The sequence below is a fragment of the Agrobacterium sp. MCAB5 genome, assembly GCF_052114365.1.
Taxonomy (GTDB): domain Bacteria; phylum Pseudomonadota; class Alphaproteobacteria; order Rhizobiales; family Rhizobiaceae; genus Agrobacterium; species Agrobacterium tumefaciens.
Window position 1 is genome coordinate 57,672 of the sequence record NZ_JBFREP010000006.1, and the last position, 115,343, is coordinate 173,014.

Annotated in this window: 96 protein-coding genes and 1 pseudogene (2 of these 97 cut by a window edge); 42 read left to right on the top strand and 55 right to left on the bottom strand. The window is 58.0% G+C overall.

The features are described from left to right. The 7 genes in view from AB4Z23_RS15245 to AB4Z23_RS15275 are tightly spaced (at most 45 nt apart) and all read right to left on the bottom strand, a layout consistent with a single transcriptional unit that may run on beyond the window. Positions 1-75 carry the beginning of an NAD(P)/FAD-dependent oxidoreductase gene (locus AB4Z23_RS15245; protein WP_441360330.1) on the bottom strand. It extends 1,254 nt beyond the left edge of the window, so 75 of the gene's 1,329 nt are visible here — the first part of the coding sequence; its start codon is at positions 73-75; its stop codon lies beyond the left edge, outside the window. Between the two features lie 4 nt (positions 76-79). Next, positions 80-1,540 (bottom strand): aspartate ammonia-lyase, encoded by a 1,461-nt coding sequence (locus tag AB4Z23_RS15250; RefSeq protein ID WP_029658880.1) that lies wholly within the window; start codon positions 1,538-1,540, stop codon positions 80-82. A 1-nt stretch (position 1,541) separates the two neighbouring features. Beyond that, the gene (locus AB4Z23_RS15255) at positions 1,542-2,858 is read right to left on the bottom strand and encodes an NAD(P)/FAD-dependent oxidoreductase (protein WP_003517554.1); all 1,317 of its coding nucleotides are present in this window, start codon (positions 2,856-2,858) and stop codon (positions 1,542-1,544) included. A gap of 45 nt (positions 2,859-2,903) precedes the next feature. Continuing rightward, on the bottom strand, positions 2,904-3,650 hold the full coding sequence (locus AB4Z23_RS15260; RefSeq protein ID WP_013761259.1) for an amino acid ABC transporter ATP-binding protein: 747 nt from the start codon (positions 3,648-3,650) through the stop codon (positions 2,904-2,906). Then, positions 3,647-4,459 carry an amino acid ABC transporter permease gene (locus AB4Z23_RS15265; RefSeq protein WP_112495926.1) on the bottom strand — a complete coding sequence of 271 codons (813 nt, stop codon included), beginning with the start codon at positions 4,457-4,459 and terminating at the stop codon, positions 3,647-3,649. Before AB4Z23_RS15265 ends, AB4Z23_RS15260 begins: the two co-directional genes overlap by 4 nt. 2 nt (positions 4,460-4,461) lie before the next feature. Further along, a complete protein-coding gene (locus tag AB4Z23_RS15270; protein WP_003517557.1) occupies positions 4,462-5,178 on the bottom strand; it encodes an amino acid ABC transporter permease in 717 nt (238 codons plus the stop codon). A gap of 18 nt (positions 5,179-5,196) precedes the next feature. Next, positions 5,197-6,030, bottom strand: coding sequence for a transporter substrate-binding domain-containing protein (locus tag AB4Z23_RS15275; RefSeq protein WP_025596076.1), 834 nt, complete (start codon positions 6,028-6,030; stop codon positions 5,197-5,199). A gap of 175 nt (positions 6,031-6,205) precedes the next feature. Here AB4Z23_RS15275 and AB4Z23_RS15280 point away from each other — a divergent pair, with 175 nt between their 5' ends. Then, positions 6,206-6,976, top strand: coding sequence for an IclR family transcriptional regulator (locus AB4Z23_RS15280; protein ID WP_019566338.1), 771 nt, complete (start codon positions 6,206-6,208; stop codon positions 6,974-6,976). Here AB4Z23_RS15280 and AB4Z23_RS15285 read toward each other — a convergent pair. Both AB4Z23_RS15285 and AB4Z23_RS15290 read right to left on the bottom strand, forming a co-directional pair. Further along, positions 6,970-7,671: an SDR family NAD(P)-dependent oxidoreductase gene (locus tag AB4Z23_RS15285; protein WP_320187673.1), complete on the bottom strand. Its 702-nt coding sequence runs from the start codon at positions 7,669-7,671 to the stop codon at positions 6,970-6,972. The genes AB4Z23_RS15280 and AB4Z23_RS15285 overlap by 7 nt on opposite strands. Before the next feature lie 15 nt (positions 7,672-7,686). Then, a complete protein-coding gene (locus tag AB4Z23_RS15290) occupies positions 7,687-9,009 on the bottom strand; it encodes an NAD(P)/FAD-dependent oxidoreductase (protein ID WP_441360331.1) in 1,323 nt (440 codons plus the stop codon). A gap of 366 nt (positions 9,010-9,375) precedes the next feature. Between AB4Z23_RS15290 and AB4Z23_RS15295 the strand changes: the two genes are divergently transcribed. From AB4Z23_RS15295 to AB4Z23_RS15345, 11 genes are all read left to right on the top strand, one after another. Beyond that, positions 9,376-10,164, top strand: coding sequence for a GntR family transcriptional regulator (locus AB4Z23_RS15295; protein WP_003517566.1), 789 nt, complete (start codon positions 9,376-9,378; stop codon positions 10,162-10,164). A 30-nt stretch (positions 10,165-10,194) separates the two neighbouring features. Next, positions 10,195-11,310, top strand: a complete 1,116-nt coding sequence (locus AB4Z23_RS15300; protein ID WP_441360332.1) for an ABC transporter ATP-binding protein — start codon at positions 10,195-10,197, stop codon at positions 11,308-11,310. Beyond that, the gene (locus AB4Z23_RS15305) at positions 11,307-12,236 is read left to right on the top strand and encodes an ABC transporter permease (RefSeq protein WP_013761267.1); all 930 of its coding nucleotides are present in this window, start codon (positions 11,307-11,309) and stop codon (positions 12,234-12,236) included. The genes AB4Z23_RS15300 and AB4Z23_RS15305 overlap by 4 nt, the downstream gene beginning before the upstream one ends. A gap of 11 nt (positions 12,237-12,247) precedes the next feature. After that, the gene (locus AB4Z23_RS15310) at positions 12,248-13,129 is read left to right on the top strand and encodes a carbohydrate ABC transporter permease (RefSeq protein WP_013761268.1); all 882 of its coding nucleotides are present in this window, start codon (positions 12,248-12,250) and stop codon (positions 13,127-13,129) included. Positions 13,130-13,189: 60 nt separating this feature from the next. Then, positions 13,190-14,719: an extracellular solute-binding protein gene (locus AB4Z23_RS15315; RefSeq protein ID WP_003517573.1), complete on the top strand. Its 1,530-nt coding sequence runs from the start codon at positions 13,190-13,192 to the stop codon at positions 14,717-14,719. 70 nt (positions 14,720-14,789) lie between these two features. After that, the gene (locus AB4Z23_RS15320; RefSeq protein WP_025596070.1) at positions 14,790-17,120 is read left to right on the top strand and encodes an alginate lyase; all 2,331 of its coding nucleotides are present in this window, start codon (positions 14,790-14,792) and stop codon (positions 17,118-17,120) included. 18 nt (positions 17,121-17,138) lie between these two features. Continuing rightward, on the top strand, positions 17,139-17,888 hold the full coding sequence (locus AB4Z23_RS15325; protein ID WP_441360333.1) for an SDR family NAD(P)-dependent oxidoreductase: 750 nt from the start codon (positions 17,139-17,141) through the stop codon (positions 17,886-17,888). A gap of 16 nt (positions 17,889-17,904) precedes the next feature. After that, a complete protein-coding gene (locus AB4Z23_RS15330) occupies positions 17,905-19,074 on the top strand; it encodes an SGNH/GDSL hydrolase family protein (protein WP_413373233.1) in 1,170 nt (389 codons plus the stop codon). Continuing rightward, positions 19,071-20,105, top strand: a complete 1,035-nt coding sequence (locus tag AB4Z23_RS15335) for a hydroxyacid dehydrogenase (RefSeq protein WP_025596067.1) — start codon at positions 19,071-19,073, stop codon at positions 20,103-20,105. The genes AB4Z23_RS15330 and AB4Z23_RS15335 overlap by 4 nt, the downstream gene beginning before the upstream one ends. Further along, positions 20,102-20,899: a sugar phosphate isomerase/epimerase family protein gene (locus tag AB4Z23_RS15340; RefSeq protein ID WP_025596066.1), complete on the top strand. Its 798-nt coding sequence runs from the start codon at positions 20,102-20,104 to the stop codon at positions 20,897-20,899. The genes AB4Z23_RS15335 and AB4Z23_RS15340 overlap by 4 nt, the downstream gene beginning before the upstream one ends. Further along, on the top strand, positions 20,899-22,146 hold the full coding sequence (locus AB4Z23_RS15345; RefSeq protein ID WP_025596065.1) for a glucarate dehydratase family protein: 1,248 nt from the start codon (positions 20,899-20,901) through the stop codon (positions 22,144-22,146). The genes AB4Z23_RS15340 and AB4Z23_RS15345 overlap by 1 nt, the downstream gene beginning before the upstream one ends. Before the next feature lie 196 nt (positions 22,147-22,342). Here AB4Z23_RS15345 and AB4Z23_RS15350 read toward each other — a convergent pair whose 3' ends face one another. From AB4Z23_RS15350 to AB4Z23_RS15360, 3 genes are all read right to left on the bottom strand, one after another. Continuing rightward, positions 22,343-22,642 (bottom strand): DUF982 domain-containing protein, encoded by a 300-nt coding sequence (locus tag AB4Z23_RS15350; protein ID WP_019566350.1) that lies wholly within the window; start codon positions 22,640-22,642, stop codon positions 22,343-22,345. A gap of 73 nt (positions 22,643-22,715) precedes the next feature. After that, positions 22,716-23,192 (bottom strand): Hsp20 family protein, encoded by a 477-nt coding sequence (locus AB4Z23_RS15355; RefSeq protein WP_025596064.1) that lies wholly within the window; start codon positions 23,190-23,192, stop codon positions 22,716-22,718. 319 nt (positions 23,193-23,511) lie between these two features. After that, positions 23,512-24,738 (bottom strand): benzoate/H(+) symporter BenE family transporter, encoded by a 1,227-nt coding sequence (locus AB4Z23_RS15360; RefSeq protein ID WP_025596063.1) that lies wholly within the window; start codon positions 24,736-24,738, stop codon positions 23,512-23,514. 115 nt (positions 24,739-24,853) lie between these two features. On the opposite strand from AB4Z23_RS15360, the gene pdxR reads away from it, so the two are divergent. The 7 genes and pseudogenes from pdxR to AB4Z23_RS15395 all read left to right on the top strand — a co-directional run bounded on the left by pdxR (position 24,854) and on the right by AB4Z23_RS15395 (position 31,947). Then, positions 24,854-26,344 (top strand): MocR-like pyridoxine biosynthesis transcription factor PdxR, encoded by a 1,491-nt coding sequence (gene pdxR, locus AB4Z23_RS15365; RefSeq protein WP_025596062.1) that lies wholly within the window; start codon positions 24,854-24,856, stop codon positions 26,342-26,344. A 195-nt stretch (positions 26,345-26,539) separates the two neighbouring features. Next, positions 26,540-26,644, top strand: a pseudogene (locus AB4Z23_RS15370) (hypothetical protein); the annotation flags it as partial. A 232-nt stretch (positions 26,645-26,876) separates the two neighbouring features. Further along, entirely contained in the window at positions 26,877-27,026 is a 150-nt protein-coding gene (locus tag AB4Z23_RS15375; protein WP_210248665.1) for a hypothetical protein, read from the top strand. Positions 27,027-27,215: 189 nt separating this feature from the next. Continuing rightward, the gene (locus AB4Z23_RS15380; protein WP_188352073.1) at positions 27,216-27,458 is read left to right on the top strand and encodes a hypothetical protein; all 243 of its coding nucleotides are present in this window, start codon (positions 27,216-27,218) and stop codon (positions 27,456-27,458) included. 783 nt (positions 27,459-28,241) lie between these two features. Beyond that, positions 28,242-29,495, top strand: a complete 1,254-nt coding sequence (locus tag AB4Z23_RS15385) for a glycosyltransferase family 4 protein (RefSeq protein WP_306623955.1) — start codon at positions 28,242-28,244, stop codon at positions 29,493-29,495. Then, complete coding sequence (locus AB4Z23_RS15390; protein ID WP_149916331.1) at positions 29,492-30,775, top strand: glycosyltransferase family 4 protein; 1,284 nt, start codon at positions 29,492-29,494, stop codon at positions 30,773-30,775. The genes AB4Z23_RS15385 and AB4Z23_RS15390 overlap by 4 nt, the downstream gene beginning before the upstream one ends. Continuing rightward, on the top strand, positions 30,772-31,947 hold the full coding sequence (locus tag AB4Z23_RS15395) for a glycosyltransferase (RefSeq protein WP_025596058.1): 1,176 nt from the start codon (positions 30,772-30,774) through the stop codon (positions 31,945-31,947). Before AB4Z23_RS15390 ends, AB4Z23_RS15395 begins: the two co-directional genes overlap by 4 nt. Here the strand turns inward: AB4Z23_RS15395 and AB4Z23_RS15400 are convergent. The 6 genes from AB4Z23_RS15400 to AB4Z23_RS15425 form a co-directional block, all read right to left on the bottom strand. Further along, positions 31,911-32,519, bottom strand: coding sequence for an acetyltransferase (locus tag AB4Z23_RS15400; protein WP_025596057.1), 609 nt, complete (start codon positions 32,517-32,519; stop codon positions 31,911-31,913). The two genes, AB4Z23_RS15395 and AB4Z23_RS15400, sit on opposite strands and share 37 nt — an antisense overlap. Positions 32,520-32,522: 3 nt before the next feature. Beyond that, a complete protein-coding gene (locus tag AB4Z23_RS15405) occupies positions 32,523-33,800 on the bottom strand; it encodes a hypothetical protein (RefSeq protein ID WP_025596056.1) in 1,278 nt (425 codons plus the stop codon). Further along, on the bottom strand, positions 33,797-34,498 hold the full coding sequence (locus AB4Z23_RS15410) for a YdcF family protein (RefSeq protein ID WP_035202464.1): 702 nt from the start codon (positions 34,496-34,498) through the stop codon (positions 33,797-33,799). Before AB4Z23_RS15410 ends, AB4Z23_RS15405 begins: the two co-directional genes overlap by 4 nt. Before the next feature lie 7 nt (positions 34,499-34,505). Further along, positions 34,506-35,651 carry an MraY family glycosyltransferase gene (locus AB4Z23_RS15415; protein WP_025596054.1) on the bottom strand — a complete coding sequence of 382 codons (1,146 nt, stop codon included), beginning with the start codon at positions 35,649-35,651 and terminating at the stop codon, positions 34,506-34,508. A 255-nt stretch (positions 35,652-35,906) separates the two neighbouring features. Continuing rightward, positions 35,907-37,244 carry an apiosidase-like domain-containing protein gene (locus AB4Z23_RS15420; protein ID WP_029658877.1) on the bottom strand — a complete coding sequence of 446 codons (1,338 nt, stop codon included), beginning with the start codon at positions 37,242-37,244 and terminating at the stop codon, positions 35,907-35,909. Beyond that, positions 37,231-38,430 carry a glycosyltransferase family 4 protein gene (locus tag AB4Z23_RS15425; RefSeq protein ID WP_025596052.1) on the bottom strand — a complete coding sequence of 400 codons (1,200 nt, stop codon included), beginning with the start codon at positions 38,428-38,430 and terminating at the stop codon, positions 37,231-37,233. Before AB4Z23_RS15425 ends, AB4Z23_RS15420 begins: the two co-directional genes overlap by 14 nt. A 270-nt stretch (positions 38,431-38,700) precedes the next feature. Between AB4Z23_RS15425 and AB4Z23_RS15430 the strand changes: the two genes are divergently transcribed. The 3 genes from AB4Z23_RS15430 to AB4Z23_RS15440 all read left to right on the top strand — a co-directional run bounded on the left by AB4Z23_RS15430 (position 38,701) and on the right by AB4Z23_RS15440 (position 42,626). Continuing rightward, positions 38,701-39,933 carry a polysaccharide pyruvyl transferase family protein gene (locus tag AB4Z23_RS15430; protein ID WP_025596051.1) on the top strand — a complete coding sequence of 411 codons (1,233 nt, stop codon included), beginning with the start codon at positions 38,701-38,703 and terminating at the stop codon, positions 39,931-39,933. 225 nt (positions 39,934-40,158) lie between these two features. After that, complete coding sequence (locus AB4Z23_RS15435; protein ID WP_441360334.1) at positions 40,159-41,670, top strand: oligosaccharide flippase family protein; 1,512 nt, start codon at positions 40,159-40,161, stop codon at positions 41,668-41,670. Continuing rightward, positions 41,667-42,626, top strand: coding sequence for a glycosyltransferase family 2 protein (locus AB4Z23_RS15440; RefSeq protein ID WP_025596049.1), 960 nt, complete (start codon positions 41,667-41,669; stop codon positions 42,624-42,626). Before AB4Z23_RS15435 ends, AB4Z23_RS15440 begins: the two co-directional genes overlap by 4 nt. Before the next feature lie 16 nt (positions 42,627-42,642). Here AB4Z23_RS15440 and AB4Z23_RS15445 read toward each other — a convergent pair whose 3' ends face one another. Then, complete coding sequence (locus tag AB4Z23_RS15445; RefSeq protein WP_441360335.1) at positions 42,643-47,022, bottom strand: CheR family methyltransferase; 4,380 nt, start codon at positions 47,020-47,022, stop codon at positions 42,643-42,645. A 685-nt stretch (positions 47,023-47,707) separates the two neighbouring features. Between AB4Z23_RS15445 and AB4Z23_RS15450 the strand changes: the two genes are divergently transcribed. From AB4Z23_RS15450 to AB4Z23_RS15465, 4 genes are all read left to right on the top strand, one after another. After that, entirely contained in the window at positions 47,708-48,436 is a 729-nt protein-coding gene (locus AB4Z23_RS15450) for a LuxR C-terminal-related transcriptional regulator (RefSeq protein ID WP_025596047.1), read from the top strand. Between the two features lie 216 nt (positions 48,437-48,652). Further along, complete coding sequence (locus AB4Z23_RS15455; protein WP_025596046.1) at positions 48,653-50,056, top strand: glutamate-1-semialdehyde 2,1-aminomutase; 1,404 nt, start codon at positions 48,653-48,655, stop codon at positions 50,054-50,056. 117 nt (positions 50,057-50,173) lie between these two features. Then, the gene (locus AB4Z23_RS15460; protein ID WP_025596045.1) at positions 50,174-51,244 is read left to right on the top strand and encodes an NAD-dependent epimerase/dehydratase family protein; all 1,071 of its coding nucleotides are present in this window, start codon (positions 50,174-50,176) and stop codon (positions 51,242-51,244) included. 13 nt (positions 51,245-51,257) lie between these two features. Further along, entirely contained in the window at positions 51,258-52,601 is a 1,344-nt protein-coding gene (locus AB4Z23_RS15465) for a DUF4910 domain-containing protein (RefSeq protein ID WP_306623810.1), read from the top strand. 4 nt (positions 52,602-52,605) lie between these two features. Here AB4Z23_RS15465 and rfbC read toward each other — a convergent pair whose 3' ends face one another. Next, positions 52,606-53,133, bottom strand: coding sequence for a dTDP-4-dehydrorhamnose 3,5-epimerase (gene rfbC, locus AB4Z23_RS15470; RefSeq protein ID WP_025596043.1), 528 nt, complete (start codon positions 53,131-53,133; stop codon positions 52,606-52,608). Between the two features lie 307 nt (positions 53,134-53,440). Between rfbC and AB4Z23_RS15475 the strand changes: the two genes are divergently transcribed. The 7 genes from AB4Z23_RS15475 to AB4Z23_RS15505 all read left to right on the top strand — a co-directional run bounded on the left by AB4Z23_RS15475 (position 53,441) and on the right by AB4Z23_RS15505 (position 61,051). Further along, positions 53,441-54,733, top strand: a complete 1,293-nt coding sequence (locus tag AB4Z23_RS15475) for a class I SAM-dependent methyltransferase (protein WP_025596042.1) — start codon at positions 53,441-53,443, stop codon at positions 54,731-54,733. Further along, entirely contained in the window at positions 54,730-55,542 is an 813-nt protein-coding gene (locus AB4Z23_RS15480) for a glucose-1-phosphate cytidylyltransferase (RefSeq protein ID WP_019566371.1), read from the top strand. Before AB4Z23_RS15475 ends, AB4Z23_RS15480 begins: the two co-directional genes overlap by 4 nt. After that, a complete protein-coding gene (locus AB4Z23_RS15485) occupies positions 55,539-56,192 on the top strand; it encodes a PIG-L deacetylase family protein (RefSeq protein WP_306623808.1) in 654 nt (217 codons plus the stop codon). Before AB4Z23_RS15480 ends, AB4Z23_RS15485 begins: the two co-directional genes overlap by 4 nt. Before the next feature lie 89 nt (positions 56,193-56,281). Continuing rightward, positions 56,282-56,992, top strand: a complete 711-nt coding sequence (locus tag AB4Z23_RS15490; protein WP_013761297.1) for a response regulator transcription factor — start codon at positions 56,282-56,284, stop codon at positions 56,990-56,992. Between the two features lie 56 nt (positions 56,993-57,048). After that, positions 57,049-59,211 (top strand): GumC family protein, encoded by a 2,163-nt coding sequence (locus AB4Z23_RS15495; protein WP_421387784.1) that lies wholly within the window; start codon positions 57,049-57,051, stop codon positions 59,209-59,211. A 3-nt stretch (positions 59,212-59,214) separates the two neighbouring features. Next, on the top strand, positions 59,215-60,474 hold the full coding sequence (locus AB4Z23_RS15500) for a polysaccharide biosynthesis/export family protein (protein ID WP_041694614.1): 1,260 nt from the start codon (positions 59,215-59,217) through the stop codon (positions 60,472-60,474). 280 nt (positions 60,475-60,754) lie between these two features. Next, positions 60,755-61,051 (top strand): hypothetical protein, encoded by a 297-nt coding sequence (locus AB4Z23_RS15505; RefSeq protein WP_441360336.1) that lies wholly within the window; start codon positions 60,755-60,757, stop codon positions 61,049-61,051. A 505-nt stretch (positions 61,052-61,556) separates the two neighbouring features. On the opposite strand, the gene AB4Z23_RS15510 is transcribed toward AB4Z23_RS15505, so the two are convergent. The 3 genes from AB4Z23_RS15510 to gmd are packed head-to-tail and all read right to left on the bottom strand — an operon-like array spanning position 61,557 to position 66,077. Next, positions 61,557-64,085, bottom strand: a complete 2,529-nt coding sequence (locus AB4Z23_RS15510; protein ID WP_441360337.1) for a glycosyl hydrolase family 28-related protein — start codon at positions 64,083-64,085, stop codon at positions 61,557-61,559. Beyond that, positions 64,028-65,023, bottom strand: a complete 996-nt coding sequence (locus tag AB4Z23_RS15515; protein ID WP_019566378.1) for a GDP-L-fucose synthase family protein — start codon at positions 65,021-65,023, stop codon at positions 64,028-64,030. Before AB4Z23_RS15515 ends, AB4Z23_RS15510 begins: the two co-directional genes overlap by 58 nt. After that, on the bottom strand, positions 65,007-66,077 hold the full coding sequence (gene gmd / locus AB4Z23_RS15520) for a GDP-mannose 4,6-dehydratase (RefSeq protein WP_019566379.1): 1,071 nt from the start codon (positions 66,075-66,077) through the stop codon (positions 65,007-65,009). Before gmd ends, AB4Z23_RS15515 begins: the two co-directional genes overlap by 17 nt. A gap of 315 nt (positions 66,078-66,392) precedes the next feature. Between gmd and AB4Z23_RS15525 the strand changes: the two genes are divergently transcribed. Further along, the gene (locus AB4Z23_RS15525; protein WP_113291912.1) at positions 66,393-67,481 is read left to right on the top strand and encodes a class I SAM-dependent methyltransferase; all 1,089 of its coding nucleotides are present in this window, start codon (positions 66,393-66,395) and stop codon (positions 67,479-67,481) included. A 97-nt stretch (positions 67,482-67,578) separates the two neighbouring features. Here AB4Z23_RS15525 and AB4Z23_RS15530 read toward each other — a convergent pair whose 3' ends face one another. Then, positions 67,579-68,472 (bottom strand): LysR family transcriptional regulator, encoded by an 894-nt coding sequence (locus AB4Z23_RS15530; protein WP_013761305.1) that lies wholly within the window; start codon positions 68,470-68,472, stop codon positions 67,579-67,581. A 115-nt stretch (positions 68,473-68,587) separates the two neighbouring features. Further along, positions 68,588-69,649, bottom strand: coding sequence for an alpha/beta hydrolase (locus AB4Z23_RS15535; RefSeq protein ID WP_141682962.1), 1,062 nt, complete (start codon positions 69,647-69,649; stop codon positions 68,588-68,590). 392 nt (positions 69,650-70,041) lie between these two features. Between AB4Z23_RS15535 and AB4Z23_RS15540 the strand changes: the two genes are divergently transcribed. Further along, a complete protein-coding gene (locus tag AB4Z23_RS15540; RefSeq protein WP_441360349.1) occupies positions 70,042-71,229 on the top strand; it encodes an MFS transporter in 1,188 nt (395 codons plus the stop codon). A gap of 25 nt (positions 71,230-71,254) precedes the next feature. After that, entirely contained in the window at positions 71,255-71,698 is a 444-nt protein-coding gene (locus AB4Z23_RS15545) for a cyclophilin-like fold protein (RefSeq protein ID WP_113556236.1), read from the top strand. Between the two features lie 26 nt (positions 71,699-71,724). Here AB4Z23_RS15545 and AB4Z23_RS15550 read toward each other — a convergent pair whose 3' ends face one another. Continuing rightward, positions 71,725-72,132 (bottom strand): low affinity iron permease family protein, encoded by a 408-nt coding sequence (locus AB4Z23_RS15550; protein ID WP_013761309.1) that lies wholly within the window; start codon positions 72,130-72,132, stop codon positions 71,725-71,727. Between the two features lie 229 nt (positions 72,133-72,361). Then, positions 72,362-74,308 (bottom strand): ABC transporter ATP-binding protein/permease, encoded by a 1,947-nt coding sequence (locus AB4Z23_RS15555; RefSeq protein ID WP_035199268.1) that lies wholly within the window; start codon positions 74,306-74,308, stop codon positions 72,362-72,364. Positions 74,309-74,653: 345 nt separating this feature from the next. Here AB4Z23_RS15555 and AB4Z23_RS15560 point away from each other — a divergent pair, with 345 nt between their 5' ends. Continuing rightward, entirely contained in the window at positions 74,654-76,432 is a 1,779-nt protein-coding gene (locus tag AB4Z23_RS15560) for a diguanylate cyclase (protein WP_025596029.1), read from the top strand. Positions 76,433-76,498: 66 nt separating this feature from the next. Here the strand turns inward: AB4Z23_RS15560 and AB4Z23_RS15565 are convergent, their stop codons facing one another. The 25 genes from AB4Z23_RS15565 to AB4Z23_RS15685 all read right to left on the bottom strand — a co-directional run bounded on the left by AB4Z23_RS15565 (position 76,499) and on the right by AB4Z23_RS15685 (position 105,814). Beyond that, entirely contained in the window at positions 76,499-77,176 is a 678-nt protein-coding gene (locus AB4Z23_RS15565) for an ROK family protein (protein WP_025596028.1), read from the bottom strand. Between the two features lie 35 nt (positions 77,177-77,211). Further along, positions 77,212-78,582 (bottom strand): glucose-6-phosphate dehydrogenase, encoded by a 1,371-nt coding sequence (zwf, locus tag AB4Z23_RS15570; protein ID WP_441360338.1) that lies wholly within the window; start codon positions 78,580-78,582, stop codon positions 77,212-77,214. Between the two features lie 11 nt (positions 78,583-78,593). Further along, positions 78,594-79,598 (bottom strand): phosphogluconate dehydrogenase (NAD(+)-dependent, decarboxylating), encoded by a 1,005-nt coding sequence (gene gnd, locus AB4Z23_RS15575; RefSeq protein ID WP_013761314.1) that lies wholly within the window; start codon positions 79,596-79,598, stop codon positions 78,594-78,596. A 36-nt stretch (positions 79,599-79,634) separates the two neighbouring features. Then, positions 79,635-82,040 carry a glucan 1,4-alpha-glucosidase gene (locus AB4Z23_RS15580; RefSeq protein ID WP_441360339.1) on the bottom strand — a complete coding sequence of 802 codons (2,406 nt, stop codon included), beginning with the start codon at positions 82,038-82,040 and terminating at the stop codon, positions 79,635-79,637. 346 nt (positions 82,041-82,386) lie between these two features. After that, positions 82,387-83,784 carry an FGGY family carbohydrate kinase gene (locus AB4Z23_RS15585; protein WP_025596024.1) on the bottom strand — a complete coding sequence of 466 codons (1,398 nt, stop codon included), beginning with the start codon at positions 83,782-83,784 and terminating at the stop codon, positions 82,387-82,389. After that, the gene (locus AB4Z23_RS15590; protein ID WP_421413824.1) at positions 83,784-85,046 is read right to left on the bottom strand and encodes an NAD(P)/FAD-dependent oxidoreductase; all 1,263 of its coding nucleotides are present in this window, start codon (positions 85,044-85,046) and stop codon (positions 83,784-83,786) included. Before AB4Z23_RS15590 ends, AB4Z23_RS15585 begins: the two co-directional genes overlap by 1 nt. Further along, positions 85,043-86,440, bottom strand: coding sequence for an NAD(P)/FAD-dependent oxidoreductase (locus AB4Z23_RS15595; RefSeq protein WP_025596022.1), 1,398 nt, complete (start codon positions 86,438-86,440; stop codon positions 85,043-85,045). The genes AB4Z23_RS15590 and AB4Z23_RS15595 overlap by 4 nt, the downstream gene beginning before the upstream one ends. A 105-nt stretch (positions 86,441-86,545) precedes the next feature. Beyond that, a complete protein-coding gene (gene eutC / locus AB4Z23_RS15600) occupies positions 86,546-87,322 on the bottom strand; it encodes an ethanolamine ammonia-lyase subunit EutC (RefSeq protein WP_421368293.1) in 777 nt (258 codons plus the stop codon). Beyond that, positions 87,322-88,722 (bottom strand): ethanolamine ammonia-lyase subunit EutB, encoded by a 1,401-nt coding sequence (locus AB4Z23_RS15605; protein WP_025596020.1) that lies wholly within the window; start codon positions 88,720-88,722, stop codon positions 87,322-87,324. The genes eutC and AB4Z23_RS15605 overlap by 1 nt, the downstream gene beginning before the upstream one ends. Before the next feature lie 12 nt (positions 88,723-88,734). Further along, complete coding sequence (locus AB4Z23_RS15610; protein WP_013761321.1) at positions 88,735-89,529, bottom strand: ABC transporter permease; 795 nt, start codon at positions 89,527-89,529, stop codon at positions 88,735-88,737. Positions 89,530-89,541: 12 nt separating this feature from the next. Further along, positions 89,542-90,420 (bottom strand): ABC transporter permease, encoded by an 879-nt coding sequence (locus AB4Z23_RS15615; RefSeq protein WP_019566396.1) that lies wholly within the window; start codon positions 90,418-90,420, stop codon positions 89,542-89,544. Continuing rightward, positions 90,417-91,490, bottom strand: coding sequence for an ABC transporter ATP-binding protein (locus AB4Z23_RS15620; protein WP_019566397.1), 1,074 nt, complete (start codon positions 91,488-91,490; stop codon positions 90,417-90,419). Before AB4Z23_RS15620 ends, AB4Z23_RS15615 begins: the two co-directional genes overlap by 4 nt. A gap of 264 nt (positions 91,491-91,754) precedes the next feature. Further along, the gene (locus AB4Z23_RS15625) at positions 91,755-92,795 is read right to left on the bottom strand and encodes an ABC transporter substrate-binding protein (RefSeq protein WP_003517684.1); all 1,041 of its coding nucleotides are present in this window, start codon (positions 92,793-92,795) and stop codon (positions 91,755-91,757) included. Between the two features lie 62 nt (positions 92,796-92,857). Continuing rightward, complete coding sequence (locus AB4Z23_RS15630) at positions 92,858-93,523, bottom strand: RraA family protein (RefSeq protein WP_038493653.1); 666 nt, start codon at positions 93,521-93,523, stop codon at positions 92,858-92,860. Positions 93,524-93,538: 15 nt separating this feature from the next. Further along, on the bottom strand, positions 93,539-94,321 hold the full coding sequence (locus AB4Z23_RS15635; protein ID WP_003517686.1) for a carbon-nitrogen hydrolase family protein: 783 nt from the start codon (positions 94,319-94,321) through the stop codon (positions 93,539-93,541). A 147-nt stretch (positions 94,322-94,468) separates the two neighbouring features. Next, the gene (locus AB4Z23_RS15640) at positions 94,469-95,377 is read right to left on the bottom strand and encodes a LysR family transcriptional regulator (RefSeq protein WP_003517687.1); all 909 of its coding nucleotides are present in this window, start codon (positions 95,375-95,377) and stop codon (positions 94,469-94,471) included. A 417-nt stretch (positions 95,378-95,794) separates the two neighbouring features. Next, positions 95,795-96,136 (bottom strand): cupin domain-containing protein, encoded by a 342-nt coding sequence (locus tag AB4Z23_RS15645; protein ID WP_003517688.1) that lies wholly within the window; start codon positions 96,134-96,136, stop codon positions 95,795-95,797. Between the two features lie 59 nt (positions 96,137-96,195). Then, complete coding sequence (locus AB4Z23_RS15650; protein ID WP_421368301.1) at positions 96,196-97,521, bottom strand: NAD(P)/FAD-dependent oxidoreductase; 1,326 nt, start codon at positions 97,519-97,521, stop codon at positions 96,196-96,198. Between the two features lie 12 nt (positions 97,522-97,533). Then, a complete protein-coding gene (locus tag AB4Z23_RS15655; RefSeq protein WP_003517690.1) occupies positions 97,534-98,424 on the bottom strand; it encodes an ABC transporter permease in 891 nt (296 codons plus the stop codon). A 42-nt stretch (positions 98,425-98,466) separates the two neighbouring features. Further along, on the bottom strand, positions 98,467-99,417 hold the full coding sequence (locus tag AB4Z23_RS15660) for an ABC transporter permease (protein ID WP_013761327.1): 951 nt from the start codon (positions 99,415-99,417) through the stop codon (positions 98,467-98,469). Positions 99,418-99,542: 125 nt separating this feature from the next. Further along, entirely contained in the window at positions 99,543-101,204 is a 1,662-nt protein-coding gene (locus AB4Z23_RS15665) for a peptide ABC transporter substrate-binding protein (protein ID WP_112959727.1), read from the bottom strand. A gap of 140 nt (positions 101,205-101,344) precedes the next feature. Then, positions 101,345-102,676: an NAD(P)/FAD-dependent oxidoreductase gene (locus AB4Z23_RS15670; RefSeq protein WP_035199278.1), complete on the bottom strand. Its 1,332-nt coding sequence runs from the start codon at positions 102,674-102,676 to the stop codon at positions 101,345-101,347. A gap of 1 nt (position 102,677) precedes the next feature. Continuing rightward, positions 102,678-103,388, bottom strand: coding sequence for an SDR family NAD(P)-dependent oxidoreductase (locus AB4Z23_RS15675; protein WP_025596016.1), 711 nt, complete (start codon positions 103,386-103,388; stop codon positions 102,678-102,680). Next, positions 103,388-103,873, bottom strand: a complete 486-nt coding sequence (locus tag AB4Z23_RS15680; RefSeq protein WP_025596015.1) for a MarR family winged helix-turn-helix transcriptional regulator — start codon at positions 103,871-103,873, stop codon at positions 103,388-103,390. Before AB4Z23_RS15680 ends, AB4Z23_RS15675 begins: the two co-directional genes overlap by 1 nt. Positions 103,874-104,167: 294 nt before the next feature. Continuing rightward, complete coding sequence (locus tag AB4Z23_RS15685) at positions 104,168-105,814, bottom strand: ABC transporter ATP-binding protein (RefSeq protein ID WP_112154432.1); 1,647 nt, start codon at positions 105,812-105,814, stop codon at positions 104,168-104,170. A 331-nt stretch (positions 105,815-106,145) separates the two neighbouring features. Here AB4Z23_RS15685 and AB4Z23_RS15690 point away from each other — a divergent pair, with 331 nt between their 5' ends. Beyond that, the gene (locus AB4Z23_RS15690) at positions 106,146-108,173 is read left to right on the top strand and encodes a hypothetical protein (RefSeq protein ID WP_019566406.1); all 2,028 of its coding nucleotides are present in this window, start codon (positions 106,146-106,148) and stop codon (positions 108,171-108,173) included. Positions 108,174-108,254: 81 nt separating this feature from the next. Here the strand turns inward: AB4Z23_RS15690 and AB4Z23_RS15695 are convergent, their stop codons facing one another. Continuing rightward, complete coding sequence (locus AB4Z23_RS15695) at positions 108,255-108,713, bottom strand: Lrp/AsnC family transcriptional regulator (RefSeq protein WP_013761333.1); 459 nt, start codon at positions 108,711-108,713, stop codon at positions 108,255-108,257. A gap of 126 nt (positions 108,714-108,839) precedes the next feature. Here AB4Z23_RS15695 and AB4Z23_RS15700 point away from each other — a divergent pair, with 126 nt between their 5' ends. Together AB4Z23_RS15700 and AB4Z23_RS15705 are read left to right on the top strand one after the other, a co-directional pair. Further along, on the top strand, positions 108,840-110,123 hold the full coding sequence (locus AB4Z23_RS15700; RefSeq protein WP_025596012.1) for a cystathionine gamma-synthase family protein: 1,284 nt from the start codon (positions 108,840-108,842) through the stop codon (positions 110,121-110,123). Between the two features lie 253 nt (positions 110,124-110,376). Next, positions 110,377-111,312, top strand: a complete 936-nt coding sequence (locus AB4Z23_RS15705; RefSeq protein ID WP_025596011.1) for an MYG1 family protein — start codon at positions 110,377-110,379, stop codon at positions 111,310-111,312. Positions 111,313-111,463: 151 nt separating this feature from the next. Here AB4Z23_RS15705 and AB4Z23_RS15710 read toward each other — a convergent pair whose 3' ends face one another. Next, the gene (locus tag AB4Z23_RS15710) at positions 111,464-112,978 is read right to left on the bottom strand and encodes an MFS transporter (protein ID WP_025596010.1); all 1,515 of its coding nucleotides are present in this window, start codon (positions 112,976-112,978) and stop codon (positions 111,464-111,466) included. A 133-nt stretch (positions 112,979-113,111) separates the two neighbouring features. Between AB4Z23_RS15710 and AB4Z23_RS15715 the strand changes: the two genes are divergently transcribed. Both AB4Z23_RS15715 and AB4Z23_RS15720 read left to right on the top strand, forming a co-directional pair. Continuing rightward, positions 113,112-114,002: a LysR family transcriptional regulator gene (locus AB4Z23_RS15715; protein ID WP_112959730.1), complete on the top strand. Its 891-nt coding sequence runs from the start codon at positions 113,112-113,114 to the stop codon at positions 114,000-114,002. 251 nt (positions 114,003-114,253) lie between these two features. Continuing rightward, positions 114,254-115,048, top strand: a complete 795-nt coding sequence (locus AB4Z23_RS15720) for an SDR family oxidoreductase (protein ID WP_112959731.1) — start codon at positions 114,254-114,256, stop codon at positions 115,046-115,048. Positions 115,049-115,317: 269 nt separating this feature from the next. Here AB4Z23_RS15720 and AB4Z23_RS15725 read toward each other — a convergent pair whose 3' ends face one another. Continuing rightward, a protein-coding gene (locus AB4Z23_RS15725) for a GCG_CRPN prefix-to-repeats domain-containing protein (protein WP_013761339.1) crosses the window boundary here: on the bottom strand, positions 115,318-115,343 show its 3' end. The gene runs 301 nt beyond the window's last position; 26 of the gene's 327 nt are visible here — the last part of the coding sequence; the start codon falls outside the window, past its right edge — the gene reads right to left on this strand; it ends in the stop codon at positions 115,318-115,320.

Genomic DNA, 115,343 nt, shown 5'->3' on the forward strand with positions numbered 1-115,343 from the left:
ACCGATAACGACGACATCCACGTGCGCAGGCAGGGTCTTAGACGGCAAGACGGCATCAGGAATTATTCTGGACATTTTTTTAGCGCCTGTTGAGGGTGGACGTGCGGTTGCGGAAGCTGGCGATCCGTTGCTCGGTCCGGTCTGGGTCTGCAAATACTGCAACATCGGAAAAAAGTAGGTCGGCCTCCGCTCGCGTCATCAGTCCGCAAGCCACGGAAGCCTCCTGGACGGACAGGCCGTTAGTGGCCGCATGCTTGGCGACGGCAGATGCCGCCGGATAGCCGTAAATCGCCACGAGTGCTGTCGACAGGGCGAGCGATCCGGATGCATCGCTGAGGCCGCGCTCCATATTGACGTTTATCCCCGAGATACAATGGGAGACAAAAAGCGGGATCGCGCGTCGCATCAAACGAATGCTTTCGCTGATGGCTTCGAGAATGATCGATTCCCATACATTGAGGTCAAGTTCACCCTCGGCGGCGCGGGTGACTGTGGCATCATTACCGATCACACGGAAGGAGACCTGCATCATCATTTCAGGCATAACCGGATTGACTTTGCCCGGCATGATCGACGAACCCGGCTGCACCGCTGGAAGGGTGACCTCGGCAAGCCCCGCCCGCGGTCCTGATGACATCAGGCGCAGATCGGCCGCAAATTTCGACAGGGTCAGGGCGATTGCTTTCAATGCGGCTGAAATCCTCACCCAATCGTCGGCATTTTGCAGCGCGTCGAAAAAATTCTCCTCCGGCTGATAAGATTTGCCGGTCAGCGCCTGCAATTCTTCGAAGACGAAGCGGCGATAGGCTTGCGAGGCGCCAAAGGCAGTGCCGACGGCAGTGGCGCCAAGCGGCAGCCGCAGACAAACGTCTTCCAGACCAGACATCCCCGCCATCTGTCGCTCAAAGGCGGCTGAATAACCTGAAAACTGCTGACCGAAAGTGACAGGGAGCGCATCTTGCAAGCAGGTTCGACCAAGCTTGACCACGTCGCGAAAGGCATTCTCCTTGACCCGAAGAGCATCGACGAGAGAGCCCAGACCTGCGCGGAGGCCAGCCAGTTCACCCCCGACCGCCATTTTCATTGCCGAGGGAATGACATCGTTAGTGGATTGCGCCATGTTGACATGGGTATTGGCATGAACGGGATCCTGTCCCTTCCTGCCGGTCAGAATTTCACTTGCCCTGTTGGCCAGGACTTCGTTGACATTCATATTGGCCGCAGTGCCGCCGCCGCCATGATAGATATCGACAGGAAAATCCTGCCTGCTTGGCATTACGGCGTATTCGCTCGCAGCCATTTCGATTGCCCCGGCGATCTGCGGATCAAGGTCGCCGGCCCTGCAATTGGCCCGCGCGGCAGCCTGCTTTATGGCAATAATTGCCGGGATGAAGCCTTCGATATCGGCGATTGTCCGGCCGGAAATCGAGAAATTCTCGACCGCGCGCGCCGTCTGGATGCCATAGGCCAGGGCGGCCGGCATCAGCCGTGTTCCGAGCGCATCTTCTTCCAGACGCATTTCCGCTTGCCCTTCATCCATCTCAACGCCCCGGCCGGTCGAGGAAATCGCGCAGACGATACCATCCGGTAAAGGCAGGCAGGAACCATGGCTTGCCGGAATAGAAAGGAACGGCGGTGAATTTTTGCCGGTCGAACGCCGATTTGGCGTTTTGCTCGCCTAGGATCTTTCGCGCCGTCTGATAACCGAGATAGGTCATCAGCGCGACACCGTTGCCATTGCATCCCACCGCAAAATTCGCCCCATCGCGCTCACCGATATGAGCGAGCTTGTCAACCGTCATGGCGACACTTCCGACCCAGGAATGGGTGATCTTGACGCCAGCGAGCTGGGGCCAAACAGCCAGCATCCTGGCATAGATGTGCTTTGCGGCGCGCCTTTCCGACATTTCGAACACACCCGGGCGCGAACCGAAAAGCAGCCGCGTCCCGTCCGTCGACGGTCGGCTGAAGATGAGATCCCGGCGGGTGTCCGAAATCATGCGGCCCTGCGGGATAAGCTCAGCCATCAGATCGGCCGGCAACGGCTCGGTAGCGATCTGATAGCTCTTTACGGGCACGAGCCGGCGCGCCAATTCCGGCGTCGCATCATCCGCCGTATAGCCATTGGTCGCGACGATCACATCCTTCGTGCGGATCGTCCCACGCGCCGTTGGCACAATCTTATCGCGGTTTGGCCCGTCCTCAACGACGCCAGCACGGGCGTGGGAACGCAGCATGACACCGGCAGCCTTGGCCCGCCCGCGCAGCGCCTTGTGGTAAAGTCCCGGATGCAGGCCGCCATAGTCATCTATCAGCATACCCCCGTGATAATAATCCGAACCGATAGCCGCGCGCTGCTGATCTCGATCAAGGAAGCTGACCTTCACGCCAGTCTTTTCGGCAAGCAGAGCGCCGTGGCGCTTCAGCGTCACGTAGTCTGTGGCGGTGTGGGCGCCAAAAAAGCGACCAGTCAGCTTCAGCCCGGCATCGAGCTTCTCCGTGTCGATTAACATTTTCAGATATTCGAAGCTTTCGTTACTTTCGCCGATAAGCCGGTTGATCAACTCCGGGTCAATTCCCTTGATCGCGCCGCCAACGACGAGCTTCTGGCCGCTGGACACCATTCCGCCGGACCTCGTCGAGCAGCCGGAACCGAGCCGGTCACTGTCCAGCACGACAACGGAGCGTCCGGCACGCGCAAGGTGGGTTGCGGCAGCAAGACCAGCATAGCCGGAGCCGACCACCACGACGTCGGCATACTCGGGAACAGGATCGAGATTCGTCTCCGGCTCGGCCTCCTCCCACCAATAGGGAGCTTCCTTGAAATCGGCGGCGTAGATATCGTCAAACTTACGCATTGCATACCGGGCCGCAAAGGCCCGCCTTTCAGGAGTTTTGGGCAATCACAGAACCTGGCCAAGAAACTCGCGTGTGCGCGGATCTTTTGGATGGTCGAACAGCTCGACGGGTGGGGCACTTTCAACAATCAACCCCCGGTCGGTGAAGCAGACGCGGTGTGAAACCTCACGCGCGAATTTCATTTCGTGGGTGACGAGGACACAGGTCAGCCCTTCCTCAACAAGCTCGCGGATCGTAACGAGAACCTCCTTGACCGTTTCTGGGTCCAGGGCGGCAGTCACCTCATCGAAAAGAATGACTTCCGGCTGCATGGCAAGCGCGCGGGCAATAGCCACGCGTTGCTGCTGGCCGCCGGAAAGCTGGCCAGGATAGCTGTCGGCCTTTTCCGACAGGCGCACCTTGGCGAGAAGCTTCCGGGCGCGATCCGCGACCTCTGCCTTGTCATGGCCGAGCACTTGGATCGGCGCCATCATGATGTTTTCCAGGGCGGTGCGATGCGGAAAGAGATTGTATTGCTGGAACACCATCGCCACCTGGTGGCGCAATGGCCGCATTGCCTTCTCGGTGCGCATCTCGTGCACCTTGTGATTTCCCACCCGGATAAAACCCTCATTGACCGGAATCAGGCCGTTGATGCAGCGCAAAATGGTCGACTTTCCGGAACCGGACGGTCCGATGATGCAGACAGCCTCCCCCTTGCCGACGCTGAGGGAAATTCCTTTCAGGACCTCGAACGTGCCGAAAGATTTCCGGATGCCATCGATCTCGATCAGGGCGTTGGAGCGGTTCATAGATTGTCTCCTTTAACCGCATGCTCCAGGCGCCGCGCGAAGATCGCGATCGGGTAGCAATAGGCAAAAAACAGGAAGAGGATTGTCAGATAAAAATAGACGAGCGCCCGTTCGCTCTCCATCGCCAGTGAGGTGTTGAGGATGGTCAAAACGTCCTGAATACCCGTGACCGTGGCAAGCGCGGTTGCAATCATCAGCAGGGCATAGAGGTTCATCCAGCCAGGTATCATCCGGCGCAAGGCCTGGGGAAGGATGACGAAACGATAGATCTGAAGCTGGGTGTAACCGAGCGAACGGGACGCCTCCCATTGACCGCTATGGATCGACTGCACTGCGCCACGAATGACTTCGGAGAAGTTCGCCGCCGTCGGTAACGCCAGCCCGATGACCGCCTTTACGAAAGGCGGGAAAGGAACGACGAAGCCGAATATCTTCATCTCGAAAGGAAGAATGTAAAGCATCGCGAAAAGCAGGACGAGCCAAGGCGAGTTTCGCAGGAAATTCATGACGAAAAATGCCGGCAGGCGAATGAAGGGCGATTTTGCGAGCGTCGCAAGACCCATCACTGTGCCAAGGGTAGTCGCCACCGCCATGGAGGCAATCGACAGCAGGATGTTGAGGATGAAGCCGCCGCTTATCGGCCAGCCGGAGCCGGAGCCTGTCAGGAGCAGTGGCAGGCGCACGGCGACGCGGTTCCAGTGTTGCGCGCCGCCGGCGAGCGCATCGATCGCAATCCAGATTGCCACCGCAAGCGCGATGAAAAGCAGGACGGCGCGTTTCTTGTTTTCGTAAGTCATGGTGGAGACCATGGTCAGTGTCCCTTTCCATAACCGGGGAAAGCCATCCAGGCTTCGAGCCTGGACATTGCAAATGTCAGGATGGATACGAGCCCCACATAGATGACGAGCACGAGGATCATGACCTCGAGTGTGCGAAACGTGTCGTTGTAGATCTGGCCGGCGTAGTACATCAGTTCCGGCACCGTAATGACCGAAGCCTGAGAGGTTGTTTTGAACAGGTTGGTGAGAATGTTGGTAATCGCCGGCAGGCTGATGCGCACAGCGATCGGCGCCTCAACTTTCCAGAAACGCGACCACCGGCTGTATCCGAGCGACCGGGCCGCTTCTATGATCGACCGCGGCATGGTTTCGATGCCGGACCTGAAAGCCTCGATCGCCAGCGCTCCGCCGAACAGGCTGAGCGAAATCGAGGCGCAGGCGAATGCACTCAGAAGCGGCATCTGCAGACCGGTGGAGGGATCGGTGACTTTCAACCCCAGCGTCGACAGCGTGAAATAGGCAAAAAGCATCTGCAGCAGTGGCGGCGTGTTGCGGAACACCTCCACGAACAGCTCGATGATGGCATCCAGCCAGAAAATCCGCAAAGTCAGCGCAAGCGCACCGAGAAGGCCGATGATGATCGCGGCACTGGATGACAGTGCCGCAAGTTTGAGTGTGTTGAGGACCCCGGTGAGCAGCCATTGCTGATAGGCTGGATCCGTAAGCCAGGAATAATCAAGACCGAACAATAGCTGCTCCAGACCCTATCAGTTCAGTTTTGCTTTGGCAGCCTTGGCGCGCTCGGCAATGTAATCGGCGTGGGGAATATTGAACTCTGTTTCCCAGGCGATCATCTTGCCTTCGGCTTCCGCCTTGGTGATGGCCTTGTCCACGGCCTCCTGGAACGCCTTGTCGCCTTCGCGGATGCCACCTGCCATCGGCAGATACTCATAGGTGGGGACGGCGACCTTGTAGCCCTTCCAGTCCGCTTCCTGAACCTTGAGGTCAAGGGTCATCTGGTCGAAGACAAAACCTACGCAACGATTGTCGCGCAAAGCGCGCATGGCCTCCGGTTGGGTCTTGAAGGCAACGAGCTGGATTCCGAATTCCTCGGTCATCTTCTTGTTATAATAGGATCCCTGAATGCCGCAGACCGGCTTACCCTTCAGTTGCTCCCATTTGCTGGTGGTCGCTTCTTTGGCCATCATGACGGCCGGACCTGGCGACGATACGTAAGCGGTGGTGAAATCGATAACCTTGTCGCGCTCCGGCGTGACGCCAAGCGTCGCGAAAATCGCATCGATACGACCAGCGGTCAGGAACTCGATACGATTGGCGGCAACGACCGGCACAAATTCGATCTTGTCTGAAGACCCCAGAAGTTCCTTGGCGACGTATTTTGCCAGTTCGACTTCGAAGCCGATGATCTCACCCTTGTCGTTGAGATACCCATAAGGTGGATAATCGTTCTTGACGCCGACGATCAGCTTGTCGCGGGCCTTGACGTCATCAAGCGTACCGGCGAGCGCGGCACTGGCCGCCAGCATGCTCAAGGCCGCCAGGGCGGTAGTTGCGAGAATGTTTGCTGCTTTTTTCTTCATTTTGTTCCCCTGTTTGTTCAAGCGGGTCTGGCGTTCTCGAAACCCGCAGGTCGTCTTCAAAATCAAGCTGCCTACAAAATATTCACTTATTTAATCTGCTCAATTTTGGTCATTGAATACGCAGTTTTCTCATTATACAAGTTATTGAGATTTTATTTTCATAATGTGAGACAATATGGCCAAATCCACCCAATCCTCTTCTGGTGGCGCGCAGCTTCTGGATCGAGCGGTAGCTCTTCTCGATCTTGTTGCAGACGGCGGCGTACAAGGCGTCACGCTCAAGGAACTGACGAACAGATCCGGACTCAACACGGCTACCTGCCACCGCATCCTCAACACGCTGGTCGGCCACAAGCTCCTCGCCCGCGACGACAGGAAGCGCTGTTACCGGCTGGGCGCGCGTATGGCGATTTACGGTGCGCGCGCCGCACGTGGACCTGGCATCATCAGCCGCTGCGAAATGGCGCTGACCCGCATTCGGCGCCGAACCGGCGATACCATCCACCTGATGGCCCGGCTGAACCACGATTCCGTTTGCCTCGACAGACGCGACGGAGAATGCGTGGTGCCGACACTGACCGGCTCGATCGGTGGTTCGGTCCCGCTTGGCGTCGGTCCAGGCTCAATTGCCATGCTCGCCTTCCTCGAAGAGGACGAACAGGAATTCATCATCCGCGCCAATATCGAGCGCTATGCCGCCTACCGCGATCTCACCGCCGACAAAGTGCGCCGACTGATCGCTGAAACACGCGAACGCGGTTATGCAATCGACGTCGGCGAGCTTATCCCCGGGATTGCCGGCGTTTCCGTGCCGATTTTTTCGGATGGTACAACGCCAAACGCTTCCCTGGGCTTCACACTTTTAAGTGCCAAGCTGGAGCCCGGCACACTGGAGCAATATGCGATGCTGCTGAAGGACGAAATCTCGGCGATCGTCGATCAATAGCTGTCATCGAGCAGGCAGTTGACCCAGAATTCCGAAACACTCGCGCGGTTCGGCAAACTGACGACATGCAGGATGGAGCTGGCAATATCTTCAGGTTGGGTCAGGGTGTCCGACGGCGTCGCGCCTGCCAGAGGCAGCCCCATATCAGTCGCAACGAAACCCGGACATATGGCGGTCGCCCTCACACCCTTGTCGAAACCGGCATGACGGATTGCATGCGACAGGCCAAGGGCTGCGAATTTCGAGACCGAGTAGGCGCCAGACACGGCCGATTTGACCCTTTTCCCCGATAGCGAGGCGACAATCGCCACGCGACCTGCTCCGGACGCGATTAGCGGGTCCCAGCAGGCCTGCACAAGGCGCCGCGGGCCATTGACGTTGACGTCCATCAATGAGGCGAACTCCTCGTCAGTCGCTTCCACCACGGTCTTGCGCACCATGACGCCGGCGTTGGCAACAACAGCATCGATGCGCCCGAACCGTGCCAGAACGGCAGCAGCCCAGTCGACAGGCGATTGCGGGGCGAGCGCGTCATAGCCCTGCACGTGGACTAACGCTGGATCTGCCCATTCCGGCAGTAGCGGCGTGCGCATTCCAAGCGAGACCTTCCAGCCGGCCTCCATAAAGGCCCTGCCAGTGGCAGCACCGATACCGCGATTGCCTCCGGAAATGAGGACGGTTTTCCTGTCGGTCATATAGGTTTTCCTTTCTCAGGCATGGGGCAGAAGGGTGGCGCCTTCCTTGCGGGTTGCACGGTTTTCCTGCATGCGAAAATAACGAAGGCGCAGACCGGGCGCGAAGGACATCAGCAACGGCGCCCTGTGCAGTGGTTCAATTTTCAGGGATAGATCCTTGTCCGGCACGCCCAGCGCCCATTCTGACAAGACGCCGCCAAGCATTGAGCCGGTTGGCACGCCGCGGCCAGAAAGTCCCGTACAGGCAACGATGCCGGGCGCCAGATCATAGAGCCTCGGGACAGTGCGCATCTGCATGTCCAGTTCGCCGAACCAGAAATATTCCCAGCGGATTTCCTCGCTGATCTGCGGATGAAGGAACTTCAGCCGGTCTGTGAGAACCTGCCGGGTATAGTCAGGGTCTGCGCCACGCTGGCCCATGGGGAACATGGAGGCAACAATGCGACCTTCACGGTTGTATTTGTAGACATAGATATCGCCGCGCCCATCATGCATGGTCGTGTTGTGGGGCAGGACTTTTGCGCGCGTTTCCGGATCGAGCGGCTGGGTGGCTGCGAGAAACACTTTCTTGATGCGAAAGCTTTTATCGAGGTTTTTCCAGCCACCGACGGTGTAGGCGCCGGTCGCGAAGATCACCTTTTCAGCCAGCACAGTGCCCCGGGGCGTTCGCACGGACCATTTCCCGGCCTCTGGCTGGACATCCTCGACCGGGGACGCGGTAAACACCTGCCCGCCCTCTGCGATAACGGCGCGCGCAAGGCCACGTGCGTATGAAAGCGGGTTCAAATGACCGCCCTCCTCGTGATACCAGGCGCCATAAAAACGAGGGCTGCCTGTCAACGCTTCGACCTCGTCCCTGCCAATGACCCGGCAGCGCGCGCCAGCGCCGGCATATGCATCAGACTTCATCTGCAGCGTGGACATGGCGCCGGGACGCAATGCGCCCATAACATAACCATTCTGGACCCATTCGCAGTCGATTCCGTAGGTCGAGATCATCTCGACGACGCGATCATTGGCCCGCGTCTGGCGGTGAATAAGGCGCTCCGCCCAGGGCTCGCCCAGAATTTTTCCGAGCGACGGCAGGCTGTAATAGCTGAAGGTCGGGGTGCAGTGGCCGGCATTGCGGCCCGAACCGCCAAAACCTGCCTCTTGCGCTTCGACCAAAGCAACCTTGACGCCCCTGCGCGCCAGCTCCAGCGCCGTCGTCAATCCGGTATATCCCGCGCCCACGACACAGACGTCCACATCGACACGGCCTTCGAGCCTCGCGGTTTTCGGTGCGGGCGCTGCGGTTGCAAACCACAAGGTTTGGTCAAAAGGTGAAAATTTTCCCAAATTCGTTCTCCTCAAGGCGCACGAAGGTAATCCGGGAACAGCACAGTTCCGGGAAAAGATGTCTCGACATGGATTACAGATGAGCACTGCTGATTTTCTATGCGTGCCAGATTTTACAGCAAATCGTCAATCGCGATCTCATATTACGACCGTCACAGCGTCATTTTTTCATATAGTGATTTTTTTGCCGTGCGACGAGCGGCAAGCATGGATCGGCAGATAGCCGAGACAACACCGGCCACTGCCGGACGCATTGAGATCGGACCCGATTATTCAACCGCCAACACGAGACTGCCCGGGGCTTGACTCGCGGAAAATCAAAAGATATGTCACTTTCAATTCTAATATATCAGTTAGGCATTTGATATGTCTGTTACCCTTGAATTCCCATCGTTACCGCTGTCCGAACTCGTCACCCCGCAAGACCTGCCGGCTGACGGAAACATGACCAACAGGATCCATGCCTTACTTCGCAAACTGATTGTCGAGGTGAAGCTGCTCCCAGGGCGGGCGCTGTCGGAAAAGGAGATCGCGACACTGCTGCATGTCAGCAAAACGCCCGTCCGCGAGGCGATCATTCGCCTTTCCGAAGAGGGTTTCGTAACTGTCGTGCCGCAAGGGGGCACCTACATCTCGCCGATCGACGTTCAGCGGTACATGGAGGCCTGTTTCATCCGGTTCAAGCTGGAAGAAGGCGCTGTGATCGAGGCCACCAAGCGGCATTCGCTGGAAGACATCGCACGGCTGAAAACCTGTCTGTCGCAGCAGCGCACTGCTGCCGCGGATGAGGAATTCACCAATTTTTTCCTGCTCGACGAGGAATTCCACCGCACGATCTTTTCGGCAGCTCGCCTTCCTGGAGCCTGGAGCGTGGTAAATCAGGCGAAAGGCGAAATGGACCGAATGCGACACCTGAAGCGCGTTTTTGCAGTCCGTCGCACCGAGAAGGTTATCGAAGAGCACGAAGCAATCGTGAACTCAATCGAATCCGGCGATGTCGAAGCGGCAAGAGAGGCCGTACAGCGCCACCTCGGATCACTCGAAACCAAAATCGCAGAACTCTCCAAGAACCCGAAGATCTGGACCTTCATCGAGCAGGTCAACACGCGTGTCACGAGGAAGCGCGCGTCACGGGGGCAGAAGACGCCTGACTGAACATTCAAGGCTTTTGAGGAGGGGCCTTTCATGTCCGCAGTTCAAATCAACGACGTCGTCAAGCGCTATGGTGCCCTTGAAGTCGTCCACGGTATCAATCTTTCCATACAGCCGCAGGAATTCGTTGTCCTCGTAGGTCCTTCGGGATGCGGAAAGTCCACCACGCTGCGCATGCTCGCCGGGCTGGAAGACATTTCGGACGGCACCGTTTCAATGGACGGCCGAGTGGTCAACAAGATCGCGCCCAAAGACCGCGATGTCGCGATGGTGTTTCAGAACTACGCGCTTTATCCGCACCTGAGCGTGGCCGATAACATCGCTTTTGGCCTGCGAGTCAGGGGCGAAAAGCGAGCGGTTATCGACAAGGCGGTGGCAGAAGCTGCACAGATCCTCGGGCTCACCGAATATCTGGGCCGCAAGCCGGCGGATCTTTCCGGTGGCCAGCGCCAACGTGTCGCCATGGGTCGTGCCATCGTGCGCAGGCCGAAAATCTTCCTGTTCGACGAACCTCTCTCGAACCTCGACGCCAAGCTGCGCACCCACATGCGGGCCGAAATTAAACTGCTGCACAAGCGGATGAACGCCACCAGCATCTACGTGACGCACGATCAGGTCGAGGCAATGACACTTGCGGACCGCATCGTCATCATGAATGGCGGCCATATCGAGCAGGTCGGTTCGCCGATGGAGGTTTTCCTCGAACCGGCCAACACGTTCGTCGCAAGTTTTATCGGCTCACCGCCCATGAACCTTCTGGACGGGACGATTGAAAAGCAGGATGGCACCATAAAGGTCAAAATCACGGGTAGTGCCGGACAACGCTTCAGCGTCCCGGAAGCATTTGCGAAAAATGCGACGGAAGGACAGCAGGTCAAACTCGGCCTGCGACCCGAAATCATGTCGATAGAGACCGAAGACAGTCGTGAAAACCTCAATTGCAGCATCGACCTCGTGGAGCCCTTGGGCGCGGAGGCTCTGCTCCACGGCAGGGCTGATGGCCAGCCATTTATCGCCAAGGCGGAAACACTTTACGGCGATCATACTCTCAACGGCGTCACCCGACTTGGCATCGATACCACACGCATCCATGTCTTCGATGCGGCAACCGGAAGGTCGCTGAAAACCCCAAGCGGGGCGCGACCATGAAAAAGGGTTTTCAGGAACGCCTTCACGATCTCCAGGAAGATGTTCGCCGTGACTGGCAGCTCTACCTACTTCTCGCTCCGATGATTATCTGGTTCGCCGTCTTTCTCTATAAGCCCATGTACGGGCTGGTCATCGCGTTTCAGGACTTCTCGATTTTTCGCGGCATTGCAAAGAGCCCGTGGGTCGGTTTTGAAAACTTCGCGGAGCTCTTTCACAATGACATGTTCATCCGCGCCTTCTGGAACACCCTAAAAATCAGCGCTCTCGGCCTGATCTTCGCGTTTCCGGTACCGATCATCCTGGCCTTGATGTTCAACGAGGTTCAAAACAGCGTTGCCCGAAGCTGGGCCCAGACGATCGTTTACCTGCCGCATTTCATTTCGGTGGTGATCGTGGCCGGCATCGTCATCAACTTCCTGTCGCCGTCGATAGGCATCGTCAATCTTCTGCTGAAAGGCCTTGGATTCGAGCCGATATACTTCCTGACCCAGCCGGAATGGTTTCGTCCGATTTATATCGGCTCGTCGGTCTGGAAGGAAGCGGGCTTCGAATCCATCGTCTATCTCGCCGCCATCGCTGGCGTGAGCCCGACGCTTTATGAATCCGCCCGGGTGGACGGGGCATCGCGCTGGCAGATGATGTGGCGGATCACCCTGCCCTGCATCCTGCCGACAATCGTGATCATGCTGATCATCCGCATCGGCAATCTGGTCGAGGTCGGGTTTGAATATATCATTCTGCTCTATCGGCCATCCACCTATGAAACGGCAGATGTCGTTTCCACCTTCATTTACCGCACCGGCTTGCAGGGTACCCAATACGATCTCGCGACGGCCGCCGGACTGTTCAATGCGGTTATCGCTTTCGTCCTCGTCTATTCGGCAAATCGCATCAGCCGAAAAGTCTCGTCGACATCGCTTTGGTGAGGAGCTGAAAGATGGCAAACTTCAATCTATATTCCCGCGGCGACAGGATTTTTGGCTGGGCAAATGCCATTCTTCTGGGTCTGTTCGTTCTGTCGACGCTTTATCCCTTCATCTATGTGCTGTCGGTCTCGCTATCTTCTGGGGCCGCAGTCACGGCTGGCCGTGTCACGTTATGGCCGGTTGATGTGACCCTTGCCGCTTACGACAGGGTATTGTCGGACAGGATGTTCTGGGTCGCCTATGGCAACACGTTCATCTACACCTTCGGCGGCACGCTGATGAGCCTGCTGATCATGATCCCCGGAGCCTACGCCCTTTCGCGCAAACGCCTGCGCGGCCGCACTTTCTTCAACATCGCCATCGCTTTTACGCTGTGGTTCAACGCCGGCATGATCCCCTTCTTTCTGAACATGCGCGATCTTGGACTTCTCGACAGCCGCTTCGGCATCATCCTCGGATTTGCGGCAAACGCCTTCAACGTCATTCTGCTGCGCAACTTCTTCGAAGCGGTGCCAAAGTCCTTCGAAGAAGCCGCCAAAATGGACGGAGCAAGCGAGTTGCAGCTGCTGTGGAAGGTGTTCATTCCGCTTTCCAAGCCAGCAATCGTGACCGTTGCGCTGTTCTGCGTCGTTTCGCGGTGGAACGGTTACTTCTGGGCGATGGTCTTGCTGCGCGGCGAGGAGAAGATCCCGCTTCAGGTCTATCTGAAGCGCGTGATCGTCGATCTTAACTCGAACGACGAATTCGCATCGAGTCTGCTCACCGCCCACTATTCGTTCGAGACGGTAACATCCGCGATCATGATCGCTTCCATCATTCCCGTCCTCATCATTTACCCCTACGCGCAGAAGTATTTCACCAAAGGAATTCTGCTGGGCGGAGTCAAAGAGTAGCAGCACAAGGGAGGAGAACCTGTGAGAGCACTACGAAAAGGCACGCCCCTACTGGCGTTGATGACAGCCGCAACCCTGGCCTTGCCGGCATCGGCGCAGGATTCAGGGAAAATTTCCAAGGATCCGCTGGAGCTTACGATCCACTTCCACTTCCGTGACAAATACGTCTACTCGGAAAAATGGCCGGTGGAGCAAAAGGCCGCCGAGATCACCAACATTCATGTCCGCAACGTGGCGTCGCTGGCGACCACCAGCAGCCGCGATGCATTCAACCTTCTGATCGCCTCGGGCAACCTTCCCGACATCGTCGGCGGCGACGCCACGGGCGGGCTGAAGGAAGACTTCATTCGCTACGGGTTGGAGGGCGCATTCATTCCACTCGATGACCTGATCGAGGAAAACGCCCCCAACCTCAAGGCATTCTTCGACAGCCACAAGGAAATCCGCAACGCCATCTCCGGACCGGACGGCAAGCTCTATTTCATCCCTTACGTCCCTGATGGCAAGTTCTCGCGCGGCTGGTTCATCCGCCAGGATTGGCTCGACAAGCTTGGGCTGAAGCAGCCGGAAACACCGGAAGAGGTCTACGAAGTTCTGAAAGCCTTCCGTGACAAGGACCCGAACGGCAACGGTCTCAAAGATGAAGTTCCCTACTTTGCCCGTGAGGAAATCGATGCGGTCCGCCTTATCAATCTGTGGGATGCGCGCGTGTCCGGATCCGAGCGTTATGGCGACTTTGCCGTTTATGACGGACAACTTCGTCATCCCTGGGCGGAGGAAAACTACAAGACCGGGATTTCCAACGTGGCCAAATGGTACAAGGAAGGCCTGATCGACAAGGAGATTTTCACCCGCGGTGCTCGCTCGCGTGAATATCTGCTGGGCAACAATCTCGGCGGCATGACGCATGACTGGTTCGCCAGCACCTCGACCTACAACGACGCCCTTTCGCCAAAGATCAACGGTTTCGCGCTAAAGCCGATGCTGCCGCCAAAGACGGTCTCGGGCCAACGGTTTGAGGATTCCCGTCGGCTGCGTGTCCAGCCCGTCGGCTGGGCTATTTCGGCGACCAACGAACACCCGGTCGAAACAATCAAGTATTTCGATTTCTGGTTCTCTCAACAGGGGCGCATCCTGTCGAATTTCGGCGTCGAGGGCCTGACCTACGAGATGGTCGATGGCAAGCCGCAATTCAAGAAGGAAATCCTCGACAACAAGGACCCGGTGAATGCCCAGTTGTGGGCGGTCGGTGCGGCGATCCCGCGCGGATACTGGATGGACTACGAATATGAGCGCCAGTGGACAAACAAGATCGCGCTTGAAGGCATCGATATGTACGACAAGTGCAACTGCCTCAAGGATGAGTTCATGGGCGTTTCCCTGAACGCAGAGGAAAAGGCGACATTCGACCGCTACTGGCCGAGCATCCTCACCTACATGACCGAGATGCAGCAGACCTGGATACTGGGTGCCCAGGACGTCGATGCCGGCTGGGATGCCTACAAGAAACGCCTCACGGCCCTCGGTTACGACGAGGTCATCAAGATGATGCAATCGGCCTATGACCGCCAGTACAAGGCCGCGCAATAAACCTTCGACCGTGATGGCGGCTTTGTCGCCGCCATCCTTTCCCTTCTGTTTTCATAGGAGTTAGAGCGCAATGTGTCCCTCTGCCCCGGCCATCTCCCGACAGACACTTCTCGATGAACCCCGGCCGGGTTCATTGACCATTGGCTACGAGCCAAGCGAAGAAGTACCGCCGACGGAGAACCCTCCGCGCTTTTCATGGCTGCCCGACATCGACGACGGTGCGCGCTACGTATTGCGGATTTCGTCCGATCCCGGTTTTGCAGACAAAAAGACGCTCGTCTTTGAAGATCTCGCGTGGAATTTCTTTACGCCGGACGAAGCCCTTCCGGAAGGCCGCTATCACTGGTGTTATGCGTTGTGGGGCCAAACGTCCGCGACGCCGGATTCCAACTGGAGTACCGTGCGCAGCTTCGAGATCGGCGCTTCGTTGCCGAAAACGCCGCTACCCGGCAGGAAGGCGCGTCATGCTGCCGCGCATGCCAGCCATCCACGGCTCTGGCTCAATCCGGAAAAGTTGCGCTGCTTCTCGGAGGCGGTGGCAAAGGACCCCAATCATTGCAGCTGGTCCGAGTTCTACGAGAAATCGGTAAAACCCTGGCTTGAGCGGCCGGTCATACCGGAACCTCAGCCTTATCCCAACAATATGCGCGTCGCAGGACTCTGGCGACAGATGTATATTGATTGCCAGGAAGTGATCTATGCGATCCGGCACCTGGCTATTGCCGGTCGGGTGCTCGGACGCGACGAACTACTCGATGCGTCGCGCAAGTGGCTGCTGGCAGTCGCTGGCTGGGATCCGAAAGGCGCGACCTCCCGGGCCTATAATGACGAGGCGGGGTTCCGTGTCGTCGTGGCACTCGCCTGGGGCTATGACTGGCTATACGATTATCTGAGCGAAGACGAGCGCGAGACCGTACGCTCGGTTCTTCTTGAACGAACGCGGGAGGTCGCCGACCATGTTATTGCGCATGCCCGCATCCACGTATTTCCCTATGACAGCCATGCCGTACGTTCGCTTTCGGCAGTATTGACGCCGGCCTGTATCGCACTTCAGGGCGAAAGCGACGAGGCGGGCGAATGGCTCGATTATACCGTTGAATTCCTCGCCACCCTCTATTCTCCCTGGGCTGGAACTGACGGTGGCTGGGCGGAAGGGCCACATTACTGGATGACCGGCATGGCTTATCTCATAGAGGCCGCCAATCTGGTCCGCTCCTATATCGGTTACGATCTTTATCAGCGGCCATTTTTCCAGAACACGGGGCGCTTCCCGCTTTATACCAAGGCGCCGGGAACCCGTCGCGCCAATTTTGGCGACGACTCCACGCTTGGCGATCTTCCCGGCCTGAAACTGGGTTACAATGTTCGGCAATTTGCCGGCGTTACCGGCAACGGCCATTACCAATGGTATTTCGATCACATCAAGGCCGATGCGACGGGCACAGAAATGGCCTTCTACAATTACGGCTGGTGGGACCTGAACTTCGACGATCTCGTCTATCGTCACGACTATCAGCAGGTGGAAGCAGTCTCGCCTGCAGACTTGCCGGCACTCGCTGTTTTCGATGATATCGGTTGGGCGACCATCCAGCAACATATGGAAGACCCGGAACGGCATCTGCAATTCGTCTTCAAATCCAGTCCCTACGGTTCGCTAAGCCACAGCCATGGCGACCAGAATGCCTTTGTCCTCTATGCCTACGGCGAGGATCTGGCGATCCAGTCCGGCTATTACGTGGCGTTCAACTCGCAGATGCATCTGAACTGGCGCCGTCAGACACGGTCGAAGAACGCCGTTCTGATCGGCGGCAAGGGACAATATGCGGAAAAGGACAAGGCACTCGCGCGTCGTGCCGCCGGCCGTATCGTATCGGTTGAGGAAAATCCGGGACATATCCGGATCCTCGGAGATGCTACGTCTGCCTATCAGGTCGCGAATCCGCTGGTTATGAAAGCGCAGCGCGAAATGCACTTCGTCAACGACAGCTATTTCGTGATTGTCGATGAGGTGGAGTGCTCCGAGCCCCAGGAACTGCAATGGCTTTGCCATACCACAGGGGCACCGCAGACCGGCAAGTCGAGCTTTCGCTACAATGGCCAAAAGGCGGGCTTTTACGGCCAGTTTGTCTTCTCGTCAGCCGGCACACCGCAGATCGCGGCCGTCGAAGGTTTTCCCGACATTGATCCCAAGGAGTTCGAGGGTCTTGATGTCCACCATCACGTCTGCGCCACGGTTCCAGCAGCAACTCGGCATCGGCTGGTCACCCTTCTGGTGCCTTACAGTTTAAAGGAGCCGAAGCGCATCTTCAGCTTCATAGACGATCAGGGTTTTTCGACCGACATCTATTTCAGCGACGTCGACGACCAGCGTTTCAAGCTCTCCCTTCCCAAGCAATTCTAACCATACGAGGTTCTTCAAATGCAGCGTTTTACCAACATGACCGTTGTTGTAGCCGGCGCCGGCCGGGATATCGGCCGGGCATGCGCCATTCGTTTTGCGCAGGAAGGCGCCAATGTCGTCCTCACCTACAATGGAGCCGCTGAAGGTGCGGCCACGGCTGTTGCCGAAATCGAAAAGCTTGGCCGTTCGGCTCTGGCGATCAAGGCAGACCTGACAAACGCAAGCGAAGTAGAGGCTGCCATTTCTGCTGCCGCAGACACATTCGGTGAGATCCATGGCCTCGCCCATGTTGCGGGTGGGCTTATCGCCCGCAAGACAATCGCTGACATGGACGAAGCCTTCTGGCATCAGGTCCTCGACGTCAACCTGACGTCGCTGTTCCTGACAGCCAAGGCCGCACTGCCCAAAATGGCAAAGGGCGGCGCGATCGTAACCTTCTCGTCGCAGGCGGGCCGTGACGGCGGTGGGCCGGGCGCGCTCGCCTATGCCACTTCCAAGGGTGCCGTGATGACTTTTACCCGAGGACTTGCCAAGGAAGTTGGCCCGAATATTCGCGTCAACGCCGTCTGCCCCGGCATGATCTCCACCACCTTCCACGACACCTTCACCAAACCCGAAGTGCGTGAAAGGGTGGCAGGCGCCACATCGCTGAAGCGCGAAGGCTCAAGCGAAGACGTTGCCGGTCTGGTGGCGTTTCTTGCGTCCGACGATGCCGCTTATATCACCGGCGCCTGCTACGACATCAACGGCGGCGTCCTGTTCTCCTGATATCCGGTAAAAAACCATGTCCGTATCGTTACCAAGGGCGAGCCGGATTGCCGTTCTCGGCACTTCGCTCGTCCAACAGAACCATATTGGCGACGCGTCCTCGCTGGCCACATCGGCCCGCGGCTGGATGAGTTGGGCCGAGGTATTGTCGCATGGCAGGCTTTGCTGCCCTGTCCACCATGATCCATCAGCACCAACAGGCTGGGAACCGAGCAATCGACCGGGTGTCAGCCGGTTCTTTTCCGGCCTCAATTTCGGAGTATCCGGCCAGAAGGCAATCGAGATCGAACGGCGGCTACCGCGACTGCTGCAATCGGATTTCGATCTGGTCATCGTCGATGCCGGCACCAACGACATGATGGTGGAAACACGCCAGACGATTGCCGATACACGGGCGCGGATCGTTTCGGCTCTGCTCGACGCAGGCAAAACCGTCATCCTGCTCCCGATCCTCGCCCGTGGCACCGGGAAATGGCCGGCAGGCGGTGCAGAGCGGGCAAAAGCGCACTGGATCAACCGGCAGAGCATCGAATTTGCCGCAGATAATGCCAATTGCCATTTCTTCGACTGGAACTCGGCATGGGTCGATCCCGAAAGTGAATTCGGCGAGCCTCACCCCGGCTATTCCGACGACGGCACCCATTTTGCGGTGACAGGCGCTTTTGCCGTAGGAAAGCTGCTTGCCACCTATCTGGAGGCGATTGTGCCGCGAGCGCCGGCCCGTATTCTGGCGACAGACGATCGTTTTGACCCGGTAAACAATCCAGCTGGCAATCTGGCCTCTGATTTTTCAGCCCTGACAGTCACGGAAACAGGTGAACAAAGCCACAGTCTCGGCGGGCGGCTTGTCCATCCGGGCACAGGCTTATGGGTGGAGGCCATATGCGATGTTGATGTGCCGGCGCATAGCGACGTACTCGGAGTATCGCTGCGTCTGAAAGATGCTGCAGCCGAAGGACAGGAGGCGGTAGCACTTGCGCCTTTCCGTGCCGAAGACGGCACATTTTTTCCTTTCCCCGCCACCCAATGGACAGGGGCGCTCAGAACTCCTCCCCTGAAACTCAGGCCAGGTGAAGCCCCTCCCGAAGTTTTTCTCGATGTGATCCTGCGTCCCGGTTCTCAACCGATCGAAATCGACGTCAACCGCATCGAGGTTCGACCTGTTTCAAGTCCGGTATGCCAATGAGACCATCTCAAGACAAACCACGGCTGTTGATCGCCATGCGGAACGAGCTTCCCGAAGGTTTCTTTGGTTCGCGCGAATGGGCACGTATGAATGCCGTAACCGACATCATACCGGGTTTCCCCTACACGGATTTCGACACGGAAGCGGGAGCAGAAGCGTTGGCCGAGGCGGACATTCTCCTCGCCGCCTGGGGCACGCCATCCCTGACACGCGAGCGCCTCGCCCGTGCGCCAAAGCTCAGGATGGTCGCTTATGCCGCGTCCTCGGTGCGCGCTGTTGCTCCCGCCGAATTCTGGGAAACATCCGATATTCTTATCACCACGGCGGCATCGGCCATGGCCGTGCCGGTTGCCGAGTTTACCTATGCGGCAATCATCATGTGCGGCAAGGATGTGTTTCGTCTGAGAGACGAGCATCGGGTAGAGCGCGGCACCGGCGGTTTTGGCAGCAGACGTGGCATGAGCCTGCCCTATCTCGGCAATCATTCCCGCAAAGTCGGCATCGTCGGCGCGTCACGGATTGGTCGGCTTGTCATGGAGATGCTCACGCGCGGAAAATTCGAGATCGCCGCCTACGACCCTTTTCTTTCGGTGGAAGACGCGGCCGCAATTGGTGCTACAAAAATGGAGCTCGACGAGCTTCTCGCCTGGTGCGATGTGGTCTCCCTGCACGCGCCGATCCTGCCTGAAACCCGCCACATGATTGGTGCCCGCGAACTGGCGCTGCTGGCGGATCATGCGATCTTCATCAACACGGCACGGGGCTGGCTGGTCGATCACGACGCATTGCTGGCCGAGGCACTTTCCGGGCGCCTGCGTATCCTGATCGATACACCGGAGCCGGAACCCTTGCCGACGGATAGCCCATTCTACGATTTGCCCAATGTCGTGCTTACCCCCCACATTGCCGGGGCGCTGGGAAATGAATTGCGGGCGCTTTCCGATCTCGCCATTACCGAGATCGAACGTTTCGTCGCGGGGCAAGCCGCGCTTCACCCGGTCCATAAACAGGATATGGAGCGTATGGCATGAGCGTTTTCGATTATTGTTTTTCAACGCTTGGCTGTTCCGAACTTAGCCTGCACGAAGCGGCCGATCTGGCACAGAGGCATGGCATCGGGCATGTGGAGTTGCGCATGCTCTCCGGTACGGTCGACCTCATCCCGGCACTCACTGCCGAATTTGCTACTCCTTCCAGATTTGCAGCCTTTCTGGCCGAAAGTGATCTCGAGGTTGCCGCCCTAAACACATCCATTCGGCTGTTCGGCAGCACCGATCTTTCCGCCATCGAGCCCTTTATAGACTGGGCGGAAGCAGCAAACATTTCCTATCTGCGCATCTTCGACGGTGGCAAACAGTTGGGACAGGATGAGATGACGCAGGCAGCGGGCCTGTTGGACAACTGGCAATCGCTGCGACTATCACGCGGTCTGAATGTCGACCTCATGATCGAAACACACGACGCGCTGGCTGATTTCGAGCAGCTTCTCGCCTTCATCGCGTGCGTGCCAGCATCGAAGCTCTTGTGGGACACTCACCACACCTGGGCCAAAGGCAGCGATCTCAAAATCCTTTGGCAACACATCGCACAAAATGTCGTCCATCTGCACGTCAAGGACAGCACCACGGACAGCGATGGCCGACGACGCTACGTATTGCCCGGCCATGGCGATTTCCCCATGGCGGAACTGCTTTCGCTTTTACAGTCGGATGAACGACATATCCCTCTCAGTCTGGAATGGGAACGCCACTGGCATCCCGAACTGTCCCCGCTGGACGATGCGCTAAGGGCTGCGCGCAGCTGGTGGCGACAAGGAGCTTTTTAATGCGCATAGCCGAAATTCACCTCACACCGGTCGCCATTCCCGACAGACCGCTACTGAACTGTAAAGGCGTGCATCAGCCGCATGCGTTGCGCACCGTCATCGAGGTCATATGTGACGACGGTACGGTCGGCCTTGGCGAAAGTTACGGAAGTATCAAGGCGCTGGATGGGTTGCGACGGGCGGCCCCTGCCCTGATCGGGCTCGACCCGTTTCATCTTCACGAGCTGAAATCTCGCGTCATCACCGCATTGCCCGGCAGTGGCGGCATCAATGCCAAATCGGCGGTGGCCGATCACAAGTTGACGGACGTGGTTGCCTCAGCCTTTGAAGTCCCCTGCCTCGACATTCAGGGCAAGCTTCTCGGGCGGCCGGTCTCGGATCTGCTTGGTGGCGCCATTCGTACCAGCGTTCCGTTTAGCGCCTACCTGTTTTTCAAATTCGCAGCCCATATAGGTGAAGCCCCGGATGAATGGGGAGAGGTTCTTACGCCTGATCAGATGGTTGGCGAAGCCCGCTGGATGGTCGACACATACGGTTTCCAGTCGCTGAAGCTCAAGGGTGGCGTGCTGCATCCGGATCTCGAGATCGAGACCATGCTGAAGCTTCGGGGAGCTTTTCCCAATCATCCGCTGCGGATCGACCCCAATGGCGGCTGGACTGTGGACACGGCCATCTACATCGCACGCAAGCTCGAGAATATCCTTGAATATCTCGAGGATCCGGTCATCGGTATGGATCAGATGGCACAAGTCGCAGCCGCTACGTCGATCCCGCTCGCCACGAACATGATCGTCCTCGAATTCGACCAGATCGCCGCGGCCTTCCGCAAAAATGCGGTGCAGATTGTGCTGTCAGATCACCATTATTGGGGTGGACTGCGCGCCTCGACCCATCTCGGAAAGATTTGCGAGACGTTGGGTCTTGGCGTCTCCATGCATTCCAACTCGCATCTCGGCATCACTCTGGCGGCAATGGTCCATGCTGCCGCCGCAACGCCGAACCTGAGCTTCGATTGCGACACGCATTACCCATGGACCGGTGTCGACGTGATTGAGGGCACGCCGTTCACGTTCCGTGGCGGCCGCCTCGATGTCCCCAATGGGCCGGGACTTGGCGTGACGCTCGATCGGCAAAAACTCACCGAACTTGCGGCACTTTACGAACAGACCTCGATGAAAGAACGCGATGATACAGCCTATATGAAGCTCTTCGACCCAGCCTATGAAAGACGTGTGCCACGCTGGTGACGAGAAGATGCAATGTTACACTCTCGTCAACCTCGAGGCAGCACACCTGTCCTCCTTACCTAGACCGTGACAGTCTTCGCGGTAATCGCTTTCGCAGGGGCGGCAAATCAGCTCGCTAGGCATTCTAGAGCCCGTGCACGATACCGCCCCCGCATAACGGACAACTAGCCGCTACACATTTATAACCGTGTCTATCTCAATTCACATGCGGATCTCTGTCGCGCAAAAGACGAGACGCGGCGATGACACCATCTTCCGGTGCAAGCAGATCGTGTCTTTCGGCAAAGGCCACGAACAAACCGCGGGCGGTCTCCGCTTCAATCTCGCCGCGCAACGCGGCAGCGCATGCCTTAAGCGCAATGGAATGTGCGCTATCTCGGTTTGTTGCGGGCCACTCGGAAAGATGTCGGTATGCCTCCAGCACGTTTCGAACCTCCGCTGGAAAGCCGAGACCGACAAGAATGAAAACAGGCTGTCTGAACATATCGGGTTTCATTGCTTTCTCCTTCCCATCCCGGATATTCGTGGGCGCCATCGCGACGGCGCCCCTGTTCATCCAACAATGTAAATCAAGCCGCCTTCTGTGCTTCGATCTGGCCCGGGGCATTTGTCGGCACCAGAACCGCATCGGTCTGGATGTCGATTTTCCGGGGCTTCAGGGCCTCCGGGATTTCGCGGACGAGATCGATCGAAAGGAGACCGTTTTTCAGTTCGGCGCCGCTCACTCTGACATGATCGGCGAGCTCGAACCGATGCTCGAACGGACGGGCCGCAATGCCGCGGTGCAGGTAGCCCTCCGCGGGTGTCTCCTGTCTCTTGCCTGTCACGGTCAGGAGATTGGACTGAAAAGTGATGTCGATCTCGTCCCGTGTAAAACCAGCCACCGCAATAGAAATCTGATAGCTGTCTTCGGCCGTCCTGATAATGTCATAGGGCGGCCAGTCACTGATCGAGCGGGTGCGCTGGGCGTTTTCGAGAAGATTGAAGACCCGGTCGAATCCGATGCTCGATCGGTACAACGGTGCATAGTCGTAAGATGTTGCCATAACCATATCCTCCTTGAAGCAACATGGGTACCAAAGCGCCAAAAGCGGCGCTTCCAGCACGGCCAGTCCTGTCATCAGCGACTGGCGGCTGACGATTTGGTTTTTCGTGTTTTCAAAATCAAGAGGCGAAGCGAACGAAATTTGCTTTCGCGCTTCTATTAAATGTGGCTCGTGTAAGATACGACCAAACTCTTCCAGCCACGCCAATAATTCTATGGGTTGTGAGCGGATAGGACAGCGGCGCTGTTGCCGACATGCCCATGCGCTACCCAACTTCGGATGGGGATGACTGATGTGGTCATCGAGGTAACTTGGGCCGTCACTTCGCCGTTGCCTCGCTCACGGTCAAATCGGCGCGGCGACGGCGCGGCAGCCGCCCATTCAGGACTAGGTGGGCGCCGAGACCGATCACCAGACCCCAGAATGCGCCGCCGATCCCAAGCAGCGTAATATTAGCGGCGGACGCCAGGAAGGTGATGAGCGCCGCTTCACGCGATGTCGGATCGGCCATTGCTCCGGCGAGGCTGCCGCCAATGGTGCCGAGCAGCGCCAGACCGGCGAGCGTCGTGATGAATGTCGCCGGGAAGGCCATGAAGACGGCGGCAAGCGTGACGCCGAACACCCCGACCAGCACGTAGAAGCTGCCCGCCGCAATACCCGCAATCCAGCGTTTGCGTGGGTCTTCATGCGCGTCCCTGCCGGTGGCAATTGCCGCCGTGATGGCCGCTATGTTGAAGGCATGGGAGCCGAACGGCGCCATGAGGAGGGAGCCGAGGCCCGTCACGGTGACAATAGGATTAGCACTCGTCTTGAAGCCGTCATTCCGCAACACCAGCATTCCCGGCATATATTGGCCGGTTAGCGTAATAAGGAACAGGGGCAAGGCGACGGACAGAAGCGCATTCAGCGAAAAGGCCGGCATAGTGAAGACGGGTGCGGCGAACTCCAGTTTCAATCCTGAAAGATCGACCCGGTCCTGCGTCAGCAGGAAGACCATCCCAAGAGCGAGGAGGCCAACCACGGCATAGCGCGCGGAGAAGCGCTTCAACACGACATAGGCAACTATCAGCATTCCAACCAGAAACGGATCAACGTTTGCACCGCCAAATGCACCGATACCGAATGGCAGCAAAATGCCCGCAAGCAGGCCAGAGGCGATGCCCGGCGGGATCAGCCGGATCACCTTCTCGAAATAGCCCGATAGCCCAAGCCCGACGAAGGCGGCGGCCGAGATCATGTAAGCGCCCACCGCCTCCGCATAGGGCGTTGTTGCCAATGCGGTGACAAGAAACGCCGCCGCTGGCGTGGACCAAGCGGTGATTATCGGTTCGCGAAATCTCCAGCTAAGGAATAGTCCCGTCAGCCCGACGCCTATTGAAACCGACCAGACCCAAGATGCCGCCAAATCCGCGCTAAGGTTGGCAACCTTTGCGGCCTGAAAGACAAGAATGAAGGTGCCGCCATAGTTGACGATAACCGAGATCAACCCTGCCACGACGGGATGGGTTAGATCGTTGAGACGGATGGCTGATGAACTGGAGAGCATGGTCGTAACGAAACTCCTGAAGGGTTTGGGACCGCGAAGGCAATGAATTGCCTTGACAACTAGCCTTCCAATGGCCTGACGTGCCCTTCCACTTTTCCAGAGAGGCTCAGACCATTTGTTCAAGCACTCCCAACTCGAATCCGTGAAGGCATTGCTTTCCCATCCCGCAAATGCGGCGATGCCGCTTTACGCACGGATTCAGCGGGCCATCCGGCAGTTGATCATCAATGGTGCGCTTGGGCCAGGCAGACCGCTGCCAGCTTCGCGTGCGCTCGCAACATCGCTGGGGGTGTCACGCGACACGATAGAAGCGGCTTACGCGCAGCTTCACGCCGAGGGCTTCATCGATCGCCGGGTCGGTAGTGGCAGTTTTGTGGCCGAAATCACGGAGTTCACACCCGGCCATCGGGTTTCCCAGCGGGACGCGCTCGCGCGCAGCCAAGCCCCGAACCTTAGCAAGCGCGGCAACGGCATGTTCCGAGGCGGTGGGGTCCGCGAGATGCTGATCCCGCGCCCCTTTGCGCACGGTGTGCCGGAAATTCGCACCTTTCCACTGCCGCTGTGGGAGAGACTGGAACGGCAGGTACGCAAGGAGGTTGGCACGCAGGTTCTGCATCACGGCGATCCGCAGGGTACCGAACCGCTGCGCCGCGCTATCGCCGACTACGTGAACCTTGAGCGCGGAGCTCGCGCCACCGCCGACCGCATACTGGTGCTAACCAGTTCGCAGCAGGCCATGTCACTCTGCGCCAATATGCTGCTTGATCCTGGTGATAGGATATTCATCGAAGACCCGGCTTACTATGGCGCGCGCAAAGCCTTCGATGCAGCGGGATTGGAGTGCGTTCCCATCAGAGTTGATCGACAGGGCCTCGTTGTAGAAAAGATAATGGCCGAACCGCGCAAGGCCAAAGCCATCTTCCTGACGCCTTCACATCAGTTCCCCACCGGCGCGACGCTGTCGCTGGATCGTCGGCTCGCCCTGATCGAATGGGCCGCCCGACATCGGGCATGGATCATCGAAGACGACTACGACAGCGAGTTTCACTATGCCGGCAAACCGACGGCCTGCGTGCAAGGCCTAGATCCGCACGACCGCACTATCTATATCGGCACGTTCACCAAATCGCTCTTTCCGGGCTTGCGGATCGGCTATGTCGTGTTGCCGCCGCAACTGGTGAAGCCTATGACCGTGGCACGCACGCTTCTGGACGGCCACACGGCCCCCATGGCGCAACTGACACTGGCGCGGTTCATTGAAGGCGGGCACTTCGGCGCATATGTTCGCACCATGCGCGGTATATACGCCAATCGACTCGACGTACTTGCGGGGCTGGTCAAAAAGCACCTGTCAGATTTTGTCGAACCGCACGTACCGATCGGCGGGCTGCAAATGCCCTGCCTGCTGATCGCCAATATGTCCGAGCGCGCCGCCATCGATGCGGCGCGACGCGTCGGTGTCGAACTTCTCGGATTGTCGGCGTTGCACGCCTCCGGCGAAGCCAGCAGCGGTTTCCTCATGGGGTTTGCCGCCTATACGCCGACCGAGATCGAGGCTGCGGTCAAGAAGCTATCGAATGCACTCCGGGTGCTATCAAGATCATAGATAGACCGTTTTCCTCCTGAACCGAGCGGTCTGCCCAACTCGCAGCAAGTGGAGGTAAATAGTAACTGCACCCATGAGCAGTATTTGTGAAACACTGCCGTGCGAGGGTCGGCCGGCGACCCACCTATCAGGACCTTTAAGGAGATCGGCAATGGCAATATCGGCCGCACCGCACGCATTCCAGAATTCTGAAAACGAAGGCGCAAACCCATCGAACCGATCCCCTCGGAGAAGTTCATGAGTCAGGCCGTGCTCGATGCCGAGGGATCGGTGCTCACCAACAAATATGTCGAGGGCTATCTGACCGCGACGCTGACTGCCATCGTCAATAGTCATCCTCAGAGGCAGATTGGTGCACTCCTGCCGTGGAATTACCGAGGGTGATGTATACCTGAGGGCTTCTGACTGCCGTAGGCTATAGCTGGCTGTGAAGTATGGCAGCTTCGCGCGTTGGGACAGATAAATACTCATGCGCAATTTGACTTCAATCGCCATCGTCCCACCCTCAACCTGGCTCGTTGGGAAAAGCACAATGATGATAGGCTTTCGCATAGTTTTGGCGATTTCTGCAATCTTCACGGCAGGGCAGGCTATTCCGGCGGTGCCCTTCCTGAATGCCACATGTCCGGGCAATATCGATGTCCACGCCGATGCCGGTGGTCCGGTTTACTTGAATGGCTAGGAAACAAAACTCAAAGTCGTCAATGAAAACTTCTATGAAGCGACAAAAGGCGACGTAACGCTGTCCATCAGCATCAATCCTGACGGCACCCCTTCAATTTCATATGAGAAGAAGGGCGGTGGAAATGGTATCTGCGCAGTGAGGAGTGGCTCGGCCGCCGGGGCCGTCAATAAGCCATCTGCGATGCCAATGGGCACCGGTGCAGTTATTAGGCCGGGCAACCGTCCGGCGTATTGTCAGGGCGAAGTGTCGGGATTGTACGGCGCCAAGCCCAGTTACATCAAAACCGCGAAACCCAAAAAGACCGGATCGGGAACGACTATCGACGGTACGGTGGACAAAGGTAACGAAGGCATCAAGAAGTTCCAATGCCTATTTGACGGCAAAGGACGCTTCATCAATGTTATGGCAATGACGACCGATGGTGAGTGAGTGAAAGCAGACCGCGTGTTTGCTTGATGTGGCTTTAGAGATGCAGTCGAAAGGACTGTCATGAGCGACACTGCATTGTGACTTTACCTATTTTCCGTTGCGCTCCTGTTGTTGGCTGGCTCAGCGGCAGCTACCACTGGCAGGGGATGCCTGGCGGTCGCAAATGTCGCCTTGGACGACGTGTTGAACCTTCGGAGTAGGCCATCGGCGTCTGCCCGGATCGTTGACATCCTCCAGCCGCAACGCCATGGAATCCTGCATCTCGACGGCCAATCCGAGCCGTCGTCCGTTGCGTGGGGCAGCCATTGGTGTCCAGTCACCCATTACGACGGTGACCGGACGATCCACGGCTGGCTCAATGCAGGCTATGTCCGCGACAGCGAGTGCCACTGATAGCTGCAGAGCCCACGTTGGCTGAACGAAAGTCAGTCAAGGACGGTTGTAGCGGTGTTATCAGGACACCGCTTTCGATTGGCACTAGAAAATTGGCTACTTCTTCAACAAGCTGACCTAAGTAGACGCCGGTTGTTTCTCACGGCCGGCGTCCGATCCGCTTCGACCGCCCTGCCATTTATTGGCTGGGGCATTTTTATGGAGTCGCTAACCCATAAGGGCGTCATCTGCGTTTCAGCTACCAAAAGGATAGTACGGCGCCAACTTCGGAGTATTGGACACTCCGTATCGTGAGCCCCCTAGTCCTTACGACCAGCTTGCCGCCTGTTTTCACGTCGCCAAGAATGCTCCTTCAGACGGGACGCATGGCGGGGGAAAAAAAGCGTGAGGATGATCTTCCTGAACAGATACGGTTTCCCCGACCAGTCGGCGACAAGCCGGATGATATCGTCGATCGCATTTTCGCTGGCGCAACGCGGCATGAACGTGACCGTCGTTGCAAGTCGCGAGATACACAATCATCCCGGCAGCGTGTTGCCGGCAACCGAGACCGTTCGGGGTGTCGAGATCAAAAGGCTCGCAAGCGGCCGCTTCGGTCGGCACAGCCTTGTGCGCCGCAGCATTGATTACCTTCTTTTTCAGGTGCTGGCATTCGTCTGGCTTCTGCGCAATGTCGGGGCAACGGATATGGTGGTTGTCTGCACCGATCCTCCACTCCTCTCCGTGACAAGCGGCATCGCGATCCGCCTCAAGGGCGCGTGCATGGTGAACTGGATCATGGATCTTTTTCCGGAGACCGCGATAGAGCTCGGTTTTTTCAGGAAGCGCGCAAGATGGCTTGCGGCATGGCTGACGCTCGCGCGCAACTGGTCGCTGCGGTCGCCCGCAATGGTGGTTTGCCCAACCGACAAGATGGCGGAATTCCTTTTCAAACAAGGCCTGACAGAGGATCGCATCAGCGTCCTGCATCACTGGTCGGATGGCGAGGAAATCTATCCCGTCTCCCCCAGGGACAACAGCCTGCGCAAGGCGTGGGGACTGCAGGATAAGTTCGTCGTCGGTTATTCGGGAAACTTCGGGCGGGCGCATGAGTTCGGCACCATGCTGGCAGCGGCGAAACGTCTCGAGCACCGGCCGGATATCCGCTTCCTGCTCATTGGTGGTGGACACCAGCATGCGGGCGTCATGGCCGCCGTTCAGGGTCTCGGTCTTCAGAACATCATCTTCAAACCGCTGCAACCGGTTGAGAACCTTGCCGAAAGCCTGAGCGTTGCTGACGTGCATCTGGTCTCGCTGCTGCCGGAACTGGAGCATTGCATCATTCCAAGCAAATTTTATGGCATTCTGGCAGCCGGCCGGCCGACGATCTTCGTCGGCGATCCCGATGGGGAGGTGCCGCGCGTTCTCAAAGCCAAGGGATGCGGCAGCAGCGTCGAAATCAGCGAGACCGATAAGCTCGCCGCCATCATCGAAAACCTCTGTGACGACCCGGAGACCCTGAAAGCGATGGGGGATGCGGCAAGGCGGCTGCTTTGTGCCGAATATTCCCGAGAGAAGGCGGCGGACGCATGGGCGGCGCTGATTGCCGGGTTGCAGACTGTCGAGCCTTACAGCCCCCCTATCGCTCAAGGTATCGCGCCATGAAAGACAAAGTCGTCGTCAGCCAACTCGGCGCCCGCATGCATTATGCCGTGCCAAGAATATTCGCATCCGCTGGCCGCCTTGCACATTTTTACACGGATATATGCGCGACGAAAGGCTGGCCCCGCATCGTCAATTCGCTGCCGGCCACCCTTTATCCCGCCCCTGTCAAACGCCTGGCCGGCCGGCTGCCCAAAGGCGTGCCGTCAGCGCTGACGACGGTGTTTTCCAGCTTTGGCCTCCGTTCCGTGCTGCGCCACATGCGCACGAAGGATGTTGTCGAGGAAACCTCGCATGCGATCTGGGCCGGGTCGATTTTTTCCGAAATGGTCGCCCGGCGCGGCTTCCATGGGGCCGCCGGGCTTTACGCCTTCAGCGGCGACGCACTCGAACAGATGCAGGCCGCAAAGCAGCAGGGGCTGTGGACCGCAGTCGAGCAGATGATCGCGCCGCGCGATGTCGTCGAAATGCTTCTCAATCAGGAAATGAAGCGGTTTCCCGCATGGGCAGGTCCCGTGCAGGACAACCCGCATGCGCGTCTCTTCGCCGACCGGGAAAAAGCCGAGTGGCGCCTTGCCGATGTCATCGTCTGCCCGTCGGAATTCGTCCGCAAGAACGTCGTCGCCTGCGGTGGGCCGGAAGACCGGTGTGTCGTCGTTCCCTATGGGGTCAATGCGGCGGCTGCCATCGACAGACCGGCACGCATGCCGGGGCCGATCAGGGTTTTGACCGTGGGCGAAGTCGGGCTGCGCAAGGGCTCGCCCTATGTCGTGGAAGCCGCCCGACTAATGGAAGGTTCAGCCCGTTTCCGCATGGCGGGCCGCGTTCGCTTAGGCGAAGACGTCAAGCAGCAGATTTCGCAATGGGTCGAGCTGCGGGGGATCGTGCCGCGCTCGCAGATCGCCGAGGAATTTCGGTGGGCGGATGTCTTCCTGCTGCCGTCGCTCTGCGAGGGTTCCGCGACCGCCGTCTATGAAGCGCTGGCAGCGGGCCTGCCCGTCATAACGACCGAAAACACCGGCAGCGTCGTTCGCGATGGCGTCGAAGGTTTCATCGTTCCCGTCTGCGATCCCGAGGCTATAGCGACTGCGGTGCGCGCGCTCGCCGACAATCCCGAACTGCGGCAGAGCATGTCCGCCAACGCCCTGTCGCGCGCGGCCGAACATACCGTGGAATCCTATGGCAAGCGGCTTCTTGCGGCCCTGTCCGGCCCGCATCTGTCGCGCTCGCCAACTCTTTGCATGACGGACGATGCGCGGTACCTGGGGAACTACGAGATATGAAGATCATCCACGTCATCGCTTCGATTGATCCCAAACATGGCGGCTTGCAGGCCGTTGCCATGCGCCTTGCCGCCGCACAGACCGAACTGGGTCTGGATGTGAATATCGTCAGCTATGGCGACGCCGCCATCGAGGCGCAGGTCAAGGAAATCGGCAGCAGCATACCGCATTTCGAGAATATCCGCTGGCATCTCCTGCCGCCCCCCGGCAGGCTGGAGACGCTGTTCTGCTTTAAAGGTCGGCGGGTGCTGAACGACGTGCTGAAAGATGCATCCTTCATGCATATTCACGGGGTATGGGAGCCTTTTTTGCTCTACGCTTCCAAGCTCGCCCGCGCCGCTGGCGTGCCTTACTGCGTTTGCCCGGCCGGCATGCTGGATCACTGGAGCCTTGGGCAGCGATCGTGGAAAAAGAAGATCGCCCTCATGCTCTGCTATCGCAAGATGCTGAACGAGGCCGCCTTCCTGCATCTTTTGAACGTCGATGAGGTGGCAGCCGTCGAGACGCTGAATTTTCAGGCGCGAAATCTGATCATACCGAACGGGGTTTTTGCCGAGGAATTCGATCCCCTCCCAGCCCGAGGAAATTTCAAGCACAAAATCGCTCTGGCGCACGGCCGGCGTTACATTCTATTCCTGTCACGCCTGCACATCAAAAAGGGTATCGACATCCTTGCCTCGGCCTTTTCGGCTATATGTGACACCTACGTCGACGTTGATCTCGTCGTCGCAGGCCCGCCTGGTGGAGCAGAGGGCCACTTTATGCACCTGGTGAAAAAACTTAACATCCGGCACCGCGTCTTTATGGTCGGAGCGATCTACGGCGAAGCGAAGCTCGAAGCCATGGTCGATGCCGACTGTTTCTGCCTGCCAAGCCGACAGGAGGGTTTCAGCATGGCGATCACCGAAGCGCTTGCCTGCGGCACGCCCGTGGTGATCACCGACCAGTGTCATTTTCCCGAAGTTGGTGTCGTTGATGCCGGGCTGATCGTCTCGGTGGACGCGGCCGAGGTTGCCAAGGCACTGGCAAACATTTTGAGCAATCCGGCCAGGGCGAGGACGATGGGCGAAAACGGTCGCCGGCTTGTGCTGGAGCGATTCACTTGGCCCGCCATCGCCAATGCGACGCTCGAGGGTTATCGGCTGAGTGCGCAGGAAGCCGCCGCTTCCTGACGACGGGAGCCGACGGGCCTCGCCGGATTGCCGACATAGATCGTCCACGGCTCCAGAGACTTGGCCGTGACGGCGCGTGCCCCGAGCACTGCCCCCCGGCCGATGACGACACCGGGACCGACGAAGGCTTCCGCAGCCACCCATGCATCTTCCTCGATCACCACCGGCCGCGTTACGAGGGGAAACGCGCTGTCCTGAACGTCATGCGACCCGGTGCACAGATGCGCGCGCTGCGAGACGGAGGCATATGGGCCGATGGTGATGGTGTCGACATTGTAGCAGATCACGCCGGGTCCGAGAGATGCATGACGCTCCATGACGAGGTGGCCGGGCCACCACACGATTGCCTTGGAATGCACCATTGCGGTGTCATGCAGGCGCGCGCCGAAACTGCGCAGCAGAAAATTGCGCCAGCGGCGCATCGGCGGCGGCGTCCAGCCGGCAAGAAGCCGCCAGACGATCATCCAGATCAACCGTTTCAGCCGGAAATGCAGTGCAAAGGTCGGACCTCCGAAACGCGGCAGGGGTGTCGTTGCATGCTGAAAGCCAGGATCGTCGTATCGTGAGCGCATCGCCTACCCTCCCACTTGAGACTTCAAAGATGGTATCTCGTATCGCCGCTGCTGCACGCGCGCGGGTATGACCGCAAATGCCAGCGCCGGTGCTGCAAACATCAGCATATGCACCCAGACCATGAGAACCCAGTCGGTCTGGTGCGATATGGCGTGCATAGACGGTATGATCGACAGCAGATAGGTGAATTGCGCCGAAAACTCGCCCGTATTCGCGGTCACCCAGATCCGGCGCACCAGATAGGCGAGCAGGAAAAATTTGAACGCTCCCAGATACCAGAAGGACCCGAACGCATCCGCCATTCCGGTCTCCGTCGTGCCGAGGACGGGATTGTAGTCGCGCGATTGCACCGGCACCGGCAGCATAAAGGATTGCTTGACCTCCACGCCGACGAGTTGTGCGGGCACGAAGTTGAACACCAGCCGGTTCCAATGGAACTTGCCATAGTCGAATTGCAGTGTGTTTGCGGTGTTGTCGATCCGCATGATCGCATTGCGCATCTCGTCGCCGCCGTCGCGGAACACTTTTTCAAGATTGCCGATGAAATCGATCTTCTTGATATCATCCCAGACGGGTGCATCGTTGGCCTTGGTAATGGCGCGGTAATCGCCCATGCTGTTCATCGACAATGTGCCGAGGAAAAGGGCAAGGATGACGAAGATGCGCGGTATCGCCCACTCCTTGTAAAACCACCATGCCAGCGCAAACATCATGATGAGTTCCACCGCTTCGGCGCGCTTTCCGGTGATCACGATGCGATCCAGGTAAAAGACGAGGTCGAACGCAAGCACGATGAGCGCCAGCCAGGAAAACCGCCGCGCAAGGCAAAGCACGGCAATGGCCAGCCCATAGCTCAACAGCCGTGAGAAGAAGATGTACATGACCGGAACACCGGTCATCTGCACCGCAATGGTCAACTCTCCCGGCAGACGGCTAAGCTTGAAATAGAAATAGGCACCGGCAAGCGACAGAACGGCCGCGACGATCAGCAGACGTGTTTCATCGAAATCGATACGGAAGAATGCAAAGGGTGTTGCCGTTCTTTTCCATCCCCACCAGCACATGAAAAGGCACAGCATCATGAACACTGCGGCTCGGGTGAACGCGCCTTCCGGCAGGAAGTTTTCAGACGAGAGGCCAGGAACCTGCGGCAAGATAAAGCTGAACGTGATGACGCCGGTCAGAAACGGGAACTCGTAAATTCGCTCCCGGCGCATCATTCCCCAGAAGAGGAGCAGGACGACACCAGCGAAGAGGCAAAAGACCAGAAGCGTGTTCATGATGAAGCAAGCCCCGCCTGAACCGGCGGCATATCCCGCACGAAACTGCTTCTGATGTCGTAAAACAGCGCCTTGGCGTACTCCTTGAACACCTGCACCCCGTCAGCGTCGAAGGCAACTCGCCACAGCGACACGGTTCTTTGCGCCGGAAGGGAAATCCACTGGATTTGCGGCATGACAAACCGGAAGCGCTTGACCGCACGCCGTGAGTGAAACCAGCTGGTGACCAGAATGGCGCGTTTTGCTCCCATTTCCGTCAGTATCGGCTGTGCGAATGTCGCGTTTTCCCAGGTGCTGAGCGAAAGACATTCCGTCGAGATGGCAGCGACATCCACTCCTGACCGCACCAGCATGTCGCGGATGAAGTCGCAGTCCCCGTAGCCGGTCACCAGAACCAGCGGCGCCTTTCCCTCGTGCCATAGTTTTGCGGCCTGAAGAGCGCGAGGCGGACCGTCACCGCCGAGCACGACGATGACATCGGCTTGCGCCGGCGGATCTTCCACGACGAGAAGCGATCCCGCTGAAACGAGCGCGAGTGCGTAAAGCCCGATTGCACCCAAGATGATGACACCGAGGACAATCGACTTCCGTTTCAACAGCCAGCTGGTTTTCACGCCGCGATAAACGCGCGAACGCCGGGGCCGTCCATTCGCAAAGGGCTTGGGGGGAATGCGCGGTCCGGGCCACGGCGGCTTCATGATGCAATCACTCTTCGTTCGGCGATTGTATTGCTCTTGGCTCCGACACTGCGTTGGCAACCACAGGCAGGCGAACGACCTCGCGATAGAGATCGAAATTGCCCCTGTGAAGCAGCGTTTTCGAGACATAACCCGTTGCGGCAAGGACGAAGGCGGTGTGGAGGGCAATCGGCACGAGAAGGCCGGCGGCCATCACCTCCGCCGGGATACCCGCTTTTATCCCGGCAAAACCAATGCCTCCGCACAGGAAGGAAATGACGATTAGCGTGTTGGTTGCCGCAGCCGGCGTGAAACCATAGTCCAGCAGCAGATGATGGAAGTGCCAGCGATCCGCCGACATGGGACTGCGACCGTGCATGATGCGCCGGACAATCAAGCTAAGCGTATCGGTGATCGGCAGGATGACGATCCACAGCAGTGCCGGAAAGGATACCGAAACGCTTGTGGTTGCAAGCAGGACGATGACATAGGCAATCGTCGCGCCGAGCGCGGTGCTGCCGGCATCGCCGAGGAAGATGCTCGCCCGTGCCCGCCATGGACCGCGCATGTTGAAGACCAGAAAGGCGCAGAGGCATACCGAAAGCGCCTCAAGCGGCGGGATGATATCACCGACATTCGCGAAGACCGCCACGATCATCAACCAGATCAACGCAACGCCAGCCGTGCCGCCGGCAAGCCCGTCCACGCCATCGAGCATGTTCCAGGAATTTACGAGCCCGGTCACGAAGAGAACGCCGATGAAGAAAAACAGCGGCAGGAACAACTCCGAATGCGACGTGAACAGCACACCCACCGAAAGAGAGCCGATATCGGCGCCGCCCACCAGCGCAATCGCCATGGCCAGCTGCATGACAAGGCGTCCCGCTGCGGGCAACGGCCGGCGGTCATCAACGACGCCCATCAGCAGGATCACCGCCAGCCCAAGCCAGAAGTTGATGCCGAGCACCCCGCTCCACCCGCCAACGAAGGCGGAAACAGCAAAAGCCGCAAAGATTGAAATGCCGCCGCAGAGCGGAACCGCGCCGGTGTGGCGCTTGCGGATTGAATCGGGACGATCCACCAGCTGGAACGCTATGGTCAGGCGCCTGAGAACGACAATGAAGGATACGCACAGAACGAAAGTGGCGATGGTGTTGAAAAGTATCCCCGACATGTCTGACCCCTAGCAGTGACCCTGGCGGCGCATTTGCAACGATACTCGCCTCCCGACGATCCTAAAAAACAGCGGCCATGAGGGGTATGCGGGCAAAAGGCATGTGAAATCCACCAAAGGGAGAGGGTGTCGGTATTCACGTCTACCCCGCTTACTCCCGAACCGGATCGACCATCGAAAGAGCTAGGGCCGGGACCTTGACGGCGGGCGGCGACGCATGAACGACGCTTGTCCCGAGTCATGTCTCAGCAGCAATCATTCCTGTGCGGAGAGAACGGCGATCCAATCCTGAAAGCTTGAAGCATTCGCCGATGCCGGTACGGTCAGGTTGCGAAGGCCGCCGCGGCCGAGATGCTCGACCGGCTCGAGGTAAAGTCCATTCGAGGGATCGTACCAGCGAAGGGTTTTTTCACCGGCCGCCAGACGGTCGAGATCGATTGTAACCGAAGGCGTGTCGAGATAGATCAACGCGAAAGCGCCATCCTTGTCACGCGCCGCGAATGCCCCCGCATCGGTTTTCAGCATGGACCCCAGATCGGGCACGAGTTTCCACCATTCCAGTTGCCTGAAAAGCGCGGCCAGATGTGTGATGCTTTGAGCGCCCCGGCTGTTCAGCGAAGCCTGCCAGCTGTCCTTCGCCTCATAAAGCCCGGCGGCGGAAAAATGCCAGACCGGATTGTTGCCGAAAAACTGACCGCTCGCGCCCGAAAGCAGCGCGCCATAGGCATTGAGACGCACCTGACGCTCCTTGACATCGTGCTCGCCCTCATAGACGCCTTCGATGAGGAAAAACGGCCGTTGCGGTCCGGATCGATATCGATCCAGCACCGTCGCTGCGACATTGCCGTAAGTATAAACCGTATCGATAGCGAGCCAGGATGCATCCCGCCAGAAATCGTTCGTCAAGGTATCGGGATTGCCATGCACGGTCTGCAATGCCCTGGGATCGGTGTCCGCGATCCCCATTGCGACCGCCGTGACCAAATTACGATTGGGCGGATCGTAATCGCCGCCCTGCACCCAGACGATGTTCGGGTATTTCGCAAAACGTTGTCCGACATAACGTCCATAGGCCCGCAGCTTCTCCGGCCCGGCCGCAACCATGTCCTGATACCATCCTTCGGGACCACCGCGTGCGCCACTATAGGCGGGGCAGAGAAGCACCAGCAGATTGCGACTGGCGGCGGCCTTGATGATTGCTTCCGCCCTGTCGAAATAGGCATCGTTCGGCCGACCAAAGGCATCGCCGGCAAAAGGTTTCTCGTCGTAGAAGTTTGCCGGCGCCTTGCGGGAGAATTGATGCTCGATCAACGATACCAGCACGGCGTTGAAGCCCTGCCGTTTTCGGGTTTCCAGATAAAATTCCGCATCTGGGAGAGAGGCATCGCCAATCAGCGACCACGCACTGTCCCCGACGATCAGGAATGGCAGACCCTTGCTGTCCTCGAGGTGGCGACTGTCCTGCGATATCCGCAGCGGAAAGGCGGTATCCTGTGCGATACAGGTCGAAAACATGCATAACAAGAGAAGGAAGATGCCGGACAGATAGCCAGGTCGCCCGCCCTTGCCGATCATCGCTTCAGAGCCGTTCACGAACGACGCGAAGCCAGTTTTTCAATGGCAATGGCAAATAGGTTCGAAAGCCCGGCCTCAGCCCGGCGGGAATGGACCAGTCCTCCATCCTCAGCACCGCTGACAGGCCCGGACGGTTGTTGAGCGTCGCGGCGATGACCTCATAATAGCGCGCGGCCATCCGTTCGATGCTGAAGCGGTTCAGCACCATATCCTTTCCTGCAATCGACATCCGCTCGAGAAGATCGCGGTCGGCATGCAGGCGTTGGATGGCGTTGGCCGCTGCGGTATAATTGCCAATCGGAAACAGGAAGCCGTTTCGGCCAGTCTCGACAATCGTGTCCGTCACGCCGCGAATATGAGACACGACAGGGACGCAACCGCCGGCCATGGCCTCGATCATCGTCATGCCAAGCCCCTCGAAGCGGGACGGCATGATGAGAACATCGTGACTGGCCATGATGACCGGTATGTCGGAAAGCTGCACGGAGCCTGTGTAACTGACGCGACCGGCGTGGCCGGCCAGTCGGCGCTTCAGTTTTTCCATGTCCGGCCCATCGCCGACGACCGTCAGGCGCACCGCCTCGGGCGAGGCGTCCAGTATTTCCCGCAGCCACATCACGCCTTTCGATGCATCTTCAATCCGCCCGACGAAAAGAACCTTGAGCTCCGGCCCTCGGTTGACGCGCCGGACCGCCTGGCTGCGAAACGCATCGCTATCCACCGCATTCGGGATTGCGTAGGTGCGATCCTTGGAAAAGCCGTTGCGCGCAACCAGATCGGACCGACACCGCTCCGATACGCCAATCGTCAAATGGGCGTAGTCCCGCACCGAGCGGGCAGCGGCATATGTTCCGGGCGAGATATTATGGACGACGAGAATACGCAGGATGTCTTCCGGCAGGTAGCGGGCAATATTGGTCTGCAACTGATCGCCGAGAACGTTGACGATCACACCGTCGAAGCCGCCGTCGGCGATGGCGGCCGCCATTTGCACTGCGCATTCGCGGTCGCTGAGATTGACCGGCATGCGCAGGATTTGACCGAATTCCTTTTCGCCCTGCAGATCGAGAGGCAGCCCGTATGTTTCCTTGCACACGCCCAGCCATCGCACGTCGATGCCATAGACGGCGAGGCCCTTGCGCAGATGTTTGAAGACGGAATAGGTGCCGCCGATGTGGGGAAGGACAAAATAGGCAAGCTTCATGAGACACTCTCGCTCTTGCACCCACAACCACACCGCAACTGATAGACGGCGGATGGTTCGAGTGGCGGCTAACGCGACATACTAAAATGCCAGGGGACGACGGGCAGTTGCATCTTAGGCTTAGCTGTATCTTCCTTTGAAAGGTTTGCCTCAGTCAGCCTAGTCGTTTGGCGTAAGTCGCACCCCTAAGGTCGGTGTGGGGTCGTGCCCGCTTAGCGGATATCAATGCCATATCGAGCGTGTCGGCGCCGTGCGGCGATTGGAAAATACATGAGGATCACTCTCCTTGGACAATTTGGCTCGGGCAATTCGGGCAATGACGGATCGCTGGAAGCCATGCTCCTTTATCTGCGCAGGATGAGGCCCGATGCCGATCTGTTGTGTATCTGCGCCAATCCGACCGTCGTAAACGCGAAATTCAATATTCGTTCGATCGGCGTTGGCGGGCCGCCCCTGACCAATGCATGGATGAGGCAACTGGACCGGCTGCTCGGCAATCTGCCCCGAAGGGTCATGTTATTTTTCAGTTCGCTGTTTTATTTCGACAAGGACGACCTGATGATCATACCGGGGACCGGCATCCTCGATGATTTTCAGGAAAAATGGTTCGGCTGGCCCTTTGTGGTGTTTTGCTGGTGCCTCGTTGCACGCCTTCGCAACACGCGGATCGCCTTCGTCAGCATCGGCGCCGGACCGATGAAAAGCCGCCTCAGCCGCTGGTTCTTGCGCTCCGCCGCACAGATGGCGTCGTATCGATCCTACCGGGACGATTTCTCGCTCAACTACATGAAAATGATCGGCGTCGACGTGTCGCGGGACCACCGTTACCCCGATATCGCCTTTGATCTTCCTGTTACGGTGCCCCACCGGGAGAGCGCCGCCGACGGCGTGATGCGAATAGGCGTCGGCGTCATGGATTATCGCGGCTGGCGTCACAACGACCCCGAGGCCTCCAGGATTTACCAGACCTATATCAGCAAGCTCTCGCAGCTGGTCAGCTGGTTGATCGGTGAAGGTCATCGCATCACCCTTTTGATGGGGGACGTCACGGATCGGGTCGCCTGCGCCAATCTCATGTATCTGCTGACGGATATGCTCTCCGAGAATGAGATGTCGCAAATCGAGATCAGCTCGGCCGCAACGCTGCGCGACATCATGCAGCAGATGGCAGCAATCGATCTTGCCGTGGTGTCGAGATATCACGGCGTGGTCTGCTCCTTAAAACTCGGAAATCCGACAATATCAATAGGTTACGCCCGCAAGTTCGATGACTTGATGAACGATTTCGATCAGGAGAAATTTGCCCGGCACATCGACACGTTCGAAGTCAACGATGTCATCGAACTGGTGAAGGAGATACTGGCTGGAGCGGACGCGGTGAGGCAGCGGATTGCCCACGCCAACGAACGCTTCAAGCGCCAGCTCTCCGAGCAGGAGGCGCTGCTTGGCCGCGAACTTCTCTCCCGTGATGTCGTCGCAACGCCACAGGGCGTTACGCCTTAGGCACAAGCAGTCCCGCAGCCTAATCCTTTCGGCTTAACACCGGGGCGCTCTAACATTCGATAGGAGTAGACCGCACGTTATCGCATGCCCTTCACGAAACATTCTACAAACGACCTACACCTACGGATCCGGCTACCATCCCAACGGTCAGATTCCCAGGGTTTACGCCCCTCCTCTAGATTTGATGCTACCGTCGATTGTCGGCGATGCTGTCGGAGCCCTTCGATGCACAAAGTCCGCCGCGCCTTTTTCATGGCCATGCTGGAACAACACCTCGGAATCGCGATCAATCTGGCTCTGATCGCGATAATGTCGCGGCTGCTTTCGCCTGCGGACGTTGGCTTTGCCGTGATCGGCTACGGGGTGACATCGGTGATCTTCGCCTTCCGCGAATTCGTCTCTTCCGATTTCCTCATTCAGCTCGATGTCGTTGAGCGCGATGACATCAACACGTCGCTCACACTGCTGCTGCTGGCCAGCGGCATTCTCGGGATCATTCTCTATCTGTGCGGACCGTATCTGGCGCTTTTCTACCACCAGCCCGGTCTCCAGCACTATCTTGTCCTCGCAATTTTCGCCGTCATCGCCGAGAGCCTGGGCATGCCGGCGTTTTCCATGCTGCGTCGCCAGCTTGCCTTCGGCACCATCGCACGCGTCCGAACCACCGGCCTCATCGTTATGGCTGGCGTGACGATCTTCGCTGCCAGCAATGGATGGGGCTTTGTCAGTTTCGCGCTCGGCCTGCTCGTCGGCAACAGCGTTGCAAGCGCCCTTGCCGCCTATGCCGATCCGGCCCAGCGTACCGCACGCCTTTCTCTAAAGTCTTGGCGCCGCATGGCCGAATTCGGCCGCTACAGGGGTGCTGCCACCATCGTCGACAAATTATACGAGTCCCTGCCGCAACTGGTGCTCGGCTTTGCCATGACGCCGACTGCGGTCGCGATCTATAATCGCGCCAATACCGTCTGCTCCATTCCCGACCGCATTTTTCTCTCGGCAATCTTTTCCTTCGCCTTCCCCGCACTCGCCGCCGAAGTTCGCGAGGGGGGAGACGTGCGCAGGTCCTACTTGCGTGCCCTCAGTTACATCACCGTGCTTTATTGGCCGTCGCTGATCATGGTCGCCATTCTCGCCGATCCCATCGTGCGACTTGCGCTCGGAGACCAGTGGCTTGCCGCCGTGCCGATCACCCGGATTCTCGCACTTGCGTCGATCTTCTGGTTTCCGATGGTGCTGACAACGCCGCTGCTGATCGCTCTCAACGCCAACCGCGAAGCGTTCCTCGGCAATTTCGTCTGCCGCAGCGTCTCGGCAATTGTGCTCTGCTCCGCGAGCTTCTTCGGCCTGACCGTCGTGGCGCTCAGCCAGTTCGTCACATTGCCCTTCCAGATGCTCATCGCCTTCTATCTGGTCAGACGCCACGCCCACTTCAAAATACCCGAACTGTTCGCCGCCATCGGGCCGAGTGCCGCCGTGACCCTTACCGCCATCGCGGGGCCGCTCGCCATCGCCGCCTCTATGGGTTTCCATTTCGATTACTCCCTCGCCCAGGCCGGTGGTGCCGTCCTTCTGTCGGCAACAGGCTGGGCCGCCTGCCTGATTATTCTGCGCCACCCGCTGCTTGGCGAACTCAGATCGACGCTCGATGCTGTCGTGGGCGGTCTGCGCCGGATCGGCAAACCTCCGGCACCGGCGTCCATTCCCGACGCTGCCGTTTCCGCAACGGTCGAGCCATGAGCACCATCGATATCGCCATTCCCAACTACAATTACGGTCGTTTTCTCGAGGGCTGCGTGCGAAGCGTCCTTGCCCAGAATATCCCGGACATGCGTATCCTCATCATCGACAATGCCTCCACGGACGACAGCGTTGCGATCTCCCGGTCGCTCGCGGCATCCGATCCGCGCATCGAAACGAGCCTGCGCCCAAAAAACCTCGGCGGGCACGCATCGTTCAACGCAGGCATCGATTGGGCGCGAGCGGATTATTTCGCCATCATCTGCGCCGACGATGTCCTGTCTCCCGGTGCCCTGGCGCGCGCAATTAAGGCGCTCGACGATCACCCCGGCGCGCACATGGCCTTCGGCCGCACCGCCTTCTTCCGTGACGACGCCGAAATCGCATCCGGCCTTGGCGACGATGCCGATGGCATGCGCCTTCATGCCGGGGTGGACTTCATCGTCGGCATTTGCGCGACGGGACGCAGCCCGGTGCCGGGCCCCCTCGCCGTCACCAGAACGCACATCCAGCAACATGCCGGTCACTACCGGCCCGCACTGCGCCACACCGACGATGTCGAGATGTGGATGCGGCTTGCGGTTCTGGGCGACATCGTCGAACTTGACGCCGTGCAGAATTTCACCCGCATCCACGGTGCCAACCAGTCGGCCATCCTTGATAATGTGCTGGCGTGGAATACCGAAATCGAAGCAGCGCTTGAGAGCTTCTTCGGCAATGAAGGCGCTTTGCTTGCCGATGCACAAACCCTGCTGCGACGCGGTCGCGCCAGCCTGAGCGACCGCGCCTATTGGTGCGCGATTTCCAATTTTACCCGGCGTCGGCCCGGCGCGGGTGCGCTTCTCGCACAGGCTTTCCGGCTCAGACCCGCTTCCGCGTTTCTGCCGCCGCTAAGCTATCTTCTGCGCCGGCCCGATGCATTGCACCGCATTCGCGCCGCGATGGCCCGAAGATAGCGGTCCGATGGTAGGCCTATTCTTCAGCGTTCAGGACAAGCCGCAAGAGCGCCGGCAACGAAGTGGATTTCGTTCGGCGCATGATTGAGGCGCGATGATTCTCGACAGTGCGCTGACTAAGCTTCAAATCGGCTGCAATGATCTTGTTGGCCTGCCCCTGAACAATTCTATCAAGGATCTGACGTTGCTTGCGAGTAAGCGTCGCCAGCGTGGCTCGAGCTGTTTCACGCCGCTCTTCGCGCTCGTTCGCATCACGCGATCGCTCGAGGGCCGACTGCACGCTCCGATATATTTCTTGGTAAGAAAAAGGCTTCTCGATGAAATAGGCCGCTCCATATCGCATCGAATTGATTGCCATACGGACATCGCTGCGACCCGTGATCACAATCACCGGAAACCGATGATGTCTTTCTTTCAGCAAACGTAACAACTCCATGCCGACCATGCCGGGGAGATACGCATCGACAAGCAGACAACCTGATCTGTCGGGCTTGTAGTTTGCAAGATACTCTTCTGCCGAAACATAGGTTGCGACCGCCCAGCCTTCTCCTTCGAACAGAGCGCGCAAATTGTCCCTTATGTCCTGCTGGTCGTCGATGACTTCGATGAGCCTGCCCGTCATCGGCTCCATATATTCAGGTTCGCTTATGTGACCTGCTCTCTCACCGTTTTGGCGAACGACCAGTGTCTCCACCATCTGCATGACGTCCTTGAGTTTCGCCGGCTTGTGCAGATAAGGAATTTCGTGCTGAGCAAAATCCCTCAGGGCCTTGCTTGAAATATCGCCAGTGAGAATGAGTGCCGGAACATTTTGGCGGAGTGCTTGTCGAATATCTTCAATCGCAGCTATGCCATTCCCGCCTGTAGGAAGATTGTAGTCTGCGAGAACAACGTCGGGCATGAACTTCAGCCCTCTAACAATCGCGATCGCTTCGGCAGCAGTTGAGGTCGCAGCGACCACGTATCCAGTTTGCTCCAGACCGATCTTGAGCAGATCGCGCATTCCGTTTTCGTCTTCGATGATCAAAATCGACGCGGACGACAGGGCGATCGCTTGACGCGAATTGTCATCGACTGGCGCACGCAATGGCGCAAGCGGCTCCCCTGCCGGCGCCCGATCGATCTCGATCATGAATGCGGAACCTTCATGCAATCGCGACCGCACCGCTATCTTCAGTCCCAGAAGTTCGCTCAGCCGCTTGACGATTGACAATCCCAGCCCCAAACCCCGGTCTTCCGCGCCAGCAGATGCGTCGAGTTGATGGTATTCCTGGAAGACTTCCTCGATATGGTTTTCGGGAATGCCTATACCGGTGTCCCACACCTCGAACCGAACCTTTGCATCGACCCGGCGACAGCCGACTAGAATTTTGCCGCTCGGCGTGTATTTCAGTGCATTGGATAGAAGGTTGCGAACGATCTGCTCGAACAGGCGGGGATCGGTGCGAACGGCAAGGCTGGACGGTACGACACGGAGTTGCAGCCCCGCCGCCCGAGCGGGATAATAAAATTCCTTGAAGAGCCTTCCCAGAAGATCGCCAATCGCAAAGCTCACGATCTGCGGTTCCACCATCCCCGCTTCGATCTGGTTGATGTCAAGAACAGAGTTGAGTATACCCAGCATCGAGGACAGCGTCTCCCCCATCCTCTGGACGAAAGTGCGTGCTTGCCCTTCATCCACGTTCCTTTCCAAAAGCCCGTGCAACAGCTTCAAGGTTTGCAGCGGCTGACGCAGATCGTGGCTTGCCGCAGACAGGAATTGCGACTTGGCCTCGGTCGCCCGCTCGGCGGATTTCTTGGCAGCTTCCCTGCTTTCGGCAACCTGTTTCTGGGCACTTACATCGATGAAGGTGATGACCACTCCGTCGATTGCCTCGCTCGCGCCGCGATAGGGTTTGACGCGGCGGACATACCAGCGACCATCGGGTCCTCCTATCTCTCGGTCGATTGTGTTGCCTCGGAGCAGCGTCGCCGTTGCATCGACTTGAAGCGTAATGTCGCCGTCAAAGCCGCTAAGGTCCGAGAGGGGACGGCCGACATCGGACGATATAATCTTGAATACTGACCGGGTGGCTGGTGTGAAAAACCGTATACGAAGACCGGCATCCAGAAAGAGCGTCGGGACATCGGTGCTGTACAGGACATTTTGCAGATCGTTGGAAACTGCCCGCTGACGCTCCAGTGCTTCTTGCAATTGATTGTTGAGGGCTGTCAGCTCTTCATTGAGGGATTGCAGTTCCTCTTTCGAAGTAAAGAGTTCCTCATTCGTCGACTGATACTCCTCATTCAGAGACAGTGCTTCGGCGGTGATCTGCTTCTGTTCTTCGCTGGCAATTTCCAGATTGCGTATGGCGCCCTGCAATTCCGCCCGTGTCTCCTCCAGTTCGAATTCAAGCTCGGTAATGGGCGACGCATCTGTCGTCGATGATTTCTGCGATCGGACAACACCGTTGGCCTGCGCAACATCCTCCACAAAACATATGAGGAACAGCTCTTCACCCTGACTGAAGAGCGGGTCGACATGAATGTTGAACTCGATGTGTGCGCCGTTGCTGTCGAGTTTTGCATTCTTGGCTACGAACGGCTTTTGATCCCGGCTCGCATGCTGGATCGCAGACCTGATCTTATTATGGAGCGCCGTCGGTGTGATGGCGAACAGGTCATGCGATGCCGGGCCTGAAGCGATCCGCAGGAACCTTGCTGTCGGGCCGATGGAGTAGAGATACTCATACTTCCGATTGACGAGGATTGCGGCGGGCACGTAGCTACCCAGCAGAACCTGGGAAACCGCCTCGGCAAGCACACTGTGCCTCGACGCTGAATTCGCCTTTCCTTGCGAAGAGGGAATTCTGACATTTCCGCCCGCAACCGCACCGAAATTAAGATCACCGAAAACCGGCGGCCCGATACGCCGATATACCCTTTCGGATTCCGAAATCAGCTTGAAACGGTCATCCATTCCGCCAACGGTTTCGGATTTTCCGACCAGTAAAATACCGTTCTCCCGCAGGGCGAACCTGAAAAGCGACAAGACCTTCGCTTGGGCGTCCGCCTCGAGGTAAATCAACAAGTTGCGGCATGAAATCAGATCGATCCGTGAGAATGGTGGGTCGCTGAGGACATTCTGCACGGTGAATACCACTGCCCCACGCAGTTGCGCCGTCACGGTGTATCCGTTGTCATCCCTTACGAAATATTTTTCCAGCAAGTCGGGCGGCAGCGATTTGGTTGCCTCATGTGAATAATGTCCGTCTCTGGCAATTGCGACCGCCTCGCCATCGGCGTCCGAGGCAAACATCTGAAACTGGAGACGAAGGCCCATGGACTGAATGAGGTCAAGGAAGAGAATAGCCAGAGAATATGCTTCTTCCCCCGTGCTGCATCCAGCGACCCAGACCCGCACTGCTCCGTGAGCCGCTTTTGCGTGGAGAATATCCGGAATAATGGTATCGCGTAGAAAGTCGAACACCTTCCCGTCGCGGAAGAAGCTGGTGACGTTGATCAGGAGATCTCTGACGAGATTTTGCCGCTCGTCTTCGCTGCTTTCGAGTATCTCAAGATACCGGTCTATCTTCTCAATCTCGATACCGAGAACCGCCATGCGTTTTTCGACCCGGCGCTGCATCGTTCCATGTTTATAAGCCGAAAAATCATTCGCTGTGGAAACCTTCAATATCTCGATGATCCGGTCCAGTTGGGGCATTCGGCGCTCCATCGAGTGATCCGCTCGAAGCCGCGACAGCAGCGCAATATGTTTGGCGATGGCCGCAGGCATCTCTTCGACCGGTAAAACCGTAGCGCCAATGCCCAGCGAAATAACACTTTCGGGCATGCCGCCAAATTGTGCCTCTTGAGGCTCCTGGACCAGAACAAGTCCCTTGAAATCCCTGATCTGCTGGACGCCGGATGAGCCATCTGACCCCGTGCCAGACAGGACAGCTGCTATCGCCCACGGCCCGAATTCCTTGGCCATAGAACCCAGGAGAAAATCAAACGGCAGAGGTGCCTCATGCAGTTCCCGCCGGGGCGACAGATATATCCTTCCTCCGTCAACCGACATCAGGAATTTTGGTGGAATGACATAGACGTGCTCGGGCTCTATCAAGGCAAGGTTGACAGCCTCCGTTACGACCATAGTCGTTTCGCTCGCCAGAAGTTCTGCGAGCATGCTTTCATGCGACCGGTCAAGATGCTGAACGAGAAGAAACGCACAGCCGGTTTTTTCAGGCAACGCTTTGAGCAGGGCTCTGAACGCATTCAGTCCACCCGATGAAGCACCGACGCCGACAATCGGGAACATCCTAACAGGACGTCCTTCCTGTGATCCGGACATCGAACCGGTATCTACCTCGAAAGTAGAAGGAACCTTGTTACTATCCTCGCCGCGTTCCGCCATATTCACTCTCGTTAAAATTGACGCGCATTCCAAATAGAGATCGACCCTTGCGAAGCGTCAGGCGTTGTGGGTCAACAAGTCTTGAAAGCAGCCATCAAGGCCTTGAGATCAGGGATACATAGTCACCATGCCCCGTCACATGCGGGGCGCAGCGCGTCCGATTGTCGCGAGGTGCAATTTCAAAATGCGATTAACACGTATAGGTTGCTGACATCGCGAACAAACGCACGAATGGAGGATGATAAATCAATCCGGCCGCGATTATAATTCATCCATTATAGTTAGTGGTGTCGCGCAAAACATGATGATGCCCTGAAAGAATTATATTTCAACCGTTCTGGCGTGTCTGGTTGTCTACCCACATCATGCCAGATTGAACGCCACGTCGAAATCTCAATCAAAAGTGAGTAATTTCCGAACCTTTTCCAGTTGCGATACTCCATTGTAGGATGCCGGAGTCGAAATTCGGGTAGTGCCACGTCTATTGCTTTCTGGCCGATTTTTTAAATTCCGAAAAATCCAGACCGCAACAGAGTAGCTTCCGAAGTTCTGATTGATGACGGCGTTCCGGGTTGAATTACTTCAAACGTCCGTTGTGCCGAATCTTAGAAAGAAACTCTTCGGTTGCGTCTCTGCCAAGCCAGACAGATCCGCAAAGCACTCTTTAGCGCGGATAGGACATAACATGCTGACATCAGTTCCCAACAATGGACATAGCCAGTTCTCATCAAATTTCCATGTGGTTGCGCATTCGAAACCTATGGAAACTTCGGTCAGAAAGCTGGCTATCATCGACGACCGCGCGCTCGACCGTGAGTGTCTGGCTCAGAGCCTGATCGCATACGGCCTTGATATGGAAGTTGAGTTGTTTTCATCACTCGATGACTGGAGACACGCTCCAAACGGCCAGCATAGCGGCATCCTGGTCAACGTCGGTCGCAGCGATTTTGGCGATGACGTATCCCTTCATGAGTTGCGGGAATTCATTGCCGATTTCCCTTATCTGCCGGTCGTCATTCTCGCTGAGAACCGCGATCTGCGCCAAGTCATGAGGGCATTTGACGCGGGCGTTCGGGGATATATCTCTTCGTCGATAGGACTGGCGGTGTGTGTGGGTGCCATCTCACTTGCATTGGCGGGCGGCGCTTTCGTATCAGCTGAAAATCTGAGCGATCTCAGGCAGTTGCTCGTGGTTGCGGAAGACAAGGAACGACAGCGCACCGCGATGTTCACCCAACGTGAGGTCGACGTCATCAACGCTTTGACGCAAGGTAAGCCAAACAAGATCATCGCCTATGAGCTCAATCTTCGTGAAAGCACCGTAAAGGTACATATTCGCAATATCATGAAGAAAGTTGACGCCAAGAACAGAACGGAAGTGATCTTCAAAATATCCGATCTCTTCAAAAACTAAAATCGAGTGTCGTGCAGTGGACCTATTGCAGAACCATAATTGCCTGCGGGTGTCGGGCCCCGCATGATGCGGACGCATCGGAGCGATTATGACGGGAAGGCTGTACATCTCCTCTAAGCCTTTCGGCTAGCATTCCCAACATAAAGACGGGGTAACGGCCACCGAGCCGGATACGGTAGTCTCTGGTCATTGGACATATGGACCCGGGATTTCGCCATGCAAACTTTCGTCGAAAATTTCGAAAACTCGGATCGACTGCGCCAGCGCTCCCGCAACATCATACCGGGCGGTGCACATACCTATGCAAAGGGTGACGACCAGTACCCTGTCCTGTCTCCCGGCTTTATTGAAAGGGGATATGGCTGTCATGTCTGGGATGTCGATGGAAATGAATATATCGAGTACGGCATGGGCAATCGGGCTGTCGGCCTTGGCCATGCGTATGCTGACGTCGTAGAGGCCGCGCGTGCGGAACTTTACCGCGGCTGCAACTTCACGCGCCCCTCAAAGATCGAGGTGGATTGCGCCTCGACCTTTCTCGATACGATCCAGACGGCCGAAATGGTCAAATTCTGCAAGAACGGCTCCGATGCGACATCCGCCGCGATACGACTTGCACGGGCTGTTACCGGCCGTGACCTGATCGCGCGCTGCAGCGACCACCCCTTTTTCTCCACCGACGACTGGTTCATCGGAACAACGGAGATGAATGCGGGCATTCCTCAGGCGATCCAGGATCTGGTCCTTGGCTTCAGCTACAATGATCTGGCGAGTGCGCGCAGTCTGTTTGACCGCTTTCCAGGTCGTATCGCCGCCTTTATTCTGGAGCCGTCGCGCGGTGATCCGCCTCGGGACCAGTTTCTTCACAAACTGCAGGATCTTTGCCACGAAAACGGCGCGCTTTTCATTCTCGACGAAATGATCACCGGCTTCCGCTGGGATGCGGGCGGTGCGCAGAAGACATACGATATCGTCCCCGACCTGTCCTGTTTCGGCAAGGCGCTGGGCAACGGCTTTTCGATTTCCGCACTGGCCGGCAAGCGTGAATTCATGGAACGAGGCGGTATCGATCAAACCGATGCCCCGCGTGTCTTCCTGCTTTCGACGACGCATGGCGCGGAAACGCATGCGATGGCGGCGGCCATCGCGACCATGAAAGTTTACACGCAGGAACCCGTGGTCCCAAATCTGGTCCGACAGGGAAATTCGCTGCGCGCCGCCATCAGCCAGATCGCAATTGCGCACGGACTGGATTCCTACTTCGGCATTCAGGGCCACTCCGCCTGCCTCAGCTACTTCACGCTGGACCAGACCGGAAAGCCGTCTCAGGCTTTTCGCTCGCTGTTTCTGCAGGAAACCATCCGTCGCGGCCTTCTCGCACCTTCTCTCGTTGTAAGCTACACGCATGAGGACGAGGATATAGCCAAAACGCTTGACGCCATCGATGGAGCGCTCGTCGTCTACCGTAAAGCGCTGGAATACGGAGTCGACAAATTCCTGACGGGACGCCCATCCGAGGTTGTCTTCCGGCGTTTCAACGGCAACGCGCAGCATCACGCCAGCCATGGGTTGGTCATGGCCGACATGCCCGAATTATCGGAAAGCATCCGAAAGCCTTAACCGGCCGGGGCAACTAGACCGTTCGCATTATCGATACAGCCGCTTTGCGCGGTGCATCGATCTCGCCTGAAAAGATACGCTCGTTGCAATCGAAAATAGATTTTGAGGGGGAATTTCATGCACGTTCTGGTCACCGGGCATCGCGGATATATCGGCTCCGTCATGGTACCCATCCTGCGCAAGGCGGGTCACGAAGTACACGGCTATGACACTGAATTCTACCATCGCTGCGCTTATGTTCCAGGCGGACCTTTGCCGCAGGTACCCGGCGTATGCAAGGACATCCGCGATATCCAGCCTTCGGATATGGAAGGTTTCGACGCTGTCATTCATCTTGCAGCGCTGTCCAACGATCCGCTGAGCAATCTCAATCCGGAAATTACCTATGAGATCAATTACCGCGGCAGCGTTCGGGCAGCGCGAGCCGCAAAGCAGGCCGGGGTCAAGCGTTTCCTCTTCGCCTCCTCGTGCAGCAATTATGGCGCAGCTGGCGATGGACTGGTCAACGAGACAGCAGAGCTGAAACCGGTATCGGCCTATGGCACATCAAAGGTATTGGCGGAACGTGACATTGCAAGCCTCGCGAGCCCCGGCTTCACACCGGTCTATATGCGCCCGGCGACGGCCTATGGCCTTTCGCCCATGCTGCGTTTCGATATCGTCCTCAACAACCTGACCGCCTGGGCGGTGACGGAGGGACTGATCCTGCTGAAATCCGACGGATCGCCATGGCGTCCAATCGTTCACATCGAGGATATTTCGCGCGCCTTTCTGGCCGCGCTCGAAGCGCCGACCGATGTCGTGCACAATCAGGCGTTCAACGTCGGACAGGATGCACACAACTACCAGATCCGGGAGATCGCCGAAATCGTCGCCCTGACGGTGCCCGGATGCCGGCTGCAATATGCCAGCGACGCCAGCCCCGATACCCGCTCCTACCGCGTCGATTTCGGCAAGATCGCCCGTGCGCTTCCGGCCTTCAAGCCGACATGGACGGCCGCCGCAGGTGCCGAGCAACTTTACCACGCCTATAAGAGCGCCGGCCTGACTATGGCTGAATTCGAGGGACCGTACTATCAGCGGATCGGCCAGCTCCAGAAGCTGATCGGCGACAAGGATATCGACATCAACCTGCGCCGCCCCGTCGTTGCGCCGCGCCACGGCGCCGATATTGCCGCATCGGTTTGAACGGGAGGCGCGGATGGGCAAGATGGAGCTTGGTGCCAGGCTGACCGGCGTGGCGTGGCGAGAGGATGATATCGGCCAGACGATCCATGATCTGGCGACCCGCCTGTTTCCGATCTGTCGCAGCATCACCGGCAAAGGCGTGCGCGACACCATCGCTATCCTCAAGGACTACATCGATATCGAGGAACGCGCCGTGCCGAGCGGAACACGGGTTTTCGACTGGACGGTGCCGCAGGAATGGGTCGTTCGCGACGCCTATGTCAAAAACGCGGCGGGACGCAAGGTGATCGACTTCCAGATCTGCAACCTGCATCTGATGAACTACAGCATCCCTCAACGCCGCGTGATGCCGCTGGCCGAACTGCAATCGCATATCTACACCTTGCCGGCTCAGCCCGATCTCATTCCGTACAAAACCGCCTATTACACCGATGCCTGGGGCTTCTGCATGGCGCATCGCGAATTCCTCAAGCTCGATGAAGGCGATTATGAGGTCGTCATCGACACCGAAAAAACCTCAGGCAATCTGTATTACGGCGAATATTTGCATATCGGACAAAGCACCGAAGAGGTGCTTCTCTTCGCGCATATCTGTCACCCGTCGCTCGCAAACGACAATTGTTCCGGCCTGGCATTGCTGACGTGTCTTGCTGCAGGCCTGAAAAGCAGGTCCACATATTACAGCTACAGGTTCGTCTTCGCACCCGGAACGATCGGCTCCCTGTCATGGCTTGCGCAGAACGAAGATGGGATATCGAACATTGCGCATGGTCTTGTGGTTTCGTGCATTGGTGACGGGGGCGGGCCGAACTACAAGCGCAGCCGCAGAGGAGATGCACTGATCGACCGGATCGCCGCCTGCACCCGCTGCGGAGAAGATCGTAAACATCTGGCAATCGCCGACTTCATTCCCTACGGCTATGACGAGCGCCAATTCTGTTCGCCGGGCTTCAACCTGCCGGTCGGACTGCTGCAAAGAAGCGCTTTCGGAACCTTTCCCGAATATCACACCTCGGCCGACAATCTCGACTTCATCCGGTCCGAACATCTCGACTCATCCTTTTGGATGATCATGCACATGATCGATGCTCTCGAAGACAACTGGACGCCGTTAAACCTTCGGCCCAAGGGTGAGCCACAGCTCGGAAAATATGGGCTTTTTCCTGCGATAGGCGGCCATAAGACGAATGACGACCGCACCATGGCCTATCTATGGATACTCAACCTCGCCGATGGAACCAACTCGCTACTGGATATCGCCGAAAGGTCAAATATGCCGTTTGTCGAGATTGCGAGCGCTGCTGGCAGGCTGCTCGAGGCGGGCCTTGTCTCGAACCTCGGTTTCCTGACGCGCTAGACCTTCATTGCAAAGCGGGCCAACCGAGGTCCTTTTCCGATATGACCGAGGGCGGCGCAGGCCATTCTACACCTATCGCGGGCTCGTCATACCGGATCCCTGCCGCACTTGCCTCGGCATAGGGCACCGAAATCAAATAGGACACAGCAACGTCGTCGCTGAGCGACTGGAAGCCGTGTGCAAAACCCTCGGGAATGTAGAACTGCGCGCCATTGTGGGCCGACAACACCGTGCCAACCCATTGCAGATAGGTGGGCGAGCCGCGGCGCAGATCGACGGCGACATCCCAGATCGATCCTTTGACGCAGGAAACCAGCTTTGTCTCCTGATGCGGCGGTCGCTGGAAATGCAGCCCTCGTACCGTGTGTTTCAGCTTCGATAGAGAAAGGCTGTGCTGACTGAAGTCCGATACCAGCGCGTTGCTCTCAAATTCGCGTTTGCAGAACGTCCTGGCAAAAGAGCCGCGACTGTCCCGCACAGGCACCGTATTGACGACCCAGAGCCCCTCGATTTTCGTCTTCTCAAACAGCATTCGGCGCTCCTGATGCAATCCCGTATTCAAGAAGAATTCTCCGCCATTTCAGCGGCTCCGGAATACACCCATAGGCAGCACCATACCTTGAAGGCGGGCTGGCAAATAAGTCACCCTTTCGGTTGCGGAAACCAGCCGCCGGAAGCGAATTTTAGCGGATTCCAATATAACCCTACGGCTTATGGATGACGTTTTCGAGCCGAATGCAGTATCGTCACCCACCCCGATCCATAGTATTTTTTCCAGTTAATAAAAGAATTTTCTGAAATTCACTCGAAGACAATGCGATAAAATCAGGGGGCGTCAGATGAATAATGAGGCAGTTTTTTCTGCAAGACTGAGCTCGACGCATCACGTCGGGCTTTGCCGTCTTTGCAGCTCGCCATTGGTGCATACCTTCGTCGATCTTGGAATGTCTCCACCCTGCGAAAGCTTCGTCGCAGCTGACGCAGCCAACGACGTCGAGCCGTTTTATCCACTCCACGCATTCGTTTGCGACGAATGCTTCCTCGTCCAGCTTCAGGAATATGTAGCGCCCGAGAATATTTTCACGGAGTACGCGTATTTCTCCTCGTTCTCGGACAGTTGGGTCGCTCACGCAAAGCGGTACTGCGACATGGTCATCGAGCGCTTCGCGCTTGGCGAATCCAGTTTCGTTGTCGAACTTGCCAGCAACGACGGTTACCTGCTGCAACATTTCCTGACCAGCAACATCCCGATGCTCGGAATTGAACCGGCGGTCAACGTCGCAAAGGTGGCGATCGGCAAAGGTATTCCGACACTGACTGAATTTTTCAATGAGGCTCTAGCAACCGATATGGCGGCCAGAGGCCAAAAAGCCGATCTCATCATCGGCAACAATGTCCTTGCCCAGGTGCCTGATATCAACGATTTCGTCGCCGGTATGAAAGTGCTGCTCAAGCCTGACGGCGTCATCACCCTTGAGTTCCCGCATATCGAAAAGCTAATCGCAGAAAACCAGTTCGACACCATCTATCACGAGCACTTTTCCTACTTCTCATTGCTGACCATAGAAAAAATGGCCCACCGTCATGGGCTAAAGGTTTTCGATGTCGAAGAGATTCCCACACATGGCGGTTCGCTGCGGGTCTTTTTCTCGCACGAAGACAGCAAGTTCCCGCGTGAATCCCGCGTGGATAGCCTCCTGGAACGGGAGCTGAATGCCGGTCTCGACAGAATAGAGACCTATACGGCCTTCTCCGAAGCCGTGCGCCAAACCAAGCGAAACCTCCTGTCTTTCCTCATCCGCCTTAAGGAGATGCGCAAATCGATCTGCGCCTATGGCGCACCGGGAAAGGGCAACACGCTGCTAAATTATTGCGGTATCGGCACCGATTTCATCGATTTTGCAGTCGATCGCAATCCTTACAAACATGGTCGCCTCACGCCGGGAATGCATATTCCGATCCGGCCCGTGAGCGAAATCCAGCGCATGAAGCCGGATTACGTTCTCATTCTCCCCTGGAACCTGAAGAATGAGATCGTTGCACAAATGAACGACATCAGAAACTGGGGCGGGAAATTCGTCGTTCCAATTCCCGACATTTCCATCATTGATCCGAAGGAGTTGGTACAATGAAGGTCGTCTTGTTCTGTGGCGGCAGGGGTACTCGCATCAGGGAATATTCCGAAAGCGTCCCGAAACCGCTGATCCCGCTCGGGTCTCAACCGATCATGCGGCACGTCATGCAATATTACGCCCGTTTTGGGCATGAGGACTTCATCCTCTGCCTCGGCTACAAGGCGCACGTCATAAAAGAATTCTTTCTGAACAGCCGGCCGGAAAGCTATGCCGACTGCGTCATATCGAGCCCCGGACGCGTGGAATTGCTCGAGGAGCTACCTAGGGACTGGCGCGTATCCCTGATCGATACGGGGATATGGCGCAATATAGGCGAGCGCCTCTGGGCCGTACGTCATCATCTCAAGGGCGAGAAGATGTTCCTTGCCAATTATAGCGACGGCCTGACCGACGTCGATCTCGACGACATGATTGCCCAATTCGAAAAGAGCGACAAGCTCGCCTGTTTTCTGGCTGTCAGACCGCCCCTCACTTACCACCTGGCGGAAATCGACGAGAGCGGAAGGGTCCGTGAATTTCGGTCGTCGGAAACATCCGACATGTGGATAAACGGCGGCTACTTCCTGATGCGACCAGAAATTTTCGACTACATGCGCGAGGGCGAGGAACTCGTGTTGGAACCGTTCTCGAGGTTGATTTCTGAAGATAAATTGATGGCCTACAAACATGAGGGTTTCTGGCGGTCAATGGATACGCTGCGCGACTGGCAGACGTTGGAGGCAATGGTAGAGCGTGGTGACATGCCATGGATTGGAGACGATGCGTCGATGGCACGCAAGTCGTCAAACACGAAGCTGCTGCCATGAAAAACATGTCCCTCGCTTCCGCCGGTGATCGTCTGTCGATCCTTTGTCTCGGAGCTCACTCCGACGACATTGAGATCGGCGTCGGAGGCACGGTACTCAGCCTGCTTTCAAAGGGCGTGTTGCTCGATGTCTATTGGTGCGTCCTCAGTGCCGGTAACGAGCGCGCCTTGGAGGCACGCAGTTCCGCCGAAGCTTTTCTTGCAAAAGCAGCATCCTACTCGATTGAACTGGCATCGTTTCAGGACAGCTACTTTCCCTCGCAGAGCCGCGAGATCAAGTCATGGCTGCTGACATTGCGCGACAAAGTCAGTCCCGACGTCATATTCACGCATAGCCGCGAGGACGCGCATCAGGATCACCGCGAAATCAACAGGCTCACATCTAACATCTTCAGAAATCACCTGATCATGGAATACGAAATCCCGAAATGGGACGGCGATTTCAGCAGGCGAAACGCCTACGTGCCGTTGAGCGAAGACGCGATGAACATGAAGGTCGAGCTTCTCTTGCAGCACTTTGGCACACAGAGATCCAAGGACTGGTTCGACGCCGATACCTTTCGCGGCCTGGCGCGGCTGCGGGGCATGGAATGCCGGGCGCCGACACGTTTTGCGGAAGCCTTTACCGTCAGGAAGCTGACGTTCGCCTGAAGCAGACCCAAAGCTAGTTGGCGATATTAAATCTAGACGTTTGCAGAAGTTCACAAGAAACCAAAAACAATACAGGGGGCATCTTCGTCATGATCCACAATCACATCTCCGAAAACCCGTCGGAAGGCGCATCGCACCCGCAGGCCGCATCAAGTGCGGCCGGCTATATCGGCATCATAGACCGCCGCATGCTGGAGCGGGAATGCCTTGCCCACAGTCTCAACTATCAATATGCCGACAGGCGCATTCTGACCTTCTCCGATCTTGGCGAATGGCGACAGGCACGCGCGGAAATCGGCATGCCTGCGGCAGTTCTGGTCAGTGCCTGGCCCGGTCCGTCCGCAGAGACAAACCGCGATCTTGCAGAGATTGTGGCTGCCGTGTCTCCGGCCGCCGTCGTGGTGCTCTCTGACGATCAGGATATCAATGCCATTCTGGATACGATCGCTCTTGGCGTGCGCGGGTACATATCGAGTTCCGTCAGCATCGACGTCTGCGTCCAGGCGATCAGTCTTGCAATCGCGGGCGGCCGTTTCATACCGGCCAGCAGCGTCATGAACATGAAAAGCCTGTTCGGCATGACTGCACACGCATCCGTTCCTCCGACAAAATTTACAAGCCGTCAATCGGCTATTGCGGAGGCCTTGCGGTGCGGAAAGGCGAACAAGGATATCGCTCTGGAGCTGAACCTTTGTGAAAGCACCATCAAGGTGCATATCCGCAATATCATGAAGAAGCTTGGAGCAACAAACCGCACGGAAGTTGCCTGCAAGATCGGTGACATGGCTTACGGGCGCTGAGCACGCACCATTCACCGACCTCTACCGAACGCGCCGCTTACCTAGCAGGAACCGTCATGATCCAGTCGTCCTCATCTCCGGGTGAGCAGGAAGGTATTTCCCGCTTCATAGCCATTCTGCGGGAGCGGCGCAGAGCCGTCTTCATCTGCTTTCTCGCCAGTTTCATAATCGCGGCAATCGGCTATGCGCGAAGTCCGATAAAGTACAAGGCAGAGGCAACCCTTGCACTCGATGTCCGCAAGCTTCAGGCGCTCCCGACCGAATCCGTGGTCTCGCCGCTGCCGCAGGAAAGCCCGGTGCTTCGAACGGAACTCGATATCATCGGCTCTAGGTCCATGGCCGAACGGGTTCTCGTCATCCTGCAGAAAGATCGGATGCTCGAAGGGCGGCAAACAAAGGTTGACCGCGCGAATACCGACGCGACCGTTCTCGGCAACGACGCCGAGACATCGAAAATGATCGACACCCTCATGACCAATGTTCGCGTGATGAACGATGGCCGGTCGTATACGATTTACATCTCCTATTATGCCGCCGATCCGGCACTGGCCGCGAAAGTCGCCAATGCTTTCGGAGCAGCCTATATCGACTACCAGATCGACCTCCAGACGACGGCAACCCGGCGCGTCAGCGCCTGGCTCGGGGAACGGCTCGTCAGCCTGCGGACGGAACTCGAGGAGTCCGAACGCCAGGCGTCGCAATTTCGCGAAAAATCCGGATTGATCGACACGGGCGGTCTTCCCCTGCAATCGCAGCGTCTTTCAAGCCTGAATGTCGAGCTGACAACGCTCCAGGCCAAGCTGGCGGGATCAAGGGCGCGGCTGGCGACAGCGCTCGCACTTCAGAAAAGCGGCGATGGGCTCGGGATCACCGAAGTTCTGTCCTCGCCGACGATCCAGCTTCTGAGGGCCGAGCAGGCAAGGGTCATCCGCGCCATCGCGCAGATCGATGAAAGCGGCGCCGTCATGAGCCCGGAGCGGCCGCAACTATCCTCCCAGCTCAGTTCACTCAACAAGCAGATCGATGCAGAAATCTCGCAGATCATCGCTGCCTTGCGCAACGAGATCGAGGTCAACGAAAAACAGCGACAAGAGGTGGAAGCAAGCCTCAACGATGTGCAACGGGCGATTTCCACGACCGATATGGCAATGGTTCAATCCGGGCAACTTGACCGGGAAGCGGCAGCAAACCGCTCGATCTACGAGACATATCTGGCCCGCTACAAGCAGACTATCGAACAGGACGGCATCGCGACTGCGGAGGCGCGGATCATATCGAGCGCCATGCCGTCGCGCAAACCGACCAGTCCCGACGAGGGTCTGTGGGGCCTGATTGCGCTTCTGCTCGGGTGCAGCACCGGTTTGGCGGCGGCTTTTGTCCTGAATTTCACCGACCGGTCCGTTGGCTCCATCGCGTCCCTTCAGCAGAAAACCGGACTTAACGTCATCGGGCGCATCCCGCGCATTTCCTTCGGGGAGTTCCAGAACAAGCCGGGCAAATTTAGCAGCGGCGCGGCGGATTTCTACAGCGCGTTTGCCGACCTTCAGACCCACATACAATTGGCGGAGAGCAAGGCCAAGGTGATCGCCTTCACCTCTTCGGCCGATGGCGAAGGCAAGACCTTCGTGATTGCCAACCTTGCCAGATCGCTTGCGATGAGCGGCGTGAAGCTGCTGCTGATCGATGCCAATCTGCGAAATCCGGCTCTCGGGTCGGAATTCGATGTGGGATCGGCCTCGCATGTTGCCCAGGCCGTCAACCGTGAGGTATCGCTGGATGACATCATCCAGTGCGACCAAGCCTCGGGCGTCGATATCATCATCGCCGAGAAAAGCGACCTGCCGCCCAATCTTGTGCTTGGAAGCAAGCGCTTCGCCGCACTGTTTGCCGAGGCGAGACAGCGATACGAACTGGTATTGATCGACGCGCCATCCGTTGCCTATGACCTCGACTTGCTGCGGATCGCCACTCTTTCGGACGCCGTCTCCTTCGTCGTTCGGCAGGAGGTCGCCGATGGCACGGGCATGAAAAACGCCGTCCTCAAGCTCAGGGTCGCGGGCCGGCCGATCACGGGCATCATCCTCAACGGCATACGACGCCCGAGAAAGCGTCAGCCGCCGGTCTGGCCGAGGATTTTCCGCGACTGGAACACAATTTTCAAGCTGCGGAAGCGGGTGACCAATCTGCGCCCGCCGGCTGTCGTCCATACTGAGAGGTGAAAAATGCGCTTCGTTAAAAGGTCCAGAGGTCTTTCCCTGACGATCGCAGGTGCGACCTTGCTGTCTCTGGCGGTTTGCCCGCTACCAGCTGTTGCCGATGGCACCAACTACAAGGTCGTCACCGGCGACGTCCTAACGATCTCCGTCTATGGCGATGCGGGCCTGACCGGTCTTTTCCCCGTCAGTGCAGATGGCACGATCGGTTATCCGCTGCTTGGCAACGTCAACGTGGTCGATCAGACGGTGAACGAAATCGGCGCGCGGATCAGCCGTGATCTCGCAACCCATGTGGCAAACCGCTCGGTCGCCGTCGCGATCAAGGAATATGCGCCGATCTTCGTTGTCGGCGACGTCCAGAAGCCGGGGAAATATGAATTTCGTCCCGGCATGATCGTGCTTGAACTCTTCGCACTTGGCGGGGGATTGCGGGAACCCAATACACAGAGGGATACCTCGGGCATGCAGCTGATCGCCGCCCAGCAGGAGTACGAAGACATGTCGATGCAGCTCTTGTCGCAGGACATTCGGCGTGTGCGGCTGGAAGCGGAACTGAACGACACCGAATTCGAATATAAGGGCGACGACATCGGGCTTGTCCGCGATCGCGGCGCGCTGGAGAAGATCGTCGCCTCTGAAACAGGTCTGTTTCGCCTTCGCCTGTCGGCGCAGCAGGACGAAAAGACCAATCTCGAAGTCCAGCGACAGAACTTCATTCAGGAAATCGATACGCTTGAGAAAAGCAACGTCATGCGCAGCCAGCAACTCGACTTGCTCGACATGGACGTCAACGCCTCGAAGGAACTTGTCACGCGCGGTGCCGCGTCTGAATCCGCCCTTAGAGAACGCAAGCGCGAGTTGCTGTCCATGAACCAGCAGGTGCTAGAATCGACATCGTTTCTGGCGCGCGCCAAACAAAACAAGAGCGAAGTGGAGCGGCGTATTCTGGAGCTGAAGAGCAAAAGACATAATGACGCGGCGACCGAGTTGCGGGAAACCTCGCTGGACATCATGCGCCTGAAGAAAAAACTGGCCTTCAGCCTTCAGTCCATGGCCGAGATCGGCTCGACGGCGCGGCGGGTTTCCAGCCTTGAGGACATGATCGAAACCAAGTTCGCCATCGTGCGTCAGGTGGCCGGCACGTACCGCGAAATGGCTGCCGACGAGCATACGCAGGTCCGCGCGGGCGACGTCGTCCGCGTTCGCCTGTCGGTATCCGGCAAAGATCCGGTTTCGGCAGCGGTCGTCACGGGAAGCGTCAACTGAAGCATTTCCAGTAAAGTGCATAGCGGTTTCACGCCCGGAAAATGCGTTAAACACGTCCAGCGACGTGGTCTGGAGGCGAGCTGCCCTTCCTTGAGCCGCCTCCCACAGCAGCTACCGCTTTTGGAGAGCTATGGCACGAGGCCGCAATCTGCTATCCCGGATAGTCTCCTCCAACGATCTTCAGGGGAGACAATCAAAAGAGCCTGCCACGTTCCAATCGGCAGGCCCCCACGTCCTCCAGAGAACAGAAACAATCGGCACATGTGCCGGGGAGACGGAGATGGAATCGGCAATCGTTCCGGTGGGTTATCATATGGTCAGGCAGAGTGCCGTCATCATCATGAACGGCGAAAAAGGACTGCAGCACATCCATGTGACGCAAGAAGCCCTGAACGACATTCAGTCGCCACCGCAATGCGATGCGCAACGACTGGCGCAATTCGTCGAGGTTTTTGCAACGATAGCGGCATCCAAAATCGAGAAAGGGATGTTTGCATTCGACGGCCAGATCTGGATCACGGCGACCGACGTCCGGGCCTGGCTGAAATTGGCGGCGGACAACAGGCCAGCCAACTGACTTTTTCAAAAACTCTAAGGCTTTAATCGTTTTGCCGTTAGCCAAAGCGTGAAAATCCGGTAGCCCTACCGCTTATAGTCAGATTGAACCGAAGCGATAAAAGCGTTTTCTAAAGGTTGCCCGCCGCCCCCTGATACTTTGGCGGGACCCCGGTAACTGGGGTTACCTGGCAACTGGGAGGGCTCGCTCGTTCAACCGGGCGAGCCAATTTTCGTTCTGCACAAACGGTGAGAGCGCCGGCAAAAAATTACCACGTCAACGGGTTCGAATTGAAATGGGCAAGAGGTCATTGGAACCACAGATCGCTCGCCACTCACCGAGTAACGAACGATCCGTCGGGTCCCCTCGCCGAAATGAAAAAGAATGGGCACGGCTCTCAATGCCCCAAGGTGCCCATGCCCCCGATTTATTGAGCCATAGTCGCCACTTTCCGGCAGTTCGTCAATTCACCGCAGATACGTCATTAGAGGTACCTTGCCGGGATTTTCGGGGAATAAACTCCGGTTCAATAAGGCGTCAGCCTTGCAGCGTTGGAGGACGATTTAACGGTGACGGCCTTAGGCCCCTCGTTTCCCGTTACAAAACCGCTCCATGTAGAGCCGACATTTACCCAGCTGTTCTGCGGATGCATCGTCACGAAACCCGCACTTTGAACGGGCCCTGGCGTTCCTCGGGTAAAATGATTGTCGTAGAGCACCGTGTTGATCCGCCTTGAGCGTTCGTCCGGTCCGGCCTTCAAGCTGCCGTCGTGCGTCCACATGAGTTTGTAGGCATCTACGAAGCCGTAACGGACGTTGGCGAAGGTATTTCCATCAAAGACCGTCCCATTATAGTCGGAGCCGGGATGGTTCCAGGTTTCATATTCGACGCCGATATAGGCGATATCTGTGAACCTGTTCCTGCGATAAATATTCCCCAGACCGCCCCAGATGCCGGCAACCCCGGAATCCGCGAATGTCGTGCCGACATAGAGGCCGCTGTTGCTGCGTGTCACACTGTTGTTGGAATATTGCAGGAAATACGGGCTAAGTCCCCGCGTCGAGTCCAGCGCAACCGTCATCATGCCGTGTCGCATCTGAGAGATGCGGTTGCTGTCGACCACCACGTCGTAGACGTTGCCGTAGAGAAGAACGCCGGTGGAATCGGAATCATGCTCCGCATAGCTTGACCTGCCATCGAACACATTATCGTATATCACGGCTCTCGATGCGGTCGCTGCCAGAGCAAAACGGCTCGTTCGATCCGGCACGACATTCCAGGGTTGCTCGAGCAGAACGACAGAACCGCCCGTCGACGCGATGTGACGGTGCTGCCCGGCACCTCGCCCGCCAACGATGACGAGATCGAAACCGCCCGGCGCGGCATCCCCCAGATCCGACAGGGACTTGAAGGTAACCGAGTTCGAGGAAGCGCGGACGAAATCGTTCTTAAGCTTGCTCCCGACGATCTCGAAGCAGATCTGTTCGCCCTTGTTGCAATCGACCTTGGCGCAGTCGTGGGGCGCGGCGTTTCGCGAGATGTTTTTCTCAAAATAGAGGTTTCGCATGCTCCCGAAATGCGCCTGGGCAACAAAAAAACGTCCGATGCCATGACCGTCGTCGCGGCTTTCATCCGCATTTGTCAGCTCGTTGCCCGTCATGGCGAAATCGCGCCCACCCCATAGCGCGACGACGGATTCGCCGTAACCCGTCATCCGGAACCGGTTGTTGGAGAAAAACACCTGCCGGCTCGCGCCGTAAAAGGATCCGTTCTCGATCAGCTCGGACGCATGCACAAAAAGCCCTACGGTGTCCTGGGCATCGAACGCCGGCACGCCCCAGGCGTCGATGCGTACGGAATCCAGCCGTGTGTTTTTGGTGTTGCGCAAAGCAAGAAGAGGTTTACCGGCAATGTTGCGGTTGGCATTGAGGGTCAGGTTTCCGAACCGGGTGTCATCGCCATTAACGACAACCATGCTCTGATCAATCTTTTGGTTCAGCCTGATCTCCGTTTTGTTCACCCCTTCCCCGAACCACGCCACATTGGCGGGCGCAATCAAAGGCTTTGTCACGAGATAAATCCCGGCGGGGAAATACAAAACCGATGGCGCCGTTGCGGCCGCGGCGTCGAGCGCGCGCAAAATGGCTGCGGTGTCGTCGGTCATGCCATCGCCCGTTGCACCGAACTGCCTGGCATCGATGCGCTTTTTATCCTGCGCCACCCATGGCGATTGCGACAGGACGACAAGTGTCAGCGGACCGCTCCAGCCGAAGCGGCCGCCATGGGTATTGTGAACCCAAACTTCATAGTTGCCCGGTGGCAGAGCCGGCACCTCGAAATCGACCTTGAAGGGGTTGACGGCGATTGCCGGAACATACCAGCCGGCGACAGCGACCGGCTTGATATAGAGATAAGATTGGCTAGTCCCGTTGGACCGCGAAAGGTTGCGTCCATAGACCGAGACGATCGCTCCCGGCGCTGCGGCATCCGGCCCGATCCACCAGCTTTCCGTACGATTGATCGCGAAGCTGCGTCCTTGAACAGTGCCCCGCTGGGGCCTGATCAGGTAGGTGGACCATGAAGGAAGCGTGGCTGGCAACAGCAGCGTCGCCGCCGTCGCGTCAGCCGTCAGCGGCGCCAACGGAGTCACCACGCCCTCCGCGGCACCGGGGTGTTGCGAAAAGACTTCGAAACCCGTTCGTCCATCGAGATCGACGCCGGTCATCGAGACAACCTCGCCAGCGCCCGCCGCTCTCGAAATCTCCGCGATTGCCGGACCCTTGCCGCCTACCTCTGTCCATGTCGGATTGAAGGCATCCGCATCATCCGGCAATCGTGGTTCTGGAACAGGTATCGGCAAACCGAACTGGCGTGGATCAGGTTGGCTGCCTTGCTCTTGCGCTCCCCGCACCGCAGGCTGTCCGGCAGACGAGAGACCCGAAAATGCGAGCACAAGGGCGGCAAGCAAAATCGATAGTATCAGGGCATTTGGCGATCTCATCTTGCCGCTTGTCGTAACATATCCGATTGCAGCGACTTCGGTTGTCGCCACCACTCATACAAATCCTGAATTCCGTATCTGAGCTCGACCGTCGAGTTCCAGCCAAGCGCGTTGAGCCGCGAGCAATCGAGCAGCTTTCTGGGGGCTCCGTCCGGTTTGCTGGTGTCAAAAACGATCTGCCCATCGTAGCCGACGATGCCTGCAATCAGGTGGGCGAGATTGCGGATGGATATCTCCCGCCCCGAGCCGATATTGATCAGCGGAAAATGCGCCGATGATTTCATGAGGAAGCAACAGGCATCCGCCAGATCGTCCACATGGAGAAACTCACGCAGAGGACTGCCCGTACCCCATAGTACAATCTTGTTCTGGCCGCTGATTTTCGCTTCATGCATTCTCCTGATCATCGCAGGAATGACGTGTGAGCTTTGAGGATCGAAATTGTCGTTCAGCCCGTAAATATTGGTCGGCATGACGGAGACGCAATTCAGGCCGTACTGACTGGAGTAGAATTGGGAAAGCTTGAGCGCCGCGATCTTCGCAATCGCGTAGGCCTCGTTGGTTGGCTCCAAAGGGCCTGTCAAAAGGGAATTTTCCGTGATCGGCTGCGCTGCGAATTTCGGGTAGATGCAGCTAGATCCCATCCAGAGAAGCTTTTCAACACCGATGTCGGCAGCCGATTTCATGATATTCATCGAAATTAGCGTATTGGTGTAAAGAAAGTCCGCCGGATAGGCCGCATTTGCCGCAATGCCTCCAACCTTGGCGGCAGCGACAAAAATGACCTCAGGTCTTGCCGCCGCCATCCATTGCTCCGTCTCGTACTGTCGGGTCAGATCGAGCTCGCTGCGAGAGACTTTGAGAATTTCGCAATTTTCGCGCTGGAGACGTCGCACGAGTGCCGAGCCGACCATTCCGGTATGGCCGGCAACCCAGACGCGCTTGCCATTCAAGCTGAACGGGATTTCTTGCGATTTATGCGACGAATTCATTTCTTCCCTCTTCCAACATCACGAGGCGAAGATCCGCTTCGACCATTTCCTGCACGAGGTCGCAAAAGGACGTCGAGTGGCTCCAGTTGAGTTTCCTGCGCGCCTTGCTGGGGTCGCCGAGAAGAAAATCCACTTCCGCGGGACGAAAATATCTGGGATCGATTTCGATGATCGTATTGCCGGTTTTGGCGTCGTATCCCACTTCGTCACTGCCATCGCCGTTCCACTCGATGGTCTTGCCGACCACGCCGAAAGCAAGCTCAACGAATTCCCGCACCGTATGTGCCTCGCCGGTTGCGAGCACATAGTCCTCGGGTATTTCCTGCTGCACGATGCGCCACATGCCTTCAACATAATCGCGCGCATGCCCCCAGTCCCTCTTTGCGTCGAGATTACCAAGACGCAGCTTGCTCATGAGACCGCGTTCGATGGCGGCAACGCCGCGCGTGATTTTCCGCGTGACGAATGTCTCCCCGCGAATGGGGCTCTCATGGTTGAAGAGAATGCCGTTGGATGCGTGAAAGCCGTAACTTTCCCGGTAATTGACCGTCATCCAGTATGCGTAGAGTTTTGCCGCAGCATAGGGGCTTCTCGGATAGAACGGCGTACCCTCGTGCTGAGCAACAGTGCCCATCCCCCCGAACAGCTCCGATGTGGATGCCTGATAAAACCGGCAACGGTCGCCGAGGTTCAGAATGCGCATGGCTTCCAGCAGCCTCAGCGTGCCAAGCGCATCCGCATTTGCCGTGTATTCCGGCGTCTCGAAGCTGACCTGGACATGGCTCTGGGCGCCGAGATTATAGATCTCGTCGGGCTGGACCTCCTGAATGACCCGGCACAGGTTCGTGGCGTCCGTCAGGTCACCGAAGTGAAGACGAAAGCGAAGGTTTTCCTCGAAGGGATCTTGATAAAGATGATCGATCCGGCCGGTGTTGAATGAGGAAGACCGCCTTTTCAGGCCGTGCACGATATATCCCTTGGCAAGCAGCAATTCACTGAGATAAGCGCCGTCCTGCCCGGTTACGCCGATAATCAAGGCTCTCTTGTCTACCATCCACCACATCTCCCAGCGGTTCCGGCCCCGGATGGCGCCTCCTTGAAAGGTATAACGAGGCCCTGCGCATCGGCAGCATGCCAAAAGGGAGAGGACGGCCGGTCAGAACTGGCTGATTCACTGTCCACCACGTCGACATCTGCCTTTAAGAGGAGGCAGGGTGGGTATCCGCGCTTCCGACTTAAGCCTTTTGGTCGAGTTGCAGGTCACGCAGGCCGTGCCAGACTTCAAAAATACAACGCCGGGTCGCGCACGATCTTTACGATGACAGGGATCGCGAGACGACATCATCTACGGTTCATGGAGGCGGATTGGATGGGTACGTTCGCGACGACATACGAAAAAATGCAGAACTTCAACTGGCTGACGCGCTTTCTGCATGCAGGCCGCTATCGAAAGCTGCTTGAGGTCCTCGAAACAGTGCAGAAGGACGTGGGCAATCGGAAGGTCAGAATACTGGATATCGGCTGCGGCCCCGGAACCGCGGTCGGACATATTCTGGAAAAATTCGACGTTGATTACGTCGGTATCGACTACGATCCAATCTTCATCGAGGCCGCGCGCAATCGCTACAGCAACTACGAAAACTGCCGTTTCATCGTCGGCGACGCAAGCGACGAGAGCCTTTACGAAACGATCGAGGCCGACATCGTCATCGCGCTGGAAACGCTTGAACATATCCACCTCAACCGCACCGTCCGTGTCATCGAGCACGTCTGCGCGATCGTTCGTCCCCGCATTTTCCTGGTTACGGTACCCGTCGAAGTCGGGCCAGCCGTATGGATCAAGAACTGGGGTTCGGCCCTCATGGGTTACAACCGGCAATCCGGCAATCTGAAAGAGACTTTTTGGGCAGGCTTATACCGGCTGGACCGGGTGCCCGCGCACCATACGTCACATCAGGGTTTCGACTGGCGGTGTCTGGCGCAGCTTATCCGCGTCAACGCGCCACTGCGCGAAATCCGCAGCCTGCCGTTTTCTTTTGTTCCACGCTTGCTCAGTCCGAACGTCGCGCTGATCGCCGAGCCGGTAAAATCGAGGATCGATCTGGCAAATGATGACCCCGAGGCATGGAAGATCAACCATGGCCAGACAACCTGGAACCAACAGCATATTGTCGACGGTGCCGTTGCAACCGATGCTGCGCGCCACGCCAAGTCCTCGTCAACATGGTCGATGCGCCTCAAGGGATTGCTGGGAATGGGCCTCGCCACCATGCCATTTGCCTGGCATCGCTGGTCTTACATTTCCATTTCCCCAGGCGAACTGCATTCATCGCATTTCCTGCTGACGATCGACAAACACTTGCTGCGGCCTCATCAACCGATGGACGGCGACATTATCGTCCTTGCGGGGCAAGCCATTGTTCAACGCATTTCTGAAGCCAGCTATCTGCTGATCTAGGATCAGGACTTGTCAGCCGCAGCGAGCGCAGAGAAGACGAAAGTCGGACATGGATCGTTCCGGGTTGCGGACATCCACAGGGGGCCGACAACTCCCGTCAGACCCGATATCGCAGGGCCTCCAAAACCCTGACGAACGCCGGTGATGCCTGGCGACGGCTGGGGTAATAGAGGTAATATCCGTCCCAGGGCGGGGAATATTTCTGCAACACGCGAACCAGCCGGCCGTCTGCGACATAAGGAAGGATCATTTCCTCCGGGATGTAGGCAAGCCCGAAGCCGTCAAGCGCGGCTTCCAGCGAATTGAAACTGTTGTTGAAGGCGAGCTGGCCATCGACCTTGATCTTGATCTCGCGGCCCTTGTCCTCGAACTCCCATACATAAAGGCCGCCGGCACTCGGCAGCCGGAAGTTGATGCAATCATGGCCGACCAGGTCTTTGGGATGCCTCGGGTGTGGTCGGTTCTTGAAGTAGGCGGGCGATCCGACGACAGCGAGACAAAAGTCGGGACCGATCCTTGCGGAGATCATGTCTTTCGCGAGATGTTCACCCATACGCACCCCCGCATCATAACGCTCCGTCACGATGTCGGTCAGTCCGTTGTCGAGGATCAGCTCGACCTTGATGTCGGGATATTGAGGCAAAAATTTCCTGAGTTTGGGCCAGAGGACATAGGTGATCGCGTACTCGGCGGCGACAATACGGATCGTTCCCGCCGGCTTTTCCCTCAGTTCGTTCAACGCGTCGACATGCGCTTCGATCTCATCGAAATGTGGACCGATCCCGTTTAGCAGCCGCTCGCCCGCCTCCGTCGGCGAAACCGCTCTGGTCGTCCGCATCAGGAGACGCACGCCTAACCTGGCTTCAAGCTGGCGAAGTGTGTGGCTCAATGCTGACTGCGATACGCCCAGCTTCGCCGCCGCCCGGGTAAAGCTCTGTTCTCGGGCAACAGCAATGAAAGCTGCAAGATCGTTGACGGTATCGCGTGCCATTCATGAGCCTCCTGCATCCAGACCTGTTGATTATGGCATAATGCTCATGCCGCACTAACAGAAAAAGAGCCCGCTTTGGGCGGGCTCCTGAGCTGTTACGTCACTGCAGGACTTATCAAGCCGACAGGTGCTGCTCAAAGAAGCTGGCGAGCTTGGTGAAGGGGATCACATCCATCTGGTCGTAGAGGTCCGTGTGGCTGGCGCCGGGAATGACATGGAGTTCCTTCGGTTCGGCCGCCGCCGCATACGCGGTCTCTGCGAAATAGAGAGAATGGGCCTTCTCGCCATGAATGAATAGAACCGGGCGCGGCGAAATTTCCGCGATGTAGCTCAGGATCGGCATGTTCATGAACGAAATTGGCGTTGTCTGCGACCAGGCGTTACGGGAGTTGACCGCCCGCTTATGATAACCGCGTGGTGTCGAGTAGTAGTCGTGATAATCGATCATGAACTGCGGCGCATTGGGTCCGACTTCCGCGTTGTAGGCCGCCTGATAGGCAGGTGTACCCTTTTCCGCATCGACCCACCGCTGGCGGCTCAACTGTTCCAGGGTCGCCGTGCGCTGCTCCAGCGTGACGCTGTCGTTGTAGCCCTTGGACATGACGCGGGTCATATCGTACATGGTGCTGGCAACCACGGCCTTCACACGCTTGTCCGAGGCCACGGCATTGAGCGCCATGCCACCCCAGCCGCAGACACCGATGACGCCGATCCGTTCGCGATCGACTTCGGGACGCAGGCCGATGTAGTCCACAGCCGCGCTGAAATCCTCGGTGTTGATGTCGGGAGACGCGATATTGCGCGGTTCGCCGCCGCTCTCACCTGTATAGGAAGGATCGAATGCCAGAGTGACGAAACCGCGTTCGGCCATCGTCTGTGCGTAAAGGCCGGACGATTGTTCCTTGACCGCGCCAAACGGTCCGCTCACCACGATTGCGGGGTTTCCGACGCTGTTGCGGGTTTTGGGCATGTAGAGGTCGGCCGCCAGGATGATGCCATAACGGTTTTTGAACGAGACCTTCTGGTGATCGACCTTCTCGCTCTTCGGAAAAACCTTGTCCCAGTCCTGCGTCATCTTCAATGTTTGCGCCTCTGCCTTAGATACCGCCATCACTGACGCCGCGCCAATCGCGGCGATGCCGACACCCGTAATCTTGAGAAGGCCACGGCGGCCCATGTCCAGGCCCTCTCCCGTAGAAGCGTTTTCGTTCTGATTGCTCACTTCACTCTCCATTGTCGTTGCCGTGACGAGCGGCCGGTGGGCTGCTTTGAGGGGTGATGCAGCAGCGTCGTTCAAAAGATAGATCGGAGATTGTCGCGAGATTAGACCGCGGCGAAGGCATGCCGTCATGAGCGATATTCATGAATGAACCGAGCCCCTGCATCGACGTGGATAATACGCAAGCAGGCCGGGCGCGGCTAAACAAGAGCCTTTGATGAGCATCGTTCATGACTGCATCCCGTGACAGGCGGCTTATTGCAAGATGCTTCATGACTTATGTTCACCTCGCTGCCTCCCATCAGCAGCGGAAGACCGTTGAAGAAATAGCCAAGAAAAGCTGCCGTACCATGTCGATAGAAACTACAATTTCCACAGGGGAAGCCAGATCCCGATCCGCAAACTGGGGCGGTGTGTTGGCGATGACGCTCTGCGTTTTCGCCCTGATCGCGTCTGAATTCATGCCTCTCAGCCTGCTGACGCCGATCGCGGATGAACTGCGCATCAGCGAAGGATCGGCCGGACATTCGATCGCGATCTCCGGCGCTTTCGCCGTCGTCACGAGCCTCTTTGTCTCGTATCTCGCGAGAGAGTGGGACCGTAAGCTGCTGTTGCTTGCTCTGACGGCACTGATGGCCCTTTCTGGCGTGACCGTGGCGATCGCACCGAACTATGAAATATTCATGGTCGGGCGCGCGCTCATCGGGATAGTGATCGGTGGGTTCTGGTCCATATCGGTAGCGACCGCCATGCGTCTTGTACCGGAGCATCTCGTTCCCCGAGCGCTTGCAATCTTTAACAGCGGTAATGCGCTGGCAACTGTCGTTGCTCCTCCGCTCGGCGCGTTTCTCGGATCGATCATCGGTTGGCGAGGTGCCTTCTTCACTGTCGTCCCCGTCGCGGCGATCGCATTCCTGTGGCAGCTGGCAAGCCTCCCTTCCATGAAACCCCTCGCCGGGAAAACGTCAAAGAATGCATTCAGGCTACTGAACCGTCCCTTGATCGCTATCGGCATGGCATCGGTCTCGGTCTTCTTCATGGGCCAGTTCACGCTGTTCACCTATGTCCGCCCGTTTCTCGAAACTGTGACACGAGTAGATATCTCGATACTCACCTTCATTCTTCTGGGCATCGGCGTTGCCGGCATCGTTGGCACCAGCCTTATCGGTTACTTTCTCGCCAACCGCCTGTATCGCGTTCTGATCGTCATCCCGGCTCTGATGGCGGTGACGGCCGTGATGCTTGTTGCCTTCGGCAACAGTCTCCCTGTCGCGGCGATAGCGCTTGCGGTCTGGGGAATGATTGCCACTGCAGCGCCAGTGGGTTGGTGGGCGTGGCTCGCCCGCTCACTGCCGCAGGATGCGGAAGCCGGAGGTGGTCTCATGGTTGCGGTCATCCAGCTTGCGATATCAGCCGGTGCGATAGTGGGCGGATTTCTTTACGACGCATCCGGCTACCGCATGACTTTCCTGGCAAGCGCAGGTTTGCTCGTGGCCGCGTCAGCGCTGGCATTCAAATCATCGAGAATATCCTCGTAAAGCAGTTCGGCATGGGAGCATTCCAATGATCGACCGGCGTCTATTTCTTGGGCTGGCTACCGCGGCCACAGCTTTACCGTCCGCATTGTTCGGTCAGGTAACAAAAACGGAGGTATCCTTGATGAGTTTCCGAATGGCCTTTGGTGGTCACAGCATGACCGCGACCTTGTTTGACAACCCGTCGGCACGCGAGCTCATGAAAATGCTGCCGCTCGATCTCACGATCGAAGACTATTCGACCAACGAGAAAATCGCATATCTTCCTCGAAAGTTGACGCAGGTGACTGACACGCCTTTCGATAACGCACGTCCCGGCGACATCGCTTATTACGCGCCATGGGGTAATCTGGTCTTCTATTACGACAGCTACCGATACTCGAAAGGGCTGATCCGCCTCGGACGTTTCGATGACGGCTTCGAGCCACTTTTCACCCGAGGCGAATTCTTTCTGCGCATAGAGCGCGCCTGACACGCGCCTGCCAACGGTAAATGCCACTAACGTCGGGAAAGCAAGCGGGCCATGGCATGATGGGGTGCGGGCTTATCGCTATCCGGTCCGCTTTCCCTTTCGAGACGTGCACGAATCTTTTCGATTTCCTCTTCCGTGAGGTGCTCGATCCCAATGAAGTCACCGCGCGCCTGCTCCACCGCCCGCAGCAGCTCGTCCAGTTTTGCTTCCATCGCTGCGGAATCCCTGTTCTGTGAATTCTGCACGAGAAAAATCATCAGGAAGGTGACAATGGTCGTACCCGTATTGATGACCAGTTGCCAGACCTCCGAAAAACCAAACAGCGGTCCGCTTATCCCCCAGACGAGCACGGTTCCGAGAGCCACCATGAAAGCCGTTGGAGAGCCGGAAAATGAAGCTATAGCGCTTGCGAAGCGAGTGAAGAATTTATTCATAACACGCTGCCCCTTGTTGCCATTTTAGGGATGCCAACCAACAAACAAAATGCACGATTGTTCCGGGGTGCCGTGACCGCAGAAGTTCCGATTGCACTTCGATCCGCCGCAAGCCCTCATTCTGTTCGTTCTCGCCAAAGTGGTCGGTGAATTCTCCCCAACGACAATGAGGCGGCCACCAACTCTCCTACCCCGGCATTCAAGCAGGTCGGCACAAGCGTCGGTGCCATCACCTCCGCTTGACTATTCTCCGAAGCATGGAGCCTCTCGCCTTGCGAGGAATGAGGTCGATATCGCTGACAAGCTTTGCGCCCCCCTCCCGCCGTTCCAATGTGATCTTCCGGCTATGAAACGCTTCCAGTTCGGCACGATGCGCCACGCTTACGATCGTCGCATCGGGTAGTTCATCGATTACCGTCTGCATCATCTTGTCCTGACTTTTCTCGTCCAGAGCCGCCGTCGCCTCGTCCATGACGATGATGTCGGGGGCGTTCAGCAACAGGCGTGCGAAGGTCAGCCGTTGTTTTTCGCCACCTGACAACGTCTGGTCCCACGGCGCCTCGTCTTCGATCTTGTCTTTGAGCTGACCCAGACCGACCTTGTCGAGAGCGGCCCCGATCTCTTCCGGCGTCCAGCTCTCGGCCGGTTGCGGATAGCAGACCGCCCGACGTAGCGTGCCGGCCGGAATATATGGCCGCTGCGGTAGCATGAACAATCGGCTGCCGGCGCGAAAATTGACGCTGCCTCCACCCCATGGCCAGAGACCGGAAATGGCCCGAACCAGTGTGCTTTTGCCCGAGCCCGATTCCCCCGCGACAAGCACTCTCTCACCCGCGCCGATCTCGACATCCGTCTCCTTGACGACGGCCGTTCCGTCACCGAGAGAAACGGACACATCCTTGAGGCTGAGTATTGTCTCGCCTTCCGTTTCGCCTCGCACGATCCGACCGAGCGTATCGCTCTTTTCGGCGCGCTCCAGGCCATCGAGCGACATCATCAGGGAGGCAACACGTCGCGCGCAGGCATTCCAGTCGGCCAGACGGGGATAGTTGTCGACCAGCCAGCCAAATGCGGATTGGACAATGGTGAAAGCGGAAGCAGCCTGCATTACCTCGCCAAGAGACATGCTTCCATCGAGAAACTTCGGCGCGCACAACAGAACCGGTACGACGGGGGCAATCAACATCGATCCATTCGATACGACCGTGGTGCGCATGTATTGCTGCGCCATGAGACGCCACTGCCGCCGGACATTGCCGAAGCGCTTGTCCAGATCGCTGCGCTCCTCGTCTTCGCCGCCAAGCAGGGCGATGCTCTCACCATTCTCCCTGACGCGCGTAAGCGTGTAGCGAAACTCCGCTTCAACCTGGTTCTTGACTTCGGAAACCTTGACGAAGTTCCGGGCAATGAAGGCGATGGAACTGGATGTGATGATTGCATAGATAACGGCCGCAATCACGAGAAAGCCGGGGATCGTGATCCAGACGCCCGCGATGGAGACCGTGAGAGCCCCACCAATCGTCCACAAGACAACGATAAAGGTAGAGGCAGACACGAATGCAGCGATGACACCTGAAACAAAATCCACCGGCGCCTCGGTGGCAATACGCATATCCTCCGAGAGCCTTGCCTCGGGGTTTTGATGGTCACCATCGATCAAATTGAGCTGATAATAGCGGCCATTCGCAATCCATCTCCCAACGAGCGCCTTTGTCAGCCAGGAACGCCAGCGCCGCTGAATGCGCATCCTGACATACACCTGCGAGGTCACGATAAAGACACTTCCCAGGACGAGCAGCGGAAAGACGGATCCAAGAAAATAGACCGTCGACGCGTCGCGTTTTTCAATCGCGTCAAAAATCCCGCGATTCCAGACGTTGATGCCATACTGGAAGCCGACATTTATGCCGATCATAGCCAGAAGCCCGAGCGAAAACAGCCAGGCCAGCCGATCGCCGCGACGGCTCCAGAAACCTCGCGCGCTGATCCAGAAACGCTTCAGCAGATATTTCCTGCGAGCCTCCTCGGCCTCCTCCGGCGTCAAGCCCAAAGCGGGTTCCATCTCCTCTGGCGGGAGCGGATCATCGTTTTCATGGGCATCGTTTTCGGATGCGGTTGGGGTGCCAGTCTCGTCGGCACCAACGACCGGCTTCGGTCCTGCGTCATTATCGATCATGGGCGCTAAACGAACAATGCGTCGAAAGGTTTCACGACTTTGTGATGCGTCGTGAAATATAATTCCGTTACTGCGCGGCGCTTTTCAAAAGGCTCTAAATACACGGCTTTCTGGCCCGCTGCCGACATACCGGAATCGCGCTAGCGGATATTCTGACCGTTGGTGGAGACGGTCCAGGTGCATCGCCATGGGGTGCCTGACTTAGCGCGCGGTGCGACAGATCATATTGACGGTTAACCGCGTGTTGACTTCCCGTTTGACGAGATGGCCTAACATAAGCAGACTCTGAAATTGGACCCCGCCGCACCCGGTTTTCATGCCGTGCGGCAAGCATACGGCGCCATCATGCGACTCAGTACCATCACGAACCTGGCTTATGCTGTCACCCTCGTGCTCACGACAGTATCGGCGACCACATTCATTCTATCGGCCAGAAGCGCTTCTCAAGAGCGGGTGGCAATCCAGAATCATCTCGAACTGACCGATCTCGCCGAAGAACTGGCGATCATTGCGGACGAGCGCACAGAGGAGGCGCGTCTTTACGTCATGCGGGGCGACGAGCAGCATCTCGCAAAATTCTACGTCGACGAAGATCAGGAAAAGCACCTTGAAAACAGCCTGGACAAACTCGCAGCTCTTGGTGTTTCGCCGCAAGAGGCAGGCTCATTTCAGGACATACGAAAGAGCGCCGACGCACTGGACAAGATGGAGCGCGATGCAATCGGTTTCTATCGATCCGGCCGCCAGAACGATGCACAGCAGGTCCTGTTCGGCGATGAGCACTATCGACTGCATACGGACCTGCTGACAACCGTCGCGACGCTGAGAGAAGCCATTGCGGCCCGCTCGCAGGCAATTGTTGACCAGGCTAAAGACCGAAGCGATTTCTACGGATCGATCGCGAAGGTGATGCTTGCGCTCACCGCCCTCATGTTTGTGGCCGTACTCTATTTTGTCCTCAGCAGACGCGTTGCCTTGCCGCTTATCAAAATGAGCAACATCGTCACGCGCCTTGCTCGGCAGGATTACAGTATCGACCTGCCCGACGAAGGCCGGCGTGACGAAATCGGCGAAATGAACCAGGCTATCAGGATCTTCCGCAGCAACGGGCTGGAACGGGAACGGCTTGACGCGGAGCACCGCAGGAATCAACGCATCAAGGACCTGATCCTGCAGATGATGCATCGGATTCAGGCCTGCCAGAATCAGGAAGAATTGTCCGACGTCGTTTCGAAATTCATGCCGCAGATTTTCCCGGCCATTGCCGGCCGCCTGCTTGTTCTCAAGGAAAACAGTTCGGTTCTCCAATCGACCGGACAATGGTCCGATCCTTCGTTTTCCGCCCCGGAATTTTCGATAGACGATTGCTGGGCTCTCCGTCGCGGACGTCCCCACGCCAGCAACCCGGGCGGAGACGATGTTGTCTGCCGTCACCTACATGGCAGTTTCGGAACCGGCCTTTGCATACCACTCACCGCATTGGGAGACACCGTCGGCTTATTGTATCTTGAAATTCCGCAGAGTAGCGAGACGCTGGAGTTAGAGCGGCTATATCTCGAACTCCTCGCCGAAAATATAGGCCTTGCCGTTGCAAACCTCCAGCTTCGGCAGCGGCTGGTTGGCATGGCACGGCAAGACGCCCTGACTGGTCTTTTGAACCGTCGATCGCTTGATGAGACGCTGAACAGGCATATTGAAAAGCCAGCCAATTCTCTTGCGTGTCTGATGCTCGACATCGACCATTTCAAGCGCTTCAATGACCGGTTTGGCCATGATGCCGGAGATGCGGTGATGCAATATGTCGCCCAGGTACTGTCGGAAGCTGTCGGCGATCTGGGTGAACTATTCCGTTTCGGCGGCGAGGAATTCACCGTGCTCATGCCGGCTGGGGGCATTGAAGATGCCATCAAGGTTGCGGAGAAACTCCGGCACGCGGTCGAGCGCGCACCTTTCACCTACCGGGGCCGTCTCCTTGACTCGATCACCATATCCATTGGTATCGCAACGTCACCGGGTGCCGGAACCGTGAGCAGCGTCCTGGAACGGGCGGACGCTGCGCTTTTGAGCGCCAAGCAGACAGGCCGGAACAAGTGGGTGTCGGCCGAGAAGCCTCCAACCGATTAGGTAGAGGCTCCGCCGCGCCGATTGCGTGGTTATCGACGCAGCAGCCGACCTAGCATATTTGACCGGCTAGACGATGAGGTTCGGGTTCTTCCACAGCTGGAATCCGCCCTCGAAAGCAAGCGCATTGTCTCCGCGGCGGCATCCGGGCGGCAGGGTATCGAGTTTTTCGACATTACCGCCGCCGATGACCACCTCATCCGGTTCAAGGGCGGCAGTCAGACGCTTTACGACATCAGTGACGCGCTTTTGCCATTTGGCATTGCCCTTCTCTTCGCGATACGCCTCTCGGAGATAGTGCTCGTACGTTTTGCCCTTCCGATAGGGAAGATGAGCGATCTCCATGGGCTGGGCCACGTTTTCGACAATCATCGCAGCTCCCAGGCCTGTTCCGAGACCGAGAAACAACATGCGCCCGCCCTGATAGGAGCCGATTGCCTGCATCAGCGCATCGTTAACGATACGAACGGGGCAGCGGAAAGCGCCGGCGTAATCATAACCAACCCAGCCTGTACCCAGATTGACCGGTTCGCGAAGCGGTTTGTTGTGGACGACCGGACCGGGATATCCCATGGCGATGACGTCATAGGTCATGTCTTTCGCCATGGCGGTTACGGCGATGACCATTTCTGGCCCAGTCATCGCCTTGCCGCTTTCGACCTTGCGCTCGTCGCCACCGGCACTTGAGCGAATCTTGACGTGGCTGCCGCCGATATCGATCGCTAGTACGATCCGATCCTGTGTCATTGAACTACCGTCCGTGGTATTTGCCGGCATGGGCGTCACTCCGGATCGACCCAACCGCCGGGCGGCACGAAACTCTCCATCTCGACCGGACCCCAGCTTCCTACGGCATAGCGTGGCGGCACGGCCGGGTCGTCGAGAATGGGCTCAACGATTCTCCATGCGAGTTCTGCCGCATCCTGACGGGTGAAAAGCTGGCGTTCGCCTGCCATCGCATCGCCGATCAGCCGTTCATAAGGCGCCATGTCGCCGATGCCGTCATCGACAGCACCCAGTTCCACCGCCTCGCCGAGCATACCGTCCCCGGCAGCCTTGCGGCGCGCGCCAATGCCGATGGCGATATCTGGCCCGAGCCGAAAGCGCACATAATTTGCGGCCGCCGTCTCAACATCGCCGAATAGCGCTATCGGCGGCCGCTTGAAACGCACCACAACTTCGGTTGCATGGGCAGGCAGGTTCTTTCCGGCGCGGATGAAGAAAGGCACGCCGTTCCAGCGCCATGTGGCCACGCGAAACCGCACGGCGGCAAAGGTCTCGCGGCTCGAGCCGGACGCAACGCCGGGTTCGTCAAGGTAACCGTCGAACTGGCCACGCACCACATCCTCGCGGCTGAGCGGTGGCATGGCTTTGAGGATCTGCACTTTCTCATCGACAAGATCGTCCGAAGCGCTTGTTGCCGGTGGCTCCATGGCCAGTAGCAACAGCACGTTGATGAGATGGTTCTGGATCACATCCCGGATGCATCCAACCTCGTCATAAAACTTTCCGCGTCCCTTGATGCCAAAATCCTCGGCCATGGTGATCTGCACGCTTTCAACATGGTCGCGGTTCCAGACCGGTTCAAGAAACGCATTCGCGAACCGGAAATAAAGAAGGTTCTGAATCGCCTCCTTGCCGAGAAAATGGTCGATGCGAAAAATGGCGTCCTCTTCGAAAACCGCGTGCAGCGACTGGTTCAGCGCCTCTGCCGTGGCAAGATCGCGGCCGAACGGTTTTTCCACCATCAATCGTGCCGAGGCGGCTATCCCGGCCTTATCAAGCCCGGTCACGACGGTTTCAAACAGTGACGGCGGAATGGCGAGGTAATAAAGCGGATGACCGTGGTCACCGAGTGCGGCGCGCAGCTTTTCGAATGTCGCCTCGTTTCGGTAGTCGCCGGACACGTAATGCAGTTGAGAAGCGAATTTTTCGAAGACGGCTTCATCGATCTTGTCGACGTGGCTGGTAACCGCGTCGCGCGCCCTTGCGATCAACTGATCGCGCGACCAGTCATCGAAGGCGACACCGATGACTGGTGTTTGAAGCGCGCCGCGTTTCACCATGGCGTAAAGGGAAGGAAAGATCATTTTGTAGGCAAGGTCGCCGGTGGCACCGAACACTACGAGCACGTCCGATCGCTGCTTATCCATGGCCGGCGCCCTCATTTTGCTTTTTCCAGATGGCCACCAAAGGCATTGCGCATGGCCGAGAGTACCTTGCCGGCAAACTCCGCCTCACCGCGTGAGGAGAAGCGCTCGAACAGGGCGGAAGCCAAAACAGGCGCAGGAACACCCGTTTCGACGGCCGCCTGAAGGGTCCAGCGCCCTTCGCCTGAATCTGACACCCGCCCGCCATACTGGTCGAGATGAGGGTCCTGCTTCAGCGCCTCCGCCGTCAGATCGAGCAACCACGAGCCGATGACAGACCCATGTCGCCAGACCTCCGTCACGGCAGGAAGATCGATGTCGAACTGGTAATATTGCGGGTGGGCGAGCGGCGCAGTTTCCGCATCGGCCTCCCGGTGCTGCGTGCCGGCATTCGCGGCCTTCAAGATATTCAGGCCTTCAGCATAGGCGGCCATGACACCGTATTCGATGCCATTGTGAACCATCTTGACGAAATGCCCTGCGCCTGACGGTCCGCAATGCAAATATCCCATTGGCGCCGTGCCGGTGACGGGATCGGCCGCGATGCCTTGGCCCGCACCGGGAGCGAGCGAAGCAAAAATCGGATCGAGCCGCTGCACAGCACCCAACGGGCCACCGATCATCAGAGAATAGCCGCGCTCCAGACCCCAGACGCCACCGGATGTACCGGTGTCGATGAAGTCGATGCTACGGGGCGCAAATTCCGCCGCCAAATCGATGGCATCCCGGTAGAAGGAGTTGCCGCCATCGATGATGGCATCGCCCGCCTGCAATCTGGCGGCAAAGTCACGAGCAATTTTCGGCGTTATTGCCGCCGGCAGCATTAGCCAGACGGCGCGTGGCGGTGACAGCTTCGCAACCAGGTCGTCTGGCGAGGTCGCGCCAACTGCGCCTTCCTTCACCAATGCTGCGACATTGTCGAGATTGACGTCGAAGACCACGCAATCATGACCCTGTTTCAGAAGACGGCGCACCATGTTTGCGCCCATTCGTCCAAGCCCAACCATTCCGATCTGCATGCTGACACTCCATTTGTCCAATGCGCGATATGTACTTCATTCGCCGAGGCGAACGGTGAAATCCTGGTTTTCCCAATTCCCTGTGTTTGGCCAAAAGAAAGTAAAAACGATTGCGTCGCCCGCCGCCATATCCTGAACGGGCAAGTCGACGAAATATGTGCCAAGGCCGGAAGCACTCGTTCTGGTGTCGCTGGTCGTCACCCAGCCATCCGCACTCCAGTGCACGACAGCATCATCCGTCAGTTCGAGCCGCAACATCTTGCCGGCCGGCATCCCGGCAATCTTGTTATTGAAACACCAGATCCGAAGGTGCGACGGCGTCTTGTTGAGGATGTAGCGCTCCACACCCTGCGGCGGCACGTCGAAAACGGAACCATCGGCAAGCGACCGCAGAAGTTTGATATGTTCAGCATGCGCCCAGACCAGCGGCATCGCACTTCCTGAGGGCTGGCCGTAGAAAAGCTCGTATTCGGGGATGTCGGGCTGGTCCCAGAGCTGCTCGGGGAAAAGGCCGTTCCCACCGGCCGATTTCTCCAGCGTTACCAGCAGCGCTTCGGCCACCTCCCGCCTTCCCGCAGCAAGCTCGTAATGGGCGCGTTCGCCGGTTAAAAGCGGCCATGGCCGCCCCTGCCCGGTGCCGTCGAATGCTGCTCCATCGGCGTGCTCACCATATCCATCGCCCGTATATCTATACCATACAGGCCCCTGCGGCAGATCGGCACGCAGGCAATGGTCGATTGCTTTGATCGTCGCGAGAATATGCGGATCGTCAGGCGCGCGCAGGCCGAAGCGAACAAGGGCAAGCGCATCGGGACTGATGACGTCGCTGGTCGGCAGCGTGGAACGGTCCGGCGTCTGGTTGCGGATGGGCGTATCGCCGAATGGTCGAGCTACGTCGGTCGCGTCAGGCGAAGCGATGCGAACATAGTGGCCGGAAATGCCAAGCGCGGCGCAGAATGTCTCGTCACCGGCAAAGGTCCATTGTTCGATCTGCTCGTTCCAGCAATCAGCCGTTTCCCGTAGATGCACGGCTTCGGCAGCATCACCGTCCATATCGATAAGGTCGGCAGCGGCAAGCAGCGCAGCGATCTCGACGGCAAGGGTGAAGGGACTGTAGCCGGCATCCTCTTCCCACCTGTCCTCACCGGTCGTCGGGCCGTTTGCCAGAATATAGGCCGCGGCGCGGTGGATCATCGGCATAAAATCCGCCCGCGTGGCATGATCCAGGTGACCATGTCGATGCAGCATATCCGCCAGCAGGATCGGAAAGGCGCATTCATCCATCTGGACGCCTGGCCAATAGGGTTTGCCATCCAGCCAGAGATTTTGCGGCCAGCGGCCCGATGGCTGCTGTACCTGACGAAGATAATTGAGGATCGCCAGCGCCTCGTGGTGATCGCCGGCCGCCAGAAATCCGCCGGCCGCTTCCACCAGATCGCGCGGCCAGACCAGGTGATAACCACCGAGATCGTCATCGCTCTTCGATGCTCCCCAAGGGATCGACAGGCTTGCAACAACAGCGCCCGGTCGGTCGGCGGCACGATGTGCGGCGAGCACTGCTGTCGACACCCGATAGGAATTGATGCCGTGATGCGTATCGCGGTCGAGCGTTTCCAGCCGGTCTTGCCAGTTGCGCCAGTTGGCAACGTAGGCCTCGTGCGCCCGTTCAAAGCCATGCTTCAGACTATAAACGGCCGCCGCAGCCGCTTCATATTCCGTCTCGCCAAAGCCGAGCGCCACTGTTGCCGCGCCATTGACATCACTGAAGTCGATCTCACCTGCCAGCGAGACATTTCCGTCATCGGCTCGCTGGTACTCTTCAACGATGCGTCCGTGCCGATGCAACTGCTGCCAACCATCGGAAACACCCACGAAACCGGCGCTGACTGCCCGCCAGGGCAGATCGCAGACAAGCGCAAGATATCGTGAACGGCCGGTCGCGAAGAGGACCTGATGTCCCTCATAGTCGCCAATCCAAGCCGAGTTAAGATTGCCTGCATTGACGAGATGAGGTGCCAGCAGCGCAGTCACGCGATAATCCGAAATTTGTCCCTTCAGGGGAATGAACGAAAGCTGCTGAAGAACACTGGCCCGCGCGGGATCGCTGATCACCTGTTTCTCAATTCTGAACGAGCCATCCGTCGCCGTATTGGTAATGTGAAATGCCGGAATTCCACTTTTAAAAGGGCGGGTGACGGATACGCAGTCGCGTTTTTCTTCCGAAAAGTAACCCTCAGGCCCAGTGACAACAAAACCGAGATCGCGGGTGCAGGCACTGTCTATCCTCGGATAATAGACCTCGTTCAGAATGCCGTGGCTGAGCGTGAACCAGATAGGCGATGCTTCCGACAGCGCAGTGCCGACCCCGTTTTTGGCGCTCGACGTCCAGCGCGCTTCTATGCCAGGCGCGCCCGGTGCAAAATCCAGTCCGGTGCGCATCATGAAATGTCTCGGTTACGCTGATGAGGCAGGCGAAAGTGGCGCGAATTGCAGTCCTGAACAGTCATGACGGGGTATCTCGACCTTGAACCAAGGCTCTGTTCCTGGATAACAACAGGAAACGGGCTTACCGGTTCCTTGCTCATATCCACAACGGATGCAGCCTCGCCATAAAGCTAGGTATTGGCGAACTGGTACACAACTAAAGATTTGGTAATTTAAGCCGCGCCGCGCGTTGGAGGTTTTTGGTTGCAGGACCAACACGCTCAGCCACCGAGCCGCCGCTAGAGCGGGCGGCCGTTGTGGATCACACCGATATTGCCGATGAACCGGCTATTCCAAGTGGATATCAACCGCCCGACCAGCCCCTTGCGTTGCCTATGGCGCGTGAGAAGCGAGCGTGATCCGCTTCTTCGACCGATCCGTCGGGTTTGAATATCTCGGCATCTTTTCGCATGGCGGTTACATCGATATCGCACAGTTCCGCGAGACCAAGCGCCGTCAACTCGCGCATGGCCGGAACGCAGATGGTCCGACCACTGGCAGCGGCCAGGAAACGGGCGAAATAGCGACTGTTCGACAGGCCGCCATCTATCGAAATCGTATCGCCGATGGGAACGAAAGTCTGCGCGGCTTCGATCAACCGAACCGTCAGCAAGGCAATGCCCTCAAGCAGGGCGCGCACCATGTCACTCCGCGCCGTTGCGTGGTCCATGCCGATGAAAAGCGGTACGGCCTGTCTATCCCAATATGGCGCAGCAAGGCCTGAAAATGCAGGCACGAACACCAGTCCACGACGAACGGCCGATGAACCCTCAAAACCGTCAAGTTCGGTATTGTCAACATAAAGGCCGATCTTTCGCGCCCATTCCAGCGCGGCACCGGCGTCATAAACCCCGCCTTCTATGGCGAAAACGGCTGCGCCGCCTTGCTTCTGCCAGCCAATGGTGGGCAGAAGCTCCCCCGCCAACGGGCGTTCGTGACCAGCGATGGCCAACAGGAAGGCGCCCGTGCCGAAGGTTATCTTACAATCGCCCGGTTTGCGGCAACCGTGCCCATAAAGCGCCGCCTGCTGATCGACGATGGAAACGCGAATGGGCGTTCCCTCGATAGAACCGAAGCCGCCATTAACAGGACCGATTGCGGGCAGGCAATCCAGCGGCACCCCATGAAGAGCGCAGAGTTCCGGGCTCCAGGCACCGGTTGCCAGATCAAGCAGTCCCGTCCGCGAGGCCGTTGCAAGGTCGGTGCGGAAACAGCTTGCAAGCCGATCCAGAAAGAATGCGTCGGTTGTGCCCAGGCGTAACCGCCCTTCGGCTCTCGCCCGTGCCACCGCCGGATTGTGCCTTAGCAACCACGACAGTTTGCTTGCCGAAAAATAGGGATCGAGCGGCAATCCGCAAATCTCTTTCGATCGTTCCGCAGCTGATTGGGGCAAAGCGGCCAGGGCTTCGGCGGTGCGGGCATCCTGCCAGACGATGACCGGCGACAGCGCTTCCCCACTCTCGGCATCCCACGCCAGGCAACTCTCGCCCTGGTTGGCGATCGCGATCGCATCTACCGGCCCGGCATCGGCCAGTACCGCGCGGATGTTGCGCAACAGCTCTTCCGGATCATGCTCCACACGGCCGGGGTTTGGATAGAACTGTGCATGACGCAGGCTTGAGACGAGTTGCGCCGTGCCACCGTCGCTTATCACAAGGCATCGGGTCGACGTCGTTCCCTGATCGATCGCCGCTATGCGCATCAATTCGTCTCCTGAAAGTGAAAGGCAATCTGGGTCGCCTCAATGGCGGCGCGGGGAATGGGCACAAGCACACGGCGTTCCGGCAGCCATCGGCCGGACTTGCTCCACACTTCGGTTCCATCAAGATGAAGCGAAAGCCTGCCTTGAACACGTCTGATGAAGCGCAGCTGAAAATCGAGAAAAGCCGGCCGGTCAAGTCCCCCCGATCGCACCATGGTGGGTACCGCGAGTTTGAGCGGGTCGGCGAAAGCGATACGCACTGCCTTTGCGTTGCAGGGTTCGCGGGTGAGATCGTCGGCAACGGCAGCACCCACGCGGCGGCCTTCGCGAAACGACCAGCCACCCGTTTCCACGGCCCGCAATACGTTCCCCGTAGCGAAGAACATCGGGTTGGCCATCCGGCCGTCCTGATCGATCGTAGGGCCATCGCTGCCTGCCGCCACATCAACAGGGGATGCGTCCAGAAGCGTTGCCTCCGGCGTGAACCGCCCGGTGAGGAGAACACCATCGCACTTGACGGTGAGGATACGGCCATCTGTCAGCCGGATGTCGGCCTCCTCGACACGACCGCTCCCACGAATGTCCACAAGTGTTGCGCGGCAATGAAAGGGCACTCCGACCAATCGGGGAAACCACCGGAAAAGCGACCGCGCCAGCGGTTCCGGCTCAGGCTCGATCATCGCCACCGGCCGCGCGCCATGCGTCAGGCACGTGAGAAGCGCGGAAAAGGAAACCAGTTCCGAACCAAGGATAAGCGGCCGGCGAAAGGGCATGATGCCGTGAAAGGCGACATAGGATTGCAGCGTGCCAGTGGTGATCACTCCCACCGGCCGGTCGCCCGGCAGGAGCCGCGCTGAGCGTGGTTTTTCCCGCGCGCCGGTCGCCAGCACAACGCGCCGGGCCTTCAACGTCTCCACGCCGCGCGCAGACGTAACCAGCAGCGTACCGTCCTGTCCGAGTTCCACCACGGAATGACCGGTGCGGACATCAACGCCCGCATCCTGCACCTGCCGCTGCAGACGTCGCGCATAGGCCGGGCCGAAATAAACGCGTCCGAATTCGCGCATGCCGAAAGGCGAATGTGTGCAATGACGGGGTACGCCGCCAAGGGCTGGCTCACGCTCGAGGATCGTCACACGCGCAACGCCGCGTGCTTTTAGCTCCAGCGCTGCCGCCACGCCCGCCGGGCCGCCGCCGACCACGATTACATCTGCATCCGGAACGTTTTTTTGCATCTGCTGAAAAGGCTTCCGGGAGCTCATCGATCGTCTCCCGGACGGACCGCAAGCGGTACAGCCAGACGGTCGCCCGTCATCGCGGCCAGCCGGGCGTTGCAGTAAAATCCCTGACAGCGCCCCATGCCGGCGCGGGTGCGCCGCCGCAGACCTCCGAAATCACCCGGCGGCACCGGGCTGGAAAATGTCGCCTCGATCTCACGGCGGGTGACAAGCTCGCAATGGCAGACGATTTCGCCATGATCAGCGCGCTGCCAGTCCCGCTCGCAGGTTTCGCTCAGGTTCGGCATCGTCACATGAGGCACTGCGGGCGGGGGCATGAAGCGCGTGCCGAAACTTTCGTGAAGCGCCAGAGCGTGCTGCGCCAGACCAAGTGCCGCACTGAGACCGGTGGATCGCACGCCGCCAAGCGTGATCGCGCGCCGGTCCGGCCGTGCGGAAATCCGGTAATGTTTCTTCTCGGAGGCCGGGCGCAAGCCGGCATAGATAGCGGTCACGGGAATGGAGGCGAGTGCCGGAACGATCTCCCTGCCGCGCGTCAGCAGCGCTTCCAGCGCCGCCGTTTCTACCGTCGCACGCTCGCGGTCATCCTGTTCTTCCGCCGTCGGGCCGATGAGAACGTTGCCGAAGGCGGTTGGACACACAACGATGCCCTTGGTGATTTCGGTGGGAACGGGCAGGACGATGCGTGGCACGTGCCGGCGGGCGGCCTTGTCGAGAACGACGAATTGTCCCTTGCGAGGCTTGATGGTGAAGTCTGGGACAAGCCCCAGCCGCGCATCAACGATATCGCCGAACAATCCGGACGCATTGACAACGCTTGCCGCAAGGATCGGACCCGCCGTCGTCTCTATCCGCCACGCGCCATCAAACGCACCGGACAGGACTTCGGCGTTGCGCACCAGCTGCGCGCCAAGCGCCACCGCTTGCGTAAGATAGCCCAGCGGCGCGGACCAGGGATCGATGACATGTTCACCCGGAACTTCGAGTGCTGCGACAAGACGGTCGGACAAGCCGGGCATGGATTCCCGGGCCTGCCGGGCCGTGAGCAGACCGAGCTCGGAAATGCCGTTGCGTCGCCCCTGCTCGGCGATCGCCTCCAGGCTTTGCGCCTCGTCGGGATTCCACGCACAGACCAACGCGCCGGTTTCAACGAGGCTAAGGCCCATCTGCCTGTGGATGGACAGATATTCTGCCCGACCCGCCTTCACCAATTCCAGCTCCAGACTGCCTTCGGGCGCATCGAAGCCGGTGTGGAGGATAGCGCTGTTAGCCTTCGATGCCCCGGAAAGAATATCGGACCCCTTCTCGACGATCACGACCTTCGCACCAGCCAGTGCGAAACGACGGGCAACCGCGCAACCGACCACCCCGGCACCGATGACGGCGACGTCGAATGCTGTGGAGAGGCTCTGGACCATGGACTTGCCTTTATTTTCGTGGTTCGAAAGCGAAATCAACAGGCGCAACGGATCGAGCCGATGCACCTTGCCGGATCGTGGCTACGAATGAGATCTGCTTTGTTTCTAGTCGGACAAAGCCGTCAGCGGCTTTTCGAATTCAACCAGCGTCACGCCACTTGTCTCCTGCTGGCACATGGCGCTGATCAGGGTCATGATCTTCCCCGCCGCTTCGACGGGCGGCACGCCACCATCACGAATATTGGAAATGCAGTTGCGTCGGGAGTCCGGCAGCCCGGTCTCCGGCCTGAAGGTGACATAGGCGCCAAGACTGTCGGCTGCCGAAAGGCCCGGCCGCTCGCCAATCAGGATCACCGCCACTTTTGCGCCGAGCACGGCTCCCACATCATCCGCCAGCGCAACCCGTGCCTGCGTGGCAAGTGTGATCGGCGCAACCGTCAATCCGTTGCTTGCGAGTGAATTAAGCAACGCCGTTGCCACCGGCACTGCATTCATCTCCACAGCCGTTGCGGAAAGCCCGTCGGCGATTACCAATGCGACATCGGCTCCCTTGGCCTGCCCGTCGAGCGCCAGACGGCCTTCGTCTGAAAGAGCACGGCCGAGATCGGGTCGGCGCAGGTAATCCGCACGGTCCTGCGCGCGGCTTGCGACATGCACGACATCCGCACCCGAAGCGCGCAAGTCACGCTCCATTTTTTCAATGTCCAGCGGACGCCACACTGCCTGGCGCGCCTGCGCATGATCCAACAGAAATGTCTGTACCGCGCGCGTGGGCGGGCTTGCACCCGTGCGGCCGAGCGCCACGCGTGCATCGGTTGCCAAACGCAGGGCCTTGAGACGTTCCGGCGGGCTGGAGATGAGGGAGGGCCGGCGGTCACGCATCAGGCGGCGTCCCTTCCAAGAAAATCAAGTTCGCGAAGCCCGCGGTTCATCAGCGCAGGGTTCTCGATCATATGGCCGGCGGCATCCGTCACGCCCATATTCACCAGCCACTCCTCAAACTCCGGCGCAGGCCGACGCTTCAGCGTTTCGCGGGCATAGATTGAATCGTGATGGGAAAGCGTCTGGTAGTTCAGCATGACGTCGTCCGAGCCTGGCACGGTAATGACGAAGTTCACATCAGCGGCGCACAGCATGGTCAGCAGCACGTCCATGTCTTCCTGGTCGGCATCGGCGTGGTTGGTGTAGCAGACGTCGACACCCATCGGCAGGCCAAGCAGCTTTCCGCAGAAATGATCTTCAAGCCCGGCGCGAATGATCTGCTTGCCATTATAGAGATATTCCGGACCGATGAAGCCGACGACGGTATTCACCAGAAGCGGCGAGAATTCGCGCGCCACGGCATAGGCACGCGCCTCCATCGTTTGCTGATCGACACCAAAATGCGCATCGGCCGACAGGGCAGCCCCCTGCCCCGTCTCGAAATACATGAGGTCGCTGCCGATAGTTCCGCGCTTCAGCGACTGACCAGCCTCATGAGCCTCTCGCAGAACGGCAAGATCAATGCCGAAGCCCGCATTGGCCTTCTGGGAACCCGCAATCGACTGGAAAACCAGATCGACGGGTGCAGCGCGCTCCATCGCCCTGATAGCCGTCGTCACATGGCCAAGGCAGCAGGTCTGGGTTGGGATGTCCAGCCATTGCCGCAGATCGTCAAGCAACTGCACGACGCGGATATAGTCCGTCACAGCGCTGGTGGCCGGGTTAACACCGATCACCGCATCGCCGCTCCCCAGCAGCAACCCGTCAATGGCCGAGATGGCGATGCCACGGGAACTGTCAGTCGGATGATTTGGCTGGTTGCGGGTGGACAGGCGGCCGGAAATACCAATCGTGTTGCGAAAACGGGTCACGACCTCCCGTTTGGCCGATACCGTCACGAGATCCTGCAGACGCATGATCTTGGAGACTGCCGCCACCATTTCCGGTGTCAAACCCCAACTTACCGCCTCAAGTTCCGCGTGCCCGACCTTGGAATTGAGCAGCCACTCGCGAAATTCGCCAACCGTCAGAGAAGACACCGGCGCGAAGGCCAGTGCGTCGTGCTGGCGCGCGATCAGGGCCGAAATCTCGTCCTCGTCCGAGGCGATCAATTCCTGTGCAACAAAGGTGGAAAGCGGCAGATCGGCCAGCGCCATCTGCGCCGCCAGTCTCTCCACCGGCCCTTCCGCCGCGATCCCGGCCAATTGGTCACCGGACCTTTCCGGCGTCGCCTTTGCCATCAGGGTTTTCAGATCGTCGAAACGATAGGTCGTGCCGGCTGCGATCTGTCGATAAGCCATTTTTCCGGCCCCTTACTTCACGAAAGTCTTCGTCAGGCCCACCGTGCGGTCCACGATCAGGACGACGGCAAGCGTGAGCACGATCAGAAGAACGGAGATGGCGGCAACAAGCGGATCAGCCTGGGTTTCGACATGCTGATACATGGCAACGGGAAGCGTCGTGATGCGCGGACCGGTGAGGAACAGCGAAATCACGGCTTCATCGAACGAGACGAGAAAGGAAAGCGCTGCCGTTGCAACGATGCCAGGCGCGATCATCGGCATGGTGACGCGGCGAAAGACGGTAAGAGGTGACGCCCCGAGCGTGGAGGCGGCCTCCTCGTAGATCAGCGGCAGGCCCGCAAGCGACGTGGTGAGTACACGCAGCGCATAGGGCAACACGATGATTAGATGCGCGATCACCAGACCCGTGAATGTGCCGAGCAGGCCCGCACCGGCAAAGACGATCAGGATCGCAAGGCCAAGAACGATAGTCGGCAGAAGAAGAGGCGCGGTGAAGAAGGCGAGCAATGTATCCGCGCCAATCACCCGCATCCGCACGATGGCATAGGAGGCGGGCAGCGCAATCAGCATGGACAGAACGGTAACGATGACCGCAAGGAGCGTGCTGGTGCCCAGGGCGCCGATCATCTTGGAATTATGCATGAGATCCACATACCAGCGCAGGCTCCAGCCGGAGGGCGGGAAGGTCATGTAGCTGTCGGCCGAAAACGAGATCGGCACGACGAGCACCACGGGCGCAAGGAGGAAAAGGAACATGATGAAGGCGACAATTTTCAGCGCCAGCGGAGCGGGACGTTCTTCCATCTTCGATCTCCTTTACAGAATGGCCCGCAGCAGCCGGGAATAAAGCACCAGGGCGGCACCGAAAATAACGAGGATGATCATCGAAAGCGTAGCGGCGAGTGGCCAGTTGAGCGTCACGATGGCCTGATCATAGATTTCCGTTGCCAGAAGGAAGACGCGGCCACCGCCGAGCAGCTTGGGAGTGATGAACGAACTGACGGCCAGCACGAATGAGAGCAGGCAACCCAGGGCCACGCCGGGCATGGTGAGCGGCACGATGATCCGCCAGAACACTTTCCAAGGCGATGCGCCGAGCGTTTCAGCAGCTTCCTCGACGCGAGGATCAAGCCTGCCGAAGCCGGCGAGGAGCGCCAGGATCATATAGGGCATCAGGATTTCGGTAAGCCCGATGACGACGCCGATCTTGTTGAACAGCAGACGCACCCCGTCTTGCGCACCCAGTGCGAAGAGGATGTTGTTGATGAGGCCGTCATCCGCCAGGATTGCGATCCAGCCATAAGTGCGCACCACCGCCGAGGTGAGCAGCGGCGAAATGACCAGCACCAGCAAAAGCGTTTTCCAGCGACCCTGCGCCCGGTGAAGGTAGAGGGCGATGGGATAGGAGGCGAGCAGCGTGAGAACGGTGATCATAAGGCTGGTCAGAATGCTCTGACCAATCAGCTCGATATAAAAACCGTCGGTGAGTGTCGACGACCAGTTGTCGAGCGTATGGGCTTCCCCGAGACCGCCGCCGCCGAGGCTTTCGCGGAAGGAAAGCAGCAGCAGGTTGAAGACGGGCAACACGAAGGCCAGACCGTTGACCGCAATGATGGGTCCAAGAAGAAGGGTTGCGAGAAACACGATGGAAGAGGTACGGCCACCGGGAGCCGTGATCATGACCGCCGCCGTCATCGGTTTGCTCCGAAGACCAGAGTATCCTCCACGCGCCAGACGAGACTGACCGCGCTGCCTGCCGCGACCGGCGTTTCACCGCCGGACGTCGCGCGCTCCACGGACAGGGTCTGCCCGCCAGCGGCGATCTCGTAGTGGAGGATGTCGCCGGCATAATAGACATCGCGGACTTCGCCGGCGATGCGATTGACGGGCGCTCCGTCGAAATCGGGTACGGCGTCGCCAGCGACGGTCATGGCCATGCGATGCGGTCGTACCATCAGGTCGATCTTACCGCTGTGCGCACCGGGCGCTCGCAGCACCGCATCGCCGACCGTGATGCGGTCACCGGCGGCGTTGCCAACCAGCCTGTTGGTGCGACCGACGAAGGAGGCGACGAATGCCGTGGCTGGGCGCTCATAGAGATCGTGCGGCGTGCCAAGCTGTTCCAGGTGCCCGCCATTGAGCACAGCGACCTTGTCGCACATGCTGAGCGCCTCAACCTGATCATGCGTGACGAAGATGGAAGTGATGCCAAGCTGTTTCTGGATACGGCGAATCTCGGCGCGCATCTCGTCGCGCAGCTTTGCGTCGAGATTGGAAAGAGGTTCGTCAAACAAGAGAATGGACGGCTGGATGACGAGGGCGCGCGCCAGTGCGACGCGCTGCTGCTGGCCTCCGGAAAGCTGGGCAGGGCGACGGTCCTCGCGCCCTTCCAGACGCACCATGGCAATGGCCTCACGGGCACGGCGTTCCGCCTCGGCAGCAGGCACTTTGCGCATTTCAAGACCGAACATGACATTCTTGAGGACCGTCATGTGGGGGAAGAGCGCGTAGCTCTGGAAAACGAGGCCAATGTCACGCTTATAAGGCGCAAGTTTCGTCACGTCCTTGCCGTCGATCAGGATAGACCCCGAGGAGACAGGAGAGAGGCCTGCAATCATGCGCAACGACGTCGACTTGCCGCAGCCGGAAGGACCAAGGAAGGCAACCAGTTCGCCCTTGGGAATCTCGAGATTGAGATTATCCACGGCGACGATTGTCTCGTAGCGCTTGGTCAGTGAACGAATCGAGAGGAATCCTGGCTGCATGGTATCTGAAGTTCCCATTCTGGCTTCTTGCCTTTCTCCAGAACATCTCCGACCCGCAGGGAATCGGAAATGCCTTGGCCCTTGATCTACGCAAGCGCGGCGAAAATTCGCTGCGCCGTTTCGCGGTGCCCCCCGCGTCGGCTCCCACCTCTTCCGCCCCAGTGCCGACAGAGGAGATGATCCGAGTGTTTTGGTATGCTGCTTCCGCGACTGCCATGGGAGCCGCGGAAGTCCTTTCATTTTTTTGCGCTCTGCGCAGAAGTCTCAACGGCTGAGGGGAATGACCTTGCGGCGCCAGTCCTGCGTAATCTGGTCACGGACCTTCGAGAGGCCAATCCAATCCACCGGGATGACCTTGTCCATCGCCTTGACCACCGTGCGCTCACTCACATCGGCAGAGACAGAGGACTTGGAATTGGTCGGCGCATAATACATGGCGGCGGTAAAGGCAGCCTGGGCTTCCGGGCTCAGCGCATAATCAACGAACTTGCGCGCAGCCTCGGACGACGGACCACCCTTGACGAGGTTGAGCGTGTTGATCTGGAGGATCGTCCCTTCCTTCGGAAGAACCACCTTCATCTTGCCTTTGGAACCGTCAGCATTCACCTGGCTACGGGCGTTCCAGCCCACGCCCAGCGAAACCTGGCCGTTGACAACGTTCGGATAGACTTCCGGCTTCGGCTCCCAGGTCTGCACATTTGGAGCAACTTCAGCCATCGCATTGATGCCGGCATCGATGTTCTTGATGAAATCAGTGCCGCCATTCATATGGTCCATGATGATAGTGGTACCGATACCGACGATATCGGGGGCGCTCAGCATGGCGACTTTGCCCTTGAGGGCGCTATCCTTCAGAGCGTTCCAGCTGTCGGGAGCCGTCTTGATGGCATCGGTATTGTAGATGAGCACGAGATTGTCGAACGTTACGCCAACCCCGGCCACGCCTTCGAAGCGGGCATTAGGATATAGGTCGGCGACATTCTTGGTTACGCTTTCGTCGATCTTGTCAAACAAACCTTCGTCCGTACCTGTTTTGGCGACGGAGACGTCCATCAGAGCGATATCGGACTGCGGCGCAGCCTTCTGGGCGCGCAGCGAGCCGAGCATTGCAGCAGAGCCCTGCTGCGGGAAATATTCGATCTTGATATCAGGGTTAGCCGCCATGAAAGGTTCGATGACGGCCTTGGTGTAACGCTCCTGGAAAAGGCCGCTATAGCCGAGGAACGTCACGGTCTGCTGGGCGTGCGCCGGCAGAGCGGCCGCGCCGAGCATGAGAATCCCACTCAGAAGTATTGTTTTCTTCATTGTCCTGTTCTCCTCTATTGTTATTTGGAGTGGCGGACTGATCCGCCACCCATAAGACGATGTCAGGCGCTCAGCTTGGCCTGAACGAGCTTGTTGGCGCCAGAAATGTCCGGCAATTTCTCACCGTTGCGCAGACGCTCCAGAAGCACGAGTTCGGCTTCCTGCATGCCGATGGCGCGTTCAGCCATGGCTCTAGCCTGGCTTGGATGAAGAGCGACAACACCGCTTTCATCGCACAGGATCGCATCGCCCGGATTGATCACCTGGCCGCCGACGCTGATCGGAACGTTGATCGCGCCTTCGAGGCCGAGGATCTTGGTGGTGATGGGCGAAGGACCACGGCACCACATCGGCATGTCGACCTTGGCGAACTCCGAGAAGTCGGTCGCCGGGCCATCAACGACACCGGCCTTAACGCCGGCCATCTTCATGGTGTTGGTGATGACACCGCCCCAGCAGGCGTGACGGGTATCGCCGCAACGGTCGATGAGGACGATATCCCCGGGACGCACGAACTGCGACAGATAGTGGAGCATGGTCGAATCCGCATTGGGGATGCGCAGCGTGACGGCAGTGCCTGCCACACGTTTGCCCGGAAGGACCGCGCGGATTTCAGGATCGACGAAGCCGGAGTGAAGCACGTGACCGATCGTTGCGACTTCGACCTTCTCAAGAAGCTCGATGATGTCGGCACCGATCTGTTCGGGCATGGGGTTGGCGATAAACATTGAGTCTTTCTCCGATCAGAGAACGTGGTGGTTCGCCACCGGTACGTTGGCGCGCACCTTGGCCGAATAGTCGAAGTCAAGGACGGCACCGGCCGTTCCAACGCTGTCGGAGCATTGGGCGACGATGTGGCCCCACGGATCGATGACCATGGAATGCCCCCAGCATGCCTTCTTGCCACCCGCATGGGTGCCGATCTGGCCGACGGCCAGAAAGTAGGTCTGGGTTTCGACGGCACGGGCGCGCGCCAGAACTTCCCAATGGTCCTTGCCTGTCATCAGGGTGAAGGCCGCTGGCAGAACGATGACGTCTGCACCTTTGTCCCGCAGGGCGCGAAACAGTTCAGGGAAGCGAATATCGTAGCAGATGCCACAACCGACCGTCTTGTCGCCAACCTTGTAGGTCACCACTTCTTCGCCACGGGCAACGGAGTCGGATTCGCGATAGCTGATGCCGTTCGGCGTATCGACGTCGAACAGGTGCATCTTGCGGTAACGCGCGATCTGTTTGCCATCCGGCCCGAAAACGAGCGTCGAATTGTAAAAGCGATTGCCTTCCTTCTCGACGATGGAGCCGGCATGCAGCGTGATCGCGTGCTTCTTGGCCAGCCCCGAGAGCAGCGTGTAAATCTCGCCGTCAGGGAATTCCTCCCCGCTCTCATGCATCTCCTGGGGATTATCTCCAAGAAATGCAAAGTATTCCGGAAGAACAACAAGGTCAGGATTATCCGCCTTGACTGCCTTCTCAATAAGATCGGCAGCAACCTTAAGGTTTTCTGCCTTGTCATTCTGGGTATTCATTTGAACAAGTGAGACTTTCACGTTGCTCTCCTCTCATGTTGCGAGGAGAATTAAGAACGGGAACTGTTTTCATTACAAACGGAAAAACTCTATCGAAACCCATAAGGTAAGCTTATAGATTAATCATTTTGCGCTGCAGCGCAAAATTTAGGCGGCAGCCGTCATCCATTGCGTGGTGGTTTCACTGACGATTTCCGTCGCCATATCGGCAATGGCCCGGGCAATCGCGTTGTCGCCACGCTCCTGATAAACGGTGTGAAATGTGAGGGGTGGTACTGACGGACTAATGTCGAGAATACGCGCCTCACCGGATTTGATGATGCCGTCCACCAGCACACGCGGCAATGCGCCCACCCCAACGGCCGCGGCCACAAGGCGGGTCATGATCGACAGCGAATTGGAATTATAGATGCGGCTGTCGGACAACCCGTGAGAATCGAGCAACGCGCGCAACGCCTGATGTGGCTGCGAGCCTGTCGAGAAGGTAAGTAACGGAAAATGCGCGATATCTTCGAGTGTGACGCCCGTTTCTGGCAGCGGCAATTCGACCGCGCCAACCCAACAGGACTCGAACGTACAGAGCGGTGAATTGTAGATATTTGCAGCCATGATCGGCCCCATGATGAAACCGACATCCACCTCACCGTTTTGAATGCGCTGGGATAGTTTCAGGCTGGTGTCAATGGTCAGATCCAGGCTGACGCCGGGGTAACGTTCGTTCATGCGGCGAATGAGAAGCGGCAACCAGGCATAGACGATCGTGTCGGCAGCACCGATGCGCACGGTGCCTCTCAGCGCCTCCCGGCTACTCACGATCTGTCGGAACTCACCGGTCAGATTGACGATCTTTTCGGCATGCTGCAGCGCCAGACGACCAGCAGGTGTCAAGTTGACGCAGCGCACATCGCGCGTGAAAAGCACGACGCCAAGCTCCCTTTCGAGGGCGGCAATTCGGTTGGACACCGACGCCTGGGTGGTATTCAACCGTTCCGCGGCCGCCGAAAAGCTGTTCAGTCGTGCAGCCCAGAGGAAAGTTTCGAGAAATCGCGTATTCATGAGGTAAAATCTTCCCGCATGGCTCCGCGAGCCGGCACTAACGTCGCTGGCTCGTCTTGCCCTTGGTCCTTTGTGGTTCGAGTGCAAGTATGTCCGATGCACGCCCCCATAAGCAAGGGATCAACGCCCTGGCCCTGGCACCGCTTTTTCGCACCGGCTGGCGCTGGAAGAGGGATGACGGTCACAAGGATGTTTCAAATGAGTGGCCTGTTTTGCACCAGCTGCTTCCCAAACCATTGAACGCAAACAGGGCTCTGCGTCTCCTCGGAGCCCTGTTTCTTTAAATCTTTGATTGTCGGACCATCAGCGTTGCACCGGATCGCTGTGACGAAAGACAGATCGGCGAGACCTAAATCCTCGTGCCCCGCATACAGGACACAGCCTGCCTTAAGTCTGCAGGCACCCCTCCCCCAAACCTCACGGCTTAGGGATGACAGTTGCGAGCTTGCGGAACGGCGACAGGATTTCGAGGCGGCTTGGCACGCCCTTGGCGATGCTGATAATCGATCCGGGACCGATCTTCACCGGGACGGCTTCGCCCTGCGAATACATTGCCTCGCCCTCAACGACGACAAAAGTTTCCTCGAGGTCACGACCCGGATAGTTGTAAATACCGGGCTCGGCCTTCCAGACTGCGACGATCGTGCCATTTTCGATCGGGTCCTGCCATATCTGGCGACGATACGAACCGCCTTCACGGCCTTCGGCGGGCATGGCCGGAACAAGATCCACGTCATCGGAAATATTGAAAATCGGCATGGTCACGGGAATTCTCCTTGCTTTGTCAATGTTGGCACGGACCTTGTGGCCGCGCCGGTTCAGGCATGGGGTGGCAGTTCCGCCCCAGCTAGTTTCGTGGATATGTTGTCGCGCAGCCGGTAGTAACGCAGCGCCATTGCGGGTGCGAAACCCATAAAGAAGGGAGCTGCCTTCAGTGGTTCCAGCTTCAGGGCAAGCTCGTTCTCCGGCTTGCCAAGCGCCCATTCCGAAAGAATGGAACCGAGCATCGAGCCGGTCGGCACACCACGGCCCGAAAGACCGGTCAAAGCCACAACGCCCGGCGCGAGACCATAAAACCGCGGTACGGTGCGATATTGCATATCGAGTTCGCCGAACCAGAAATACTCCCAGCGGATCTCTTCCCGGAGCTTTGGATGCAGCCATTTGAGCCGTTCGCTCATGACCTGTCTCGTATAGGCCATGTCGCGGCCGCGGCGTCCCATGGGAAACATCGATGCGACGATCCGGCCTTCGGCATTGTATTTGTAGACGTAGATATCGCCGCGACCATCATGAATGGTCGTGTTCTGCGGCAGTACCGTCCGGCGTGTCTCTTCGGACAAAATTTGCGTAGCGGCAACGAACACGCGTTGAATCTTGAACGTCCGATCCAGCTTGGGCCAACCACCAACCGTATAAGCGCCAGTGGTGAAGATCACTTTCGACGCGACCACTTCTCCGCGATCGGTCTTGACCTTCCAGCCTCCGGTTATGTCGCGTTCGCAACCCGTCACTGCCGAGCCGGTAAATATCTTTCCGCGCTCCTGGATGACAGCACGGCCGAGACCGCGGGCGTAACCGAGCGGATTGAGGTGACCTGCCTCTTCATGCAGCCAGCCGCCGTCGAAACGCGGACTGCCGGTGACCGCTTCAACCTCGTCACGGTCGAGCAACCGGGTTTTCGCGCCCACCGCATTATAGGTCTCGACCTTGCGCCTGATCTCATCCATGGCGCCCTTATGCGGTGCGCCCATCACATAACCGTTCTGTACCCATTCGCAGTCGATCTGATAGTCGCGGATCATGCTCGAGACGCGGTTATTTGCCCGCGTTTGCCGTTCGATCAGCCGTTCCGCCCAGGGCTCGCCCAGCATCCTGCGCAGTTCTGGCAGGCTATAATGGGTAAAGGTCGGGGTGCAATGTCCGGCATTGCGGCCCGAACCGCCGAAGCCGATTTCCTGCCGCTCCAGAAGCACGACATTGATGCCGGTTTTCGCCAACTCCAATGCGGTCGTCAGACCGGTATAACCCGCGCCGACGACGCAGACATCGGCCCGCACGCGACCCGAAAGAGGCTCCGTATGCGGTGCTGAAGCTGCGGTCGCATACCACAGTGTCACGTCAAAGGGTGAGAACGAAACCATCTACCGACACCTTCAGTTCAGGTCGCTGCGCGCATCGAGCGCATCACGAAGCCCATCACCGATGAAATTGAAGCTGGTGACGGCAAGCGTGATGGCGACGCCCGGCACGATGGCGAGCCAGGGCGCCTTGTCGAGATATTGCTGGGCTCCGTTCAACATATTGCCCCAGCTCGGCAGCGGCGGCTGAATGCCATAACCGAGAAAGCTGATATAGGCCTCCAGAAGGATGGCACGCGCGACCGTCAGGGTCGCGGCAACGATGATGGGGCCGACAGCATTCGGCAGCAGTTCCCGGAACATGATCCAGCCATTGGGCAGGCCCAGCATACGGGCTGCCATGACGAAGTCGCGTTCGCGCAGAGACCGCACTTCCGCTTCAACCAGACGGGCAATTTCCATCCAGCTCGTGACGGCAATGATAACCGTGATCATGAACGGGCTCGGCTTGACGAAAGCAGCCAGAGCGAGAAGCAGGAAAATACTCGGGAAAGACAGAAAGGCGTCGACGAAACGCATCAGTATCGCGCCGATGCGCCCGCCATAATAACCGGCAACGACACCGATGATGGTGCCGATCAGTGTCGACAGCACCATGGCGAAAAACCCGACCAGCAGTGAAATGCGGCCGGCATTGAAAAGGCGCGCAGCTATGTCGCGTCCGAGCGGATCGGTGCCGAAAATATGGTAACCGGTCATCGGCGGGGCAAAACGGGCGCGCAGATCGATGAACAATTCATCGTAAGGCAAGAGATAGGGCCCGACCACGCAGGCGAAAATCATGACGGTGATCATGATGAGGCCGAGCACAGCAAGCTTGTGGCGGGCGAAACGGCGCAGCGTGCGGTTCTGCCACCAGTGGAACCGCGGTGCGGCCTGTGAGGGATGGAGGGTTGCAGCGGACATGGTCTTTCCTTCGATTGAGTGCGGCGTTTCGTCGATCCGGCTCTATCCGAGCCGGATGCGGGGATCGACGAGAGCGACCATGAGGTCAGCGAGCAAGCTTCCGATGAGCACGAGGATTGCGGAAAACATCAGAAGCCCCATCACGACGGGGTAGTCGTGATAACCAAGGCTATCGAGGAACAGGCGGCCCATGCCGGGCCAGGTAAAGACCGTCTCCGTGACAAGCGCGCCGCCGAGAATCGTCGGAAGCTGCAGACCGGCAAGGGTAATCATTGGCAGAAGTGCGTTGCCGACGACGTGTTTCATCAGAACCCGGCGCGGGGTCAGCCCCTTGGCGCGGGCGGTACGGACGAAATCCTGATTGATGACGTCAAGCGTCGCAGTCCGCATGTAGCGGCTCCAGACGGCGATGTTGACGAGGGCAAGTACCAGGCTCGGCATGATCAGGTGAATTGCATAGTCATAAAAAGACTGATCGCCGATCGTATACATGTTGCCCGCCGGTAGCCATTTCAGCCTGAGCGCGAAAACATAGATGGCCACCAGCCCGAACCAGAAGGTGGGAATTGACAGCGCGACCATGGCCCCGACCGTGGCGGTGTAATCGAACAGCGTGTAACGTTTGGTCGCGCCCTTGATACCGATCCAGGTGCCGACAAGGATGGATACGACGGTTGATGAGACCATCAACAGCAGGGTCGCAAACAAATGCCCGGAGATGATATCGAGAACCGGACGTTGGTCGCGATAGGATTTCCCCCAATCGCCTTGCAGCAGGCGCCAGGCCCATTCGAGATATTGCACCGGCAAGGGTCGATCGAGACCCATCTGGTGGGCGATGCGATCAAGCGCCTCCCGCGTCATGCCGGGCGTCAGGGCAAATTGTGACAATGGCCCGCCAGGCGCGAGGTTGAGGATGGCAAAACCGATGATCGAGACAAGCAGCAGAAGTACGAGGCTCTGCCATATTCGATGGAGAAGAAAGGTCAGCATGATGAGACTCCAGGTCGCATCGTGGAACTGGCTAGCAACCATCCACGAATAGCCGTAAGAGTGCCGGCTGCTTCAAAGCCGGCACTTCACATGGATCGGGCATAAAGCCCTGTCTGCGGTAGGCTTTACGCCAGACGCCAGGTCGCAACGTTCCAGGTATCGATACGGTTATTGACGTTTGGCTTCACGTTTTCGACGCCCTGCTTGTGACCACGCACTGTTGCGTACTGGAACAGTGGCAACAGCGGTAGTTCCTTGCGCATGATCTCCTGAATCTTCAGGTAGACGGCCTTGCGTTCCTCCGGCACGAAGAGACTGCCGCCCTTGGCCAGAAGATCATCGACGTCCTTGTTGACGAACTGCCAGGTATTCTGGCCCGAGCCGCCTTTTGCAGCACTCGACGTCGAGCGGAAGAAGTCGGAGGTATCGGGATCCGGGCCGGTCAGGAAGTCGAGCCCGACGATAACCGAATCGAACTTCGACAGCATCCAGTAGTCACCCCACATGACAGCTGGCGGCAGGTTCGAAATGGTCATCTCCACGCCGATATCCTTGAAGGATTGCTGCATGTATTGCTGAACCTGTTCGCGGATGTGATTGCCCGCTGTCGTGGAGCAGGTGAAGGCGAGCTTCACGCCATCCTTGGCGCGTATGCCGTCCGCCCCGGGCACCCAGCCCGCATCGTCGAGCAGCTTTTTAGCTTTCTCGATGGAATATTCATGCTTGGGAAGATCTGGATTGTAATAGAAAGACTGCTGCGGAACGTAGCTTTCGGTGGGTGTGGGCAAACCGTAATAAAGTGCCTCGATGATCGATTGTTTGTCGATCGCCGCATAAAGCGCCTCTCTTACCGCCGGCTCCTTGAACTGTGGACGTTCCATGTTGAACGAGAGGGATTCAATCGTCGAGCCGGGCACGACGTTGACCACCTTGCCGGCGAGATCCTTGGCCTCGTCATAATGGTCGGGTGTGATCCATTGCAGGCCCACCACGTCTATGTCGCCGGTCTTGAACTGGGTGTACATCACATTCAGGTCGGGTACGTATTTGTAGACCAGACGCTCTATATGCGGGCCATCACCAAAATACTCGGTATTGGCGTCGAGCAGAATGTAGTCACCCGCAACCCGCTCCTTCCATTTGAATGCGCCCGTTCCGACCGGCGCGTTGTTATAGGCGGCGGTATTGCGGTCAGCTTCCGCACCTAGGAGGTGCTTCGGCGTAATAAATGTGGAAGCAAGGATCGAGGGATAGGGCGCGAATGGCTTTTCCATCTTCCAGGTAATTTCCGTCGGCGAAACCACGGTCAAATCCCTTACGAATTCGTGCCCGGTCTTGCGCCATGAACGGAAGTTGGGATCGACCAGAAGTTCAAGCGTGAACTTCACGTCTTCAGCGGTGAACGGCTTGCCGTCGTGCCATTTGATGTCGTCACGCAGCTCGACCTTCCAGTTGAGACCATCGGCGGAAATGCCGCCGTTTTCGACCGTCGGCACTTCGGCGGCGAGAGCTGCCACGAAGGCACCTTTCTCGTCGACATAAAACAACGGGTCGAAGATGCTGAAATGGATGCCTTCATCTACTTCAATATGCGGCATATGTGGATTGAACACGGTAGGCTCCTGCGAGAAGCCGACCGTGAGCTGGCCTTTGGCGGCCTTGTCCTGCGCCATGGCGCGGGAAAAACCCGGAAGACCGGAAAGGACGACGCCGGATGCGCCGAGCGCCAAAAGGCCGAGTGCCTGGCGGCGGGTGGTATTGATAAGCGGCTTGTTCTGGTCGGACATTTTTTAGTTCCCCTTGATCCGATGGTTGAACACGACGATTATTTTTGCTTCCGCCTCTTTGGGCGGTACTACTCCCATCAGCAGTTGCCTGCCTCATGCGTCAAAAGGATCGGCGGCACCTGACCGCCGGGCTTCTCATTTCAAAAGCCGCTGACCAGCTCGATCTTCGAGCCGTCGCTGAAGCGGCTGAAACGGAAATCGCGACGATCGACAATCGGATTGCGGCCTGTGACGATATCAGCCATGAGTTTTCCCGCCGCCGGGCCGATGCCGAAACCATGGCCGGAAAAGCCGGTTGCAACATGAAAGCCCGGAATGGCGTCGATATTGTCGATGACCGGAATAGCGTCGGGCGTCACATCGATCATGCCCGCCCAGCGCTGCGAAATTTCGGCCTTTTCGAAAACGGGGAAGGCCTTCTTCAGCTTGGCAAAGGCGCCGTCCGTCATGTCCATGGCCGGAACGGGATCAAGCACGCGGTTATATTCGAAGGGTGAAGCCTCATCGAGCGCCCAGCGGCGCGGAATGCGCCATTCATCGTAAAAGCGGCCAGTCAGGCGCAGGTCGAGCGAGCGCCACTCATGCCGCAGAGCCGGCAGGAATTTCAGTGCATAACGGAAAGATGCGGGCACGATGTCGACGATGTTCTGGAAGCCGTTAGCGATCGTATATCCGCCGTCGAGACGCTTGCGGATCGCAAAACCGTTCGACCAGATTGCCTCTTCCGGGCCGCCTTCCAGCGGCTTTGTGCGCAGCACGGAATTCATGACCTTGAGCTGCGGCAGATCGAGACCGTTGTTGCCGAGAAACAGGCTGGACCACGCGCCACCCGCCATGACCGCCGCCTTGCAGGCAATTTCACCGCGCTCTGTCACGACACCAGACACCTTGCCGCCGGAAAGCTGCAGACCGCGCACGGCGCATTCGGTCAGGATGAAGGCGCCGCGGTCGCGGGCAGCTTCGGCGATGGCCGGGGCGGCGCGCTGCGGCTCGGCCCGGCAATCACCGGCAGTATAGAGCGCACCGGCGACATCCATGTTGGAATGAGGATATTTCGCCTTGAATTCCTTTGCACTCAGCATGCGGCTTTCAATCTGGTAGCCTTCCAGATTGCGGTTCCAGCGTTCGTGCTCGGAAAATTCCTTTTCGTTTGCGCATGTAAAGACAATGCCGGAACGCTTGAAACCAGTTTCCCGCCCTGTACGACGATTGAGATCCGCCCAGATGCGCAGCGATTCTGCCATCAAGGGCACCTCGCGTGGGTCGCGGCGGGAAATGCGCACCCAGCCCCAGTTGCGGCTCGACTGCTCGTGGCCGATACCGCCCTTTTCGCAAAGCGCAACACGCAGCCCCTGATCGACGAGTTCAAGCGCGGTGGAGGTGCCGATAATGCCGCCGCCAATGACGACGACATCGACTTCTTTCGGCAATTCCGCATCGCCATGGACGGGAACGACATAAGGACCGGGCATGTCAGAAAAACTCCTCAAGCTGGCAATTGATGGCGAATTCGGCGACGGAAGCCTCATTCGGTAAGGACAGCAGCATGGCAATGATGCGGGCAAGATCGGCGGGCTGGGTCATTTGATCCGCCGGCCGTTCGGATAAGGCGGTCGCCATATCGGTCGCAACAAAACCGGGGCATACGGCTGTCGCGCGCACGCCGCTTTCGAAGCCCGCCTGTCGGATGGCATGCGCAAGCGCGACCGCCGCAAATTTGGAGAGAGAATAGCTACCGGCAGATGCGGACTTCACCCGCTTGCCGGAGAGGGAAGCGAGGATGATGACCCGGCCACGACCGCTCTCGCTCAACGCCTCCCAGGCGGCCTTAACCAGCCTTCTCGGTGCCTTGACGTTGACCGCAAGCATGGCGTCGATGTCTTCGTCGTCTGCTTCGATCACTGTCTTCGGTATCATGATGCCGGCATTGGCCACGACAGCATCGATACGACCGAAATGCTGATACGCTTCATCGGCCCAGCGCTTCTCCGCACTCGCATCATTTGCGTCGTAATGGGCAAGATGGACCTGTCCCTCGTGACCCACAGCCCATTGCGGCAGCGACGGGCTGCGCATACCAAGCGATACCGACCAGCCTTCGCCAAGAAGAGTAGCAGCGATATGGTCGCCTATACCCCGACTTGCACCGGATATGAGAGCAACGCGTTTTGTCGTTCGTTCCATCATGCTAGCCTCACAATATGGCGGTAGGCGCGACGCAAAATGTCGATAACCTGCTTCTGCTCGTCTTCCGGGATGAAGCTGAAGAAATCGCGCGATTGCTGCGGAACGATCTCCCGGATTTTCGTTGCAAGCGCCGCTCCGGCTTCGGTGATGTAAAGCTCCTGGGCGCGGCTGTCTTCCTGCGACACTTCCCGGCGTATCAGATCGTGCGACACCATCTGGTCGATGATCCTGCCCATTGCAGACCGGTCCCGCATCGTCAGATGAGCTATCACTGAAGGACGGATACCCGGGTAGTCATCGACGAGCAGCAGGGTCGTGATCTTTCCAGTTCCCTTCGCCACATCCAGCCCGTCCAGCCGGGCATCGAGATCGCGCGATACGGCAAGGTTGATCGTGCGGATGTAAAAGCTCAGCGTGTCTTCAAGCACGTCGAGATTGATATCAGTTGGCGATGTCGGCGGGTTTTCAGTTGGTTTGGACATGAAGTTTCCGTTCGAATGGTCAAAGATCGACATTGGCGCACACGCTTTCCCGGCGTGCCGCAGTGCAGGTTTTCGGCCATGTCGTATGTCAGTTTCGTGACTGAATGAAAGGATAATTAGTAGACAAACGCAACTACTTTTTATTCCTGAAATCATATTTTTATTATTTAAATCAGACCTTTAAAAGGAAAACCTCTCGCGCCGCCGGATCCATGATAATCCGGCGGTGCAATCGGTCTTCGATGTCGCGCGATGCAAAGTCTGACGAGGTGTCCGGCTCGTCAGACTTCGATGTTATGTGCCGACGGCAGTTGCCGCAGGTTCCCAATCCGCACCGGGGATCGCCGCAACGAGTTTGCGGGTATAGGGATGGGCCGGCGACCGGAAGATTTTTGTCGGCGGCCCCTGTTCGACAACCGTTCCCTTGTGCATGACAAGCACATCGTCGCAAATCTGGCTTGCGACTCTCAAGTCATGGGTGATGAAGATCATCGCCACCTTCATTTCAGCCTGCACCCGCGCCAGAAGCTCCAGAACCTGCGCCTGTATGGAAACGTCGAGAGCAGACACGGCTTCGTCGGCCACAAGGACGACCGGATCAAACATCAGTGCACGGGCAATGCCGATGCGCTGGCGTTGGCCGCCGGAGAATTCGTGCGGGTAACGGTCATAGGCCTGCTCATCCAGCCCCACGAGCTTCAGAATTCCCAGAGCCTTTATTCTCGCCTCATGCACAGCCATTCCGTGGGCAACGGGGCCGACCGTCAAGATCCTGCCGATCGTATGGCGGGGATTAAGCGACGCGAAAGGATCCTGAAAAATCATCTGGATATAGGGTCGCAACGATCGAAACGCCGTTTCGTCCATCGCTGCTATGTCACGGCCATCGAAGCATATTGAACCGCCATCCGCGTCCAGCAATTTCAGCAGGACACGCCCGAGCGAGGACTTGCCCGACCCGCTTTCGCCAACGATACCAAGGGTCTGGCCCTTGTGAAGCTTGAAGCTGACACCATTGACCGCCTTGACGATACGGGCCTTGCGGAAAAACGAGCCGGAGCTGCGATATTCCTTCTCAAGATTTTCGACCTTGAGAACGACGGGAGCTTCTTCGCTGACTGAACGCTCAGTGCTCCGCATCCGTGGCACCGCAGCGACAAGTCGCTGGGTATAGGGGTGGACGGGATTGACCAGAACCTGGTCCGCCCTTCCCTGCTCCACAAGATATCCCTTCTCCATCACCACGACGCGATCGGCAATTTCGGCAACGACGCCGAAATCATGGGTGATGAACATGACGCTCATGTTCTTGCGCTTCTGTATCTTGCGGATGAGCTCAAGGATCTGCGCCTGGGTGGTAACGTCGAGAGCGGTTGTTGGCTCATCGGCAATCAGGACATCCGGATCGAGTGCCAGTGCCATGGCGATCATGACCCGCTGGCGTTGTCCGCCAGACAGACGGAATGGATATTGCAGCCGCATCAGAGGCGGGTCGGGAAGACCGACTTCTTCAAGTAGATCCAGAACCTTGGTCTTGCGGGTTTCAGGCGTTCCATAGCCATGCGCTTCAAGCACTTCGGCGATCTGATCCCCGATTGTCATCAACGGATTGAGCGCGGAGAGCGGATCCTGGAAAATGATTGAGACCGCCTGACCACGCAGCGGCCGGATTTTATCTTCCCTGGCCGCAAGTATGTCCATTCCCTTGAAATGGATTTCGCCGGAGCTGACTTTTATCACGGGCGACAACAGCCCCATGATCGTGCTGGCAGTGACGGATTTGCCGGACCCGGATTCACCGATAATGCACAGGATTTCACCTGCGTGGAGGTCGAAAGAGATATTCTTGACCGCGTGGGTGCGCTCCATTCCCGGCGGAAGATCCACCGTGAGATTGCGAACGGACAGCACCACGTCGGCTGACGTGGTTGGATGCGACATAAGTTCCCCTTGTTTTTTTGTAACTTTGTTCGCTTTGGCCGACGCTTCATACGTCGGAAACAATATGGTGGACTATGTCTACTATATTGTCCAGTGAGTGGCGGCAGCTGAGACGCTCGAACCGGCACCGCGTTGGCGCTGCCCAGCATTCTTGACCTTTATGATCTGCAAAATGCCAGGCGGTCCCGTTTGATGTTTGGTCAGGAGCGGACCCGGCGTTTTGCGTTTTGGGACAAGTTCTCCAACTGTCCCGCTAGCGCCCACTTGCGGAGCAACTTTCGCGTGCTTAAAAGGCGTGCAGTTTCAAATCGCGTCGGAGAGGACCAATTTCGTGGAACAGGTAAATACCCAAACCGGTAAGGGCCGGACCAAAGCTCTATGGGCGGCGGTTGCGATTATTGCTGTTGCTGCTGCAGGCGTCATCGGGGGTAAGGCCTTCTACGAAGCAAAGGTGAGCGAACTCGTTGCTCGCACTGGCGCAACTGCCCGTTCCGTTGAGGTTGATTTCCTCGGGCAGATTCATATTCGCGAACTGGCCTTGCCGCTTGCCGATGGCAAGAACATCCGGATTGCAGCTATCGATGGACGTCCAAAATTTCCTTTCCTGGATGGCGCACTGGAGCTGAACGACATTAATGTTGATGTGCCAACCGGCAAGATCTCGATGGCGCATGCGCGTGTCGAGAATGCCGCGTTCACAAAACCGGATGCGGCTGAAGTATCCGGAGACGGAAATGCCAACTCTCTGCCTAAGCGCATAGAGCGCTTTGCAGCAGAGCGTATTTCCACGCCTGAGATGACATTCACGCAGTCCATCGCCACCACCGAGCAGAAGACTGTTTATAAGAACGTAGCCTTCTCGGACATCGCCAAAGGCCGGGTCGCCCGATATTCCATCGACAACGCCAGCTACGACATCCAGATGGATCTACCGGACAGCACTGGCGCGATGAAAAAGAAGCACTTGGTCGTATCGACCGGCGCCGTAGCCGGACAGGACTTCGATGCCGCTTACCTCGCAAGGCTCTATACGGAAAAAGCGGGTCCCGAAGATAAGGACGCAAAGCTTCTCTATGGCCCGCTTTCCGTCAGCAAAATCTCGTTCTCGGACGGAGACGGTCATTTCACCTACGATGAAATACGCAGCGACGGCTTCAGCGCCCGCATGCCGGCCGAGCCGCTTCTGGAAACGATGAACGCGCTTTCGGCGGCCAAAAATACCGACGAGCTTTCACCTCAGGAACGCCAGGCAATTTTCGCCAAGGCCCTGTCCATTCTCGATATGATTGGCAAGAGCAACATGCAGTTGCTCGGGTTCAAAGCCGACGCGCCTGATGAAAGCGAAGGGGCTGCCGGCAAAAGGGTCAAGGTCGGCATTGATCGTATCGATATGCAGATGGACAGCCGTAAGCTCGACTTCGGCCTGAATGGCATGTCGATCGGAAATGGCGTCGACACGATCGAAGTCGCCGAGGCAAGCCTCAAGGGCTTTGACTGGAGTTCCACAATCGAGAGTCTCTCCAAAATCGTCGGGCTTGACGACAAGCAGATCGAGACTTTCCCGTTTAATCACCTGATACCGGAACTGGGCACCGTCCGCGTCGGAGGCATCAATGTTGACGTCGCCGCCCCGGAACAGACAGACGACGAGACTGGTGAAAAGACGGAGGGCGTGCCTGAGCGCATCAAGTTCACGCTCAGGAATTTCGAGATGGGTCTGACAAAGCCCTTCAACGGCATACCCACGGATATCGTGATCAGGCAGGATGACCTTTCTCTTCCGATCCCGGAAGATTCGACCGAGGAAGTTTTTGTCGAAGCCCGCAAACTGGGTTTCGAGGCACTCGCCCTGTCTTATGCCCTTGCCGCCGGCTGGGATGAACCGAACAAGAACCTGGTGATCCGGGAAATCTCCATGCGCGGCAAGGATATTGGCAGCGTCAATTTTTCCGGTCTGGCGAGCGGGTTCACCGAGGAGTTCTTCTCCTTCGACACCAATCGTACTCAGGCCGCCCTCCTGGGGCTCGCGGGTCGCGAGGTAAAGCTGACGATCAAGGACGAAGGTATGATGGCCAAGGCTATCAAGCTGTATGCTCTGCAAAACGACATGACCGAGGATCAAGTGCGCGGTGTTCTGACACTCGTGGCAAGCGCGGGCTTGCAGCAGATCGCAGCTGAACAGCCCAAACTCAAGAGTGCGGTGGACGCGTTGCTTCGCTTCATCAACAACCCAGGTACTCTTACGGTTACCGCCCGCTCCACTGGACCAAATGGCCTTGGTCTTTTTGATCTGGTTGCAGCGTCTGAAAACCCGATGCTTCTTCTCGACAAGGTCGATATCCAGGCGACGGCCGAGTAAGTCGTTCGATCGCACCCCCAAACGGTTCAAGCTCCGGTTCTCGGAGCTTGAACACACCGGGCGCGAAGCCTCAAGCAAAGCTTAGATGCGCCGCGCCTTGATGGTGTTCATGACAAAGCTGGTCTCGATGGTGTCGACGCATTTCAGCTTCGCGATCTTCTCCTTGATGAAGCGCTCGTAGTCCTCGAGCCCACCGCACATGACCTTGAGCATGTAGTCCCTCGAACCCGTGACGAGGTGACATTCCAGAACCTCGTCCCAGTCCAGAACGGCCGCCTCGAACATCTGGATTTCGTCATCGTGCTGGCGACTGAGGCGGATGGATGCAAGCGCGGTCATCGTCCATCCCTCGATTGCCGGATCGACGATCGCGGAATAACCTTTGATCACCCCCGTCTCTTCCAGCCGTCGCAGCCTCCGCAGACATGCAGATGCCGACAAGCCGACTCGCTCGGCAAGTTCGTTGTTGGTGATCCTTGCGTCGGCAGACAGCTCCTTGACTATCCGCCGGTCGATTGGATCTGCAATTTTTTGCGACATAAAGCACGATTCTCCGCAATATATTGCTTCATCAGACATATCCACGCTTCAGAATGCAAGGTATTTTGGCTTGATTGGATGTAAGCTGCGGACAGTTCAACGTCTGTTGAGGAGGACCTTCCGCAAATGACCGCACCGCATCCGTCTAAAACCCATATCGGCAACCACGCTCTCCATCCTGAAACCCAGATGCTCAATTACGGCTACGATCCGGAATTGTCGGAAGGAGCGGTGAAGCCGCCTGTGTTTCTGACCTCAACCTTCGTCTTCAAGTCGGCGGAAGACGGTCGCGACTTCTTCGACTATGTCTCCGGCCGCAAGGAGCCGCCCGCAGGCAGAGGTGCAGGCCTCGTCTATTCGCGTTTCAACCATCCCAATAGCGAGATCGTCGAGGACCGCCTTGCCGTTTACGAACGCACCGAGAGTTGTGCGCTCTTCTCGTCCGGCATGTCCGCCATTTCGACGACGCTTTTCGCCTTCGTCCGGCCTGGCGACACCGTACTCCATTCCCAGCCTTTGTACGGCGGCACTGAGACGCTGCTGGCAAAGACCTTCCACAATTTCGGCGTTTCGGCGGTGGGTTTCGCCGATGGTGTCAGCGAGGCCTCGGTGATATCCGCCGCAGAGGCTGCGATGGCGAAAGGCAGGGTGTCCGTCATCCTCATCGAGACCCCCGCCAACCCGACAAACAGTATTGTCGATATCCCCATGATCAGCCGCGTTGCAGACGTGATCGGCCAGAAGCAGGGGCACAGGCCAATCATCGCGTGCGACAACACACTCCTCGGTCCGGTGTTCCAGCGGCCTATCGAGCACGGTGCCGATATCTCGCTCTATTCACTGACAAAATACGTTGGCGGGCACTCCGACCTCATTGCCGGAGCAGCGCTCGGTCGCAAGGATGTCATGAAGCAGGTGAAGGCATTACGCGGAGCGATCGGCACCCAGCTCGACCCGCATTCGTGCTGGATGCTCGGGCGCTCGCTTGAGACGCTACAAATCCGCATGGAGCGGGCAAACAGCAATGCCAAGGTGGTGGCCGAGTTCCTGAAGGCGCATCCCAAGGTCGAGAAAATCCATTATCTGCCGTTTCACGATCCGGCGTCCCCGGTTGGCAAGGTGTTTGCAGATCAATGCACCGGTGCGGGATCGACCTTCTCGTTTGACATTGCGGGCGGGCAGGCAGCGTCTTTCAAATTCCTCAACGCTCTCACGATATTCAAACTCGCGGTCAGCCTTGGCGGTACGGAATCTCTCGCCTCCCATCCTGCAACGATGACGCATTCGGGTGTTCCGGCCGATATCCGCCAGCGCATTGGTGTGCTTGATTCCACGATCCGGCTGTCAATCGGCATCGAACATCCCGACGATCTGGTCGCCGACCTGACCCTCTCTCTGGATGCCGCCTGACGAAGAGGCAAATGCCGCTCCTCCCCGACTGCAATACGTATGGGTTTTCCAGTACATACGAAACACGGAAACAAACGTAGTGCAAGAAGGCGATAAGGGGAGCGGCGTTACCTTCCGCTACGAGTGGAGCCAGTCCCACACCGGCAATATGATACAGAAGCGGCGAATGACGGGTTGAGATGGCGTCGGGCAAAGGGTATCAGGTGCCTCAATTCCAGGCGGACCTCCCGCAAGCAACAAGGCTTATCCTGACATGATCCCGGATTTTCTCGTCACCCATTCCGGTGGCTTCCATGCCGACGAACTGCTGTCCAGCGTCATCCTGACCCGACTTTTCCCGCAGGCCCGCATCGTCCGCAGCCGGGCGCCGGAATGGATCACCCCCGGCGTGGACCGCATCATCTACGATGTCGGCGGCGCCTATGACGCGACAAGCAGGATATTCGATCACCATCAGCGCGGCGCGCCGCTGAGGGATGACGGTCAGCCATATAGTTCATTCGGACTGATCTGGAAGCATTTCGGCCGGGACTATCTTGCCGCCTTCGGCATCCCCTATGAACATGTCGAAACCGTCCATACCTCTTTCGATGGTAGCTTTGTGCTGCCGGTCGATCTGGTCGACAATGGTGCGGTCAGCCCCTCCGTCGCCGGGCCGCTGGTTGCGCTGACGCTACCTGTCCTGCTGGAAACTCTGAAACCTGTTTTTGACGAGACCGACCCCGAAGCAGATGATCGCAGTTTCCACGCGGCGCTCGTCATTGCCCGCAGCTTCGTCGAGGCGAAAATAGCCAAAAGCGCTGCGAAACTGCGCGCCGAGGCGCTTGTAATGCAGGCTATCGTCGATGCCGGTGAAGGTCATATTCTGGAATTGCCGATGGGCATGCCGTTTCGGCCCGCCATTGTGAAGGCGGGCGCAGACAATCTGCTGTTTGTCGTTCACCCGCGTGACAAGGACTGGTGTCTCACCGGTATCCGTCGCGCAGATGAAGGCTTTGAACTGCGGGCAGACCTGCCTGCGGCATGGGCGGGCCTTACAAATGGCGATCTGGAAGCCGTTTGTGGCATTGAAGGCGCGAGTTTCTGCCACAATGGCCGGTTTATTGCCGCCGCCAAAACCCGCGATGCCGCCCTCGCCATGGCAGAGCTGGCTGTGAAAGAGGCGATCTTGCCTGCTCCCGTAGTCTAGTTCATTGAACAACGGCACATGAGTAGGAGATCGCCCGGAAGGCGGGCCGGCGGAGCATATCAAAGGATATGCCCGCAAATGTTCTTCGGCCGCATCACTGGCCTCCCCTCATCCACGCCCAATCGGGAACACCGTGTTCGTTCCCGATAATCTACGGAGCCGTCACCTTGTCGGCGACCGCAGCACTATTGGGCAGCAGGAAAAGGACTGCGATGGCGCATAGCGTCGTCACCGCGGCAAGCCACCAGCAAAGTGTCGAAAACGCAGTCTGATAGGCATCCCGCAACAGGTCGTCCCCGATGTGGGACGATATTGCCGCTGCACCCGCCAGGTCGCCCACTGCCAGACGCTGACCTGTCTGATTCAAGAGGGGCGTAGACAAAGGCGCCAGCCGTCCGAGGGATGCCGAGGTCAATGCCGACAGGGCGGCGCTGACGACTGCAAGCGCGATGCCCTCACCGGCGACCCGCACGGTACTGAATATGCCGGTCGCCATTCCCGCACGCTCCACCGGCACGACGCCAACGGACAAGCCATCCATCAGGCCCCATGGCAGGCCGGCGCCCACCCCGATGACGAGCATGGGCAGAACGATCATGGCTCCATCCTCTGCGGTGAAGCCGGCAAGCCAGACGAGGCCAGAGGCGGCGATCAGCAGGCCGATGCCGCAGAGCATGCCCGGGGAAACATGACGCGCCAACATCGTCGCGACTATAGGCACCACCAGCATCGGAGCCGACAGTCCCAACATGATGAACCCCGCCCCGATTGCTCCTTGTTGCTCGATACCGATGAGGCGCAACGGAATGATAACAAGAAGAACAACGAAACAGGCGCAGGTGGCGATTGGCAATAGCTGCACCCCCACGAACCGCGGATAACGGAACAGCGATAAGTCCAGCATCGGTCGCGCCGCCCGCATTTCGATCAAGACGAAGGCTGCAAGCGAAAACGCAAATCCTGTGCTGAAAGCGATGAGACCGTTAGACCCGAGAACAGGCAGTTCGATCATCGCAACGGTGAAGAGGGTGAGTGTGAGGGTAAAGCTTGCAGCGCCCAGCCAGTCGAGTTCCGCCGCATTGGGATCCCTCGTTTCACGCATCCGTGGCGGGCCGAGGATCAGGGCAAGGAGGCCGATCAGGCCGCCGGCAAGGAATATTGCCCGCCATCCGACCGTTTCGATCATCAATCCCGTCAGCAGCGGACCAGATGCAAGACCGACGCCGAAGGTCGTTCCAAGCAACCCAAAGGCACGCGTCCTAGCGTGGCCGTCGAATTCCTGCGCAAGTGCGGCCGTACCTCCGGCCAGGGCCGCGGCGGCGCCCACGCCTTGACCGGCACGTAGCAGATCGATGATCCACACCGAAGGCGCAAATCCAAGCGCAAAGGAGAAGCCGGTAAACAGCGCAAGGCCGATCAAGAACACCCGCCTTCTGCCATATCGATCTGCCAGCGCGCCTGCCGCCATCAGAAGACTTCCGAAAGCCAGCATGAAGGCATTGGTGATCCAGGTGAGGGATGCAGGCGATCCCCCGAGGTCCTGCCCGATAGCCGGTGTGGCAACCGCACCGGCAGAGAAGTTCAAAGGAAGGGTCAAGGCGGCAAGACACACCGCCACCAATACCGAATTCCGGCTGGCTGAGGATCTATGAGGGGCGTCGTTCATGCGAACTCCAATCGTGAAATGGCATCGCGACACCAAGGTCGCGTATCGGCATCCATCCTCATCAGACGACATGAATTCGACAATCGGCCTCACGGGCCTTTCATTGCGGATTAAAATTCTCTAATCAGTGACAATGGATAAGTTGAGCGAGATCGATGCCTTCGTCCGGGTTGCCGAAAGGCTGAATTTTGCCAAGGCCGGGAAGAGCCTGGGGCTGTCAGCTTCTGCTGTCGGAAAAAGCGTTGCCCGACTGGAGGCATCTCTGGGCGTACGGCTGTTCAATCGCACCACCCGGCAGGTCTCCCTGACCAATGAAGGGGCAATCCTGTTTGAGCGGTATCGGTCCATCCTGACCGATCTGCGCGACGCACATGAAGCAGTAACGGACAATCTGGCCCTGCCCCGCGGCAGTCTGCGCGTGACGCTTCCGACAATCGGATACCGCTTTCTGCTGCCGATCGTGCCTGAATTTCGCCGGCGTTATCCCGATATCGATCTGGAACTCGACTTTAACGACAGGCGCGTCGATCTGATCGAGGGCGGCTTCGATGCTGCAATCCGCAGTGGCGAGCTTGATGATTCCAGCCTGATAGCGCGGCGTCTTGGTCCATTCCGCTTCATTTTATGCGCGTCGCCGGACTATTTTCAACGAATGGGCACGCCCCGGCACCCCAGCCAATTGCCAGAACATGAAGCATTGCGCTTCCGCTTTCCGACCTCCGGCAGGTTTCAGGAATGGCTGCTGGAAAACGGCGACAACCCCCTGTCGAGCATGCGTATCGCCCTCACCTGCGGTAATATGGAGGCGATAAGGGCGGCGGCGATTGACGGGATGGGGCTCGCTTACATGCCTGAATTTCTGGCGACGGACGCCATCAGGGATGGCCTGCTCGAGACGGTCCTGAACGAACATCTCGCCGCACCAGGCCAGTTTTCAATTGTCTGGCCATCAGCCCGCTTCATGGCGCCGCGGCTGCGCGCCTTCATCGATTTTGCGATCGAAAAGCTGTTTGTCGAAACCTGACTGGAGTATCCGCGCATGACAGATGCCAGCGGGCTTATGCGCGCCGGTGGAGTTCGTCCATTGAAGCCATCGGCGGACTAATACGGTGCATTTCTTGACCAATAAGACAGTGGTGGGTAAATAAAGGATGCTGATGAGGAGTTTATGACCATGGACAAAGATCGCCGATAATCCGGACTTACGTCGATGACAGCGCAGTCTTTTTAAAACGACGCGTTGGCTAGCTCAGCATTTGCATCAAAGGAACATTCATGTCCAGACTTTCTGGAAAGACCGCACTCGTGACCGGCGCGGCACGCGGAATTGGTGCGGCTATCGCCCAAGCGTTTGCTGACGAGGGGGCACAGGTCATCGTTACCGATATAGACGTGGATGGCGGCTTGTTGACCGCAGGCTCAATCGGCGGGAGGTTTGTCCGTCTCGACGTCGCATGCGAGGCAGACTGGGCGAAAATTGCCAGTCAATTTCCCAAGATGGACGTCGTCGTCAACAATGCGGGAATAACAGGCTTTGAAGGACCGTTCGAAGGGGCCCCGCCAGCCCATGATCCAGAAAATACCCAACTTGCTGATTGGCACAAGGTCCATGCGGTCAACCTGGATGGCACTTTTCTGGGCTGCCGTTATGCAATCCGCGCCATGCGAGCAAATGGTGCGGGGTCGATTATCAACATTTCCTCACGCTCAGGGCTTGTCGGAATTCCAATGGCAGCGGCCTACGCCTCATCCAAGGCCGCCGTCCGCAACCACACCAAGAGCGTGGCCCTATACTGCGCCGGTCAGGGCCTGAACATCCGGTGCAACTCAATTCACCCTGCGGCCGTGATGACACCGATGTGGGAGCCGATGTTGGGAAATGGCCCGGATCGCAAAGATCGTGAAGCCGCGCTGGTCAAAGAAACGCCCATGCAACGCTTTGGCAGGGCCGAGGAGGTAGCCGCGCTCGCAGTCCTGCTCGCATCTGACGAGGCAACTTATATGACTGGGGCCGAACTGAACATCGATGGCGGCATTCTTGCAGGATCAGCCGCAGCACCGGGAAACTAGAATAACGGGCTATGGGATGGCCGAACATTCTTGGTTCATTGCACCCATTATGATGGAAGATAGTAAAGGTCGAACTTCCACCGACCAGTTCTGTGGCACCCCCGGCAAACGCGTCAAAACCTTGGATCATTTGGGAAGAGTTCGGCCCAAATGACTGATGACGGCAATTGGCGCAAACCGATCAATCTATGCGTTGAAGATCGTCGCTAAAAACTCAAGACGCACCCAGACGGAAAAGGCCCTCCCGGTTCGGAGAGGGCCTGTTTTCATTACCATCGATAGTCGCGACGGTCTC

Coding starts and splice junctions, on each gene's coding strand:
- AB4Z23_RS15250 (WP_029658880.1), bottom strand. CDS start 1,540: ATGGATGAAGGGCAAGCGGAAATGCGTCTGGAAGAAGATGCGCTCGGA.
- AB4Z23_RS15255 (WP_003517554.1), bottom strand. CDS start 2,858: ATGCGTAAGTTTGACGATATCTACGCCGCCGATTTCAAGGAAGCTCCC.
- AB4Z23_RS15260 (WP_013761259.1), bottom strand. CDS start 3,650: ATGAACCGCTCCAACGCCCTGATCGAGATCGATGGCATCCGGAAATCT.
- AB4Z23_RS15265 (WP_112495926.1), bottom strand. CDS start 4,459: ATGGTCTCCACCATGACTTACGAAAACAAGAAACGCGCCGTCCTGCTT.
- AB4Z23_RS15275 (WP_025596076.1), bottom strand. CDS start 6,030: ATGAAGAAAAAAGCAGCAAACATTCTCGCAACTACCGCCCTGGCGGCC.
- AB4Z23_RS15280 (WP_019566338.1), top strand. CDS start 6,206: ATGGCCAAATCCACCCAATCCTCTTCTGGTGGCGCGCAGCTTCTGGAT.
- AB4Z23_RS15285 (WP_320187673.1), bottom strand. CDS start 7,671: ATGACCGACAGGAAAACCGTCCTCATTTCCGGAGGCAATCGCGGTATC.
- AB4Z23_RS15295 (WP_003517566.1), top strand. CDS start 9,376: ATGTCTGTTACCCTTGAATTCCCATCGTTACCGCTGTCCGAACTCGTC.
- AB4Z23_RS15300 (WP_441360332.1), top strand. CDS start 10,195: ATGTCCGCAGTTCAAATCAACGACGTCGTCAAGCGCTATGGTGCCCTT.
- AB4Z23_RS15305 (WP_013761267.1), top strand. CDS start 11,307: ATGAAAAAGGGTTTTCAGGAACGCCTTCACGATCTCCAGGAAGATGTT.
- AB4Z23_RS15310 (WP_013761268.1), top strand. CDS start 12,248: ATGGCAAACTTCAATCTATATTCCCGCGGCGACAGGATTTTTGGCTGG.
- AB4Z23_RS15315 (WP_003517573.1), top strand. CDS start 13,190: ATGACAGCCGCAACCCTGGCCTTGCCGGCATCGGCGCAGGATTCAGGG.
- AB4Z23_RS15320 (WP_025596070.1), top strand. CDS start 14,790: ATGTGTCCCTCTGCCCCGGCCATCTCCCGACAGACACTTCTCGATGAA.
- AB4Z23_RS15325 (WP_441360333.1), top strand. CDS start 17,139: ATGCAGCGTTTTACCAACATGACCGTTGTTGTAGCCGGCGCCGGCCGG.
- AB4Z23_RS15330 (WP_413373233.1), top strand. CDS start 17,905: ATGTCCGTATCGTTACCAAGGGCGAGCCGGATTGCCGTTCTCGGCACT.
- AB4Z23_RS15335 (WP_025596067.1), top strand. CDS start 19,071: ATGAGACCATCTCAAGACAAACCACGGCTGTTGATCGCCATGCGGAAC.
- AB4Z23_RS15340 (WP_025596066.1), top strand. CDS start 20,102: ATGAGCGTTTTCGATTATTGTTTTTCAACGCTTGGCTGTTCCGAACTT.
- AB4Z23_RS15345 (WP_025596065.1), top strand. CDS start 20,899: ATGCGCATAGCCGAAATTCACCTCACACCGGTCGCCATTCCCGACAGA.
- AB4Z23_RS15350 (WP_019566350.1), bottom strand. CDS start 22,642: ATGAAACCCGATATGTTCAGACAGCCTGTTTTCATTCTTGTCGGTCTC.
- AB4Z23_RS15355 (WP_025596064.1), bottom strand. CDS start 23,192: ATGGCAACATCTTACGACTATGCACCGTTGTACCGATCGAGCATCGGA.
- AB4Z23_RS15360 (WP_025596063.1), bottom strand. CDS start 24,738: ATGCTCTCCAGTTCATCAGCCATCCGTCTCAACGATCTAACCCATCCC.
- AB4Z23_RS15375 (WP_210248665.1), top strand. CDS start 26,877: ATGATGATAGGCTTTCGCATAGTTTTGGCGATTTCTGCAATCTTCACG.
- AB4Z23_RS15380 (WP_188352073.1), top strand. CDS start 27,216: ATGGGCACCGGTGCAGTTATTAGGCCGGGCAACCGTCCGGCGTATTGT.
- AB4Z23_RS15385 (WP_306623955.1), top strand. CDS start 28,242: ATGATCTTCCTGAACAGATACGGTTTCCCCGACCAGTCGGCGACAAGC.
- AB4Z23_RS15390 (WP_149916331.1), top strand. CDS start 29,492: ATGAAAGACAAAGTCGTCGTCAGCCAACTCGGCGCCCGCATGCATTAT.
- AB4Z23_RS15395 (WP_025596058.1), top strand. CDS start 30,772: ATGAAGATCATCCACGTCATCGCTTCGATTGATCCCAAACATGGCGGC.
- AB4Z23_RS15400 (WP_025596057.1), bottom strand. CDS start 32,519: ATGCGCTCACGATACGACGATCCTGGCTTTCAGCATGCAACGACACCC.
- AB4Z23_RS15405 (WP_025596056.1), bottom strand. CDS start 33,800: ATGAACACGCTTCTGGTCTTTTGCCTCTTCGCTGGTGTCGTCCTGCTC.
- AB4Z23_RS15410 (WP_035202464.1), bottom strand. CDS start 34,498: ATGAAGCCGCCGTGGCCCGGACCGCGCATTCCCCCCAAGCCCTTTGCG.
- AB4Z23_RS15415 (WP_025596054.1), bottom strand. CDS start 35,651: ATGTCGGGGATACTTTTCAACACCATCGCCACTTTCGTTCTGTGCGTA.
- AB4Z23_RS15425 (WP_025596052.1), bottom strand. CDS start 38,430: ATGAAGCTTGCCTATTTTGTCCTTCCCCACATCGGCGGCACCTATTCC.
- AB4Z23_RS15430 (WP_025596051.1), top strand. CDS start 38,701: ATGAGGATCACTCTCCTTGGACAATTTGGCTCGGGCAATTCGGGCAAT.
- AB4Z23_RS15435 (WP_441360334.1), top strand. CDS start 40,159: ATGCACAAAGTCCGCCGCGCCTTTTTCATGGCCATGCTGGAACAACAC.
- AB4Z23_RS15440 (WP_025596049.1), top strand. CDS start 41,667: ATGAGCACCATCGATATCGCCATTCCCAACTACAATTACGGTCGTTTT.
- AB4Z23_RS15445 (WP_441360335.1), bottom strand. CDS start 47,022: ATGGCGGAACGCGGCGAGGATAGTAACAAGGTTCCTTCTACTTTCGAG.
- AB4Z23_RS15450 (WP_025596047.1), top strand. CDS start 47,708: ATGCTGACATCAGTTCCCAACAATGGACATAGCCAGTTCTCATCAAAT.
- AB4Z23_RS15455 (WP_025596046.1), top strand. CDS start 48,653: ATGCAAACTTTCGTCGAAAATTTCGAAAACTCGGATCGACTGCGCCAG.
- AB4Z23_RS15460 (WP_025596045.1), top strand. CDS start 50,174: ATGCACGTTCTGGTCACCGGGCATCGCGGATATATCGGCTCCGTCATG.
- AB4Z23_RS15465 (WP_306623810.1), top strand. CDS start 51,258: ATGGGCAAGATGGAGCTTGGTGCCAGGCTGACCGGCGTGGCGTGGCGA.
- rfbC (WP_025596043.1), bottom strand. CDS start 53,133: ATGCTGTTTGAGAAGACGAAAATCGAGGGGCTCTGGGTCGTCAATACG.
- AB4Z23_RS15475 (WP_025596042.1), top strand. CDS start 53,441: ATGAATAATGAGGCAGTTTTTTCTGCAAGACTGAGCTCGACGCATCAC.
- AB4Z23_RS15480 (WP_019566371.1), top strand. CDS start 54,730: ATGAAGGTCGTCTTGTTCTGTGGCGGCAGGGGTACTCGCATCAGGGAA.
- AB4Z23_RS15485 (WP_306623808.1), top strand. CDS start 55,539: ATGAAAAACATGTCCCTCGCTTCCGCCGGTGATCGTCTGTCGATCCTT.
- AB4Z23_RS15490 (WP_013761297.1), top strand. CDS start 56,282: ATGATCCACAATCACATCTCCGAAAACCCGTCGGAAGGCGCATCGCAC.
- AB4Z23_RS15495 (WP_421387784.1), top strand. CDS start 57,049: ATGATCCAGTCGTCCTCATCTCCGGGTGAGCAGGAAGGTATTTCCCGC.
- AB4Z23_RS15500 (WP_041694614.1), top strand. CDS start 59,215: ATGCGCTTCGTTAAAAGGTCCAGAGGTCTTTCCCTGACGATCGCAGGT.
- AB4Z23_RS15505 (WP_441360336.1), top strand. CDS start 60,755: ATGGAATCGGCAATCGTTCCGGTGGGTTATCATATGGTCAGGCAGAGT.
- AB4Z23_RS15515 (WP_019566378.1), bottom strand. CDS start 65,023: ATGAATTCGTCGCATAAATCGCAAGAAATCCCGTTCAGCTTGAATGGC.
- gmd (WP_019566379.1), bottom strand. CDS start 66,077: ATGGTAGACAAGAGAGCCTTGATTATCGGCGTAACCGGGCAGGACGGC.
- AB4Z23_RS15525 (WP_113291912.1), top strand. CDS start 66,393: ATGGGTACGTTCGCGACGACATACGAAAAAATGCAGAACTTCAACTGG.
- AB4Z23_RS15530 (WP_013761305.1), bottom strand. CDS start 68,472: ATGGCACGCGATACCGTCAACGATCTTGCAGCTTTCATTGCTGTTGCC.
- AB4Z23_RS15535 (WP_141682962.1), bottom strand. CDS start 69,649: ATGGGCCGCCGTGGCCTTCTCAAGATTACGGGTGTCGGCATCGCCGCG.
- AB4Z23_RS15540 (WP_441360349.1), top strand. CDS start 70,042: ATGTCGATAGAAACTACAATTTCCACAGGGGAAGCCAGATCCCGATCC.
- AB4Z23_RS15545 (WP_113556236.1), top strand. CDS start 71,255: ATGATCGACCGGCGTCTATTTCTTGGGCTGGCTACCGCGGCCACAGCT.
- AB4Z23_RS15550 (WP_013761309.1), bottom strand. CDS start 72,132: ATGAATAAATTCTTCACTCGCTTCGCAAGCGCTATAGCTTCATTTTCC.
- AB4Z23_RS15555 (WP_035199268.1), bottom strand. CDS start 74,308: ATGATCGATAATGACGCAGGACCGAAGCCGGTCGTTGGTGCCGACGAG.
- AB4Z23_RS15560 (WP_025596029.1), top strand. CDS start 74,654: ATGCGACTCAGTACCATCACGAACCTGGCTTATGCTGTCACCCTCGTG.
- AB4Z23_RS15565 (WP_025596028.1), bottom strand. CDS start 77,176: ATGACACAGGATCGGATCGTACTAGCGATCGATATCGGCGGCAGCCAC.
- zwf (WP_441360338.1), bottom strand. CDS start 78,582: ATGGATAAGCAGCGATCGGACGTGCTCGTAGTGTTCGGTGCCACCGGC.
- gnd (WP_013761314.1), bottom strand. CDS start 79,598: ATGCAGATCGGAATGGTTGGGCTTGGACGAATGGGCGCAAACATGGTG.
- AB4Z23_RS15580 (WP_441360339.1), bottom strand. CDS start 82,040: ATGATGCGCACCGGACTGGATTTTGCACCGGGCGCGCCTGGCATAGAA.
- AB4Z23_RS15585 (WP_025596024.1), bottom strand. CDS start 83,784: ATGCGCATAGCGGCGATCGATCAGGGAACGACGTCGACCCGATGCCTT.
- AB4Z23_RS15590 (WP_421413824.1), bottom strand. CDS start 85,046: ATGAGCTCCCGGAAGCCTTTTCAGCAGATGCAAAAAAACGTTCCGGAT.
- AB4Z23_RS15595 (WP_025596022.1), bottom strand. CDS start 86,440: ATGGTCCAGAGCCTCTCCACAGCATTCGACGTCGCCGTCATCGGTGCC.
- eutC (WP_421368293.1), bottom strand. CDS start 87,322: ATGCGTGACCGCCGGCCCTCCCTCATCTCCAGCCCGCCGGAACGTCTC.
- AB4Z23_RS15605 (WP_025596020.1), bottom strand. CDS start 88,722: ATGGCTTATCGACAGATCGCAGCCGGCACGACCTATCGTTTCGACGAT.
- AB4Z23_RS15610 (WP_013761321.1), bottom strand. CDS start 89,529: ATGGAAGAACGTCCCGCTCCGCTGGCGCTGAAAATTGTCGCCTTCATC.
- AB4Z23_RS15615 (WP_019566396.1), bottom strand. CDS start 90,420: ATGACGGCGGCGGTCATGATCACGGCTCCCGGTGGCCGTACCTCTTCC.
- AB4Z23_RS15620 (WP_019566397.1), bottom strand. CDS start 91,490: ATGCAGCCAGGATTCCTCTCGATTCGTTCACTGACCAAGCGCTACGAG.
- AB4Z23_RS15625 (WP_003517684.1), bottom strand. CDS start 92,795: ATGAAGAAAACAATACTTCTGAGTGGGATTCTCATGCTCGGCGCGGCC.
- AB4Z23_RS15630 (WP_038493653.1), bottom strand. CDS start 93,523: ATGTTTATCGCCAACCCCATGCCCGAACAGATCGGTGCCGACATCATC.
- AB4Z23_RS15635 (WP_003517686.1), bottom strand. CDS start 94,321: ATGAATACCCAGAATGACAAGGCAGAAAACCTTAAGGTTGCTGCCGAT.
- AB4Z23_RS15640 (WP_003517687.1), bottom strand. CDS start 95,377: ATGAATACGCGATTTCTCGAAACTTTCCTCTGGGCTGCACGACTGAAC.
- AB4Z23_RS15645 (WP_003517688.1), bottom strand. CDS start 96,136: ATGCCGATTTTCAATATTTCCGATGACGTGGATCTTGTTCCGGCCATG.
- AB4Z23_RS15650 (WP_421368301.1), bottom strand. CDS start 97,521: ATGGTTTCGTTCTCACCCTTTGACGTGACACTGTGGTATGCGACCGCA.
- AB4Z23_RS15655 (WP_003517690.1), bottom strand. CDS start 98,424: ATGTCCGCTGCAACCCTCCATCCCTCACAGGCCGCACCGCGGTTCCAC.
- AB4Z23_RS15660 (WP_013761327.1), bottom strand. CDS start 99,417: ATGCTGACCTTTCTTCTCCATCGAATATGGCAGAGCCTCGTACTTCTG.
- AB4Z23_RS15665 (WP_112959727.1), bottom strand. CDS start 101,204: ATGTCCGACCAGAACAAGCCGCTTATCAATACCACCCGCCGCCAGGCA.
- AB4Z23_RS15670 (WP_035199278.1), bottom strand. CDS start 102,676: ATGCCCGGTCCTTATGTCGTTCCCGTCCATGGCGATGCGGAATTGCCG.
- AB4Z23_RS15675 (WP_025596016.1), bottom strand. CDS start 103,388: ATGGAACGAACGACAAAACGCGTTGCTCTCATATCCGGTGCAAGTCGG.
- AB4Z23_RS15680 (WP_025596015.1), bottom strand. CDS start 103,873: ATGTCCAAACCAACTGAAAACCCGCCGACATCGCCAACTGATATCAAT.
- AB4Z23_RS15685 (WP_112154432.1), bottom strand. CDS start 105,814: ATGTCGCATCCAACCACGTCAGCCGACGTGGTGCTGTCCGTTCGCAAT.
- AB4Z23_RS15695 (WP_013761333.1), bottom strand. CDS start 108,713: ATGTCGCAAAAAATTGCAGATCCAATCGACCGGCGGATAGTCAAGGAG.
- AB4Z23_RS15700 (WP_025596012.1), top strand. CDS start 108,840: ATGACCGCACCGCATCCGTCTAAAACCCATATCGGCAACCACGCTCTC.
- AB4Z23_RS15705 (WP_025596011.1), top strand. CDS start 110,377: ATGATCCCGGATTTTCTCGTCACCCATTCCGGTGGCTTCCATGCCGAC.
- AB4Z23_RS15710 (WP_025596010.1), bottom strand. CDS start 112,978: ATGAACGACGCCCCTCATAGATCCTCAGCCAGCCGGAATTCGGTATTG.
- AB4Z23_RS15715 (WP_112959730.1), top strand. CDS start 113,112: ATGGATAAGTTGAGCGAGATCGATGCCTTCGTCCGGGTTGCCGAAAGG.
- AB4Z23_RS15720 (WP_112959731.1), top strand. CDS start 114,254: ATGTCCAGACTTTCTGGAAAGACCGCACTCGTGACCGGCGCGGCACGC.